Source organism: Plantibacter lichenum, assembly GCF_050587525.1.
Lineage (GTDB): Bacteria > Actinomycetota > Actinomycetes > Actinomycetales > Microbacteriaceae > Plantibacter.
Window position 1 is genome coordinate 1 of sequence record NZ_JBOBFT010000010.1, and the last position, 112,929, is coordinate 112,929.

The 112,929-nt window shown below is 67.0% G+C and carries 110 protein-coding genes and 2 pseudogenes (1 of these 112 only partly in view); 64 read left to right on the top strand and 48 right to left on the bottom strand.

Features of this window, described 5'->3' with window-relative positions; all coding sequences use genetic code 11:
* Positions 1-20: 20 nt before the first annotated feature.
* From ACQ3HB_RS13990 to ACQ3HB_RS14005, 4 genes are all read right to left on the bottom strand, one after another.
* Positions 21-287, bottom strand: coding sequence for a hypothetical protein (locus ACQ3HB_RS13990; RefSeq protein WP_430920683.1), 267 nt, complete (start codon positions 285-287; stop codon positions 21-23).
* Between the two features lie 84 nt (positions 288-371).
* Complete coding sequence (locus ACQ3HB_RS13995; protein WP_430920684.1) at positions 372-767, bottom strand: hypothetical protein; 396 nt, start codon at positions 765-767, stop codon at positions 372-374.
* 2 nt (positions 768-769) lie between these two features.
* A complete protein-coding gene (locus tag ACQ3HB_RS14000; protein WP_430920685.1) occupies positions 770-1,036 on the bottom strand; it encodes a hypothetical protein in 267 nt (88 codons plus the stop codon).
* A gap of 58 nt (positions 1,037-1,094) precedes the next feature.
* Positions 1,095-1,274, bottom strand: coding sequence for a hypothetical protein (locus ACQ3HB_RS14005; RefSeq protein ID WP_430920686.1), 180 nt, complete (start codon positions 1,272-1,274; stop codon positions 1,095-1,097).
* Between the two features lie 450 nt (positions 1,275-1,724).
* Here ACQ3HB_RS14005 and ACQ3HB_RS14010 point away from each other — a divergent pair, with 450 nt between their 5' ends.
* The 4 genes from ACQ3HB_RS14010 to ACQ3HB_RS14025 all read left to right on the top strand — a co-directional run bounded on the left by ACQ3HB_RS14010 (position 1,725) and on the right by ACQ3HB_RS14025 (position 5,505).
* A complete protein-coding gene (locus tag ACQ3HB_RS14010) occupies positions 1,725-2,669 on the top strand; it encodes an alpha/beta fold hydrolase (RefSeq protein WP_430920687.1) in 945 nt (314 codons plus the stop codon).
* A gap of 4 nt (positions 2,670-2,673) precedes the next feature.
* Positions 2,674-3,903, top strand: a complete 1,230-nt coding sequence (locus ACQ3HB_RS14015; RefSeq protein ID WP_430920688.1) for a sensor histidine kinase — start codon at positions 2,674-2,676, stop codon at positions 3,901-3,903.
* Positions 3,900-4,502, top strand: coding sequence for a response regulator transcription factor (locus tag ACQ3HB_RS14020; protein WP_430920689.1), 603 nt, complete (start codon positions 3,900-3,902; stop codon positions 4,500-4,502). Before ACQ3HB_RS14015 ends, ACQ3HB_RS14020 begins: the two co-directional genes overlap by 4 nt.
* 163 nt (positions 4,503-4,665) lie before the next feature.
* Positions 4,666-5,505, top strand: coding sequence for an endo alpha-1,4 polygalactosaminidase (locus ACQ3HB_RS14025; protein ID WP_430920690.1), 840 nt, complete (start codon positions 4,666-4,668; stop codon positions 5,503-5,505).
* A gap of 88 nt (positions 5,506-5,593) precedes the next feature.
* Here ACQ3HB_RS14025 and ACQ3HB_RS14030 read toward each other — a convergent pair whose 3' ends face one another.
* Complete coding sequence (locus tag ACQ3HB_RS14030) at positions 5,594-5,965, bottom strand: DUF2200 domain-containing protein (protein ID WP_430920691.1); 372 nt, start codon at positions 5,963-5,965, stop codon at positions 5,594-5,596.
* Between the two features lie 141 nt (positions 5,966-6,106).
* Between ACQ3HB_RS14030 and ACQ3HB_RS14035 the strand changes: the two genes are divergently transcribed.
* Genes ACQ3HB_RS14035 through ACQ3HB_RS14055 form a run of 5 tightly spaced genes read left to right on the top strand, consistent with a single transcriptional unit; the run spans position 6,107 to position 9,465 of the window.
* The gene (locus ACQ3HB_RS14035; protein WP_430920692.1) at positions 6,107-6,685 is read left to right on the top strand and encodes a helix-turn-helix domain-containing protein; all 579 of its coding nucleotides are present in this window, start codon (positions 6,107-6,109) and stop codon (positions 6,683-6,685) included.
* Complete coding sequence (locus ACQ3HB_RS14040) at positions 6,682-7,251, top strand: DUF6036 family nucleotidyltransferase (protein WP_430920693.1); 570 nt, start codon at positions 6,682-6,684, stop codon at positions 7,249-7,251. The genes ACQ3HB_RS14035 and ACQ3HB_RS14040 overlap by 4 nt, the downstream gene beginning before the upstream one ends.
* 52 nt (positions 7,252-7,303) lie before the next feature.
* Positions 7,304-8,134, top strand: coding sequence for a MerR family transcriptional regulator (locus ACQ3HB_RS14045; protein ID WP_430920694.1), 831 nt, complete (start codon positions 7,304-7,306; stop codon positions 8,132-8,134).
* 59 nt (positions 8,135-8,193) lie between these two features.
* Entirely contained in the window at positions 8,194-9,039 is an 846-nt protein-coding gene (locus ACQ3HB_RS14050) for an SDR family oxidoreductase (protein WP_430920695.1), read from the top strand.
* A 48-nt stretch (positions 9,040-9,087) separates the two neighbouring features.
* Positions 9,088-9,465 carry a nuclear transport factor 2 family protein gene (locus tag ACQ3HB_RS14055; RefSeq protein ID WP_430920696.1) on the top strand — a complete coding sequence of 126 codons (378 nt, stop codon included), beginning with the start codon at positions 9,088-9,090 and terminating at the stop codon, positions 9,463-9,465.
* A gap of 6 nt (positions 9,466-9,471) precedes the next feature.
* On the opposite strand, the gene ACQ3HB_RS14060 is transcribed toward ACQ3HB_RS14055, so the two are convergent.
* Together ACQ3HB_RS14060 and ACQ3HB_RS14065 are read right to left on the bottom strand one after the other, a co-directional pair.
* A complete protein-coding gene (locus ACQ3HB_RS14060) occupies positions 9,472-10,626 on the bottom strand; it encodes a Cmx/CmrA family chloramphenicol efflux MFS transporter (RefSeq protein ID WP_430920697.1) in 1,155 nt (384 codons plus the stop codon).
* Between the two features lie 311 nt (positions 10,627-10,937).
* Positions 10,938-11,747, bottom strand: a complete 810-nt coding sequence (locus ACQ3HB_RS14065) for an SDR family NAD(P)-dependent oxidoreductase (RefSeq protein ID WP_430920698.1) — start codon at positions 11,745-11,747, stop codon at positions 10,938-10,940.
* 100 nt (positions 11,748-11,847) lie between these two features.
* Between ACQ3HB_RS14065 and ACQ3HB_RS14070 the strand changes: the two genes are divergently transcribed.
* Positions 11,848-12,447, top strand: coding sequence for a TetR/AcrR family transcriptional regulator (locus ACQ3HB_RS14070; protein ID WP_430920699.1), 600 nt, complete (start codon positions 11,848-11,850; stop codon positions 12,445-12,447).
* A 71-nt stretch (positions 12,448-12,518) separates the two neighbouring features.
* Here ACQ3HB_RS14070 and ACQ3HB_RS14075 read toward each other — a convergent pair whose 3' ends face one another.
* The 3 genes from ACQ3HB_RS14075 to ACQ3HB_RS14085 all read right to left on the bottom strand — a co-directional run bounded on the left by ACQ3HB_RS14075 (position 12,519) and on the right by ACQ3HB_RS14085 (position 15,561).
* A complete protein-coding gene (locus tag ACQ3HB_RS14075) occupies positions 12,519-13,622 on the bottom strand; it encodes a hypothetical protein (protein WP_430920700.1) in 1,104 nt (367 codons plus the stop codon).
* A gap of 122 nt (positions 13,623-13,744) precedes the next feature.
* Entirely contained in the window at positions 13,745-14,149 is a 405-nt protein-coding gene (locus tag ACQ3HB_RS14080) for a hypothetical protein (protein ID WP_430920701.1), read from the bottom strand.
* A gap of 80 nt (positions 14,150-14,229) precedes the next feature.
* Positions 14,230-15,561: an MFS transporter gene (locus ACQ3HB_RS14085; protein ID WP_430920702.1), complete on the bottom strand. Its 1,332-nt coding sequence runs from the start codon at positions 15,559-15,561 to the stop codon at positions 14,230-14,232.
* 223 nt (positions 15,562-15,784) lie between these two features.
* On the opposite strand from ACQ3HB_RS14085, the gene ACQ3HB_RS14090 reads away from it, so the two are divergent.
* On the top strand, positions 15,785-16,456 hold the full coding sequence (locus tag ACQ3HB_RS14090; protein ID WP_430920703.1) for an HAD-IA family hydrolase: 672 nt from the start codon (positions 15,785-15,787) through the stop codon (positions 16,454-16,456).
* 117 nt (positions 16,457-16,573) lie between these two features.
* Here ACQ3HB_RS14090 and ACQ3HB_RS14095 read toward each other — a convergent pair whose 3' ends face one another.
* Positions 16,574-18,253, bottom strand: coding sequence for a thiamine pyrophosphate-binding protein (locus tag ACQ3HB_RS14095; protein ID WP_430920704.1), 1,680 nt, complete (start codon positions 18,251-18,253; stop codon positions 16,574-16,576).
* 167 nt (positions 18,254-18,420) lie between these two features.
* Here ACQ3HB_RS14095 and ACQ3HB_RS14100 point away from each other — a divergent pair, with 167 nt between their 5' ends.
* On the top strand, positions 18,421-18,924 hold the full coding sequence (locus ACQ3HB_RS14100) for an Lrp/AsnC family transcriptional regulator (RefSeq protein ID WP_430920705.1): 504 nt from the start codon (positions 18,421-18,423) through the stop codon (positions 18,922-18,924).
* Between the two features lie 200 nt (positions 18,925-19,124).
* On the opposite strand, the gene ACQ3HB_RS14105 is transcribed toward ACQ3HB_RS14100, so the two are convergent.
* A complete protein-coding gene (locus ACQ3HB_RS14105; protein ID WP_430920706.1) occupies positions 19,125-20,069 on the bottom strand; it encodes a DUF1254 domain-containing protein in 945 nt (314 codons plus the stop codon).
* Between the two features lie 127 nt (positions 20,070-20,196).
* Here ACQ3HB_RS14105 and ACQ3HB_RS14110 point away from each other — a divergent pair, with 127 nt between their 5' ends.
* From ACQ3HB_RS14110 to ACQ3HB_RS14120, 3 genes are all read left to right on the top strand, one after another.
* Positions 20,197-20,715, top strand: coding sequence for a cytochrome C5 (locus ACQ3HB_RS14110; protein WP_430920707.1), 519 nt, complete (start codon positions 20,197-20,199; stop codon positions 20,713-20,715).
* Between the two features lie 164 nt (positions 20,716-20,879).
* Positions 20,880-21,740, top strand: coding sequence for a patatin-like phospholipase family protein (locus ACQ3HB_RS14115; RefSeq protein WP_430920708.1), 861 nt, complete (start codon positions 20,880-20,882; stop codon positions 21,738-21,740).
* Positions 21,741-21,818: 78 nt separating this feature from the next.
* Positions 21,819-22,406, top strand: coding sequence for a GNAT family N-acetyltransferase (locus tag ACQ3HB_RS14120; protein ID WP_430920709.1), 588 nt, complete (start codon positions 21,819-21,821; stop codon positions 22,404-22,406).
* 90 nt (positions 22,407-22,496) lie between these two features.
* On the opposite strand, the gene ACQ3HB_RS14125 is transcribed toward ACQ3HB_RS14120, so the two are convergent.
* Entirely contained in the window at positions 22,497-23,738 is a 1,242-nt protein-coding gene (locus ACQ3HB_RS14125; RefSeq protein ID WP_430920710.1) for an ROK family protein, read from the bottom strand.
* A gap of 315 nt (positions 23,739-24,053) precedes the next feature.
* Between ACQ3HB_RS14125 and ACQ3HB_RS14130 the strand changes: the two genes are divergently transcribed.
* Complete coding sequence (locus ACQ3HB_RS14130; RefSeq protein ID WP_430920711.1) at positions 24,054-24,737, top strand: chitosanase; 684 nt, start codon at positions 24,054-24,056, stop codon at positions 24,735-24,737.
* A gap of 93 nt (positions 24,738-24,830) precedes the next feature.
* Here ACQ3HB_RS14130 and ACQ3HB_RS14135 read toward each other — a convergent pair whose 3' ends face one another.
* The 3 genes from ACQ3HB_RS14135 to ACQ3HB_RS14145 form a co-directional block, all read right to left on the bottom strand.
* Positions 24,831-26,258, bottom strand: coding sequence for a gamma-aminobutyraldehyde dehydrogenase (locus tag ACQ3HB_RS14135; protein ID WP_430920712.1), 1,428 nt, complete (start codon positions 26,256-26,258; stop codon positions 24,831-24,833).
* Positions 26,259-26,746: 488 nt separating this feature from the next.
* A complete protein-coding gene (locus ACQ3HB_RS14140; protein WP_430920713.1) occupies positions 26,747-27,175 on the bottom strand; it encodes an arsenate reductase ArsC in 429 nt (142 codons plus the stop codon).
* A gap of 79 nt (positions 27,176-27,254) precedes the next feature.
* A complete protein-coding gene (locus tag ACQ3HB_RS14145; RefSeq protein WP_430920714.1) occupies positions 27,255-27,809 on the bottom strand; it encodes a hypothetical protein in 555 nt (184 codons plus the stop codon).
* 211 nt (positions 27,810-28,020) lie between these two features.
* On the opposite strand from ACQ3HB_RS14145, the gene ACQ3HB_RS14150 reads away from it, so the two are divergent.
* Complete coding sequence (locus ACQ3HB_RS14150; RefSeq protein ID WP_430920715.1) at positions 28,021-28,809, top strand: methyltransferase domain-containing protein; 789 nt, start codon at positions 28,021-28,023, stop codon at positions 28,807-28,809.
* Between the two features lie 156 nt (positions 28,810-28,965).
* On the top strand, positions 28,966-29,514 hold the full coding sequence (locus ACQ3HB_RS14155; protein WP_430920716.1) for a CGNR zinc finger domain-containing protein: 549 nt from the start codon (positions 28,966-28,968) through the stop codon (positions 29,512-29,514).
* Between the two features lie 142 nt (positions 29,515-29,656).
* Here the strand turns inward: ACQ3HB_RS14155 and ACQ3HB_RS14160 are convergent, their stop codons facing one another.
* Entirely contained in the window at positions 29,657-30,097 is a 441-nt protein-coding gene (locus tag ACQ3HB_RS14160) for an OsmC family protein (RefSeq protein ID WP_430920717.1), read from the bottom strand.
* A 236-nt stretch (positions 30,098-30,333) separates the two neighbouring features.
* Positions 30,334-30,801: a nuclear transport factor 2 family protein gene (locus tag ACQ3HB_RS14165; RefSeq protein WP_430920718.1), complete on the bottom strand. Its 468-nt coding sequence runs from the start codon at positions 30,799-30,801 to the stop codon at positions 30,334-30,336.
* 150 nt (positions 30,802-30,951) lie between these two features.
* Here ACQ3HB_RS14165 and ACQ3HB_RS14170 point away from each other — a divergent pair, with 150 nt between their 5' ends.
* The 9 genes and pseudogenes from ACQ3HB_RS14170 to ACQ3HB_RS14210 all read left to right on the top strand — a co-directional run.
* Positions 30,952-31,515, top strand: a complete 564-nt coding sequence (locus ACQ3HB_RS14170; RefSeq protein WP_430920719.1) for a TetR/AcrR family transcriptional regulator — start codon at positions 30,952-30,954, stop codon at positions 31,513-31,515.
* A gap of 97 nt (positions 31,516-31,612) precedes the next feature.
* The gene (locus ACQ3HB_RS14175) at positions 31,613-32,290 is read left to right on the top strand and encodes a recombinase family protein (RefSeq protein ID WP_430920720.1); all 678 of its coding nucleotides are present in this window, start codon (positions 31,613-31,615) and stop codon (positions 32,288-32,290) included.
* 153 nt (positions 32,291-32,443) lie between these two features.
* Positions 32,444-33,202: a DeoR/GlpR family DNA-binding transcription regulator gene (locus ACQ3HB_RS14180; RefSeq protein WP_430920721.1), complete on the top strand. Its 759-nt coding sequence runs from the start codon at positions 32,444-32,446 to the stop codon at positions 33,200-33,202.
* 148 nt (positions 33,203-33,350) lie between these two features.
* Positions 33,351-34,427 carry an ABC transporter substrate-binding protein gene (locus tag ACQ3HB_RS14185; RefSeq protein WP_430920723.1) on the top strand — a complete coding sequence of 359 codons (1,077 nt, stop codon included), beginning with the start codon at positions 33,351-33,353 and terminating at the stop codon, positions 34,425-34,427.
* 157 nt (positions 34,428-34,584) lie between these two features.
* Positions 34,585-36,222, top strand: coding sequence for a sugar ABC transporter ATP-binding protein (locus ACQ3HB_RS14190; RefSeq protein ID WP_430920725.1), 1,638 nt, complete (start codon positions 34,585-34,587; stop codon positions 36,220-36,222).
* Positions 36,219-37,187 carry an ABC transporter permease gene (locus ACQ3HB_RS14195; RefSeq protein ID WP_430920726.1) on the top strand — a complete coding sequence of 323 codons (969 nt, stop codon included), beginning with the start codon at positions 36,219-36,221 and terminating at the stop codon, positions 37,185-37,187. Before ACQ3HB_RS14190 ends, ACQ3HB_RS14195 begins: the two co-directional genes overlap by 4 nt.
* On the top strand, positions 37,184-38,182 hold the full coding sequence (locus ACQ3HB_RS14200) for an ABC transporter permease (RefSeq protein WP_430920727.1): 999 nt from the start codon (positions 37,184-37,186) through the stop codon (positions 38,180-38,182). Before ACQ3HB_RS14195 ends, ACQ3HB_RS14200 begins: the two co-directional genes overlap by 4 nt.
* A gap of 191 nt (positions 38,183-38,373) precedes the next feature.
* Positions 38,374-42,408: a LamG-like jellyroll fold domain-containing protein gene (locus tag ACQ3HB_RS14205; RefSeq protein ID WP_430920729.1), complete on the top strand. Its 4,035-nt coding sequence runs from the start codon at positions 38,374-38,376 to the stop codon at positions 42,406-42,408.
* A 680-nt stretch (positions 42,409-43,088) separates the two neighbouring features.
* A pseudogene (locus ACQ3HB_RS14210) lies at positions 43,089-43,658 on the top strand (recombinase family protein); the annotation flags it as partial.
* A gap of 213 nt (positions 43,659-43,871) precedes the next feature.
* Here the strand turns inward: ACQ3HB_RS14210 and ACQ3HB_RS14215 are convergent.
* Positions 43,872-46,355, bottom strand: a complete 2,484-nt coding sequence (locus ACQ3HB_RS14215; protein WP_430920731.1) for a DEAD/DEAH box helicase family protein — start codon at positions 46,353-46,355, stop codon at positions 43,872-43,874.
* A gap of 652 nt (positions 46,356-47,007) precedes the next feature.
* On the opposite strand from ACQ3HB_RS14215, the gene ACQ3HB_RS14220 reads away from it, so the two are divergent.
* From ACQ3HB_RS14220 to ACQ3HB_RS14235, 4 genes are all read left to right on the top strand, one after another.
* Entirely contained in the window at positions 47,008-47,796 is a 789-nt protein-coding gene (locus tag ACQ3HB_RS14220) for an ABC-three component system protein (protein ID WP_430920733.1), read from the top strand.
* Positions 47,789-48,019 (top strand): ABC-three component system middle component 6, encoded by a 231-nt coding sequence (locus ACQ3HB_RS14225; protein ID WP_430920734.1) that lies wholly within the window; start codon positions 47,789-47,791, stop codon positions 48,017-48,019. The genes ACQ3HB_RS14220 and ACQ3HB_RS14225 overlap by 8 nt, the downstream gene beginning before the upstream one ends.
* Complete coding sequence (locus ACQ3HB_RS14230) at positions 48,019-49,743, top strand: DUF2326 domain-containing protein (RefSeq protein WP_430920735.1); 1,725 nt, start codon at positions 48,019-48,021, stop codon at positions 49,741-49,743. The genes ACQ3HB_RS14225 and ACQ3HB_RS14230 overlap by 1 nt, the downstream gene beginning before the upstream one ends.
* Positions 49,744-50,072: 329 nt before the next feature.
* Positions 50,073-51,242 (top strand): hypothetical protein, encoded by a 1,170-nt coding sequence (locus tag ACQ3HB_RS14235; protein WP_430920736.1) that lies wholly within the window; start codon positions 50,073-50,075, stop codon positions 51,240-51,242.
* 216 nt (positions 51,243-51,458) lie between these two features.
* On the opposite strand, the gene ACQ3HB_RS14240 is transcribed toward ACQ3HB_RS14235, so the two are convergent.
* Positions 51,459-52,025, bottom strand: a complete 567-nt coding sequence (locus tag ACQ3HB_RS14240) for a hypothetical protein (protein WP_430920737.1) — start codon at positions 52,023-52,025, stop codon at positions 51,459-51,461.
* Positions 52,026-52,224: 199 nt separating this feature from the next.
* Here ACQ3HB_RS14240 and ACQ3HB_RS14245 point away from each other — a divergent pair.
* Positions 52,225-52,365 (top strand): annotated as a pseudogene (locus ACQ3HB_RS14245) (helix-turn-helix domain-containing protein); the annotation flags it as partial.
* 185 nt (positions 52,366-52,550) lie between these two features.
* On the opposite strand, the gene ACQ3HB_RS14250 reads toward ACQ3HB_RS14245, so the two are convergent.
* Complete coding sequence (locus ACQ3HB_RS14250) at positions 52,551-53,441, bottom strand: alpha/beta fold hydrolase (RefSeq protein ID WP_430920738.1); 891 nt, start codon at positions 53,439-53,441, stop codon at positions 52,551-52,553.
* On the opposite strand from ACQ3HB_RS14250, the gene ACQ3HB_RS14255 reads away from it, so the two are divergent.
* Positions 53,328-53,774: a hypothetical protein gene (locus tag ACQ3HB_RS14255; RefSeq protein ID WP_430920979.1), complete on the top strand. Its 447-nt coding sequence runs from the start codon at positions 53,328-53,330 to the stop codon at positions 53,772-53,774. The two genes, ACQ3HB_RS14250 and ACQ3HB_RS14255, sit on opposite strands and share 114 nt — an antisense overlap.
* 21 nt (positions 53,775-53,795) lie before the next feature.
* Here the strand turns inward: ACQ3HB_RS14255 and ACQ3HB_RS14260 are convergent, their stop codons facing one another.
* Positions 53,796-54,377 carry a DUF4232 domain-containing protein gene (locus ACQ3HB_RS14260; protein ID WP_430920739.1) on the bottom strand — a complete coding sequence of 194 codons (582 nt, stop codon included), beginning with the start codon at positions 54,375-54,377 and terminating at the stop codon, positions 53,796-53,798.
* 217 nt (positions 54,378-54,594) lie between these two features.
* Between ACQ3HB_RS14260 and ACQ3HB_RS14265 the strand changes: the two genes are divergently transcribed.
* Positions 54,595-55,044, top strand: coding sequence for a hypothetical protein (locus ACQ3HB_RS14265; protein ID WP_430920740.1), 450 nt, complete (start codon positions 54,595-54,597; stop codon positions 55,042-55,044).
* Positions 55,045-55,054: 10 nt separating this feature from the next.
* Positions 55,055-55,225, top strand: coding sequence for a PHD finger domain-containing protein (locus ACQ3HB_RS14270; RefSeq protein WP_430920741.1), 171 nt, complete (start codon positions 55,055-55,057; stop codon positions 55,223-55,225).
* Between the two features lie 145 nt (positions 55,226-55,370).
* On the opposite strand, the gene ACQ3HB_RS14275 is transcribed toward ACQ3HB_RS14270, so the two are convergent.
* Both ACQ3HB_RS14275 and ACQ3HB_RS14280 read right to left on the bottom strand, forming a co-directional pair.
* Positions 55,371-55,574 carry a hypothetical protein gene (locus tag ACQ3HB_RS14275; protein WP_430920742.1) on the bottom strand — a complete coding sequence of 68 codons (204 nt, stop codon included), beginning with the start codon at positions 55,572-55,574 and terminating at the stop codon, positions 55,371-55,373.
* Positions 55,575-55,822: 248 nt separating this feature from the next.
* The gene (locus tag ACQ3HB_RS14280; RefSeq protein ID WP_430920744.1) at positions 55,823-56,632 is read right to left on the bottom strand and encodes an NAD(P)H-binding protein; all 810 of its coding nucleotides are present in this window, start codon (positions 56,630-56,632) and stop codon (positions 55,823-55,825) included.
* Positions 56,633-56,711: 79 nt separating this feature from the next.
* On the opposite strand from ACQ3HB_RS14280, the gene ACQ3HB_RS14285 reads away from it, so the two are divergent.
* Positions 56,712-57,125: a winged helix-turn-helix transcriptional regulator gene (locus tag ACQ3HB_RS14285; RefSeq protein ID WP_430920746.1), complete on the top strand. Its 414-nt coding sequence runs from the start codon at positions 56,712-56,714 to the stop codon at positions 57,123-57,125.
* Between the two features lie 116 nt (positions 57,126-57,241).
* Here the strand turns inward: ACQ3HB_RS14285 and ACQ3HB_RS14290 are convergent, their stop codons facing one another.
* On the bottom strand, positions 57,242-58,129 hold the full coding sequence (locus tag ACQ3HB_RS14290; RefSeq protein ID WP_430920747.1) for a quinone oxidoreductase family protein: 888 nt from the start codon (positions 58,127-58,129) through the stop codon (positions 57,242-57,244).
* Positions 58,130-58,296: 167 nt separating this feature from the next.
* On the opposite strand from ACQ3HB_RS14290, the gene ACQ3HB_RS14295 reads away from it, so the two are divergent.
* Positions 58,297-58,623 carry an ArsR/SmtB family transcription factor gene (locus ACQ3HB_RS14295; RefSeq protein WP_430920749.1) on the top strand — a complete coding sequence of 109 codons (327 nt, stop codon included), beginning with the start codon at positions 58,297-58,299 and terminating at the stop codon, positions 58,621-58,623.
* A 65-nt stretch (positions 58,624-58,688) separates the two neighbouring features.
* Here ACQ3HB_RS14295 and ACQ3HB_RS14300 read toward each other — a convergent pair whose 3' ends face one another.
* The gene (locus ACQ3HB_RS14300; RefSeq protein ID WP_430920751.1) at positions 58,689-59,291 is read right to left on the bottom strand and encodes a TetR family transcriptional regulator; all 603 of its coding nucleotides are present in this window, start codon (positions 59,289-59,291) and stop codon (positions 58,689-58,691) included.
* An 89-nt stretch (positions 59,292-59,380) separates the two neighbouring features.
* On the opposite strand from ACQ3HB_RS14300, the gene ACQ3HB_RS14305 reads away from it, so the two are divergent.
* Positions 59,381-60,139 carry an SDR family NAD(P)-dependent oxidoreductase gene (locus ACQ3HB_RS14305; protein WP_430920752.1) on the top strand — a complete coding sequence of 253 codons (759 nt, stop codon included), beginning with the start codon at positions 59,381-59,383 and terminating at the stop codon, positions 60,137-60,139.
* 52 nt (positions 60,140-60,191) lie between these two features.
* Here ACQ3HB_RS14305 and ACQ3HB_RS14310 read toward each other — a convergent pair whose 3' ends face one another.
* A complete protein-coding gene (locus ACQ3HB_RS14310; protein WP_430920754.1) occupies positions 60,192-61,085 on the bottom strand; it encodes an alpha/beta fold hydrolase in 894 nt (297 codons plus the stop codon).
* 327 nt (positions 61,086-61,412) lie between these two features.
* Between ACQ3HB_RS14310 and ACQ3HB_RS14315 the strand changes: the two genes are divergently transcribed.
* Positions 61,413-63,077 (top strand): MFS transporter, encoded by a 1,665-nt coding sequence (locus ACQ3HB_RS14315; protein ID WP_430920755.1) that lies wholly within the window; start codon positions 61,413-61,415, stop codon positions 63,075-63,077.
* Here ACQ3HB_RS14315 and ACQ3HB_RS14320 read toward each other — a convergent pair.
* Positions 62,996-63,559: a TetR/AcrR family transcriptional regulator gene (locus tag ACQ3HB_RS14320; protein ID WP_430920757.1), complete on the bottom strand. Its 564-nt coding sequence runs from the start codon at positions 63,557-63,559 to the stop codon at positions 62,996-62,998. The genes ACQ3HB_RS14315 and ACQ3HB_RS14320 overlap by 82 nt on opposite strands.
* Positions 63,560-63,661: 102 nt before the next feature.
* Here ACQ3HB_RS14320 and ACQ3HB_RS14325 point away from each other — a divergent pair, with 102 nt between their 5' ends.
* Positions 63,662-64,882: an MFS transporter gene (locus tag ACQ3HB_RS14325; protein WP_430920759.1), complete on the top strand. Its 1,221-nt coding sequence runs from the start codon at positions 63,662-63,664 to the stop codon at positions 64,880-64,882.
* On the opposite strand, the gene ACQ3HB_RS14330 is transcribed toward ACQ3HB_RS14325, so the two are convergent.
* Positions 64,866-65,570 (bottom strand): GntR family transcriptional regulator, encoded by a 705-nt coding sequence (locus tag ACQ3HB_RS14330; RefSeq protein ID WP_430920760.1) that lies wholly within the window; start codon positions 65,568-65,570, stop codon positions 64,866-64,868. The two genes, ACQ3HB_RS14325 and ACQ3HB_RS14330, sit on opposite strands and share 17 nt — an antisense overlap.
* A gap of 145 nt (positions 65,571-65,715) precedes the next feature.
* Between ACQ3HB_RS14330 and ACQ3HB_RS14335 the strand changes: the two genes are divergently transcribed.
* From ACQ3HB_RS14335 to ACQ3HB_RS14370, 8 genes are all read left to right on the top strand, one after another.
* Positions 65,716-66,738: an autoinducer 2 ABC transporter substrate-binding protein gene (locus ACQ3HB_RS14335; protein ID WP_430920762.1), complete on the top strand. Its 1,023-nt coding sequence runs from the start codon at positions 65,716-65,718 to the stop codon at positions 66,736-66,738.
* A 12-nt stretch (positions 66,739-66,750) separates the two neighbouring features.
* Positions 66,751-68,292 (top strand): sugar ABC transporter ATP-binding protein, encoded by a 1,542-nt coding sequence (locus ACQ3HB_RS14340; protein ID WP_430920764.1) that lies wholly within the window; start codon positions 66,751-66,753, stop codon positions 68,290-68,292.
* Positions 68,285-69,247 carry an ABC transporter permease gene (locus tag ACQ3HB_RS14345; protein ID WP_430920765.1) on the top strand — a complete coding sequence of 321 codons (963 nt, stop codon included), beginning with the start codon at positions 68,285-68,287 and terminating at the stop codon, positions 69,245-69,247. Before ACQ3HB_RS14340 ends, ACQ3HB_RS14345 begins: the two co-directional genes overlap by 8 nt.
* Positions 69,244-70,200: an ABC transporter permease gene (locus ACQ3HB_RS14350; protein ID WP_430920767.1), complete on the top strand. Its 957-nt coding sequence runs from the start codon at positions 69,244-69,246 to the stop codon at positions 70,198-70,200. The genes ACQ3HB_RS14345 and ACQ3HB_RS14350 overlap by 4 nt, the downstream gene beginning before the upstream one ends.
* Complete coding sequence (locus tag ACQ3HB_RS14355; RefSeq protein ID WP_430920769.1) at positions 70,197-71,183, top strand: carbohydrate kinase family protein; 987 nt, start codon at positions 70,197-70,199, stop codon at positions 71,181-71,183. The genes ACQ3HB_RS14350 and ACQ3HB_RS14355 overlap by 4 nt, the downstream gene beginning before the upstream one ends.
* The gene (locus ACQ3HB_RS14360; protein WP_430920771.1) at positions 71,180-72,253 is read left to right on the top strand and encodes an ADP-ribosylglycohydrolase family protein; all 1,074 of its coding nucleotides are present in this window, start codon (positions 71,180-71,182) and stop codon (positions 72,251-72,253) included. Before ACQ3HB_RS14355 ends, ACQ3HB_RS14360 begins: the two co-directional genes overlap by 4 nt.
* Positions 72,254-72,300: 47 nt before the next feature.
* Entirely contained in the window at positions 72,301-73,152 is an 852-nt protein-coding gene (locus ACQ3HB_RS14365) for a BtpA family protein (protein ID WP_430920773.1), read from the top strand.
* A 142-nt stretch (positions 73,153-73,294) separates the two neighbouring features.
* Positions 73,295-74,437, top strand: coding sequence for an ROK family protein (locus ACQ3HB_RS14370; protein WP_430920775.1), 1,143 nt, complete (start codon positions 73,295-73,297; stop codon positions 74,435-74,437).
* Positions 74,438-74,525: 88 nt separating this feature from the next.
* Here ACQ3HB_RS14370 and ACQ3HB_RS14375 read toward each other — a convergent pair whose 3' ends face one another.
* From ACQ3HB_RS14375 to ACQ3HB_RS14390, 4 genes are all read right to left on the bottom strand, one after another.
* A complete protein-coding gene (locus ACQ3HB_RS14375; protein ID WP_430920777.1) occupies positions 74,526-75,893 on the bottom strand; it encodes an ABC transporter substrate-binding protein in 1,368 nt (455 codons plus the stop codon).
* An 8-nt stretch (positions 75,894-75,901) separates the two neighbouring features.
* Complete coding sequence (locus ACQ3HB_RS14380; protein ID WP_430920778.1) at positions 75,902-76,849, bottom strand: carbohydrate ABC transporter permease; 948 nt, start codon at positions 76,847-76,849, stop codon at positions 75,902-75,904.
* A gap of 9 nt (positions 76,850-76,858) precedes the next feature.
* Positions 76,859-77,764, bottom strand: a complete 906-nt coding sequence (locus ACQ3HB_RS14385) for a carbohydrate ABC transporter permease (protein ID WP_430920780.1) — start codon at positions 77,762-77,764, stop codon at positions 76,859-76,861.
* 92 nt (positions 77,765-77,856) lie between these two features.
* A complete protein-coding gene (locus tag ACQ3HB_RS14390; protein WP_430920782.1) occupies positions 77,857-80,022 on the bottom strand; it encodes an alpha-galactosidase in 2,166 nt (721 codons plus the stop codon).
* Between the two features lie 263 nt (positions 80,023-80,285).
* Between ACQ3HB_RS14390 and ACQ3HB_RS14395 the strand changes: the two genes are divergently transcribed.
* Entirely contained in the window at positions 80,286-81,398 is a 1,113-nt protein-coding gene (locus ACQ3HB_RS14395; RefSeq protein WP_430920784.1) for a S1C family serine protease, read from the top strand.
* A 33-nt stretch (positions 81,399-81,431) separates the two neighbouring features.
* Here the strand turns inward: ACQ3HB_RS14395 and ACQ3HB_RS14400 are convergent, their stop codons facing one another.
* Both ACQ3HB_RS14400 and ACQ3HB_RS14405 read right to left on the bottom strand, forming a co-directional pair.
* Positions 81,432-82,316 carry an SMP-30/gluconolactonase/LRE family protein gene (locus ACQ3HB_RS14400; protein ID WP_430920786.1) on the bottom strand — a complete coding sequence of 295 codons (885 nt, stop codon included), beginning with the start codon at positions 82,314-82,316 and terminating at the stop codon, positions 81,432-81,434.
* A gap of 62 nt (positions 82,317-82,378) precedes the next feature.
* The gene (locus tag ACQ3HB_RS14405) at positions 82,379-83,104 is read right to left on the bottom strand and encodes an alpha/beta fold hydrolase (RefSeq protein ID WP_430920788.1); all 726 of its coding nucleotides are present in this window, start codon (positions 83,102-83,104) and stop codon (positions 82,379-82,381) included.
* Positions 83,105-83,155: 51 nt separating this feature from the next.
* Here ACQ3HB_RS14405 and ACQ3HB_RS14410 point away from each other — a divergent pair, with 51 nt between their 5' ends.
* Positions 83,156-83,563, top strand: coding sequence for a MarR family winged helix-turn-helix transcriptional regulator (locus tag ACQ3HB_RS14410; RefSeq protein ID WP_430920789.1), 408 nt, complete (start codon positions 83,156-83,158; stop codon positions 83,561-83,563).
* A 99-nt stretch (positions 83,564-83,662) separates the two neighbouring features.
* Entirely contained in the window at positions 83,663-84,298 is a 636-nt protein-coding gene (locus ACQ3HB_RS14415) for a hypothetical protein (RefSeq protein ID WP_430920790.1), read from the top strand.
* Positions 84,299-84,460: 162 nt separating this feature from the next.
* On the opposite strand, the gene ACQ3HB_RS14420 is transcribed toward ACQ3HB_RS14415, so the two are convergent.
* The 6 genes from ACQ3HB_RS14420 to ACQ3HB_RS14445 all read right to left on the bottom strand — a co-directional run bounded on the left by ACQ3HB_RS14420 (position 84,461) and on the right by ACQ3HB_RS14445 (position 92,387).
* Entirely contained in the window at positions 84,461-86,776 is a 2,316-nt protein-coding gene (locus ACQ3HB_RS14420; RefSeq protein ID WP_430920792.1) for an exo-beta-d-1,3/1,6-glucosidase, read from the bottom strand.
* A gap of 109 nt (positions 86,777-86,885) precedes the next feature.
* Positions 86,886-87,947, bottom strand: a complete 1,062-nt coding sequence (locus ACQ3HB_RS14425; RefSeq protein ID WP_430920793.1) for an ABC transporter permease — start codon at positions 87,945-87,947, stop codon at positions 86,886-86,888.
* Between the two features lie 4 nt (positions 87,948-87,951).
* On the bottom strand, positions 87,952-88,935 hold the full coding sequence (locus ACQ3HB_RS14430; protein WP_430920795.1) for an ABC transporter permease: 984 nt from the start codon (positions 88,933-88,935) through the stop codon (positions 87,952-87,954).
* Positions 88,936-88,938: 3 nt separating this feature from the next.
* Positions 88,939-89,748, bottom strand: a complete 810-nt coding sequence (locus ACQ3HB_RS14435; protein WP_430920796.1) for an ABC transporter ATP-binding protein — start codon at positions 89,746-89,748, stop codon at positions 88,939-88,941.
* Positions 89,745-90,635 carry an ABC transporter ATP-binding protein gene (locus tag ACQ3HB_RS14440; RefSeq protein WP_430920797.1) on the bottom strand — a complete coding sequence of 297 codons (891 nt, stop codon included), beginning with the start codon at positions 90,633-90,635 and terminating at the stop codon, positions 89,745-89,747. Before ACQ3HB_RS14440 ends, ACQ3HB_RS14435 begins: the two co-directional genes overlap by 4 nt.
* Before the next feature lie 93 nt (positions 90,636-90,728).
* Complete coding sequence (locus ACQ3HB_RS14445) at positions 90,729-92,387, bottom strand: ABC transporter substrate-binding protein (protein WP_430920799.1); 1,659 nt, start codon at positions 92,385-92,387, stop codon at positions 90,729-90,731.
* A 430-nt stretch (positions 92,388-92,817) separates the two neighbouring features.
* Here ACQ3HB_RS14445 and ACQ3HB_RS14450 point away from each other — a divergent pair, with 430 nt between their 5' ends.
* Positions 92,818-93,459: a TetR/AcrR family transcriptional regulator gene (locus ACQ3HB_RS14450; RefSeq protein ID WP_430920800.1), complete on the top strand. Its 642-nt coding sequence runs from the start codon at positions 92,818-92,820 to the stop codon at positions 93,457-93,459.
* A gap of 94 nt (positions 93,460-93,553) precedes the next feature.
* Here ACQ3HB_RS14450 and ACQ3HB_RS14455 read toward each other — a convergent pair whose 3' ends face one another.
* Positions 93,554-94,858: a TetR/AcrR family transcriptional regulator gene (locus ACQ3HB_RS14455; RefSeq protein ID WP_430920802.1), complete on the bottom strand. Its 1,305-nt coding sequence runs from the start codon at positions 94,856-94,858 to the stop codon at positions 93,554-93,556.
* Between the two features lie 141 nt (positions 94,859-94,999).
* Between ACQ3HB_RS14455 and ACQ3HB_RS14460 the strand changes: the two genes are divergently transcribed.
* Both ACQ3HB_RS14460 and ACQ3HB_RS14465 read left to right on the top strand, forming a co-directional pair.
* On the top strand, positions 95,000-96,307 hold the full coding sequence (locus ACQ3HB_RS14460) for an MFS transporter (RefSeq protein ID WP_430920803.1): 1,308 nt from the start codon (positions 95,000-95,002) through the stop codon (positions 96,305-96,307).
* A 2-nt stretch (positions 96,308-96,309) separates the two neighbouring features.
* Entirely contained in the window at positions 96,310-98,136 is a 1,827-nt protein-coding gene (locus ACQ3HB_RS14465) for a glycoside hydrolase family 3 protein (RefSeq protein ID WP_430920805.1), read from the top strand.
* Positions 98,137-98,226: 90 nt separating this feature from the next.
* Here the strand turns inward: ACQ3HB_RS14465 and ACQ3HB_RS14470 are convergent, their stop codons facing one another.
* Entirely contained in the window at positions 98,227-100,332 is a 2,106-nt protein-coding gene (locus ACQ3HB_RS14470) for a bifunctional copper resistance protein CopD/cytochrome c oxidase assembly protein (protein WP_430920807.1), read from the bottom strand.
* A 153-nt stretch (positions 100,333-100,485) separates the two neighbouring features.
* Positions 100,486-101,142, bottom strand: coding sequence for a hypothetical protein (locus ACQ3HB_RS14475; RefSeq protein ID WP_430920809.1), 657 nt, complete (start codon positions 101,140-101,142; stop codon positions 100,486-100,488).
* A 116-nt stretch (positions 101,143-101,258) separates the two neighbouring features.
* Here ACQ3HB_RS14475 and ACQ3HB_RS14480 point away from each other — a divergent pair, with 116 nt between their 5' ends.
* Complete coding sequence (locus tag ACQ3HB_RS14480; RefSeq protein WP_430920811.1) at positions 101,259-101,642, top strand: DUF7882 family protein; 384 nt, start codon at positions 101,259-101,261, stop codon at positions 101,640-101,642.
* Between the two features lie 90 nt (positions 101,643-101,732).
* Positions 101,733-102,305 (top strand): MarR family winged helix-turn-helix transcriptional regulator, encoded by a 573-nt coding sequence (locus tag ACQ3HB_RS14485; protein WP_430920813.1) that lies wholly within the window; start codon positions 101,733-101,735, stop codon positions 102,303-102,305.
* A gap of 20 nt (positions 102,306-102,325) precedes the next feature.
* Here the strand turns inward: ACQ3HB_RS14485 and ACQ3HB_RS14490 are convergent, their stop codons facing one another.
* Positions 102,326-103,450 (bottom strand): hypothetical protein, encoded by a 1,125-nt coding sequence (locus ACQ3HB_RS14490; protein ID WP_430920815.1) that lies wholly within the window; start codon positions 103,448-103,450, stop codon positions 102,326-102,328.
* A 203-nt stretch (positions 103,451-103,653) separates the two neighbouring features.
* Between ACQ3HB_RS14490 and ACQ3HB_RS14495 the strand changes: the two genes are divergently transcribed.
* The 3 genes from ACQ3HB_RS14495 (at position 103,654) to ACQ3HB_RS14505 (ending at position 105,912) form a co-directional block, all read left to right on the top strand.
* A complete protein-coding gene (locus ACQ3HB_RS14495; protein WP_430920817.1) occupies positions 103,654-105,144 on the top strand; it encodes an amino acid permease in 1,491 nt (496 codons plus the stop codon).
* 104 nt (positions 105,145-105,248) lie between these two features.
* Entirely contained in the window at positions 105,249-105,434 is a 186-nt protein-coding gene (locus ACQ3HB_RS14500) for a hypothetical protein (RefSeq protein WP_430920819.1), read from the top strand.
* Positions 105,435-105,585: 151 nt separating this feature from the next.
* A complete protein-coding gene (locus ACQ3HB_RS14505) occupies positions 105,586-105,912 on the top strand; it encodes a hypothetical protein (RefSeq protein WP_430920821.1) in 327 nt (108 codons plus the stop codon).
* A gap of 26 nt (positions 105,913-105,938) precedes the next feature.
* Here the strand turns inward: ACQ3HB_RS14505 and ACQ3HB_RS14510 are convergent, their stop codons facing one another.
* Positions 105,939-107,090 (bottom strand): sensor histidine kinase, encoded by a 1,152-nt coding sequence (locus tag ACQ3HB_RS14510; RefSeq protein ID WP_430920823.1) that lies wholly within the window; start codon positions 107,088-107,090, stop codon positions 105,939-105,941.
* A gap of 13 nt (positions 107,091-107,103) precedes the next feature.
* The gene (locus ACQ3HB_RS14515; RefSeq protein ID WP_430920824.1) at positions 107,104-107,829 is read right to left on the bottom strand and encodes a response regulator transcription factor; all 726 of its coding nucleotides are present in this window, start codon (positions 107,827-107,829) and stop codon (positions 107,104-107,106) included.
* A 228-nt stretch (positions 107,830-108,057) separates the two neighbouring features.
* Here ACQ3HB_RS14515 and ACQ3HB_RS14520 point away from each other — a divergent pair, with 228 nt between their 5' ends.
* The 5 genes from ACQ3HB_RS14520 (at position 108,058) to ACQ3HB_RS14540 (ending at position 112,725) form a co-directional block, all read left to right on the top strand.
* A complete protein-coding gene (locus ACQ3HB_RS14520) occupies positions 108,058-108,504 on the top strand; it encodes a DM13 domain-containing protein (RefSeq protein ID WP_430920826.1) in 447 nt (148 codons plus the stop codon).
* Positions 108,501-109,007: a hypothetical protein gene (locus ACQ3HB_RS14525; protein ID WP_430920827.1), complete on the top strand. Its 507-nt coding sequence runs from the start codon at positions 108,501-108,503 to the stop codon at positions 109,005-109,007. The genes ACQ3HB_RS14520 and ACQ3HB_RS14525 overlap by 4 nt, the downstream gene beginning before the upstream one ends.
* A gap of 204 nt (positions 109,008-109,211) precedes the next feature.
* Positions 109,212-110,654 (top strand): MFS transporter, encoded by a 1,443-nt coding sequence (locus ACQ3HB_RS14530; protein WP_430920830.1) that lies wholly within the window; start codon positions 109,212-109,214, stop codon positions 110,652-110,654.
* A 139-nt stretch (positions 110,655-110,793) separates the two neighbouring features.
* The gene (locus ACQ3HB_RS14535; RefSeq protein WP_430920832.1) at positions 110,794-111,387 is read left to right on the top strand and encodes a PadR family transcriptional regulator; all 594 of its coding nucleotides are present in this window, start codon (positions 110,794-110,796) and stop codon (positions 111,385-111,387) included.
* A 159-nt stretch (positions 111,388-111,546) separates the two neighbouring features.
* Positions 111,547-112,725: an epoxide hydrolase family protein gene (locus tag ACQ3HB_RS14540; protein WP_430920834.1), complete on the top strand. Its 1,179-nt coding sequence runs from the start codon at positions 111,547-111,549 to the stop codon at positions 112,723-112,725.
* 10 nt (positions 112,726-112,735) lie between these two features.
* Here ACQ3HB_RS14540 and ACQ3HB_RS14545 read toward each other — a convergent pair whose 3' ends face one another.
* Positions 112,736-112,929, bottom strand: the 3' portion of a protein-coding gene (locus ACQ3HB_RS14545) for a polyprenol monophosphomannose synthase (protein WP_430920836.1). The gene runs 580 nt beyond the window's last position; only the last 194 of its 774 coding nucleotides appear in the window; the start codon falls outside the window, past its right edge — the gene reads right to left on this strand; it ends in the stop codon at positions 112,736-112,738.

Sequence of the window (112,929 nt, forward strand, 5' to 3'; positions counted from 1 at the left end):
GCTGTTTCGTGCGTTCCCGGTCACCGGTTCCGTGGCTGGTTCGGTGGGCCGTCAATAAACCCGCTCTGCGGCACGTCGTATAGCACCATCGAGTCCGCGTCCTCGAGTGATCCCTTCGACCCCATGAGGACTCGTTTCCCCGGGTCGAGGTCCCACGAGAGGACGAAGTACACGTCCTGCCCGCGTCGGTCCTTGCGTCGTTCGATGATCGCTTTCGGCAGCACCGGGTCACCACGCATCACCAACCACGTGTTGACGTCGAACCGGATCGGCTTGGGGCGAGACATGAGGGCGAGTGTAGAGGAAGGGGCCGACATGGAAACCTGAATCGGGCGGACCGGGTTCAAGTTTCAGGGGCGAGAGTTGAACGGCTACTCGTCGATGTCCGGGCTGAACCCGTCGTCCTTGCACTGCTTCAACAGCGCATCGTGCGACACCTGGAACTTCTGATAGGCGGCAGTCGTATCCGCTGTCGTACCCGTGCCACTGACGGCTGACGTGAACAGGTCGACGTTCATCGCCACGACCTTGCGCACGTCCTCAGGTGCCGACTCGTCCTTCGACAACGCTTCCCACCGGTCAAGCATCGACGCCCGCGCTGGTACGAACGTCGCGTCCGTCCGCGTGGGGCTGTCTCGAGCGGCCGTCATCTCGTTCCACGCCGCCGCGTACTCGTTGCAGAACGCCTCGTTTGTGTTCGGCGTCGCGCAACCAGCCAGCCCCAGGACGATGAGTCCAGCGGCCGCTGACAGCTTGAGTGCGCGCATGACTACCGTCGCGCCGACGACTCGATCGCCACGACGACAGCGCCGGCCACGCACCACAGGAGAAGGGCGCTGATGCCCACACTCAGGAACACGATGCAGAACGTGAGAGCTCCGGGCACGAGCGAGAGGACGAGCCCAAGCACGGTGCCGATGATGCCCACGAACGTCAGCGCAGTCAGGTAGGGGTTCTTCCGCACCTTCGTGGTCGGCCCGGAACCGTACTTGACTTCGATCTCCTCGCGGGTGATCGGTTTGCTGTCATCGCTCATGGTCGAATCCTATCGTTCGGGCGCCCCACTTGACTCGTCTGTTTTGCTCGCTAGATGATCACTTCTCACGCCGGAGAAGGAAGGAGTGCTTGCCGCCGGTCAGGTACTTGCGGCGGTCTTCGGTGACCACTTCCCACCCATCAGCGATGTAGGGGTCGAGCTTCTTCTCCAAGTCAGTGACACCCATCAGGCCCCATTGCGGGAACTTGACCGTCTTGGTCTCGTACTTCGGTTTCATGGTCGAAGCCTATCGGTCATCCGACTCACCTTCCACGGTCAATGTCTGACCTGCGGCCGTCCGCTACCTACCCTGCATTTTGCCTAATGACCACTGTTGACCAGTGGTTACCGTGAGTATCCGCACGGTCCCAAGGTAAACCCAAGTGGTTACTGTGAACGTCAAATTGAGAACTTCAGCTTCCCAAGCTGATAGCGCGGGTTCGATTCCCGTCATCCGCTCCACAGAACACGGCCTCGCAGGGCACGTCCTTCCAGCTGACGCTGACCGCCCCGCCCCGCGCCGGCCCGTCCCGTCCCGCCCTGCGCCAAGAGCCGCACGGCAGACCCATGACACGTGTCACGGGTCGGACGTGACACGGGGCCACTTCTGCGCCCGGAGGACCGCTGCGAGGCTTGATGACAAGCCGCCGACACCGCACCGGTGTCCGGCAGAACCGAATCGAGCCCCATGCGCAAACCACTGAAGATCACCCTCATCACCCTGGGAACCATCGTCGCGATCCCCGTGCTCCTGCTGGCGACGACCTCGCTCGGAAACGTCATCGCGACGAATGTGGAAGTGTCCTCGATGCAGTCGTACGGAGAGAAGGTCCCCGTCGACGGCAAGGAGATGAACGTCGTCGTGAGCGGCGAGGGCGACACGACGATCGTGCTCCTGCCCGGTCTCGGCACCGCCGCTCCCGGCCTCGACTTCCAACCGCTCATCAAGCAGCTCGACCCCGACTACCGGGTCGTCGCCGTCGAACCGTTCGGCACGGGCCTGAGCGACCAGACCGACACCCCGCGCACCGCCGAGAACATCACGCGCGAAGTGCACGAAGCGCTCCACCACCTCGGCATCGACCGGTACGTGCTCATGGGGCACTCGATCGCGGGCATCTACGCGCTCACCTACAGCGCCGCGTACGCCGACGAACTCATCGCATTCGTCGGCATCGACAGCAGCGTTCCCGGCCAGCCGGGATCCGACGAGGCGATCCCGACGGAGACGATGGTCGCCCTGAACGACCTGGGGATCACCCGGCTCCTCCGCACCCTGGTTCCCGACCCCTACGACGGCCTGCCCTACGACCAGCTGGACAAGGACCGGATGAACCAGCTGACGGCGAAGAACTCCGCGGCCCCGACGCTCGTGAACGAGATGGACAACACCCCGGCGAACTTCGCGTCCGTCAGCGGGGCGACCTTCCCGAAGGACCTCCCCGTGCTCCTCTTCGTGAACACGAAGGACGACGATGTCGCGGGCTGGCTCGAGCTCCACGACGAGCAGGCGGCGAGCGTCGACACGAGTCAGGTCATCCAGATCGAGGGCGAGCACTACCTGCACCACCGGTTCTCGAAGGAGCTCGCGCAGGACACCACGGCGTTCCTCGCCACGCTGTCGATACGCTGAGGCCATGACGGACAGCGAGCCCCGGGCGCCGCGCAGAATCACGGATCTCCGGGTCATGCGCGGCTCGACGGCTGCGACGCTCGGCGTCGCGGTCCTCGTCGGCGCGGCCATGCAGCTGTTGGTCGGCGTCAACCCACCGCTCAGCCCTCGGGTCATCGCGCTCGTGGCGCTGACGGTGGCGGCGTCGATCGTCGCCCTCGCCACGATCCCGCTCCTGCTGCGCGCGCCGGGCGACCCGGGCACACCGGGAACCGCAGTTCCGCATCATCCGCTCGTGGTCGCACTCGTCCTGCTCTCGCTCGGCGTGTGGGTGCTGGCCGTCGTTCCGCCGTTCGCGGGATGGGGCTGGGCGTTCACCCTCGCGATCGGCGGAGGGGTGCTCACCTGCGTCGTGCGCGGTTGGTGGAAGCTGGCGGTGGTCCTCGGCACGTATGCGGTGATGGCGCTCGGCGGGCTCCTCGGCTCGGCGCTCACCGCGGCCTCGTCCATCACGACACCGACGACCGACTCTGCGACCGATGCCGTCCTCATCGGCACCCTCGTCCTGTTCACGCTCATGCCGCTCAGCGCCGTGTGGGTGCTGCAGGTGGTGCTGCGGTTCGAGGAGGCCCGCCGGATGGCGTCGGAACTCGCGGTCGCCAAGGAACGGCTCCGGTTCGCGACCGATCTGCACGACATCCAGGGACACCATCTGCAGGTCATCGCGTTGAAGAGCGAACTCGCGGAACGCCTGATGGCGGAACGTCCGGACGCCGCGCGCGTCGAGATCGCCGACATCCGCGTGATCGCGCAGGAGGCACTCGACGACACCCGAGCGGTCGTCAACGACTACCGCTCGGTGACCGTCGCCGTCGAAGCACGGAACGCCGCCGCGGTGCTGCGATCGGCCGGCATCCGCTGCGAGGCCCGCCTGGAGGCGACCGAGTTGCCGACGTCCGTCGGCGCCCTGTTCGCGATCGCGATCCGGGAGGCGGCGACCAACGTGCTCCGGCACAGCAGGGCCACCGATGCGTCGATCGAGCTCGTCCGGGACAGCGCCGACGCCTACCGCCTGACCGTCACCAACAATGCCCCCGGTCCCCGACGTTTGGGCGGCACCGGGCTCACGGGCCTGGCCGAACGCGTCGCCACGCAGCACGGGACCGTCGAGACCACGCGGACGGATGACGCCTTCACCCTGATCGTTCGGGTCCCCGTCCCATCGACCGACCACCATGAGGAGCACAGCCGATGATCCGCATCGTGATCGCCGACGACGAGGAATTGATCCGCGGGGCGCTCGTCGCACTGCTCTCCCTCGAGCCCGACATCGAGGTCGTCGCGGACGTGGCGGACGGTCTGGCCGCCGTCGCCGCGGGGGTCGAGCACCGGCCCGACGTGATGCTGCTCGACCTCGAGATGCCGGAACTCGACGGGATCGATGCCGCGGAGCGACTGACGAGGCTGGTGCCGACGCAGGCCGTCATCGTGACCCGTCATGCGCGACCTGGCACCCTGAAGCGCGCCCTGGCGGCTCAGGTGCGCGGCTTCGTCCCGAAGTCGACGCCCGCATCGGAGCTCGCGAAGATCATCCGGTCGGTCGCGGCGGGGGAACGGTACATCGACGCCCGTCTCGCATCGGCCGCCCTCACCGAGAACGAGAACCCGCTCACGCCGCGGGAGACCGATGTCCTGCGGCTCACGCGGGACGGTCTGCCGACGAAGCAGATCGCGAAGGAGCTCTCGCTCGCCCACGGCACGGTCCGCAACCACGTCTCATCGGCGATGGCCAAACTGAACGCGGACTCGAAGACCGCTGCCGCCGCGATCGCGTGGGAGCAGGGCTGGATCTAGCGGGAGCGATCATCGCCGCCGCCTGGCCGATTCATGTATCCTGATCGCGCTGTGGACGGTTCTACCGGCGATCCGCATTGCGATGAGCATGTGCGATCGTCTGGGCGTTGACGCCAGAGAATTCTCTCGAGGCGGGACCTCCACGGAAATGGAGCATCTCACTATGCCTTCACTCTCCCGGAACATCCTCGCCGCACTGGCCTGCATCGGCTTGGCGGCGTCCGTCGTCGGCGGAGCCTCCGCCGCGCAGGCCGCCGGAACCGTCACGCTGCCGCCCGCGAACGCGCAGTTCGACTACCAGATCGGTGCGCCCTACACGCCATCGGCCTCCGTCGGCGTGGTGTCGCGAGACCACAGCGTCTCGCCCGCAGCCGGCAAATACAACATCTGCTACGTCAACGCGTACCAGACCCAACCTGACGACACCACGACGTGGGCCGGTGCGAACAGCGATCTCATCCTGCACAACGCGAAGGGCGAGAAGGTCGGCGATCCGGAGTGGAACGAGTACCTGCTCGACACGTCGACGCCGGCCAAGCGCACGCGCATCGCGGCGATCGTCAACGGATGGGTCACCGAGTGCGCGGCGAAGGGCTTCGACGCGGTCGAGCCTGACAACCTGGATTCGTGGACGCGTTCGACGAGCGGCGGCAAGCAGTTGCTGAGCAAGCAGAACAACGCCGACCTCGCCAAGCTGCTGACGACCTTCGCCCACCAGAAGGGCCTCGCTATCGCTCAGAAGAACACGACCGATCTCGGATCGTCGGGCAAGAACACGATCGGGTTCGACTTCGCGATCGCCGAGGAGTGCCAGGCCAACGCCGAGTGCGGCGACTACACGAGCGTCTACGGCAACAACGTCATCGAGATCGAGTACAACGACAACGATCCGAAGTACTACAGCCAGGCGTGTGCAGCGCAGGGCAAGCAGATCTCGGTGATCTACCGGGATCGCGATGTCGTCGCCAAGGGGCAGAGCGGGTACACCTACAAGTACTGCTGAGACCTGCTCCTGATCGGCAGGCCGTGATCACGCCCTGCCGATCGGATCGATGCCGGGTTCCGCGCTGCGCGGGCCCGGCATCGTTTCGTCAGCGGGCGGGTTCCGGACGCGGCTCGCGGAGGATCGACGTCATCTTCTTGCCGTTGGCGACCTCGTCGACGATCTTGTCGAGGTAGCGGACCTGCTGCATGAGCGGGTCCTCGATGTCCTCGACGCGGACGCCGCAGATGCGTCCGGTGATGAGCGCGGCGTTGGGGTTCATTGCCGGAGCGTTCGCGAAGAACGTCTCGAAGTCGATCCCGTCGGCGAGCACCTGTTCCAGAGCGGCGTCGTCGTAGCCGGTGAGCCAGGTGATGACCTGGTCGAGCTCCGCTTTGCTGTGACCCTTGCGCTCCACCTTGGCGAGGTAGAGGGGGTACACGCTCGCGAAGCTCGTGGTGAAGATCCGGTGTCCTGCCATGGTGTCCTCCGATCCGCCGCGCACGCTGCATTTCAGGCCGCGTGTCCGCCCCTCCAGCTTCGCACACGGCGCGTTCCGCGGCACTTGCCGAAGTCGATCAATGCGCCGTAGAGTTTTAGCCACACCTATAATCGGAGGCCAATGATGACCGCGATCATCCGAGACACCATGCGCAAGCACGGCATCACCGGCAACGAGCTTGCGAGTCGACTCGGCGTGACACCTGGAGCCGTTTCGCAGCTGCTCGCTTCGGAGCAGGACGAAACGATCAAGCTCCATTCCCTTCGGAGGGCTCTCCGTGCAATGTCGAGCGATGTGCACATCGAGTCGCGAGCGGAGCCGCTTCCTGTGTACGCGCCACGACCGCTCTCGGCGGCGATCGGGGAGGCGCTCACGTCCGGCGACGACATCCTCGCACTTCGCCTCCTCACCTTGGCCGGTGACGAGCTTGCGCAACGCCCCGACTGGGCTGATGACCCGGCGTTCGAACTCCCCCCTCACCACCTGTTGGATCCACGGTGGGACACGTTCATGCGCGCGTACCTCAACAACTCGCTCCCCGCGCGAACCACCTCCCGCTGGCCTCCGCCGTCGAGGCTTGCCGAGCCCTGGTTCGTCTCCCCGTATGAGAGCCTCCAACGAAAGGCGCGGCGTTCGACCCCGGAGTATCTCAGCGCGTACAACATCTTCATCGACGAGAACAGCTTGAGCCGCGCGTGAGCGTTGACGACTATCTCCTCGACCCAGAGCGAGTGCACGCGCTGCTCGGCGAACTCGCCACTGGCCTCATCAGTCGAGGAGTGACCGGACATCTCGTCGTCGTCGGCGGCGCAGCGATTGCACTGCGCTACCCAGACGACGACGCCGTGCGGGTCACAACGGACATCGACGCGGTGTACGTGCCGCGCGACGCAGTCAACGCTGAGGTGGCTCGAATTGCGGAACGCCACGGGCTTCCCATCAACTGGCTCAATGATCGCGCGAGTCCCTGGCTGCCGGATCGAGCGCTACCAATCGGATACGAGACGTCGTTCACGATTGAATCCGCCACGGATCGCGAACTGATCGCCATGAAGATGGCGGCGTTTCGGCCGCAGGATCTGCACGACCTCACGATCCTGGCGAGACGCGTCGGAGCGACCGCTCCGATGGACCTCGTGGACATCGCGATCGGCGTCTATGGCGAAGACTCAACGGCTCTCACCGGCAGCCGAGAGGACTACGAGTTCCAAGCCCGGGACGTCTTCCTCCGGATGCGGGAGCAGGATCGACACAGCGACGAGTGATCGTGCAAATGGCACTGGCCCTTCCCGCAGGGGGAAGGAGGAGGATGGGCGGGTGCCTCACACCATGACGATCGGCGACTTCGCCAGGGCCACACGGCTCACGGCGAAGACGCTCCGCTTCTACCACCAGGCCGGCATCCTCCGGCCGGCCGCGATCGACCCCGTCAACGGGTATCGCCTCTACGACGTCGGCCAGGTCGCCGATGCTCGCGTGGTACGACAGTTGCGGGCGCTCGCGGTCCCGGTCGGGACCATCGGTGAGATCCTCGCCACGTCGGACGTCGAGACCAGGAACGCGCTGATCGCCGAGCACCTGACACGTCTGGAAGCACAGCTCGATGAGACGCGCACGGCGGTCGCGACCCTGCGGAAACTCCTCGTCGAGCCATCGCCGCAACTCGCCATCGAGCACCGCAGCGTTCCAGCCACGCCCGCCCTCGTGATCAGGGAGATCATCGACCTCTCCGAGCTGGGGCCCTGGTACGACGCGGCTGCACACCGGTTGGAGACGACTGCCCGGCACGGCGGTCAGCACCCCGCCGGGCGTCTCGGCGGCATCTGGGACACGACGCTCTTCTTCGAGGAACGCGGCGAAGCGGTGATCTTCATCCCGGTGGATCCACGAAGGTTCCCGGCCGACGCGGGCGACCTCCCCGATCGGGTGCGGGCGGAGACGCTGCCGCCGGTCGACCTCGCTGTGGCCGTGCATCGCGGACCGGACGAGACCATCTCCGAGACCTACGCGGCGCTCGGCGCCTACGTCGCGGAGCACGAGATCGGCGTCGACGGCCCCTTGCGTGAAACCTATCTGCAAGCCCCGACTCCGGACTCACCCGGCGCCGTGACGGAGATCGGTTGGCCGATCTTCCGCACCGGACGCTGACGGAGGAATCTCCCCGCGGGTGTTGACCTTCCCCTCACGGGAACGTCGACGCTGAAGGCATGAACGATTCCGCACACCCCACCGACCCCTCGTCCACGCCTTCCGGTCAGCCCGGTCCGACACCCTCCTACCCGCGTACGCTCTCCCTCCTCGGCCGCCGTGCGCTCGTCGTCGGCGGGACGAGGGGCCTCGGCGCCGCCGTCGTGGACCGCCTCGTCGATGCCGGCGCGCGCGTCATCACAACAGGCCGATCGCAGCCCGACGAGACGCGGGCCAGCCGGGTCGTCCGAGTCGACGTCACCGTGCCGGGCGCAGCGGAGACCATCGCCCAGGCCGTCGCGGAAGACGGCGGCCTCGACATCCTCGTGCAGGTGACCGGTGGTTCGGCATCGCCCGCCGGGGGCCACGCGACGATGACGGACGCGCACTGGGACGCCGAGCTCACCCTCAATCTCCTGGCCGCCGTTCGCATCGACCGTGCGCTCACGCCGTTGCTCCTCGAACAGGGAACGGGCGTGATCGTGCACGTCGGATCCATCCAGGGCAGGATGCCGCTCTACGACGGGACGCTCGGCTACGCCGCTGCGAAAGCAGCACTCCGTGCGTACAGCAAAGGGCTCGCGAACGAGCTCGCGCCGCAGGAGATCCGCGTGAACACGGTCTCACCCGGTGGCATCCAGAGCGAGGGCGCCTTCGCACTGGCGGCGCGCATCGCCGAAGCGAGTGGTGTCAGTGAAGCGGAGGGGATGCAGCAGCTGATGGACTCGCTCGGCGGCATCCCGGACGGACGGTTCGCGCCCGCCGAGGAGATCGCGGACGTCATCGGGTTCCTCGTCTCCGACGCCGCCGCGTCGATCGTCGGCGACGAGATCACGGTCGACGGCGGAACCGTCAAGACCATCTGAGCGCGCGTGACCGCGACAGCCCTGCACATCGATGACGAAGGAACGACCATGACGACGCTCGACCTCTCCCCCACGATCACCGCGTACTTCGAACGGATGGACCATCCCGCCAAGGCCGGCATCGCGGAGCTGTTCACACCCGACGCGCTGGTCATCGATGATGGCAACGCCTACCGGGGCACCGATGCGATCCAGGGCTGGCTGCGCGGGGCCGCGAGCGAGTACACGGTCACGTCGACCGTGCTCGCTGTCGAACGATCCGGCGGCGGCGACCCTCGCACCGAGCCCGGATCCGCCGCCGTCACCGTCACCGTCGTCGACGTCCTCCTGGAGGGCGACTTCCCCGGCGGCCGCGTCGAACTCCGCCACCGGTTCCGCGAAGAACCGACCGGCCTCATCAGCACCCTCACGATCGGGGTCGAGTGACTTCGATCACCCGGCCTCGAGGAACGAGCGCCGGAACAGTGCAGCGACCACGGCTGCCGCGGAGACCAGAAGGACGCTGACGACGAGCGGCCCCGAGGCGACTGCCGTCGTCCCGTACGCCAGGCCGCCGAGGATCGGACCGGCGGCGGCACCGACATTGAGCGATGCGGTGGCGAACGAGCCCGACAAGGTCGGTGCATCCCCGGCGGCACGCATCGATGTCGCGATGAGCGTGCTCCCGACGGCGAACGACAGCGCGCCGTTCAGGAGCACGAGCACGAACAGCACAACCGGAATCGCAGAAAACAGCACGAGCGCACCCCATCCGACGAGCAATGCTGTTCCACCGATGGCCAGCAGGAGGGCGCCGTGGCGATCGCCGAACCGGCCGGCAGTCCAGACGCCGACGAAGGATCCGACACCGAACACGGCCAGCACGGCGGGGACGGACGCGACCGTGAGCCCAGCGTTGCCCGTGGCAACCGGAGCGAGGTAGGTGAATGCACAAAACGTCGCACCGTTGACGAGCGCACACAGGACGAGGGGGACGATCACCGCGGACCTGCGCAGCACCAGAAGCTCACTCGCGAGCGAAACGCACCGACGGGCACCGGCCGGCCGCATCGGCGTCGTGAACGCAACGGCGAGCAGGGCCGGAACGCAGATGACGCCGACGCCCCAGAGCGCCGCGCGCCAGTCGAGCAGCGCACCGATGACGGCGCCGCCCGGCACCCCGACGATCAGCGCGAGCGTGGTGCCGCCGAGGATCACCGCGAGTGCTCGCGCGGTGCGGTCCGCCGGCACGAGAGCCGACACGGTCGACAGCGTGACCGCGAGGAAGCCTGCATTCGTGATCGCGGCGACGATGCGGGTCACGAGGAGCACCTCGAAGCTGTCGGTCTCGGCTCCGACGACGTGCATCGCGATGAAGACCACAAGAAACCCGGTCAACGCGAACCGCGGGGACCACCGTCGGCTCGCGACGGCCATGAGCGGCGCGCCGACGATCATGCCGATGGCGAATCCGGACGTCAGGAGACCGGCTTGCGGGATGCTGATCGAGAGGTCGCCAGCGAGATCGGGGAGGAGTCCAGCGAGCATGAATTCCGATGTTCCCTGCGCGAACACGGCGACGGCGAGCAGGATGATGCGAAGTGGCATGGTGAGACTTTCGAAGTGAGGTGACGGCCGGGACAGACCGGCACGACAGTGCTCACGGGATCGACGTCGAATCCATCGTCGAGATCGGAATCTTCACCGACCACATCGATCCATTGCGGAACCCGGCGCCGCGCGATTCGTTCACGGGGACGCGGATCGACGCTCGGGGAGTGTGAGCTACCGGCGTACCGGCAGCTCGACCCTGGATGCTTCGGGAGAACTCACCCCTCGACTCTATGCGGTGGCCGCGGCGAAGCGCATCCCTGCTTCCCCCACGTCGATGCGATCGCTCCCCCACACAGTCCGTCCGGTCAGCGGGAGGCTGCAGCCAAGCGCACCTCACCGAGCAGCCGGCCGCTCGTCTTCGCGAGCGAACGACGGGACAGCAGGCGCGTCCCCAACGCGGTGAAGTGATTCATGCGACCGGACACGACGCTCGGTCCACCGTCGGGACGATCGAGTGCACGGAAGGCCGTGTCGATCACCTGAGGGCTCGTCTGCTTGCGCCCTACGGCGGCGTCCTCGGTGCCCACGACGTCGAAGAACTCGGTCTCCGTCGCGCCGGGGCTGACGGCCAGCACTCGCAGGCCCGTGCCGCGCGCCTCGGCCCAGAGCGCTTCCGTGAAGCTCAGGACGAACGCCTTCGTCGCACCGTAGACCGCCATGCCAGGCGTCGGCTGGTACGCCGCCGTGCTCGCGATGGTCACGAGCGCGCCGTTCCCCTCGAGGAGCTGGGGCATGAACCGGCGACTCAGCTCCACGAGTGTGCCGACGTTCAGCTGGATCTCGCCGACCATGCGCTCTGGGTCCGCTTCATCGAAGGCGCCATGGCTGCCGAAGCCGGCGTTGTTGACGAGCGAGGTGATGCGGAGGCCACGACGACCGACCTCGCCGTGGAGCTTGGCAGCGGCCCCTTCCACGCCGAGGTCCGCGGGGATCACGGTCACCTCGACACCGGTCGTCGTGCGCAGTTCGGTGGCGAGCGCTTCGAGCCTGTCGGCACGGCGGGCCACGAGGACGAGGTTCGAGCCGCGGCTCGCGAACCGCTTCGCGAACTCGACGCCGAGCCCCGAGCTGGCTCCGGTGATGAGGGTGGTCCCGCCGCGGAGGTCGAGCGTCATGAGTGTGTCCTTCGATTGATCGCCTGCAATGTTGTCAGTGACATCATTGTGCACGCCTTCACCAGTGTTGTCAATGCCAACATCACGGTATGATCGATGCGTGCCCGACACCCGCTACCACCACGGCAACCTCCGCAGCACCTTGCTGGCTGCCGCAGCGGCGAGCATCGAGCGCGCTGGCGTCGAAGCACTGTCCCTGAGGCAGCTCGCCCGCGACGCCGGTGTGAGCCACGCCGCACCGAGCAGGCACTTCCGCGACAAGCAGGCGCTCCTCGATGCCCTCGCCGAGGACGGGTTCAACCGCCTCGCCGCGGCGCTCGACGAGACCGCCGCAGGCGACGCCGCAACACCAGCCGACGTCCGTGCCCGCTTCGACGCACTGGCCCACGGCTACGTGTCGTTCGCTCTCGCGCAGCCCACGCTGCTCGGCCTCATGTTCGGACTGAAGCACGCTCCGGACGCACGCGCCGAACTCGTTGCAGCAGGACACGCCTCGATGGAGATCACGATGCGCGTGGTCACCGATGCGCAGGCGGTCGGCGCCGTCGCAGCCGACGATCCTCAGCAGATCGCGCTCGTCGCCTTCGCGACCTTCCACGGCATCGCGACGCTCGCCTCGGGTGAACTCCTCGACGACGTCCCGACCGACAGCCTCGTCGACACGGCGATCGAGCTCTTCTGGCGCGGCCTGCAGCCGTGACGAGCCGCGCCCGCTGCGCACGGGACGGTCTGACCGGGCCAGAGCGGGCCGGGCTAGCCAGGTCCGCCGAGCTAGCCGGGTCGGCCGGGCTCCGTGTAGCCGACGACTCCGGTGAAGTCCGGCGTTCCGTCCGGCCTCGCAGGCAACGGCGTTCCGTTGACGTACCGCGGCCACTCGAGTTGCAGACCGATGCTCGGGTCGAGGCGCGGGTACGCGCTCAGTGGAACGGCGAGAGGCAGGGCCGGTGACTGGGCCGAGCGCGGCTGAGCGACGGGAGCCGGCCGCGAGAACCCGGTGCCGGCGGCCTGAGGAATCGGCGGCGCCTGGAGAGGCGGCGACGCCTGGACGAACGGCGAGACCTGCGCGGGCGGCCAGGCCGCTCCAGGCTGCGGCTGTTGCTGCTGCGTCTGCCATCCGGCGTTCTGCGGGACCGGCTGCCCGGGCGCGTACCCGGGCGCTGCACCGTGTCCCGACGCGGCACCGTACCCCGACGCAGCTTCGTATCCCGGCGCAGCCCCGTACGCCGAAGGCGCCGCGACGCGCCTCGCCTTGGGCCCGAACAGCGAATACGTGAGCGGGATCAGGATCGTGCCGAGCACATCGAGGATCGCGATGACGCCGAGCAGCCTCCAGTAGACGTCGCCGACATCGGCGCGGACGAAGATCAGTGGGATGGCGAGGCCGAGCGTCAGCAAACCGACCAGTGCGAGCGTGCAGCCCGTGACCGTGTTCATGACTGGCCCGGTGAACCGGCGCTGCGTGTTGAGCACGAGATGGACGTGCAGCAGCCCGATGCGGACGACGCCGACGAGCAGGAACCAGGAGACCGGCGACCACCACGGGTCGAACCCGCTCGGGTGCCCGGGGACCCAGATCTTCACGAGTCCGATGATGAGCAGGAAGACGGAGGTCACGACGCTCACGGCGCCGAACCACGGGGCGCGCCGCGCGGAGACGTCGGCGTCGTACCAGGAGACCAAGGAGAAGAACACGAAGAGTGCGATCGTGCCGATGAGTCGCCAGCAGAGTTCGTTGAACTCGCCGATCAGCACGGCGTACACACCGACGACGGCCGCCGCGATCAGGGCGCCGATGACGATGCGGGGAAGCAGCCTCCGCACCCAGCCGTATCGATGGTCCGGGGTCGTGTTCATGTGCACGGGAACCTCGGTCATCTGCTTCCTCTCGTCGCCACCATCGTCGGCGAGTGCGTCTCAGCACGCGCGTCCGGCGAACCTACCACCCCGTCGATGCCGATTCGAGGTCCCCGCCGCCCTGTGGACAGAACCCGAGCGACTCACTGTTGCGACGAGCGTTGCGGTTCGTCGCCGTCCCGAGGGCCGGGCTCCCCGGGCAGCAGCGGTGGCGCCGCCTCATCCGATGCCACGCCGACAGCATGGAGTTCGAGCGCCCTGGTCATCCTGACGACCGTCCACATGGCACCGATCAGCGCCGCTGCGCCGACGATCCAGGGAGCCCAGGAGAACAGGACCGGAATCGAGAACGTGATGACGGCGACCGCGACCGCCCCGAGACAGGTCACGAGGATCGGCATCACTCCGGCACTTCTGGCCCTCTGGAACGCGACGGTGTCCATCCGCCCGGTCGGCCCGTACAGCGTGCGGAGATACCGCACCCAGAGAACGAGCACTCCAACCAGCAGCACAACGGTGAGGAGGGTCTTCGCCTGCTCTTCGGTCATTGAACCAGTCTGGAGCATGGACCGACGTCCCGCCGATTCCGCGAACGGTCAGCGCATGGAACCCGTGTCGCGCAGACGCGCTACTCCGGGAGCACGACGGGACGGCGGGTGCGCTCCCAGCGCGCCATGCAGGCGAGGCCGATGACGGCGATCGCGGCGAGAGCGGCCGGGACGACGAACACGAGCGGGAGACCGATCGCGGCGACGCCGAGCCCGCCCGCCAGGCCACCGATCGCGGAACTGATCGCGGTGGAGCTGAGGAAGATCGCAGAGGCCGTCGCGACAGCGGTCGGGAGCAGACGTTGCGCCACGATGATCCCGAGCGCAGCGAACACGCCCCACACGGCGCCCATCAGGATCTGCCCGGCGAAGAGCCCTGCCACGGTGCCGCTCGTGGCGAAGCAGATGTTCGCGGCGACACCGCAGGCGGCGGCGAACGTCATGAGACGCATCATGCCGATGCGGCGACCCACGACGACCGCGAGCGGGATGAGGGCGAGTTCGACGAGCGGTTGGATGCCGATGACGGCGCCGCTGACCGCCGGCGCGAGGTGCAGTTGTTCGTTCATGTAGAGCGGAAGATACGCGTACTTGACCGACTCCCCCGCGTAGACGCAGATGTACAGTGCCGTGAAGGCGAGGAGCGGCAGCATCGCACGGAACGTCGGCGGGGCGGTCACGTGAATGGAGCCGGCCGGGGGATCCGAAGTCCCCGGGTCGTCGACCGTCGTCCGCGGCGGCGTGGTGCGGAGTCGACCGAGCGGGATGATCTGCGCGAGCGTGGCGATCGCGACGACGACGAACATGGCACGGTAGCCCGAGAATGCGGCGAGGAAGGAACCCAGCACGGGACCGATGACCCAGCCCGCGGTGAGCGCCATGCGCACGATCGCCACGACGCCGTCGTCGGAACGGGTCGGATGCGCTGCGAGCTCATCGTGCAGTGCCGCGAACAGCTGCGAGGTCGCGGCGCCCGCGAACCCCAGGACGACGAAGCTGATCACGAACGGCATCCACAGTTCGGTGGAGAATGCGATACCGATCCAGCCGAGGAACCCGGCGGTCGCGCAGATCCGGAAGAGCCCGAGGCGCTTCCCGGTTCGGTCTGATCGAGCGCCGACGAGGTACCCGGCGATGGGCGCGGTGAGGTTGGTGAGGTAGTAGAGGCCCGCGACCGTGAGCGACGCGCCCAGCTCGGTGACGAGGAACGATGCGATGAGCGGCGCCGCGGCGGAGATCCCGAGGCCGGAGAGGAAGAGTGCCACGGTCGATGCACGATAGAGCGGGTGCGCGAGCACGATCCGGACGGCGGAGGGTCTCGCGCTCGCACTCGCGTGCTCGAGCCGCGGCGCGACGCTCGGATCGATGCCGGTCTGCGGGGTCTCGGTCATGGCGCCGTCGGGATCCGTCATCAGGACAGCTTGTCACGATCATCAACAATGATCAATCAGTCATGGCTGGCGATCGCACGCTGTATCCGTGATTGCAGGTATTTCGGGGCATTCGTCGACACGACAGCGAGAGTCGACGAGTAATTCATCACCTGGGGAAACCCTTACGATCACTATTGACTTTCGTTTGATCATGTAATGTGAGTGTTTCGTCGCTCAAGACGAGAGAGAGGGGAACGAACCGATGACGAAGCACCTGCTCGTGGACTTCGGCGAAGTGATCAGCCACGCACAGCCCGCGGTCGCCGTGAGCGCGATGTCCAGCCTGGTCGGCCTGCCGCCCCGCGAGTTCCAGGAACGGTACTGGGCGGCCCGGGCTCCGTACGATCGAGGCCTGCCTGCGCAGGACTACTGGGAAGACGTCGTCGGTCGCCCCGTGCGCGGAGGGGAGCTCGTGGAGTTGCGGCGCCTCGACCTCGCGAGCTGGACGCATCTGAACTTCGCGACGATCACGGCACTGCGTCGAGCCCACCGGAACGGCGCCCACCTGACGCTGCTCTCGAACGCACCGACCGACCTCGCCGACGAGGTCGGTCGCAGCGCAGCCCTTCGGGAGATCTTCTCGCTCTTCCTCTTCAGCGCCGAACTCCGCATGGCGAAGCCGTCGACGGAGATCTTCGATGTCGCCCTGACGCTCTCCGAACAGGCGCCGGAGGACACCCTGTTCATCGACGACCGCGCAGAGAACCTCCGGGCGGCGGAAGCGCGAGGCATCCGCACGCATCACTTCACCACCGCAGCGCGCCTCGACGACGCGCTCCGCGCCATCGACTCCCGCTCCACCCGCGACGAGCGCCGAGCCCGCCGACGCTTCATCGATCGGTTCAGCTTCAGCCGTCGCGCACTCGACTCCTGAACGGCCGCGGTACCTCCGCGCACCCGCTCGACAGCAGGAGAACAGGCCGAGAGACGGATGGGATCCTGCGATCGAGTCTGCTGTGGGGCTGTTCTCCTCCTGCCGGGCGGGGAGACGTCAGCGGGAAGCGACAGCGACCATCTCGGCCATGAACGGCGCGACGACCGTCGACGAAATGATGCAGTCGAGCAGGATCACCCCTTCGGCACCTCCGTCGATCCACTCAGTGAGTGCATCCAGATCGCTCAGCGTGTGGACGGTGACCGCCTGGCCGCCGAAGGAGCGGGCAATGCCGGCGAAGTCGATCTGGTCGATGAGCATCGGTTCGGTGTTGAGACCCTTCGACCCGTACTGGTGCACCTCCGCGCCGTAGGAGGCATCGTTGAACACGACCACGATGCCGCTCCGCGCCGTCCGGATGAACGACTCGAGGTCGGGGAGCGCCATGAGGCCGCCGCCGTCCCCAGTGCAGAGCACGATCGTCGACTCCGGAACGGCGACCGCGACGCCGACCGCACTCGGGAAGCCGAGGCCGATCGACTGAAACGCGGTCCCGACCATCACGAGGCGGTCGGGCGACGGGATCCGCCAGTACGACGGCGCCCACCCGATGAAGTGCCCGCCGTCCTGCACCACCGTTCGGTCCTCGGGGAGCAGGCCGTCGAGACGCAGGGCGACGGAACGCGGGTCGAGGCGGCCGTCCCAGACGAGGCCGTCTCCGACGGTCGCCTCGATCGCGCGGCCGAGGGGCACGGCGCCGATCCGACTCCGCCACGTCGACGCCGCAGGAGGCATGTCATCGAAATGGACGAGCAGACGTTCCGCGATCGCGGCCACGTCACCGTGCAGAAATCCGGTCACGGCGGGGTGGGTCGCGGCGGCCTCGGTGTCGATCTGCAGGACGGTCGCGGCGGGGTTCAGGAGGTCGCCGAACCGCATCGTGAACTGATTGAGGCTGGCACCCGCGACGAGGACGACATCGGATTCGTGCATCACTGCCGCGGCCGCTTCGCTGCCGAAGCCTCCCGCGATGCCGAGGTCGAATCCGCTCTCACCGAAGAGACCGACGCCGAGCGCGCTCGTGGCGGTCAGGGCGCCGAGCCGCTCGGCGAGGCCGGTCAGCTCGGGCCCGGCCGAGGCGAGCCAGGCGCCACGACCGGCGATGATGAGCGGACGTTCCGCGGTCGCGAGCGCATGCGCTGCCGTGCGGAGGGCCGCGCCGTCCGCGGTCACGGGTGCAACTGCGCCGAGCACGGCGCGATCGAGCGTCGGGGCCGACGGGGTCGAGGCGGCCGACGCCCGGGGCGTGTCCGGCGCGTCCGTCGCCGCCAGGTCGTACGGGATCGCGAGAACGACCGGGATCCGGTGGGCAAGCGCGTGCTCGACGGCGCGAGCGGTCGCCTCAGCCGCATCGGCGTGCCCCACCCGGAAGGTGGGCGCCCCGACGGCCGCGGCGAGCGCGACCTGGTCGACGTCCCAGCCCCGCTGCCCCGTCGTCGGTACGTCGCCGACCACGAGGACGAGTGGGATGCGCGCCCGCACGGACTCCGCGAGCGCCGTCACCGTGTTCGTGAAGCCGGCCCCGTAGGTCGTCGTGCCGATCGCGAGCTCGCCGCACGCACGGTAGTAGCCGTCGGCTGCAGCGACCGCGCCAGTCTCGTGCCGGACCGCCGTGAACGTCACGCGGGTGTCGAGGAGGGCGTCGAGGAAGTGCGCGTTGCCGTTGCCCATGACCCCGAACGCGCGGGAGACGTGGGGCGCGAGGGCCTGGGCGACGTGAGCGGAGAGGGAGGTCATGATGTCCTGTTCGTGGCGAGGAGGAGGGCGACGCTCGTGCGGAGCTGGGGCGCGCGTGGCCAATCCCGAGCTGGCAGGATGCAAATATGCATTCACTGGGGACACATGCACAAGCGATACAATTTCACTGAGCATTGTGCTCAATCTATTGATGATTCGAGGGCAGAATGCCACGTGAAGGAACCGTCGACACGACCGACGCGAAAATCCTGCTGGAACTCGACCGGAATCCGGACGCGACGATCCTCGCCCTGTCGAGGTCGCTCGGCATCGCCAGGAATACCGTCCACGCCCGCATCCGACGACTCACCGACAACGGTGTCATCGGCGACTTCAGCCGCCGCGTCGACCCGGCGGCGATCGGCTACGGCCTCGTGGCCTTCGTCCAGATCTCCCTCGCCCAGAACTCCGGCGAGGAGGCCATCGCTGGCCTCGGCGGCATCCCGGAGGTCATCGAGATGCACTCGATCACGGGCGACGCGGACCTGCTCGCGAAGGTCGTGGCGCGCAACACCCTCGACCTGCATCGGCTGACGGGCGATATCCTCGGCATCGACGGCGTCACACGCACGAGTACGGCGATCTCCCTCACGGAGGTCCTGCCCATGCGGCTCGACGCGCTCCTCGGCGTCCTCGTCGGCTCGTCGGCGGGATCTCCCGTCACCGACTGACGGCAACGCCCAGAGGCGCTCCCTCGTGCTCAATGGCCCTACTCCTGTTCACAACTCAGGACGGGTGCGGCGTGTCGGCCGCGCGCGGCGGCGTGTCGGCCGCGACACGCCGAAACGCTCCTGAGTTGTGAACACACACCCGCCGGCGCAGCCCTTCGACAGGCTCAGCGATCAGGCTCAGCGGGCCGACGCGGCAGCCGTCAGCCCGCAGCGACGGGCGTCGCGACAGGGAAGGTCCACGATCCGTCGAGGATCTCGGCGCGCGGGCGGTAGAGCCTCACGACGTAACTCCAGCCATCAGGGATCGGGATCGTGTTCGGGGCGTCACCGGCGCCGAAGCGCACAACGACCGAGCCGTCGGGTTCGGTCGCGGCGGTGATGCTGTTGACCGTGTAGGCGTCGCGATCGTTCAGCTCGAAGAAGCCTTGCGCGTTGTAGACCGACACGGACCAGAAGCCGTCGACCGGCACGTCACGGACGACGAGTTCGTAGGAATCGGCGTCGCCGGCCGTCGAGCCGCCGAGATACGTCGCCTCCTCCCTCGGCAGTCCGCCCCACCCGGCCGCGGTGCCGAGCAGGTGACGGATCGGATCGACCTCGTCAGCGCGTCCGAATGCGCGGTCGTAGTTCGAGAGACCGCCCGCCAGCGCGAGGACGCCCTCACGCGTCGCCGTGAAACTCGCCTCGTCGTAGTCCGGCATCTCGAAGGTTCGCGCCGACGCGGCCTCGAGGAGGTAGCCGTCCTGGATCGCGGCGACCGCTGCGAGGTCGGCCGGATCGGTCGGATCGACGAGCGTGCGCACCGCGACGGCGACGTACGGGGTCCCGTGCTCCTGCATCGTGAGCGGGTACTCGCCGGGTTCGTGGAGGATCGCGTTCACGTAGTGGTCCTCGTTGACGATCATCGCGGACACGTAGCGGTCGCCGTGGTCCGGGATCGTGAGGCTGGCACCCTGCGAGACGTCGACGATCGCGATGCTGTAGAGCGTGTCCCGGTTCATCCGGATGACGGTCTGCTTGTCGATGGCAGCCGGCTCACGGCTGTGGAGGAATCGGTTCACCCCGCCGGCGTCGCGTTGCAGATCGGCGAACATCCGATCGGTCTCGGCACGGACGAAATTGTCGGTGTTCACGTGAATGGCCACATGTGCAGTCTGGCATGCGGAGTCGGCCGGGGCCAGAGTTCGGCGCGGTCCGGCTCGGACCTGACGGTCACCCGTTGCCTTTGATCCCGCCCGGCATCCGCGGACGTACGCGGCTACCCTGGACACCATGACGACATCCCTCAGCACCCTGGCCGACGAACTCGCGACCCGCCGACTCATCGCATCCCCCGAGGTCGAGGACACCTTCGTGTACGGCCTCGCGCGCTTCGCCGCGGTCGACGCGGACGTCATGCTCAACGTCGATCCCGAGCTCGAGGAGAACCCGGACCTCGACCCGGTCGAACTCATCGGCACGGTCGAGCGGGTCCTCGCGCTTCCGCCGACCGACTGGAGCGCCCTCATCGAGCGCATCGCGACCGAGGTCGAAGAGGCCGTCGGGTCCGAGCCCGTCGACGAGACCACCGACCTCCGTGAGGACCTGACCCTGATGTCGGTCGTCGTCTTCGTCGATGCCGTCCTGCTCTCCTTCGATGCACCGAAGCAGTTCCCGGACAGTGTGATCCGCGTGCAGCTCGACGACGACCTCGCCTTCGACGACCTGGAGATCGACGAACGCGACGACGACGACACCGAGACGATCACCTTCGAGAGCGTCGAGGAGCTCATGAAGCACCTGTCGTCCTAGTCCGTGCGTCGTGAGGCAATCGCCTCGTCGTGCCTCCGAGCAGCCCTGAGAACCGGTTCACAGCACCCAGACGGCACCTATCAGACACTTGTCGTGCACCAGAGGCGATGTCTGCGGTCGGCGGTAGAGTCGGCAGAAGAACGGTTCGACGATGAGGAGGCACGATGATCTCGACGAAGAATGCTCTCGTACTGGCAGGCGGCGGCGTGGCGGGAATCGCCTGGGAAACGGGTTTCCTGCTGGGTCTGCAGGACGAAGCGCCTGACATCGCAGCCCAGCTCCTCGCACCCTCGACAACGCTGATCGGCACCTCGGCCGGGTCCACCGTGGCCGCGCAGATCGCCACGGGGAACGATCTGCAGGCCTTGTTCGACACGCAGGTCGGCCCGACGACGGCCGAGGTGAGCGCCACGATCGACCTGGCCCAGTTCGGCGCCGTCATGGCCGAAGCGATGCAGGGCGCCAGCTCGCCCGAGCAGGTGCGTCAGCGGATCGGCGCCGTGGCGCTTCAGGCGGAGACTCCCCCGGTGTCGGTGCGACGCGCGGTCATCGAAGCACGATTGACGCAGGACGAATGGCCCGAGTGGCCGCTCCTCATCACCGCGGTCGACACGGGCACCGGCGAGGCGCGCGTGTTCGACAGAACCTCCAGAACGAACCTCGTGGACGTCGTCTCCGCGAGTTGCGCCGTTCCGGGCGTCTGGCCGCCCGTCGAGATCGACGGTCGCGTCTACATGGACGGCGGCATCAGGTCTCTCGCCAACGCCGATCTCGCCGAAGGAGCCGAGCGTGTTCTCGTCCTCGTACCGTCTGCACCGGAGTCGCCGCTCGGCCAGGCCGTTCCCGAAGCGCAGCTGGACGCTCTGCACGACGCCCGGGTGCACATCGTCTTTGCGGACGCCGCTTCGTTGGAGGCGATGGGCGCCAACGCACTCGACCCCGAGTCGCGTGTTCCGTCCGCGAAGGCCGGTCGAGAGCAGGGTCGCCGTCAGGCGGCGGGGTTCGCCACCTTCTGGACGGAGTGACGTTCGGACCGCTCATTCAGTCGGGCCGGCTCGGCTCCGTCCTCGGTCACCGCGACCGTGATCCGACAGACTGATCGGATGGAAAGCCTTCACCCCATCGAGACGACGACGGAAACGATGCCGAAATCACGCTCCGACATCCTGCCGACACTCCCGCTCCGCCGTGCTACTCCGCAGGACGCATCGGCGGTCCTTCACCTGTTCGACGAGGCCATCGCGTGGTTCGTTCGGATCGGGAACACGGAGCAGTGGGGCACGGCGCCGGCATCGGGCCAGGAGAAGTGGACGACGCGCGTGGCCGACTGGTGCGCGGCACAGGACACCTGGGTGGTCGAGCACCCCGAGGCCGGCGTCTGTGGCGCGCTCGTACTGGGCGATCCCGTCGCGTACGTTCCCGCCGCCACCGAGCCCGAGCTGTACGTGAACGTGCTGATCGGCTCCCGGGATCCTCGCGCGAAGGGGGTCGGTCGTCGCCTCCTCGCGTTCACCGACGAGCGGGCCAACGCTCTCGGCGTCGAGCTGATCCGGGTGGACTGCTACGCCGGGGGCTCGGGCGACCTCGTGCGCTTCTACGAGTCCTGCGGGTACACGCGAACGGAGGCGTTCACGGTCGGCGACGCCCCCAACGAGTGGCCCGGCCAGGTCCTCGAACGCAGGTTGGGATAGCCGCGGTCCTCGGCCGTTCGGTGCGCAGTTGTTGCGAGTCATCGGTGCCCGCACCCACACGAACTGCGCACTGAACTCGTCACCAACCGACTACTCCGCGGGGATCTCCGCCTCGAGTTTCTCCTGTAGGAGCGCCCGCAGGACGTGCTGGCCACCGACCAGCACCCCGTTCTCGGCGATGCGACTCGACACGACGAGCGGAGCGAGAGGAGCGAGAGGAGCGAGAGGAATAGTCTGCGCGCTCGGTCGATTCTGATCGCTCGAACCGGGCGGATCATTCGCGCGAGGCGGATCACTCGCGCCGGCCGCACGGATCCGCTCGGCGACGAGCTCGGCGAGCGCATCACCACCGGCACGACCGGTCGGTCCGCCGAGCACGACCATCGCCGGGTCCAGCACCGCCTGCACCGGTTCGAGAGCCAACACGATGCGGTCGGCCAACACGTTCAGCACGTCTGGTCGCTGCGAGATCGTGACGACACCGGCCTCGTAGTCGCCGTCGTCATCGAGGCCGAGCAGATCGACGACCGCCACCCCGCCGAGGAGGTCCGTCAGGTCGACCTCGTCCGGGCGCCCGATGTCAGCAGAGACGGGCAGGTAGCCGATCTCGCCCGCACTCCCGTTGGAGCCCCGGTGGATCTCCCCGCGAAGATCGATCCCGACACCGATGCCGAAGCCCAGCCAGAGCAGCACGAAGCTGCTCGGCTCCACCCCAGCACCGGCGACGCGTTCCGCGACCGTCGCCAGGTTCACATCGTTCTCGAGCACGACGTCGATGCCGAGCGCCCCGCTGATCCGGTTCCGCGCGCCGCGCTCCGGCCACCCGGGGAGCCCGCTCGTCAGGGAGAGCGCATCGGTGTCATCGGCCACCGCGGCTTGCACCCCGACGACGACCGAGCGAACCGCGGCGGCCTCAGCGTCCGCCGCAGCACACGCGGCCTCGATCGCATCGCGCACGATCTCCTCCGGAGCGCGGTCGTCGCGCCCCCGATCATGCGTCGCGACCGGGTGCCGTCCGCCCGCGACATCGACGAGGACGGCATCGACCCGCTCCGCCGTCACGCTGATGGCGACGCCTGTCAGCCAGTCCGCCCGCACCCTGTAGCTCTCGGCGCTCGGCCCGCGAGTGTTCTGCACCATGCCGTCGAGCGTGATCAACCCGGCCCGCTGCAGCCGTTCGAGCATCTGGGTCGCCGTCGGCTTGGTGACCCCGGTGAGACGGCCGAGCTGCGACCGGGTGAGCGGTCCCTGCTCGATGAGCATCCGCAAGGCCGTCCGATCGTTGCGGGCACGGAGCCAGGCGGTCGTGCCACCCTCGTACGACGTCACCACGTGTGGACTCCAAACTCGCTGCCTCTCATCGTAGACAACGGTGGACGGTTCCGAGGTCGTCGGTGTTCGATGGGACAAATAACTAGAAAGATCTTTTCTATAAAGGTCGTTTCGAGTTACGATACGCGGGCCGGCACAGGGCCGTGTGATCTACTCGTCATCGGGAGCAATGGACCCGGGTTAGGACCATTCATGAGAGTTCGAATCGGATTGACAGCGGTGTTCGCCGCAGCGATCTTGGCAGTGGGAGTCGTTCAGCCGGCCAGCGCGGCATCGTCCGCCAGCCTCGACACCCCGTCGAAAAAGGAGATCGCGATGGAGCTCGTCTCCAGCGCAGAGAACTCCTCGCTGAATTGGAAGGCGCAGTACGCCTACATCGAGGATATCGGCGACGACCGCGGATACACGGGCGGCATCATCGGATTCACGAGCGGAACGGGCGACATGCTCGAACTCGTCCAGGCGTACACGAACACCAAGCCGGGCAACGTCCTGGCGAAGTACATCCCCGCCCTGAAGAAGGTCAACGGGAGCGCATCGCACACCGGCCTCGGCAACGCGTTCGTCGCCGACTGGAAGACCGCGGCGAAGGACTCGGTCTTCAAGGCGACCCAGGACAGCGAACGCGACCGGGTCTACTTCAACCCGGCCGTCGCCCAGGCGAAGGCCGACGGGCTGCGCACGCTCGGCCAGTTCATCTACTACGACGCCATCGTCATGCACGGCCCGGGCACGGATCGGTCGAGCTTCGGCGGCATCCGGGCAGCGGCTCTTGCGAAGGCCAAGTCCCCGGCGCAGGGCGGCAACGAGACCGCCTACCTCAACGCGTTCCTCGATGTGCGCACCATCATCATGAAGGAAGAGGACGCGCACGATGACACGAGCCGCATCGACACGGAGCAGCGCACCTTCCTGAAAGCGGGCAACCTCGATCTGAACGTGCCGCTGCGGTGGAAGACCTACGGCGACTCGTACGAGATCCTGACCGAGCCGAAGTAGCCTCCGCCTCAGCGAGCACGTGTTCGCTGCGCAGTTCGTGTGGGTCGTTCGCGTGAGGACCCACACGAACCGCGCAGTGAGCCGGCCGGGGAGCTACCCGAGGTACGACATGACGTGCTTGATGCGCGTGTAGTCCTCGAACCCGTAGGCGGACAGGTCCTTGCCGTAGCCGGAGTGCTTGAACCCGCCGTGCGGCATCTCCGCCGTGATCGGCAGGTGCGTGTTGATCCAGACGACACCGAAGTCCAGGCGTGACGCGAGTCGCATCGCTCGACCGTGGTCCGCCGTCCACACCGATGACGCGAGCCCGTACTGCACGTCGTTCGACCAGCGGAGCGCTTCGGCCTCGTCGCCGAACCGCTGCACGGTCACCACCGGCCCGAACACCTCGTTCTGCACGATCTCGTCGTCCTGGCGAAGGCCTGTGACGATCGTCGCCTCGTGGAAGTAGCCGACGGTCCCCTGGCGCTTGCCGCCGAGGACGATCTCCGCGTGATCGGGGAGTCGATCGAGGAAGCCTTCGACCTGCGCGAGCTGGTTCGCGTTGTTGACGGGGCCGAAGAGGATGCCGGACTCGTCCGGCGCCCCTGCTGTCGCGTGCACCTTCGCGTACTCGACGAGCGCGGCGACGAACTCGTCGTGGACGCCGTCCTGGACCAGGATGCGCGTTGCCGCAGTGCAGTCCTGACCGGCGTTGAAGAACGCCGCGAACGTGATCTGCTCCACGGCGTGCGCGATGTCGACGTCGTCGAACACGACGACCGGCGCCTTGCCGCCGAGCTCCAGGTGCACGCGCTTGAGGTCCTTCGCGGCATCGCCCGCCACCTGCATGCCCGCGCGCACGGACCCCGTGATCGAGATCATCTGCGGTGTGGGGTGATCGACCATCGCGCGTCCCGTGGTGCGGTCGCCCGCGATGACGTTGACGACGCCGGGCGGAAGGAACTCGGCGCAGATCTCCGCGAGGAGGAGCGTCGAGAGCGGCGTCGTGTCGCTCGGCTTCAGGACGGTCGTGTTGCCCGCCGCGACCGCGGGCGCGAACTTCCACACCGCCATGTTGAGGGGATAGTTCCACGGCGTGACCTGGCCGACGACGCCGATCGGCTCTCGGCGCACGAAGGAGGTGTGCCCGGCGAGGTATTCACCGCCGGACTTGCCCTCGAGATTGCGGGCGGCGCCGGCGAAGAAGCGGATCTGATCGACCGAGGCGTCGATCTCATCGGCGACGAGCGTGCGGCGCGGTTTCCCGGTGTCCTGCGCTTCGAGATCGGCGAACTCGTCCGCGCGGCGCTCCATCTCATCGGCGATGCGGAACAGCGCGAGCTGTCGCTCGGACGGAGTGCTCCGCCCCCACTGTTCGAACGCCCGCTCCGCCGCGCCGAATGCGAGGTCGACGTCGTGCGCGGTGGAGACGGGCGAGGTGCCGTAGACCTCCTCCGTCGCCGGGTCGATGAGATCGAACCGTTCGTTGGCGTCGCTCGCCACGAGCCGGCCGCCGATGAAGTTTTTGAGATGACGCATGGCTGGGTTCCCTTCGGACATCGAGTGGGGCACCTTCACCCTCCCAGCCCGCCGGGCCGCCGGGCCGCCTGGCCGCCTGGCCGCCTGGCCGCCTGGCCGTCGGGAAGGAGCAGAACGTCCGGTCATCCTCGCACGTCGGGGGGGGAGTGTTCTCGATGGCCGCAATCGCGTCGCGCATCCGCCGAGGTGAGGCTTCCGGTTGTCCCCGAGGCTTCAGAACAACCGGAAGCCTCACCTCGGCAGCTCGGCAGCTCGGCACCTCGGCAGCTCGGCACCTCGGCACCTCGGCAGCTCGGCACCTCGGTGGGGACGGGATGCTGCGGCACGTCAGGAGGCGAAGCTGACGGTACTGTCGTCGTCGACGCCCCAGCCCGGGTTGTGCGCGATCTCGGGGGTGGCGAGGGTGAGGACATGCACTCGTTGCTCCATGGCGCCAGTGTGCCACGGGCCGCCGCCGACGCGCGATGGCAAGGAAAGGCGGGATCTGACTACTCGCCGCGCGACGCAGACGCATCGGTCGGCAGGATTTCGACGAGGAGCGCTTCGACGCGCGCCTTGATCTCATCTCGGATCGGCCGCACGGATTCGAGGTCCTGCCCGGCAGGATCCTCCAACGCCCAGTCCTCATATCGCTTGCCCGGGAAGATCGGACACGCATCACCACACCCCATCGTGATCACGACATCGGAATCCCGCACCGCCTCCGTCGTCAACACCTTCGGGATGTTGTTCGCGATGTCGATGCCCACCTCCGCCATCGCAGCGACCGCGACCGGATTGATCTCGTGCTTCGGCTCACTCCCCGCTGACAGGACCTCGACACGATCCCCGGCGAGCGCGGCAAGAAACCCCGCAGCCATCTGGGAACGACCGGCATTGTGGACGCAGACGAAGAGCACGGACGGTTTCTCGGACATACGACGATTGTCCTCCGGCTATGGTTCCCCGGCCACCGTTCCGGGCTCACGGTTCCTCATCCCGAGTCTCGCGATCATGTCAGCCGTGGGCGAGGACCTGCAGGCCGATGACGATCGCTCCGAGGACGACGAGCATCGCGAGGGCGACGAGCTGCTTCCACGCCGCCATCTTGGCGCGGCGCACGGCGAACCAGCCCACGAGGCCGAGGGTCACCAGATAGACGATCGATGAAGCGCGGAGCGCCGCGTGCAGGCTCATCACGTCGGCCCAGGCGAGGGCCAGGAGGATCGCCGGTGTGCCGACCGTCGCGAGCGCTCCGCCCGCGACACGGAACATCATGCGCCAGGAGGATGCATCGGGGAACGCACCATGGGCGGCGAGGTGGGCGATGATGTCCGACACGAGACCGGCGATCGTGATCCCGACCACACCGATCACGAGGGTGAAGAGCGCGTCCGACGCCGAATGGTAGTCGGCGGCGTTCGCGAGCACGAGGACGATCGCGAGGCCGGTGAAGCTCGCGTACACCCGTTCCTTCAAGTACTGCGCGACGCCTTGCACATCGCCCGGTTCGAAGCCCTCGCGTTCGAATCCGTCACGTCTGGATCGTCGTCTGCTCGCGTCTCGTGCCACGAAAGCACCCTAGCTCGTCCTGCCCATTCCTCCGCTCGCCCCCCACCCGCCGAGGTGAGGCTTCCGGTCGTCCTCGAGCCCCGCGAACGACCGGAAGCCTCACCTCGGCGTCAGGGGCAGGCAGGAGGCGTCGGAGGAGGGCAGGAGCGGAACCAATACGATCGAAGGGAGCACCGACGCAGGGCGACCGAGCACACGGACCGGGGAGACCATGACGGATCACACATCGCAACGCACGACCGACGGCAGCGCGGGAGACGCCGACTACGGAACGATCGGAAGCGGCTACGTCTCGTACCGCCAGCCGGATCCACGGATCTTCGCGGCGATCATCGATGCGTTCGGGGGCGCTCGAACGATCGTGAACGTGGGCGCCGGAGCCGGGTCCTACGAACCGACCGATCGCGAGGTCACGCCCGTCGAACCCAGTGCGTCGATGCGCGCACAGCGCCCGGAGTCACTCGCGACCGCGATCGACGCGACCGCTGAGGCGCTGCCGTTCGCGGATGACGCGTTCGACGCCGCGCTGGCCTCGTTCACGGTTCACCAGTGGACCGATCTGCGCGCCGGATTGCGGGAGATCCGACGGGTGACGACCGGCCCCGTCGTCGTCCTGACGTGCGACCCGTCCGCGCTCGACCGATTCTGGCTCGCCGACTACGCGCCCGAGGTCATCGCGACGGAAGCGAGCAGATACCCCGCACTCGATGCGATCGCCGAAGCCCTCGGCGGAACCGTCGAGATCGCCTCGGTCCCCATCCCGCCGGACTGCACCGACGGGTTCAGCGAGGCTTACTACGGCCGACCCGAACGGCTGCTGGAGCCCGGCGCCCGACTGGCGAACTCGGCCTGGAGCTTCGTCGACCGCTCCGTCGAGGACCGGTTCGTGGCGCGACTCGGGGAGGACCTGGCGTCAGGCGCCTGGGACGAACGGCACGGCACGCTTCGGCAACTCCCCGCGTTCGAGGGCTCGCTGCGCCTCATCGTCTCGCGCCCCTGAGCACAACACCCGCCGGTCCGGACCGCCTGAAACGAGGAGAACCGCTCCAGAGAAGGACCGAATCGCTGCAAGCGTCCTCCTCCGGAGCAGTTGTCCTGCGCCCGCGCGACCGGCGCCCCTGAGCACAACACCCGACCTCGTGCTGTACTGGGTGCCATGCACCTGAACCCGTACGGCGAGTACGCGGTCCTCCTCGCCGCATCCCTCGCGAACGACTGGCCGGCCGATCGCGCCGGCATCGTGGAGCGAACACGGACCTTCGGCATGACGATGACGTTCCCGGAGCTCGCCGATGAGGAGCACGAACGCGTGCGCGAGGTCGTCGACGAATGGCTCACGGTCGTCGACGAGCCGGATCCGCAGCGGCGCGCGACGATCTTGAACGCGCAGATGGCGACCGCGAGCGCGTATCCGCGACTCACCGATCATGATGGCGAGGGCTGGCATCTCCACTACCGGGACGCCGATCAGTCACTCCCCCACGTGCTGCGGGCCGTCATCAGCGTTGGCACGGCCCTCCACATCAGCACGCGCGGTATGAGTCGGTTGCGGCGATGCGCGGCGGGCGAGAGCCCCGGGGATCCGTGCCGGAGGGTCATCGTGGACGTCACGCGCGGCGGTCGACAGCGCTACTGCTCCGTGCGCTGCGCCAACCGAGACGCCGTCCGCCGGCACCGCGCCCGCGCGCGGGGAACCATGGCCTGATCGGATGTCGCACGGGCGGGTGACGATGGATGGCGACGGCTGACACCCGACCACGACGGCGGCCCCACGAAGACGGAGAGCCGGCGACCACGGACATGACCGCGGTCGCCGGCTCACCAGGTGTGCTCGTGCTGCTGACTGCTTACTGCTCGAAGGTCGCGTCGAGCGTGATGTCGACGCCCGTGAGCGCCTTGCTGACGGGGCAGGTCGCCTTCGCGTCCTCGGCCGCGCGGAGGAAGGTGGCCTCGTCGATGCCGGTGACCTCGCCGCTGACGGTGAGGGCGATGCCGGTGAGCTTGAAGCCGCCCGCCGAGTCCGGTCCGAGCGTGACGTCGGCCTTCACGTCGAGGGATTCGATCGTGCCGCCGGCTTCACCGAGGATCGCGGAGAACTGCATGGCGTAGCAAGCGGAGTGGGCGGCGGCGAGGAGCTCTTCCGGGCTGGTCGCGCCATCGGCGGATTCTGCGGCGCGCTTGGGGAAGGAGACGTCGTAGGTCCCGATCTTCGAGCTGCTCAGCTCGACCTGGCCGGAACCGTCGTTGAGGCTGCCGTTCCAGGCGGTGCGTGCGGTGCGAGTAGGCATGTGTGACTCCTTCGTTTCGAGAATTTCTCGATGCCGAGTCAAACAGAGAACGACCGTTCTCGCAAGCGCCTCCAGACGATTCCCTGCTTGAGAGGAGGGGGATCCTGCTCGAGGAGGACTGATTCGCCTGTTTGAGGGCAGGAAGATCACACGAGAGGCGGATGGGCTCGCAGGAATGGTCCCCATCTCGCGCGGTAGTCATCTACTCATACCGCTCTCACCGGTGCCGCCGAAGCCTACTCAGCCACGGAGGCGCGCGTCTCGGTCCAGTCGACGATGAGCTTGCGCTCGGCGAAGTACCAGGCGCCGTCGAGCTTCGCGAAGGCATCAAGATAGCGGAGCGACGCGATCATGATCCGGCGCTCCCCGTCGACCCGGAACAGATGGTGGGCGAGCGTGTAGCTCTCGCCCGTCGCCGAGTCGCCGTCGAGGACGATCGTGCTCTGGCCGTTGAAGTGCGTCGTGGCGTCGTACTGGTTCAGGTCTGCGAAAACGGGCGTGAGGGCTTCGCGTCCGTCGAGCGCGTAGCTCGCCTCGGAATGCTCGCCGCCCATGTAGACGACGAAGCGCGAGTCCTCCGTGAAGAGTGATTTCTGCCCCTCGGCGTCGCGGCGGTCCGCGCAGTGGGCGTAGGCATCGAAGAGTTCGCGAATGGCGAGCCGATCTGCGGTTTCTTCAGGGCTGATGGATGTATGGATGGACATGGTTCTCCTGATGTCGAGACGATTCGAGCGCGACGGATCGACCGATCGGACTCGGCGATCTGCGACGCGTTCAGCTAGAGTGGGGATGTTTCCACTTCATGCATCCGAGCGTAAGTGGAAAGTTCCCCACTTGCAAGTCTGGAGTCCGACATGCCCGGAAGATCCCCAGCTCTGCGCGCCGACGCACAGCAGAATCGCGATGCCATCCTCGAGGCGGCGACATCGGCCCTCCTCGACTCCGCAGCCGTCTCGATGAACGCGATCGCACAGCGCGCCGGCGTCGGGAACGCGACCCTGCACCGCAACTTCCCCACGAAGGACGCCTTGATCCTCGCCGTCTACCAGCACGAGGTGGACCAGGTCGCGGCGAGCGCCGCCGAACTCCTGGACGACCACCCGGCCGAGGACGCGCTGCGTCTCTGGATCGATCGGCTCGCCCAGTACGCCATGACAAAACAAGGGCTCGCAGGCGCCCTGCAGGCCGCTTCGTACTCGACCGACGAGCACTTCACCGAGGTCTACGACCAGATCTCGGGTGCGCTCGCCCTCCTCGTCGGCGCCGCCGTCGAGCAGGGCGTGGTCGCCGAGGAAACCGATCCGCACGACGTCCTCCTGGCCCTCGCCGGCCTGTGGCAGATGAACCCGGCGGGCGATTGGCGTGCGCAAGCGCAACGACTGTTCGACATCGTCCTCCGCGGCATTCGAGCCGGATAGTCGCCCACCTCCGCTCCAGTCCACGGTGATACGCTTCCGTCATTCGGCCGATGTCGAACCCTGATGGATGCGAGCAGCGGGCTGAGGTGATCACGTCGTGACGGACTTCGGGTACGTGTGGGTGGGGCCACTCGAGCACAATTCGGAGTATCAGCGCGACCTGCTCCGGCAGCAGGGCGTCACGCGGATCTACGAGGACATCAGCGGAAATTCCACCGCGGCGGTACGAGCCCAGCTGACGATCGCCCTCGATGAGATCGGCCCGAACGACACCCTCGTGATCTGGCGTCTCGACCGCCTCGCGAGCACCCTGCCGCAGATCCTGTCGCTCCTCGAACTCCTCGGCAACCGGGGCGTCGGCGTCAATTCGCTCTCCGAGGGGCTCACGACGACGGGGCCGGACGGGGCCGCACTGCTCACGGTGATCGGCGCCTTCACGGAGCTCGAACGGACCCTCACCCGGGAGCGCACGATGGTGAGCGTCTACGCCGCCCGCGCACGCGGCCGGGTCGGCGGACGACCCCGCGCGCTGTCCGCGACGAACGTGGAACGCGTTGCGATGCTGCGCGACCAGGGAGCATCGGTCCGGGAGATCGCCCAGCAGCTCGGCACCTCCCGCGCCACCGTGTATCGCGCCCTCGAACAGCAGGATGAGCCGGCCGACGATCCGGAGTCGGACGCGGCCGAGTCGCGCGACTCCATCACGATCAGCTTCAGCGCCCCGCAGTTCGGCGATCGGGAGTCCCGCCCGTCGCACCCGCTCAGCGGCGCCTGAGCAGCAGCCGACGAGACGCCCGCGCAGGACGTCGGGCAGGCTGCCGAACAGGACCTCGCGAAACCGATCGCCGTATGGCGCTCGTCGTGACGTGAATCGGCTGATTTCGATCAGAACTGTTCATTTGCGTCTCCGCGTCCATATGATGGCCGGGTGATTGCAGCGCAGCGACGCAACCTGATCCTCGACGCCGTCCGCCAGAACGGCGCGGTGTCGATCACCGAGCTCGCGGCGCGCCTGAACACGTCCCCGGTGACCATCCGTCGGGACCTCAGCTACCTCGACACGGCCGGCCTCCTGACCAGGACGCACGGCGGCGCGGTCGCCGATCAGTCGACTCACGAGCGCAGCTACTCGGAGAAGGTCGAGCAGTCGATCCCGCAGAAGTTGGCGATCGGCCATCTCGCGGCGACCCTCGTCGATGACGGCGACGTCGTGGTCATCGGCCCGGGAACGACGACTGAGGCGTTCGCCCTCGCGCTGTGCGAGCGGACGGGGCTGACGATCGTCACGAACTCGCTCCCCGTGGCGGAGGCGTTCGTGAGCAGCCCGGAGAACCAGGTCATCATGACGGGCGGCACGCTCCGCCCGTCGATCCGCGCGTTCGTGGGCGAAGCGACCAGTCGCACGCTCCGCGGCATCCACGCCGACAAGACGTTCCTGTCCGGAAACGGGCTCGTCGCGGACTTCGGGCTATCGACGCCGAGCATGCTCGTCGCGGACTCCGACCGGGCGATGGCCGCCGCCGCTCGCGAGGTCGTCGTCCTCGTCGACTTCACCAAATTCGGCCTCCGATCAGCCATCCAGACTGTGGACACGGCTGCGATCGGTCGCGTGGTGACGGATGCGACGACCCCGCCTTCCGAGCTGGAGGCCTTCCGCGACGTGGGTGTCCGAGTGGATGTCGCATAATCGGTTCTGGACTTTTGGACAGGTTTTAGCAACAATGCTCGCAGGGCAGTTTCGTTTCTGATCCGAAATGCCATGTTTTGAGCGTCTCGACCCGCCGAAGCGTCCTGCACCCGTTCTGCACCCCACAACAAGGAAGTTGGCCCACACCATGAACGCACCCAGATCCCGCCGCCTGTGGCTCGGCGTCGCAGCCGCAGCGGCAGTCCTGACCCTCGGCCTCACCGGCTGCACCAACACCGGACAGAGCACGGGCGGCTCCACGACCGCCGCCGACACGCAGCAGACCGCCAAGGCCTCCGACGGCCCCACCTGCACCCTCGCCGATTACAAGGGCGAGAAGATCGACCTCAAGGACGCGGTCGTCGGCTTCTCGCAGTCGGAGAAGGAGGACAACCCGTTCCGCATCGCCGAGACGCAGTCCATCAAGGACGAGGCCGAGAAGGTGGGCGTGAAGAAGCTCATCGTCACGAACGCCCAGTCGACCCTGTCGAAGCAGATCTCCGACATCCAGGACATGATCGCCCAGGGCGCGAACGTCCTCATCGTTGCGCCGCTCAACTCCGACGGTCTCGAGCCGGCCCTCAAAGCGGCCCGCGACAAGAACATCCCCGTCATCACGGTCGACCGCAAGCTCAGCTCCGGCGCCTGCGAGAACTACGTGTCCTTCCTCGGCTCCGACTTCGTCGACCAGGGCAAGCGCGCAGCGCAGCAGCTCATCGCGGGCACGGGCGGCAAGGCCGACGTCGCGATCCTCCTCGGCGCGTCCGGCAACGGCGTGACCACGGACCGCACGGCCGGCTTCGTCGACGAGATCAAGGCCAACGGCAAGGACATCACGATCGTCGCCCAGCAGACCGGCGAGTTCGCCCGTGACAAGGGCCAGGCCGTGACCGAGCAGCTGCTCCAGTCGAACCCGGAGATCACCGCCATCTACGCGGAGAACGATGAGATGGGCCTCGGCGCGCAGGCCGCCATCATCGCCGCGGGCAAGGTTCCGGGCAAGGACATCCAGATCTACTCGATCGACGGCACGAAGAACGCTGTCGAGCAGATCGTCGCCGGCGCGTACAACGGCGTCGTCGAGTCCAACCCGCGCTTCGGCCCCCTCGCCTTCGAGACGCTGAAGACCTTCCTCTCGGGTGAGCCCGTCGGCCAGAGCATCGTCATCGAAGACGGCGACTACACACCGGAGACCGCAGCTGACAAGGTGAATGCAGCGTACTGATCCGGTTCTGATCCACGGCGCCGATCCCCAGCGCTGAACCGGATCGCCGAACCATCCGCGGACGCGCTCGGGCGCCGACGGCGAGGTGACACCTCCCGCCGGCGCCCGGGCGCCGCACCGCAGCAGCACCCACTCGACGAAGAGAAGGAACAACGACGTGACGACGGAGTCCACCGCAGCCCCCAGCGTGCCCGTGCTCGAAGCTCGTTCGGTGACGAAGCGATTCGCGGGGGTCACAGCCCTCGACTCGATCGACTTCGTCGTCCGGCCCGGCGAGAGCATCGCGCTCATGGGCGAGAACGGCGCCGGGAAGTCGACGCTCATCAAGGTCCTCACGGGCGTGTACCAACCCGACGAGGGCGAACTGCGCCTCGCAGGTGAGCCGATCACCTTCGCCAGGCCGCTCGACGCGCAGAAGTCCGGCGTCTCGACGATCTACCAGGAGGTGAACCTGATCCCGCTCATGAGCGTGGCCCAGAACATCTTCCTCGGCCGTGAACCGCGGAACCGGCTCGGCCTCATCGACTTCCGCCGCATGTACGCCGACGCCCGCACACTCCTCGACGAGTACGGGATCCAGGTGGACGTGCGCCGCCCGTTGCGGAGCCTGGCCCTCGGCGTCCAGCAGATGGTGGCCCTCGCACGTGCCGTCAGCATCAACGCCGCCGTCGTCATCATGGACGAGCCGACCTCCTCGCTCGAAGCGCGCGAGGTGGAGACGCTGTTCCGCGTGATCGGACTGCTGCGGGAGCGCGGCATCGCCATCATCTACGTGTCCCACCGGATGGATGAGATCTACCGCGTGTGCGATCGCGTCACCGTCCTCCGCGACGGACGGGTCGTCCACGTCGGCGGCCTCCACGACCTCCCCAGGATGGAGCTCGTCTCCCTCATGCTCGGCCGTTCGGTCGAGAAGGTCGAGCGCGGCGGGCTCACGGCCTTCCACGCGTCGAACGCGAGCGATGCGCCTCCCGTGCTCGAAGCGTCGGACCTCAGCCGGAAGCACCAGATCGATGCGATCACGATGTCGATCCGTCCCGGGGAGGTCGTCGGCCTCGGCGGGCTCCTCGGCTCCGGCCGTTCGGAGACGCTCAAGGGGTTGTCGGGCGTGATGCAGCTCGATCGCGGTTCCGTGCGTGTGGACGGCAAGCCCGTCCGCAGCGGCTCCGTCCCTGCGGCGATCCGCGCCGGCATCGTGATGCTGCCGGAGGACCGCAAGAGCGAGGGCATCGTCCCGAACCTCTCCGTCCGCGACAACATCGTGCTCGCCGCCCTCCCCAAGCTCTCGCGCGGCGGGTTCTCCTCCAGGCGCAAGCAGGACGCCGTGGTCGACGTCTTCATCAAGCGCCTCCACATCAAGGTCTCGAGCCCCGACCAGATCGTCTCGGAGCTCTCGGGCGGCAACCAGCAGAAGGTCATGATCGCCCGCTGGCTCGCCATGACCCCCAAGGTCCTCCTGCTCGACGAGCCGACGCGCGGCATCGATGTCGGCGCGAAGGCAGAGGTGCAGGCGCTCATCGACGAACTCGCCCACGAGGGCCTCGCGATCGTGCTCGTCTCGAGCGAGGTCGAGGAGGTCGTCGAGGGGTCCGGCCGGGTCATCGTCCTCCGCGACGGATCGATCGAGACCGAGCTCACGGGCGAACGCGTCAACGAGCACGCGCTCCTCGCCGCCCTCGCGGGTGACGGCGATGCTGCCGATGCTGCCGACGACACGGACCCCGACGACTCCCCCACCACCGACGGCACGACGCCGCACGCGACGACGCCAGACACGACGGAAGCGAACGCATGACCCAGACCTCCGTGACCGTCCCCATGCCCTCGAAGAGCATGGTCCTCGGCATCCTGCAGCAGTACGGCGTCTACATCGCCATCGTCGTGCTCCTCCTCTACAACCTCTTCTTCACCCCCAACTTCTTCGCGATCGACAACTTCCGCACCCAGTTCGTGCAGGTCGTGCCGGTGCTCATCGTGGCCCTCGGCATGGCGCTCGTGATCGGGACGGAGGGCATCGACCTCTCGGTGGGCGCCGTCATGGCCCTCGCCGCCGCGATGATCCCCCTCTACATCGGGTACGGGCTCGTGCCCGCCGTGATCATCGCGATCGCCGCGGGTTGTGTGATCGGTCTCGTGAACGGGGTGATGGTCGCGTTGATCGGGGTGCAACCGATCGTCGCGACGCTCGCCCTCATGGTCGCGGGCCGCGGCATCGCGCTCCTCATCGCCAACGAACAGTTGAAGTCGGTGACCGACCCCGGCGTCCTCGCCCTCGGCCGCGACTCCATCCTCGGCGTCCCGTACAGCGTCGTCATCGCGATCCTCCTCGTCGCGGGCGTGGCCCTCCTCGTGAATCGGACAACGTTCGGCAAGCAGCTCATCGCGACCGGTGGCAGCCGTCGGGCCGCGGAGCTCTCGGGACTCCCCGTGAAGCGAATCCTGCTCCTCACCTACGTGCTGTGCGCGGGACTCGCGGCGGTCGCGGGCGTCATCGGCACGGCCCGCCTCGGCGCTTCGGTGCCGTCGACGCTCGGCAACCTCATCGAGCTCTCCGCCATCACCGCGGTCGTCGTCGGCGGCACACCGTTGACGGGTGGCCAGGTGAAGGTCATCGGCACGGTCGCGGGCGCCCTCCTCCTCCAGTTCATCAGCGCGACCCTCATCAAGCACGACGTCCCAGACGCGTACTCGCAAGTCGCCCAGGCGATCATCATCCTGTTCGCCGTGTACATCCAGCGCGGAAAGGTCTTCACGAAATGACCACGACTCTCGAACCGGCCGCCGGGCCGACGAGCGACTCGCAGGCCTCCCGCGAGCGCGTCGCAGGGCTGCTGCAGAGCTACGGGGCCGCGATCGTCCTCGTCATCCTCATCATCGTGGGCAGCGTCGCCTTCCCGACGTTCGCGACAACGGGCAACTTCGCCAACATCCTCACGCAGTCGTCCTTCCTCCTCATCGTGGGCGCCGGCATGACGTTCGTGATCTTGACGGGCGGCATCGACCTGTCCGTCGGTTCCGTCTTCGCGCTCGGCGGGGTGCTCGGGGCGTACGGCTCCACCTTCGGCCTGCTCGGGGCGCTCCTCTTCCCGCTCGTCGTGTGCGGGCTCATCGGGGCGGTGCAGGGTGCGTTGATCGCCTACGCGAGGATGGCTCCGTTCATCGTGACGCTCGCCGGGCTCCTCGGGGTGCGCGGGCTCGTGCTCGCCTCCACCGACGGCGGTTCGACGACGCCGCTCATCACCGATCCCGGGGTCAAGGCACTCGGCCAGAGCTCGTTCGGCGGCCTGCACTGGTCCGTCGTCATCGCGGTCGTCGTCGTGGTCGTCGGCTCGATCCTGCTCTCCCGTTCCCGCGGCGGCCAGTCCGTCCTCGCGGTGGGCGGGTCGGAGAGCGCCGCGACCCTCATGGGCCTGCCGGTCGCCCGGGTGAAGTTCAGCGTCTATGTGATCAGCGGCCTGTGCGCAGGCCTCGCGGGCGCCCTCAACGCCGCCTACTCCTCCTCCGGCGTCCCCACGGTGGGTGTGGGCCTCGAGCTCAACGCGATCTCGGCGGTCGTCATCGGCGGCACCCTCCTCGCCGGCGGGCGCGGGAACATCGTCGGCACGGTCGCCGGCGTCCTCCTGCTGAGCGTCATCCAGAACCTCATCAACCAGGTCGGCTCCCTCAGCTCCTCTGTCCAGGCCGTCGTCTCCGGCGGATTCCTCGCCGTCGTCGTCATCATCCAGACCGTCCTCTCCCGCACCCAGCGGTTGTAGGTCCCGAGACCCTCACCCCATCCGCCGATCCGCTCCACGCCTAGGCGAGGAGCCCGACCCGTAGCCCGCGGAATCCCGAGGGCCGCACCGCCCAACCGGTGCGCGCCCGCTCCTCGTGCTGCCCTGCCCCTGCTGTTCCGTCTCGCCCTGCTGTTCACCGAAGACCCCTTCAACGAAGAAAGGCACCTCGAATGACGTCACAACACACACCGAGATCCAGGGGGAGGACGGTTCTGGCCGCGCTCCTCTCCGGCGCTCTCGCGGTCGGAGCCGCCATCGCGATCGGCGGCACGAGCGCCGCGGCCGCGCCCGCCGCATCGAACACCCACGGTCTGAAAGGCGAGTACTTCCTCTCCTCCGGGCCGGGAGCCGACGACCTCGCGACCCTCAAAGCGACACGCCTCGACTCCGCGGTCAATTTCGCCGACCTGAACCCGAGCTACCTCGCGCTCACAGGTCGGAACACCGACACTGCCGCCCGTTGGACGGGTCAGCTGCAGCCGGAGTTCACCGAGGACTACACCTTCGCCGCCATCGGCGACAACGGCTTCCGGGTCTGGATCGACGGCGCCCTCGTCATCGACCACTGGCAGAAGGACTGGGACAACGAACAGACGAGCGCGCCCGTCGCCCTGACGGCCGGGCAGCGCTACGACATCAAGGTCGAGCAGTTCCAGGAGGCCGGCGGCTCGAACATGTTCCTCCGCTGGTCGAGCGCGAGCGTGCCGAAGCAGATCATCCCGGCCACCGCGTACTTCGCACCGGCCGGCTTCCCCGACTTCGTCCTCAGCTCCGAGGTGTCGACCGACGGGCTCTCGATCGGCGTCTCCTCGGAACAGGAGCTGGGCGGCATCGATGACGCGTTCCTCTCCCACCTGCAGGTGAAGGTCGACGACCAGCCGTATCCCGTCGACGGTCTCACGGTCGTGGACCCGACGCACTTCACGATCGACCTCGGCACGGCCATCAGCCGTGACGGCGTCCCCCGGCTCGTCTACGACGGCGGCGCCGCCGCGACGTTCGGCGGCAACCCGATCGAGGCGTTCGACCTGCCGATGATCAACTCATCGACGTACACGATGTCGACACCGTGGTCGGAGCTCGTCGACAAGGAGCACCCGCTCCCCGAGTACCCGCGTCCGCAGCTCGTCCGCGACCAGTGGACGAACCTCAACGGGCCGTGGGAGTTCCAGGGCGCAGCAGCGGACGCCGCTGTTCCGACCGGTCAGACGCTCGGTGAGACCATCACCGTCCCGTACCCGATCGAGTCGGTCCTCTCCGGCATCGAACGCCACGAGGACCACATGTTCTACAAGCGGACGATCGACGTCCCGTCCGACTGGGCGATCGGTTCCGGCAACCGTCTGCGCCTCAACTTCGGTGCGGTCGACTACCAGTCGACGATCTACCTCAACGGCACGAAGGTCGGCGAGCACACGGGCGGCTACCTGCCGTTCTCGGTCGACCTGACCGATGCGCTCGTCGCGGGTTCCGCACAGGAGCTCATTGTCGCCGTGACCGACACGACCGGCAAGGACCAGCCCGTCGGCAAGCAGCGCGCCAACCCGAGCGGCATCTTCTACACGCCGAGCTCCGGCATCTGGCAGACCGTGTGGATGGAGCCGGTCCCGACCGTCGCGATCGACGACGTCGTCACGACGCCCGACGTGCCGAACGGCGTCGTCAACGTCAACGTGGCCTCCGCATCGGCGGGCGCCTCAGACGTCGTGACCGTGACCGTCAAGGCGAAGGAGGACGGCGCCGTCATCGGCACCGCCACCGGAGCCGCCGGCACCCAGATCCCGGTCGCCGTTCCGAACGCGCACCTGTGGAGCCCAGACGACCCGTACCTCTACGACCTCGATGTGTCCATCTCGGGCGGCGACGTGGCAACGAGCTACTTCGGCATGCGTTCCATCGCCATCGCCGATGTGGGCGGGGTGCAGAAGATCGTCCTGAACGGCAAGCCGGAGTTCCTCCTGTCCACGCTCGACCAGGGCTACTGGCCGGAGAGCCAGTACACGCAACCGACGGATGACGCGCTCAAGTTCGACATCCAGAAGACGAAGGACCTCGCGTTCAACACGATCCGCAAGCACATCAAGGTCGAATCGGCCAGGTTCTACTACTACGCGGACACGATCGGGCTCATGGTGTGGCAGGACGCGATCCCCGGTGACGGCAAGATGACGTCGCCCGCCGCCGAGGATTCGCTCGTCGCGAGCATGCACGACATGGTCGACTCGCTGAAGGGCTGGACGTCGATCATCGGCTGGACCGTCTTCAACGAGGGCTGGAGCGAGTGGAACACGACGCGCACCGGTGAGATCACCGAGGCGATCAAGGCGCAGGACCCGTCCCGTCTGGCGAACGCCCGCAGCGGTCTCAACTGCTGCGAGCTGCCGGGCGACTCCGGCAAGGGCGATGTGATCGACTGGCACGTCTACCAGGGTCCTGGCTTCCCGGCTCCTGATGCGACGCGTGCAGCGGTCGACGGTGAGCACGGCGGTCTCTCGCTCGTGGTCCCCGGCCACACCTGGAAGGGCGCGTTCAGCCCCTACGGCGGGTTCTCGAACTCGGCGGACCTCACGGCCGCCTACGTCGCGAACACGGCGAAGATGATCGAGCCGGCCAGGACGTTCATGTCTGGTGCCGTCTATACGCAGATCAGCGATGTCGAGGGCGAGGTCAACGGGTTCTTCACCTATGACCGGCGCGTCGAGAAGATGGATCTGGCGCAAGTGACCGCGGTGAACAAGCAGGTGGTCGCTGCCGGCAAGCTCGCCGGCACCACGCCTCCGGCCGCCGGCGTCGTCGGTGACGCCGCCTACCCGCTCGACGAGGGCGAGGGCACGACGTCGGTCGACGCCTCCGGTCACGGGCACGACCTCACCCTGAACGGTGGGGCGTCCTGGACCGAGGGTGCGAAGGGCAGCGCGCTCCAGCTCTCCGGCGCAGGGCAGTACGCCTCGTCGGCCGGCACCGTCGTCGACACGTCGAAGGACTACACGGTCGCTGCGACCGTGAAGCTCGACAAGATCCCCGACGCATGGGCTTCCGCGGTCGCGCAGGAGGGTGGCAGCGAGCGCAGCTCGTTCTTCCTCCAGTACGGTGGCGGCGGGTTCGCGTTCAGTACGGTCGACGCGCGTGCGCTGACGCCCGTCAAGCCGACGCTCGGCCAGTGGTACCAGCTGACCGGTGTCTACGATGCGTCCTCGCAGGAGCTCCGGCTCTACGTCGACGGCGTGCTGAAGAGCACGGCGAAGTCGAAGGCCATCACCTCGGTGGGCCGTCTCCTCATCGGCGGCGCCCAGTGGGACAACAAGGTCGTCGACTTCTGGCCGGGAGCCATCGATGACGTGCACCTCTACGGTCGGGCGCTGTCCGCCGCCGAGATCGCACGGGTGGCAGGTGGCGACACTGCCGCCGCCTCACTGACGACCGACGCACCGACGGTGAAGCAGGGTGGGACGCTCGGCCTGCACGCTTCCGGGCTGACTCCCGATGCGGAGCTGACGGCAGCTGTCGACGGCACCGCCATCGGAACGGCGAAGGCCAATGCTGAGGGGAAGGCCGACTGGTCGTGGAACGTCGATGCGGCGTTCGCGCTCGGGGCGCACACGCTCACGGTGTCCGACGCCAACGGGGTTCTGGCCACGGCTCAGGCCGAGGTCACTCCGGGCGACGTCGTCGTTCCGACGGACCCGACCATCGTGGTCAGCGGACCGTCCGGTTCCACGATCAAGCGAGGCGAGAAGCTGACCGTCGCCGGCACCGGGTTCGAGACGGGGGCGGTCCTGACTGCCGTCGTCGACGCCCAGACCGTGAGCCGGGTTCAGGCGCTCGCCGCTCCTGCCGGCGCCACCGTGATCGGTGAGGCGACCGTCGGTGCCGACGGTCGTGTCGACTGGACGTGGACGGTTCCGGCCGATCTCGCGCTCGGTGCGCACACGATGACGGTGTTCGGCACCGACGGTGCTCCGTTGGCCGTGGCCGACTTCGCGGTCGCTGCAGCCGATCCGTCGACGCCGACCGACCCCGGAACGCCCGGCACTCCGGGTACCGGGACGCCCGGTGCAGGCTCCGGTGGTTCGAACGGCTCCGGCCTCGCGAACACGGGCTTCGCGTTCGGTGGCGCTGCGCTCGCAGCGCTCGTCCTCCTGATCGCCGGTGGTGGCGCGCTCGTCGCCGTCCGTCGTCGTCGGGCGGGGAGCGCAACGGAGTAGCGTTCGGACTCCGCCGATTCCAAGGCCCCGCTCGTTACCTCACGGTTGCGGGCGGGGCCTTCTGCGTGCGCCAGATGATCGTCTCGCCCGTCCTCGTCAGGAACGTCTCGAATGCGCTGAGCTTCAGCCCGCAGCGCGAACGAACAAGCTAATTGCGAGGGGGATGGCGGCGATCCCGGCCAGCATGACCGCCCCCGGTCGGGCGGTCTTCACGAAGTCCGAGTCTTTCGGGAGACTCCAGCCACCGACTCGCCTCAAAACCCTATCGACCGGGTGTCGAAAGACGATTGTCAATACTCCTACGACCGCAAGCACGGTAGCTCCTATGACCATAGACACGATCCTCTCAGTACCGACGCTCGATGCAGCATCAGCCAGTCATCCGTGCGGTCGATCTCGTTGGTGGCAGCACTGAGAACCAAAGCGTCCACCAGCTCGAGTCCCATTGTCGAATGCCCATGCCTGTTGCGTATCACCTGGCCCCAAGGGGGCAGGTCAGTGTCGTCTTGTAAACAAACAGATTTACGAGACACGAGGCCGGCCGACGACCCAGGTGGCTTCGGGCCCGGGGGTCCGCAGATCTTGCAGTCGTCGTTCTGTCTCAAGAACTCGTCTGACGGCACTGCGTGTCTCACCGAGGCTGGCGCGGGTTTCTGAGACATGCTGGTGCGACGAGGCAGATCGGATACACCAGAGTGAGCACCGCCGGCCAGGACGCGCAGCTGCAGCTCGACGCTCTTGTCGACGCTGGCGTGCAGAAGCGCGACGTGTTCGCGGACGTGACCTCCGGCAGTAAGACTGCAATCGAGCGGCCCGGTATGACGAAGCTGCTCGAGTACGCCGAGACCGGCGACACCGTGATCGTGTGGCGCATCGACCGTCTCGGCCGATCGCTGATTGACGTCCTCGACACGGTCGAGCTCCTGCGCGCCCGCGGGGTCCACGTGCGATCACTCTCGGACGGCATCGACCCGGCTACATCGACAGGCCGGCTCATGCTCCACTTGCTCGCTACCCTGGCCGAGTACGAACGCGAACTCATCGTCGGACGCGTGAACGCCGGCATCGCCGCGGCACGCGAATCAGGCACACGTTTCGGGCGCCCGCCCGTGAACCCAGACACCATCGCGGAGAAGCTCGCCATCGTCGCCGATGCCCGCAGCCGCGGCCGCACGGCCGCGGAGGCCGCTGCGCTCGTCGGCTGGAGCCGCGCTACCCTCTACCGACACCAGACCGGCGCCTCGAGCAGAACTACATCTGGCTTAGATTTTGAGCAGTTCGGTTTACCCAGATGCTGCACTCTGAGCCGCGCCTTCTCCAGCCGGCAGGCACTCCTCACGCTTCTGCAATGGAGGCTGCGCGAGCCACCCCAGGTAGGGCCGCGCTACAACACGGCCGGCTTCTTGACGGTATTCAAATCCGTTTGGGTATCGGCTGCCGGAACTGCCAACGTGGCGATGCAATCAGTTCTTGATACCGCGCTGCGCGGTAGTGAAAGTGCTCAGCTTGCTGGAAGAGAGTCCGTGTCCTTCCAGCAAGGTGGCCACAGCCTCCGGGTCCGTCCACACGCCCTCGGCGAGGGCCGTGGAGAAGTTGCGTAGCGCCGCTGCGAGCTCGCCGAGCCCTCTCTCCGTGATGATTTGCATACCCGTCACAGGAGTTGCATCCGAGAACGTAGTGATTGCGCGGTGCACCATGATCGGCACTGCGTGGGCGGCAGGGTCGTACCGCTGACCGAACCACAACATCGATGTCGCGAGCTGACCCATGTCGCGTTTACCGATGGCAGAACTCTTGGCCCCGGTTTTCGCTTCGATGACCCAGAATTTGTTGTCGCCGAGTGCCCAGAGGTTGTCCGGACCGGTATTCGTATCGTGCTCGGGCCGCTGCGATCCGAGCCCGATAAGCTCGCCGGCGCGACGCAGGGCCTCCTCGGTCTGCTCGACTCGGTACTCATTGAAGGCGAGGTCCTCGATGATGGATTCCACGTCCAGGCGTAGCGCGGCGGCGGTGGAGTACTTCTGTCCCAGGCGGGTGGCACATGTCACCGCCTGGGGTGAATGCGTTTCGAGGGCGACGAAGGTCAGTCCGGCGAGGGGCTTTGTGACGTTGGTGTTTTTCGCGCGGGCCTGGGTGAGGATCTGCTGACCGAGTTCTGGGCTGGTCATATCCGCGTACGTAGCTTGGAGCTCCAGCAGCCTCCCTGCGGATGTCTCATCCGTCTCAGCTGCGGCGACAGCAGCGATGCGATCACGGGCAGCAGTCATGTTGCCGTTCTGCGCCAAGACGTATGCCTCGCGCTCTGCAACCGCCGCATCTGAGACATGTCCCGGCGCCGGGGCGATGTTGCGCAGTGCCTTGAGGGCCAGCTCTACCCAGTTCTTATCCCGCGTGAGCGCCTGCTTGATGGTGTTGATTATCCCGCTGAGCGGCAGGTTGTCCATACTCGCCGCAACCTGACGCGAGAGTTTGAGCTGCTGCTGGGTTGCGGGACTAAAGCGGGTGACGGTACGAGGGTCCACGGTGAGCTGAGCGAGCCGGGGGCCGAGCAGAAATACAACACAGTGATCCTCGTTGCTGCGCACACCGCGGCCCATACCCTGCTCGATGCGCTGTACCTGGCGGTCGTCGATTCCAGAGCTGGCGCGGGCGAGACTGGAGCTCAGGCGTTCTTCTGCGCTGAATGCCTCAGGCAAACCGTCGAGAACAAGAACCCGACAGGCGTCGTCGGGAAGGTCAATGCCGTCGTAGCGGTTGACTAGCACAACGAGTCCGATGTGTTTCTTGCCACGGAGCTTCTTCACTGCCTCATCGATGTCGTCTTTCGTCGCAACGATTGCCGCGTGCGGTCTCCACGCCTCCGCCCACGGTGTGCTGGGGACAAGTACCACTGTGTTGAACGTTTTGCTGAGATTGACAATCTCCGTGCGAATTGCCTCGACTGTAAGCGCGGGACTGATCTCCTGCGGTGCGACGATCATCCGCTCGCCGATGTCACCGGCAGAGAGTGGAGTGATGGGCGACTGCACGCTGGCCGGAGAGGCGCCGAAGTCGGTGACGAGCACGCTGTCATCAGCAAGCGTCGCTGTGAGGAAAACCCGGTGTTTCGCTTCCATGAACGACGTCACGTGGTCAATGGGAGGACAGTGCGGCGTGATTGTGAGCTCGTGATTGGAGAAGACGGCGCGACATAGCGGCAGGACCTCCGCGACAGCCGGCCAGTCATAGAACAGGTCCTTCTTCTCACCAGTCTCTTTGCGAAGGAGCTCCCGGGCTTGTTCGACCTTCGAACGCCATGCCCAGAAGGGGACCCGCACAGGGGCGCCACGGCGGTCATCGCGTACGTCTAGGTACGAGTCGGAGGACTGCGTTCTCAGATCGTCCTCGAATAGATCCAGCAGGGGCATGAACGCGTCATTCTTGCGTGGTAGCGTCAACGACAGCTTCTCGCGGGTCGTGGCGATGGCAGCGTGCACGTCATCCACGACGACGACTCCGATAGGAGCGCGAGCACGTGTGGGCCGCCGACTCGAGAAGACAGTTCGTCCGTTTACCAGCTTATGGGCGTTGACGACGCCAATGGCCTCGCTGTTGAGATAGGCCGCACCATCGACATTGGTCGTAACTTCCACGCCGAGCTTTTGGGCCTCTGCAAGGACCTGCCCCACTAGATAGTCACTGGGGGCGACGAACAGGGCCGGTCCCTCGCCATCATTCAGGTAACTCTGCAGGATGATGAGACCGTCAATGGTCTTGCCGCCGCCGGTATTGACCTTAATTACGATGTCGCGCTCGTCGCGGCGTTCGTGCCACTTTGAGAGCACCTGCCCCTGCACGTCCCTTAGGTACCCATATCCAGGGGCTTTTGTCAGCTGGCTGTGCAGCTCGCGCGGTTCGATAGGAGCATCATCCGCGCCACTTGCCAGCATTGCCCCGAAGTCCACCATTGACCCAGCCCCGTCGCTCCTGCGGTGCAGCGGAACTCACGCGCTGCCAATTCGCCGCGCTGAGCCTGCCCCCGAGAACACCATAGACGCAACCAGCTGAACCTGTCTGCCTCAGACTCCTTAATTCCTCTCGATAGACGATCCCCAAATGAAACGCATGCCCGCCATTCGTGAGCTGATCCAGCCCGGGCCGAGACGCTGCTCACAAACGTCTCAGCCAGGTGTCGCAGATTCGGTTTCGGCCATGAGTTCCGAGCCGCCCTCGGACGCCAGATTCAGCGGGCGCCTGGCAGAGCGACCGACGGGCTCAGAACCGATCAATGCCGATTGCAGTCCGCTCATTGGAGGATTCCGACAGCTTTATACCAACCGTGAACCGGACGATGAGCGTCATGCAGTTAGGGCACCCCTGCGGGCAAATATGACCGGGCGGGATGAACCAGCATCTCCGCAATGACGCGGTGGCGACTCATCGCGGGCGACGACAGCGCCCGGTGGACGCCCCTCTTACGGGCAAAGGAGTCGCCGAACAGATTCCCGGCGCACGCACTTGTCTCACGCCACGTTTGAGCCTCGCCCTCGCGGATCATCAATGGTCATTCGAGGAAGTGTCGCGCAAACAACTGCATCTCATCACCAATACGCTGAGGTGGTGTCAAAACTCACTCCGCGCGAGTCCGCGCCTCCGGCCCAGGAGAAGGTCGTGGTGTCGCGCAGCGGGAACACCTGCGCATACCCCGGATGCGAGTTAGTCCTCACCATGGAGTCGCTTACAGTCGGCGATCGGCCGAAGGCGACGGGGAAGGTGGCGCACATCTGCGCGGCGAGTCCTGGCGGCCCGCGGTATGACGAGACGATGACCAAACAACAGCGGGGGTCGGCGGATAACCTCATCTACCTGTGCGGCCCGCATCATGACGCCGTAGATGCCCAGCTCGAATTGCACACTGTCGCGTTCCTACGCGAGGCCAAGCGCGTGCACGAGGCCAAGGTGGCGCGCGGCGTTCGTGCGGGCCTTGGGGATGTGACGTACGCGGAGCTGTCGATGATCTGCACGGTTCTGGTGGGAGCGAAGGAACCGCCGACGCCGGTCCAGGTGGACATCGCGCTCCCTGTTCAGCAGAAGATCCAGCTCAACAAGCTCGGTCCGGGAGCCGTCGAGCTCATCACCGCGGGCCTTTCCCAGGCAGACCGCGTAGAGCGCTTCATCGCGTTCCAGTCCGACTGGAACCCGGGCTTTGGCAAGACGCTCGCCGCGCGGTGCAAGAGCGATTACTACTCGGCGGTCGCTGACGGGCTTGAGCCCGACGAGGTGTTCGACTACCTCGTCCAGCGCGCGTGGGATAACGCGGGCCCTCAGGACACGCCTCAACTGCGCGCAGCTGCCCTAGCGGTGGTCGCCTATCTCTTCGAGATCTGCGAGGTGTTCGAGCGTGAGTGAGCTGTTCCCTGACAAATTCACCCCGATAGCCAAGACCCTCGTGGGGGAGGCTGCGACAATTCTCGGGCTCATGGGTGTACGCAGTCTCAGTGTCGGTCAGCTGTTCGTCGAGTTTCGAGAAGCGGTGCCGAGCTCGCCCTTTGACTCGTTCGCCGCGGCGCTGACGTTGCTGTACGGCGCCGGCGCCATCAATCATTACGACGGAATCTTGAGGGCCAATTAGTGCTGGTTCGTCTGAGTGCCAACAAGGCCGAGTTCAAGCCCATCATGTTCAAACCTGGGTTCAACGCGGTCGTCGCCGAGCGCGCGCCCGACTCGACCGATCAGGACAGCCGCAACGCCCGTGGTAAGTCGACACTCCTCGCAGTTCTCAACTACGTCCTCGGCGGCACATTCGATAAGAAGATGCAGTTGCTCGCCGATGACGGGTGGGAGTTCACTCTCGAGCTTCAGCTGTTCGGCGGCACCGTGAGCGCCACCCGAGCACTCGCCGCCGGCAAGCGGCTGCAGATCGCGGCCACCGGCGACGCGAAGGCGTTCATCGCGCCCTATCTTGTCGAAGGTCAGATTTCGGGCGAAGAGTGGAAGGAGCTGCTGGGGCTGGGGCTGTTCCGTCTGGAACCTTCCGAAGAGAAGATCACCGGCGGCATTTCGGTCCGGACGCTGCTCTCCTATGTCATCCGCACTGAGGCGCCGAAGGACCCGCTGAAAATCGTCTCTGTGCAGAGCGCCACTAGCAGCCGCGAGCACATCGCGTTCCTTCTCGACCTCGACTGGAAGGTCGTGCTCGACCTCGCCAACGTGGACAAGGGGCTCCAGCAGCTCAAGACGATTACGGCCGCGGCCCGCGATGGACTCGTGACAACCCTCCGACCCGAAAGCGATCTTGCCCTCGAGCGAGCAGCGCTCCTCAACGAAGTCGAGGAGTGGGCGGGACGAATCGAAGGCTTCCGTATCCTGGAAGACCCCAATTCGCTGGTGCAACGGGCAGACGAATTAACCGCGCAGATTTCCGTCCTGCGCGACGAAGCGGTCGTCGATGGCCGCATGCGCACCCTCTACGTCTCATCACTCACCGACGATAGCGACGCGCCTGCTGAGCCCGTCGACGTCGAAGCGCTTTTTGCGGCGGCAGGCGCCGTACTCGCGGATGGATTCATTCGACAGATGCGAGATGTTGCCGCCTTCCACGCCAGCCTTCTCACGAACCGACGAGCGTTCTTGCGCAGCGAGATTGAGAGCCTCGACGACCGCATCGCGGTCCGCAAAGCCGAACTCTCCCGACTCGACGAACAGCGCGACGGCACGCTCCGCACGCTCGATGCGGGAGGTGCGTTGGACGAATTGAACGCGCTGCGAAACGAGCTCGCGAGCGTCCAGGCGCGCCTTGCCGCGATCGACCTTCAAATCGAGCAGGCCCGCGAACTCGTCACCGCCCGCGAAGACCTGAAACTCCAGCAGTCGACTCTGCGCAAAGGGGCGAGTGAGCAGCTCGCGGGCTCCCGGCAGAAACTCGACCACGTCGGCGCTCAGTTCAGCCAGAAGATGCACCGGCTGTACGGCAAGGGCGCCGCCCTCACAGTCGAGGTAGACAACGCGGGTTACAAGTTCACCGTGACCGTCCCTGGCTCGGGAAGCAGCGGAGTGGATCGCATGAAGCTCTTCTGCTTCGACCTCACGCTGCTTGAAGAGGGCGCTGCTTCGGCTCGGCATCCCGACTTCCTCGTGCATGATTCGGTGGTCTTCGACGGCGTCGATCCTCGCCAACTTGCGAACGCCCTGCGCTTCGCGCAGGAGATGGTGCAGACCACGGGTGGGCAGTACATCTGCACCATCAACAGCAACGACATCCCGCCCGATGTGTTGGAGGAGCCGTGGTTCAAGGGCGGCATCGTGCGATCCATCCTTGACACGGAGGTAGGCGGCCTGTTGGGACGTGAATTCTAGGACCCCGGAGTATTGAGCTGCCTGTTCTCGGCGACAGTATCGGACCTCGAAAACGACGGTTCGTGGTCGGTCGCATCCTGCTCCGCAAACTCCGCGAGGCTCTGATCTGGGGCATCGCCTGTCTACATCAAAAGCAACTCCGCTTCGAGACCGCCCGAAACAAGGTGATCTCGATCAGAGCATGAGGAAGGTCTTCTCAATGATGAGTGAGGCGCAGGCGAGTCCCTCTTCGTTGCCGACCGGTGGGCGCCTTCTCACGATCCGAAGCGCCACAATTTGTACCGAACGCCGGCTTGCTCGGTAGGCTCGGCAAGGTTGAGAGGAAAGCAATGACACTTTGGTCAGATCGCTACGTCGTTCATCCGCTGTGGCCAGAGGTCGACGCCGTGAGGGCTCAACTCAATGCGCTAGACATCAGCGGGGATGATCGCAACGGACAAGCTGTCCTGTCCTATGTCGGAATCGTCGTCGAGCTCCTTGAACGCCGCCGCTCGGAAAGCGATCCGTTGGAGGTTACGCCAGCGATGCTCACAAGCACTCAGAATGCAACCTCGAATCTCACAAGCACGCTAACCAATATCGGAGCAGGGGTCTGGCCGATTGACATGGCGACCGCGGCCACCGATTCAGTGATGGATACCTTGGCTTCATGGCCCGTGGTCAAGCCATCACGGTATCTGTCGGGCATACAGGCCGCAATCGAAGCCTTCGCCAACAGGGTTGCAGAAGCTGTATCGCGAGTGGAGGTTCAAAGTCAGGCACTTGAATCGCGGATCGGAGAGTTGGACACTCGGGAGACCGAACTCTCGACGAGCGTCGACACGGAGAGACAGCGAATAAGGGAGGCTGTCGCCGACTTCAAAGTGGAGGCAAATCAGGCAATCCAACACGTCACTGATTCCCAAGAATCGGTCATCGATGAGTTGAGAGCAGGCTGGACCGCGACGGACGCCGCCTACAGGAACGAGGCGGAAGCAGTCCTCAAACAGCTTCACAAGCATGAGGACTCGGCTCGCAAGACCGTTCACGCCACGACCGCGCTCGTCGTAGCAACAGACTACGGCAGATACGCGAGAAACAAGACGTTTGCCGCATGGGTATGTGACATCGCCGCTGCGTTCGTGGGCGCAGCTGGTGTGACAGCAATTATTTGGCATTTGTTCACAATCGATCCTGATTCGGACTCCAACGTGGGGCTGTCTCTCACCCGCCTCGCGGCTTCACTTGGGACGCTCGGAATCGCTGCACTACTTGGGCGTCGGGGGCAACAGCACCATGCGGAAGCTCGTGCTGCAAAACGTACCGATCTCGCTCTGCGACGGGTCATGCCTTTCATCGCCAATCTTCCTGAAGACGAGCAACAAGCCATCGTGCTGGAATTCACGGAGCGAGTTTTCATCCGCGGCGATCTCGAGGCATCCACAACAGCAGAGGCCTCACTGCGCGAACGTCTAGCAGCCATTCGGACGGGCCGCGGCAAACCGACACAGGAAGCTTGACGACACCAGGATCGGTCGAGCCTTCGGCCGCCATCCGTCAATACAACCCATCACCTCGGCGCAGCCTGGGAAATCAACCACTTTGCGACGCGCTCTAGGCATAAATACATATGCGCCTAAAGCACTGCTAATATATATTACGGCAACCTACTCGCCGGATACGCTCAACCGTCCTCCAATCCAGGGCAGGGTCCCCCACCCATAACTTTTGATGAGTCAGCCCACCGGCCCGGTGCGCTTGCCGTCCGGAACAAGCGCCCACAGCAAAAAGGTCAATGGGAGCCAAATCGCGGCCACGGCCAGGTTTATGAACACACCCAACAGCCAGGCCCAACCGCCCATCGTGCCCGAGTTGTACCGGTGATTCAAAGCAGCGATCAGGAAGCACACCGCAACGACGACAATCCAGAACGCGATTTGGTCCACACTCCACCCATACGCGTAAAACGGTGCCAGAATCCACGCCGTCGGTGCCGCCCGAGCCTCCACGACGATGTCGGAGGTAAGGAAACTCACCGCCACGCACAAAGCGAGAACGATGCTCAGCGCATCACGTACGGGTACGTCCTGGAGGCTGGAGACTGCCCACTCGTCCACCGCGGAAAACCATGAGCTGATCGACTGCGCGTGAAACCAGTCCGCGCCAGCAGCAAGAGCCGCGAATGGCGCCTCCCCAGCCGTCGCTCCTGCAATCGTCGCAAACGCCAGCACCGAGGCAAGAAGTCGATACGGCGCATCCCACTTCAGATTCGTCAGCTCTGCCAACGATTTGCTGGCCGTCATGCCATCAATCACGCCCCACCACTCCCCCACCTACTACAGCGACTCGGTTCCCGTTGTCCTACATGTCAGGTGATTCCACCACATCTCACAGTGCAGCCTAAAAGCGCTCGGGCGAGAGGCCCGCCGTCGACGACCATCCGCTGGTTCTCAACCGCAGTTTGGGTACACCGAAGTACACTCAGTACACAGGAGTTCACTGGAGGTGGGCGGCCGCCGACAAGCGTTCACCGACAGCCAGATCCGCAACGCGATCAGACTCATTGACGCCGGCGAACCAGCCACCCACGTCGCACGCGAACTCGGCATGTCACGCGCCACCAACGAGGCCGCACAGAGATGACGGACATGGTTCCAGCGGCTAGCGCCATCATCATTGACGACCAACACCGTGTCGTACTCGTGCTGCGCGGCACCGAGCCCGAAAAGGGGCACTGGTCCATACCCGGACGTGCGAACCAGGACAGGTTCGCGCTGCTGCGCAGATCCAGCACGCACAGGCTGATCCGTGTCGTTCCGGGCAGGGCATCAGTCAGATAGCGAAGAATCGATGAAACGAATAATCGCCATTGCCAACTCGCCAGGCGCTTCTTCCGCTACATGGTGGCGTGAGTCAATTCCATAACCGCGAACATCGGTGGCCCAGTCTCGCCAGATCGCCAGCGGATCGCCGTAGAGATCTTCGAGATCGTCTTGCAGTGACCACAGCGCGAGCACGGGCATGGAGAGCTGACGGCCTGCCGCCTTATCCACTCCCTCGTCCACTCGATCAACACTCAGTCCCGCTCTGTAGTCCTCGAGCATTGCCCGGACGACACGCGGGTTGTGGACTGCTTCTCGCCACTCCGCATAATTCAAAGCCCCCATCAGCTCCGGATCCGCTCCGTACCAGGCCTCTGGGTCAGCGTTGATTACTCGTTCCGGAATATCCGGTTGGGCGAAGAAGAACCAATGCCACCAACGGAGCGCGAATCGCGCGTCGACGCGTGCAAGATGTTCACTGATCGGTACACAGTCAACGAGCGTCAGCCGATCCACGCGCTGTTCGTGATCGAGCGCGAGACGAAAGGCGACGTAGCTGCCGCGGTCGTGCCCGACGAGGTGAAATCGGTCGTGTCCAAGCGCCGTCATCAACTTCGCCATGTCATTGGCGACGGCCCGTTTGGAGTGGGCGCTATGGTCGCTTGTCGGTTCTGGCCCGATCGACGCACCATACCCACGAAGGTCTGGGCAGACAACGCTGAATCCCGCGGACACCAGGAGTGGCGCGACTTTGTGCCAGGTTGCACCGGTTCGAGGGTGACCGTGCAAGAGCAGGATCGCTGGCCCACGACCACCGTGACGCACATGGATAACGGCGTCCTTCACATCGATGTCTTCCGTTACGAATCCATTGAACACACAACCATCTTGGAGCATGTCTCCTTCGCCCGGGTGACGAGTTGGGCGACTGGCGGACAGAGGTCAGGCGCGACTCACGCCGCAGATGTCTTGGTACCGAACTGTCAGACCTCGCAACATCGAGACAACTACGGGGTCATCGCACGCGCGCGCGATGACGTCTCCTCGTCGGCAGCGCTCTCTGGGCAGCACCTGATCAACGCGGCAAAACAGAAGATCCGCGTAGAAGCCGTCGCCGTGAATGTCGAAGTGCGCTTGCCGGCCGACGAGTGCGAACGCTGGGCCGAGACCGCGGTTAGCCGTCCTGATCACCGGTGGGCACACGCACTTCCATCCAGGGTGCTGTGCTGACCGGTGGAGACGATCAACGGTTCAGCCGATCGTCGTGTCCTCGCGGTGCGCAGAGATCGGGCGAACGATGAGCGAGTTGTCCGAGTCGGGTGAAACCCAAATGCCGGCTGCATATGGAATTGAAACCACGACTTCACTCTGAGGCAGGGTGACCGAGAACGACGTCACCTCCACGAGCGTTGCGTTTGGAATTCGTTTCTCGTAACCGAACGCGAACACAGCCCACGCGCTCCCACCAGGCTCCGCAATGACATCGGTTGTGCCGACCTTCCAAGCGTCATCTTGCTTCGCCTCAGGGAGGGCAGGTGCACCATCGCCGCCAATGGCCTCTACCGTGGGGAACCCGCCGCGGATGATGCAGGCATTGTCACCAACGTTCCGGAGTTCAATGTTCACGATCGGGTTCATTTCGAATGAGCCAACGAGCTGCTCCGCTGTGCAGTCGACCGGATCGGCGGCCGCCGTCGGCGATCCGGTGGCTTCCGCGGTGACAATCGCCGGTTCCTTCGGAGCGTCTGGAGCGCAGGCCGCAAGGAGCGCGATCACCCCGACGCCGCATGAAAGTGCTGCCCAGTTTCGGCTGATCGTTCGTGTTTTCCCCATGAGCCCGACCGTAACACCCTGCTTGAGAACGGGCGGACGGCCCACATACCCCTGGCTAGCACTCGATGCCTCAACTCCTCAACTCCTCAACTCCTCGACACCTCTCGCCGAAACGAGACCTGCTGCGAACTCGGCACAGTCCCCCCGAGGAGCTGACGCCACGCGACGGGCGGTCGAGAGAGTTGCTTGAGGTGTTCAGATCGACCAGGCTCACCCCATGCGCCACAGAGTTCTCTTTACGGTTTCGCTCCTCGCCATGTCGCTGACGGCCTGCGCAGCACCAACCGAGAGACCCGGCGAGCTACACACCACTCCTCCTGCAGCATCGACGACTCCGACAAGCGGCGTGGCCGAAGTCAACGAGGCGAACATCTACGAGATCCGCGTCGAGAAGATCATCAACGCGGGGCAACTCGCCGAGGGCGACCGGGCAAACGTGAGCTTCGCACCACAATCTGAAGCCACAACACTGATACGGGACGACGGATACTTTGGCGTGTACTTCGAAGCAGAGGACGGCAACAACACGTTCCAGTCAGCAGCGGGCATCGTCTGCATCGCGAAAGGCAACTCGACGAACCCTGACTGGGATCGATTCGGTGTGGGGCCAGTACTCCTCACAATTGCGGAGATCGAGCACACCCTGCAACTCGAAGTCATGCCATAACTGAGGCTGAATGCCAGGCGCGAGCCGGCACCGGACGACGGTCGCCGTGACGCGCTTCGCACGCGAACACGGAGGCAGCAGCGTGACGGCCGATGTCGTCCCCCAAGCAACACACCTCGGAATTCTCGACGACAGCGCACCGATGGGGCGCTGGATCCTCGAGCACGCGAAGCAGCGCTGAGACGAACGGTGGGACAACCAAAGGGCGGCTAGCGGTCTGCACTCGCTTGGGCGGGCGAACGCGGACCGAAGGGCTCGGTGAACCATGTCTCATTCTGGCTGAAACCGCTCCCACTGCGTATTGACATCCCGCCAGCCCAGAGGTCTTAGCTACGCAGGCCCTTCACCCCTCGATATCCGAGCCACAAGCCGAATGGGATCAGCAGCACTCCGAGAATCCAGACAGGGATGCCCCGGCGGGTTATTTCGGCTCCCCAGACGGCGAGGGCAAGGACGGCCATGATCTCAACAAAGATCGCCAGCCCGAGGAGGGCCCAGGCGTTACCGCGGGAAAGTGTGCGTTCTGCCATCAGATGACCCCCAAGCGTTTCTCCTCGATGTTCTACAAGATCAGGTAAATCCTAGGACCGCGTCACCCAGCACCCCGCAACCCACAGCGGCTGCGACCCGACCCGCATCGACGCATCCTCCTCGACGACGCTGATGTCCGCGGTCCTCTGCCTGGACGACGACGCACCGTTCGCCTGCCGTATGCACCAAGCCCGACGTCGCTGCGCCCGCACTACGAGTACGCGGCCGGATTCACCACCCGGGTCGGTTACTTCCCTGGGGCGGAGGCACGAGTCGCGGCTGCAGCGACGGGGAGAGCATCGCTCGGCTCGCGATGCAGCAAGCGAGCGAGATCATCACTGGTCTCTCCGAGGAAGCCGTGCCTGACGGCGGTGTGGATCGACATCAGCATGGCTGGCTGAAACGGCTTCAGTCCCACGTGCTCCAGTTGCTCGCGCCGTTCCTGCAGCGAGATGTCCACCGGTGTCACGCCGATCCGCGCGGCGACCTGATGAGCGGTGATCGGGGTGCCGACGAGATCGTACGTCTGACCGGAATGTGCGCCGGGAGCAGCCGCCACAACGGCCGCGGCCTCCGCGAGGTCGTCCCGCGTCACAGCGGCGAGCGCTCCATCGCCGAACGCCGACGTCAGCCGCGTGCCCGACCACTGCAGGAGGGAGCCGAACAAGTCGGCGTACAGCCCGTTCCGCAGAATCGTCCACGACAACGTGCTCCGCTGCAACCGCCGCTCCGTCCACCGATGAGCCAGCGCGAACGCGAGATGGTCGCCCTCACCGACGACGCTCGTATAGACGACATGGGACACCCCGTCGCGCTCGGCCGCGGAAACGACCGCCCCATGGCGGGCGATCACCACGTCGTCCTCCGCTTCACCCGCGGAGACGAGGACCAGGGTGTCGACACCCTCCAGGGAGATGGTCTCAGGCTGGTCGAAGTCGAACACTCGGGATGCCACCGCACTGCTGCGGCTGCTTCCGATCGCGGGGACGCCACGGTCGACGAGATGGGACAGGATCGCGTGGCCGAGCTTGCCGGTGACGCCCGTGACGAGGATCAACTGATCGCCTTTCGTGGTTCTCGTGAGTAACTACACTGATTGTGTTCCGGCCGGCAGGACGTCACAAGAAGGCACTCTCATGTCACTCACGCACACGGAAGTAACCGCAGATCTCGAACCCTGCGGAAAGCACGACCACCCTGACTGCGGCATCCGCGACGTCCTCGACCGGGTCGGCGACACCTGGTCGGTCCTCGTCGTGGTCGAGCTCGCGTCCGGGACCCGGAGGTTCCGCGAACTGCAGCGCGCCATCGACGGAATCTCCCAGCGGATGCTGACGCTCACCCTTCGCCGACTCGAACGAGACGGCCTCGTCGAACGCACCGTCTACCCGACCGTCCCACCACAGGTGACGTATGCACTCACCGAATCAGGTCGGAGCCTGACCCACCTCGTCAAGGCGCTGGCCGACTGGTCACTCCAGCAACGTCCCGCCATCGCTGCTGCCCGCCACCGGTACGACGAGTCCCATCCGGGGCACCCGATCCGCTGACGGCGTCCTCCAGATGATCGTCTCCGACGCCCCACCGGGCGAAGTGTGACGTGGTCGCCGGTCTCGCGCGCCTCTCGTTCCGTTCTGATCGCACGAAGCACTGCTGCGGCACCGTCTCAGTTCACCTGCACGACCGCCTTCCCCTTCGCGCGTCCCTCGCTCTGCTCGAGGTGGGCCACGATGGCATCGTCCCAATTCATGATCGCTGGGGCGGGAATGGTCAGATCCTGCTGCGTGAGTGCGAGCACACCGGCGATGAGATCGCGAGTCCGTTCGGGCACGGTGCGGCTGAGATTGATGATGCTGAAGCCGGCGAGCGTGAGATTCCGTGTTCGGAAGTCTCCGGGCGTCGGGCTAGCGGCATCGCTCTGACCGGCGGCCGCCCCGTAGGTGACGACGGTGCCACCGGGTGCTACTGCAGTCAGGGAATCGGTGAGGATCTCGCCGCCGACCGACTCGAGGACGACGTCGAAAGGCCGATCGCCTGCCACGTGTTGAGCTCGAGCGATGAAGCCGGGGCCGCGTTCGATCCCGGTCACGCTCGTTGCGAGACCGCGCAGTTTGGATGCGGAACCGACGCCGCCGACGATGTGGCCGACCTGGTGCCGCGGAAGAAGTGCAGCGAGTGCGTGGGCGACCCCGCCCGCTGCGCTCGTGATCAGCACGTTGTCGCCTGGACCGACGGCGGACCGGCGAATGAGGCCGATGGCGGTCGCCCAGGTCAGTGGGATGCTGGAGGCCACCGCCGCATCGAGGTCATCCGGGATCGCCACGGTGAGGGTGCTCTCTGCAACGACGAACTGTGCCAGCCCGCCGCCGTCGACGGTGAAGGCGACCACTCGCTCCCCTCCCTGGAACCCGGTGGTTCCTTGGCCGAGTCTCGCGATGCGGCCGGACACTTCCATGCCTGGCACGAACGGCCATCCCGAGGCGTAGCCGGGGATGCCGCGACGGGCGAGCGAGTCGGTGAAGTTCAGGCCCGCGTACGCAACTTCGATCAACACCTGACCTGGCCCCGGATCGGGTATCGGAACATCGGTGAATCGAAGCACCTCGGGCCCGCCTGGCTGCGTCATCTGCACACTCTTCATATGCGAACGGTAGCACTTGTACGATGATCGTCGTACTTTCGTATTTACGTATTGTCGTACACTGGCGTCGAGGAGAACACATGCGACCGCTTCCACCACCCCCAGCCAGGCTCGACCTCTTCGCCGTGCTCAATTGCCTTGCCGATCCCATCCGGCTTGCGATCGTTTCCCAGTTGGCCGCCACCGAGGACATCCAGTGCGGGGCGTTCGACGTACCGGTGACCAAGAGTACGTTGACGCATCATTTCCGGGTTCTGCGCGAATCCGGTGTGATCGAGACGGACCGGTCTGGAACGAGATCACTCAACCGGCTGCGGCGATCCGAGCTCGACGACGCATTCCCAGGGCTGCTCGACTCCGTCCTCAGTAGAAGTGAGTCGGCGCTCGCCAACAGCCTCACCCGATGAACGGACGCGCCTGAGGCCGCAACGCCGCGACAGCCGGCCGGCCTCCAGCTGCCGACGGCGCGGGTTCAGGGCCAGCTGGGCGCTGGTCGAGGGAGAGGGGTTGCCCCCTCCGGACGCATGCCGTCGAAGATGATGCCGAGATAGCGTCGCCACACATCCGGTGGAGGATCCGTCAGGTACTCCATCGTGTGCACCGGGGCGCAGATGAGCAGGAACACATCCGTGCCGGTGATGTCGGGGCGGATCGCGCCAGCATCGCGCGCGCGTTGGACGAGGAAACCGACGTGGGCGAAGAGCTCGTCACGGAGGTTCGTCACCGCAGCGTTACTGGCGCTCGCGGACATCAGGAACGTCACGTCGCGTTGTTGTCGCCGGTCGGCGGCGAGGGTCAGGAACTCGAGAAGGGCGGCCCCGGCGTCCGGCGCCTCACGCAGCCGATGAGCACTGGTGGTCAGGATCGCCATGTGGACGTTCACGATGGCCGCGATCAAGTCATCCTTTGTCGCGAAGTGCCGGAAGACCGTCCCCTTCGCAACACCCGCGCGCTTGGCGATGTCCGCGATGGAGGCATCGATGCCGTGCTCGAAGAACTCCTCCTCCGCCGCCGACAGCAACAGATCGCGGTTGCGCACTGCGTCGGCTCGCAGCGCTTTCGGTGAAGTCGTCACCAGCCGAGCATATCAACTTGACCGCTCGGTCATTATCCGAATAAGGTGACCCGGGACAACGTAACCGACTGGTCACCTTAGGAGACTGTATGCACATCAACGGCGCAACCGCACTCGTCACCGGAACCAACCGAGGCCTCGGTCTGCACTTGGCCAAAGAGCTCCTGCTCCGCGGGGCCAAGGTCTATGCGACCGCCCGTCGCCCCGAACTGATCGACATCCCCGGCGCCGTCGTCCTCCCCCTGGACATCACCGATCAAACGTCGGTCGATGCCGTCGCAGCACAGGCCGGAGACGTCGACATCGTCATCAACAATGCCGCCTTCACGGACGGCGGGAATCTCGTCACGGGCGAGATCGGCGCGATCCGAGAGGTCATGGAGTCAAACTACTTCGGCACCCTGGCCGTGATCCGGGCGTTCGCCCCGATTTTGGCTCGCAACGGCGGCGGTGCAATTCTGAACGTCCTCTCGGCCGCCGCCTGGAGCACCGTCGACGGCAACACGTCCTACGCAGCCGCCAAATCGGCCGAATGGGGACTGACGAACGGAGTCCGCGTCGAGCTCGCCCCGCAAGGCACCCTCGTGAGTGCGCTCGTTCCCGGCATGATCGCCACCCAGACCATGCGCGACTACGCCGAAGCCGCGGGTATCACCCTGGCCGACGGAGTCATGCAGGAGCCCGCCGACCTCGCCAAGCTCGCGCTCGACGGGCTCGAGGCGGGACATCTCGAGATCCTGGATGCCATCGGCGCCGATGCCAAATCCGCGCTCAGTGGCCCACCCCGCGCGTTCGATCTGGCCGCATACGCCGTGGCAGAGGACATCGGAGCAACTCGGCAGGACTGACTGCAATTCCCGCCTACGGAGGAGCTGCTGGATCGGGCGCACGACATCGGAATCAGCGCACGAGCGTCAGGACCGCATCGCTGAATCCCTCTGGGTCTTCCTGCGGCGGATTATGCCCGGCCCCGGGCAGCACGACGCGCTCGAAGGGGCCGGAGAAGTGACTCGCATCCTCAGAGGAGTCGAACCAGCCGAACCCGTCCGTCCCGCTGTCGACGGAGACGGTGGGCACGGAGATTGTCGGCCGCTCGGCGAGACGACGTTCGAGGTCGTCGTAGCGCGGATCTCCATCGACGAGCCCGAAGCGATGGCGGTAGGAATGGATGGCGACGTCGACGAAGTCCGGGTCGTGCAGACTGGGCGCCGACGCCGCGAACGCGGTCTCCGCCTCGGCCCACTGTGGAGACCAGTCGCGCCACAGCGAACGACACAGGTCCTCGCGGTACCGTTCGAGACCGCGGCGCCCACGCTCGGAGTGGAAGTAGTACTGATACCAGTCCAGCCGCTCATCGAGAGGAGCGGCGGGTTCGACGGCCCCGGCGATGTCCTGGACGGGATAGCCGGAGACCGTGACCAACCCGTCGATCCGCTCGGGGAAGAGCGCCGCGGCGACACACGCGGCGCGCCCGCCCCAGTCGTACCCCGCAACGATCGCTCGCTCGATGTCGAGCGCGTCCATGAGGTCGATCACGTCCTGACCGAGCGCCGCTTGTTGGCCGGAGCGCAACGTCTGGTCGGAGAGGAATCGCGTCGGGCCGTAGCCGCGCAGATACGGCGCGACGACCCGGAGACCGGCCGCCGCGAGCCGAGGGGCGACGTCGTCATAGGAACGCACGTCGTACGGGAACCCATGGAGGAGGACGACCGTCTGACCATCCGGCTCACCGAGCGCCTCATACCCGACGCGGAGCAGCGGCGTCTCGACGAACTCGACGTCACTGATCGGCATTCCGGCACCCTTCACTCGACAGACCGGGTCGTTCTCATCGACCGCCCCATGTAGGTTATGCCCCGCGCGCACAGGAGCGCTCATCTGCGTCTGTTCGGCGTCAGAGGTGTGTGAGAGCGGTGTAAGCGGCGAGTCCGAGACTTCACTCAGACGTTCGCCCTGAGCCGCGGTGAGCACCGGCTCGGCGCCGAGACCGACTGGCGCCGCCAGCTGATCGAGCAGTTGCCCGACATCATGACCGACGAGAAGTACCGCCTCGCCGGAACGTGAGTCTCCCCTCCTCAGCCAACACCCGCCGTCTCGCGCGGCACGAAAGGCTTCACCGCCATGTCCGAAGCATCCGCTTGGGCGAAGGCCCCGGCCCCCGCCACTCCCCAGACAGCCTGGAGGGCACTCATCGTGCTCCTCATGGGCATGTCCATCGCCATCCTCGACACGACGATCGTCAACGTCGCACTGCCCACCATCCGCACCTCGCTGCACGCCTCCGAGTCGACCCTCTCGTGGATCATCTCCGGATACGCGCTGGCGTTCGGCCTCGCCCTCATCCCCGCGGGGCGGATCGGTGACCGCATCGGCCACAAGTGGGTGTTCTTCTCGGGCATCGTGCTGTTCACCGCCGCCTCGTTCGCCTGTGGGATCGCGTCGTCCGGCACGCAGTTGATCGTGTTCCGCGTGGCCCAGGGTCTCGCCGGCGGCATCTTCGTGCCGGCAGTCACCGCGTTCATCCAGTTGCTCTTCCCGCCACAGGCCCGCGGCAAGGCGTTTGCGATCATGGGCGCCGTCCTCGGCGTCTCGACCGCGCTCGGGCCGATCATCGGCGGCCTGCTCATTCAGTCGTTCGGGAACGCCGATGGTTGGCGCCTGGTGTTCTCCGTAAACCTCCCGATCGGCGTCGCCACCATCATCGCCGCCGCGATCGTGCTGCCGAAGCGGGACCGCTCAGCGCCCCGCCCGACAGCCGGACTGGACTGGATCGGCGTGCTCCTGGTCTCGGGTGCACTCGTGGCGCTGCTCGTCCCGCTGATCCAGGGACAGCAGGAGGGCTGGCCACTCTGGACGTACCTCACGATCGCCGGTGGAGTCATCCTGCTCGTGCTGTTCGCCCTCTGGGAGGTGTCGTACACGCGGCGCGGCAAGAGCCCTCTCGTGCCACCGAGCCTGTTCACGCACCCGCAGTTCACCGGCGGCGTCATCCTCGCCCTCGTCTACTTCGCAGCGTTCACCAGCATCTTCTTCACGATTTCGCTGCTCTGGCAGAGCGGGCTTCAGCACAGCGCCCTCGCCTCGGGTGCCGTCACCATCCCGTTCGCGGTCGGCACCATCCTCGGCTCGTCACAGAGCGACCGCGTCGCGAAGCGCCTTGGGCGCACCGTGCTGACCATCGGCACGGCACTCGTCGCCATCGGCCTGATCTGGCTGTGGATCCTGTTCTCGAATGTCCCAGCCAGCGACCTCACCAGCTGGATGCTGCTCGCACCGCTCGCCCTCGCCGGCATCGGCAACGGCTTCTTCATCGCCCCCAACGCGCAGTTCATCGTGGCCACGGTCGACCGGCGCGACGCTGGATCAGGCTCCGCCGTCATCTCGGCGATCCAGCGGATCGGAAGCGCGATCGGCATCGCGATCATCGGGTCGGTGCTCTTCGGGTCGCTCGTGATCTCACGGCCCGCTCCGCCGACGGACAAGACTCCTGAGGCCGTCGGAGCATTCACGAAGGCCCTGGCGGAAAACATCGCTACCGGCTTCACGGATGCGGCTGCGAAGGCCATGCTCGTCAGCGCGATCTTCGCCCTGGTCGCGTTCGCTCTCGTGTTCGCACTGCCGAAGCGCGTCAACGCGAGGGGTGGGGGCACTGGCGGCGGCGCTTCTGACAGCGGCGCTCCTGGCGGCGGCGCACCGGCGAACCCTCAGCGCGCCATCGACAGCACGTCGAGGACCAGCCCCCGAGCGTCCTCCGGCTCGACGGGGAGGGCGAAGACGACGCGGTAGTACAGCGGGGCGACGATGTGATCGAGGATCTGCTGAACCGTCGGCGCGGTCTCACCCCGCTCGCCGGCGTGACGCACCATCGCCGCCGCCTGATCACGCCGAGTGTCCGTGACGACGCACTGCGAGACGGTCTCGACCCGCGCCGCGACCATCGACCGCAGATACCGGGCCCGCTCGGGGCGGGTGATGTCCTCCACGATGACGCTCGCCCACTCCGTCAGATCACCCTCGAGCGATCCGGTGTCCGGTGCCGAATCGCCCTCTCGGGTCAGCGCGGCGACGGCGACCTCTTCGAGGAGGTCGTTGACGTCGTCCCATCGCCGATACAGCGTCGTCGGGTTCACACCGGCCCGTTCCGCGATGACGGGGAAGGTGATCCGCTCCGCGCCCTCGCCCATGAGCTCGCCGACGGCCGCATAGATGGCGTTCTGAACGCGGCTGCTGCGCCCTCCCGGGCGACGGGCGATGTCTGACGTACTCACTCCCCCATTCTCGCAAAACTCTTTGCTTTAAGGAAGCGAGAGGAGTAGTTTCGTAAAGCCAAGATCATTGCTTTACGAGGAGATCCCGTGTTCAAGCGTTCCGTGTCTTTCGTCGTCGCTGGTGCCGCCGGCACAGCGAACCTGACTGCCGCGTCCGCGCCCTCACCGCTGTATCCCGTCTACCAGGGGCTGTGGGGGTTCTCCTCGTTCACACTCACGGTGATCTTCGCCGTCTACGTCATCGCCCTGCTCATCGCGCTGCTGACCATCGGCTCGCTGTCCGACCGAGTAGGACGCAGGCCCGTCGCTCTCGGTGCGCTCGTGCTGCTCGCGATCGGCATGCTGCTCTTCGCGATCGCCGACGGCGCCGGTGGCCTGATGGCCGCCCGAATCGTGCAGGGGTTCGCCGTGGGCGCCGCGACGGGCACGATCACGGCCATGATCATGGACGCCGCTCCGAACCCGAGAGCCGGGTCGATCGTGAGCAGCGCCGTCCCAGCACTCGGTATCGCGATCGGCGCGGTGCTCGCCGGGGCGCTCGTGGAGTTCGCACCCTTCCCCCGCCAACTGGTCTTCTGGATCCTGGCCGCCCTCTACCTCGTCCTCGCCGTGCTCGTGTGGTTCGTCCCGGAGCGTTCCGCCGCCGAGTCGACCCCGCGTGGATCGGTGTGGCGGTCACTTCTGCCGAGCGCCAGGCTACCGAGGGCGATCCGGCCGATGTTCTTCGCCCTCATCCCATCGATCGCCGCGACCTGGGCGCTCGCCGGGCTGTACCTCTCGCTCGGATCCTCCATGATCGGCACCGTCCTCGACGTCCACAGCCACTTCGTCGTCGGCATCGTCCTCGGCGTGTTCTTCACCGCGGGCACCATCGGCACCGCCTCATCGGCCGCTCTGCCGCCCCGACTGCGTGAGTGGGTCGGCTACGGGACCCTCGGTGCGGGCGTCCTGGCTACGGTCACGGCGACCCTGACCGCGTCACTGCCGCTCTACGTCATCGGATCGGCCATCGCCGGCTTCGGCTTCGGCGCCGCCTTCCGATACGCGGTCAATGCACTCGGCGATGCGTCCCCAGCGGATCAGCGCGGGCAGGTGTTCGCGACGATGTATATCGTCAGCTATCTCGCCTTCAGCATCCCGGCCCTGGTCGCGGGCCTCGCCGTCGGCTGGATCGGCCTCCAACCCACGGCCGTCGCCTATGGCGCCCTGGAGACCCTGCTGATCGCGACCGCGATGATCACCGGCGGCCTCCAGGCTCGACGACAGCCCGCCCAAGCCGCGCAGGAGTCGGCTCCCACCCCATCGACTACTGCGTCAGCTTGACGAAGTACTCGTAACGGTCGCCGGGCGAGTAGCTTCGGACGTACTCGACGGCGCGACCGAAGCGATCGGTCGTCCACCGGTGGATCGTGAGCAGCGGCGACCCGAGCGGCACTTCGAGCAGACGTGCGAGCTCTTCACCGGCCCCTTCGGCACGAATCTTCTCCTCCGCCTCCTTCAGCTGGATCCCGAGCTCCGCCATCACCTCGTACAGCGACTGCTGCTCCTGCAACCGCTCCACCGTGATCGAACTGCCGATGTCATCGGGCAGCCAGGACTGCATGACGCTGAACGGACGCCCCTCGCTCATCCGCACCCGACTGACGCGCCACAGGTGCGAACCGGGGAGGAAGGCGAGGGCGGCCTTCGGCGGGTCCGGATCCGGTGCGATATCGATGTCGCGGATGCCGGGAGCCATGCCGAGATCGGTCATGACCTTGGTGAAGCTCCGGAGATCGCCGAGCGTGTGCGTCAGCCCCTGGTTGCTCACGAAGGTGCCGACGCCCTGCTGCTTGCGGACGAGATTGACGCTCGCGAGCACGTTGAGCGCTTGGCGGATCGTGTTCCGACTCACCCCGTAGGTGTCCACGAGTTCGAGCTCTCCGGGCAATTGCTGGCCCGCGACCCACTGCCCGGACCCGATCTGCTCGCGCAGAGAATCGGCTACGCGCTGGTATGCGGGCGTTCCCATTCGACCTCCTCGGACAATTGTACCTACAACCTCTTGCACTTGTACCAACAAGTGGCTACGTTAATGTCTCAACCCAACCTACTGCGGTTGTGTCGGGAGCTGCGTCCCCCCAGCGCCCACCTGAATTCAAAGAGGAATCAACCACATGAATCGTCGCTTGCTCGTGTCCATCGTGGCACTGTCTGCGCTCACGCTCACCATGGCGGGGTGCACCGCTCCCGGATCCGGTTCGGGAAGCTCCGGTGGCGCATCCACCGGATCCGACAAAGTCGCCTTCGTGTCCCAGGTCGAAGGCATCCCCTACTTCACCGGCTTCAAGGCCGGCGCGGAGAAGGCCGCGAAGGAATTCGGCGTCAGCTACACCCAGGCCGGCCCCGCCACCGCCGACGCCGCCGAACAGAAACGCATCGTCGACGGCCTGGTCTCCCAGGGCTACAGCGCCATCGCGATCTCCCCGCTCGACCCCACCTCGATGAACGGCTCGATCTCCAACGCTGTGAAGTCCGGCGTCGCCGTCATCACCTCCGACGCCGATGCACCGAAGAGCGACCGCCAGGTCTTCGTCTCCCAGGCGAGCGACGAACAGCTCGGCGCGACCGTCCTCGACGAGATCGCCGAGCAGATGGGCGGCTCCGGCCAGTACGCGATCGTGTCGGGCGCCCCCGACGCCTCCACCTTCAACGCCTGGACCGAAGCGGCACAGGCCGAGGCCGCGAAGAAGTACCCCGGGCTGGAACTCGTCGGCGGCATCCGTCACACGACGGACAGCGCGGGCGCCCTCACGGAAGCGCAGAACCTCATCACGGCGTTCCCCGACCTCAAGGGCATCATCGCCGTCCCCTCGACCGCAGTCCCCGGCGTCGCGCAGGCCGTGCAGAACGCGGACCGCGTGGGCAAGATCGCCGTCTCCGGCTTCGGCTCCCCCAAGACCGTCGCCCAGTACATCACGTCCGGCGTCATGAAGTCGAGTGTGCTCTGGAACGTCCAGGACCTCGGCTACCTGACCGTGTGGGCGCAGAAGCAGATCATCGACGGCAAGGACTTCCAGGCGAGCAACGACGTTCCCGGGCTCAAGGAACCCGTCCTGTACGACGCGTCCACGAAGACCCTCCTCCTCGGGAAACCGACGGTCTTCACGAAAGAGAACGTCGACAAGTTCGACTTCTGAAGTCCAGACATCATGACAACCGCACCCCTGCTGCAGGTCACGGGCATCTCGAAGCGATTCGGGGTGACCCGTGCCCTCGACGGCGTCGACCTCACCATCCGCGCCGGCGAACGCGTCGCCGTGATGGGCGAGAACGGCGCCGGCAAATCCACCCTCATGAAGGTGCTCGCCGGCGTCTACAGTCCCGACTCCGGGACGATCGCACTCGACGGCGCCCCCTACAGCCCCGCCTCCCCCTTCCACGCTCTCGCGGCCGGCGTCTCCACCGTGTACCAGGAGCCCGCCGTGTTCGCCCACCTGAGCGTCCTCGAGAACCTGTACGCGGGAGACCTCCCCCGCACGAGACTCGGGAACGTCGACGACAAGCGCATGAAGCGCGAAGCGGCGGCGCTCCTCGACCGGCTGCGCCTCCCCGCGCGACTCGCCGGGGCCGACATGGGCGAGCTGTCCCTCGCGGAACAGCAGCTCGTGCTCATCGCGCGTGCCGTGAAGAACGACGCCAAGCTCCTCATCCTCGACGAGCCGACCTCGATCCTCACCCATGCGGAGTCAGAGACGCTGTTCTCGCTCGTCGACCAGCTGAGCGCTGCGGGAACCGCCGTGCTCTACATCACGCACCGGTTCGACGAGCTCGACAAGGTCGCCGACCGATTCGTGGTCCTCCGCGACGGTGCCCTCGTCGGCGAGATCGACGTGCCGGACCAGAGTCGCATCCTCGCGATGATGGGCGGCCGATCCAGCTCGAGCGTCGAAGCCAGCGCCGAACTGAACGACACGATCTCCATCCCCACCGTCGTGGAGGACGGTGAACGGGTCCTCTCCATCCGCGGCCTGAGCGTCGACGGACGATTCGAGGACATCTCCCTCGACGTGCACGCCGGCGAGATCGTCGGCCTGTACGGACTCGTCGGGGCGGGACGCACCGAGGTCGCCCTCACCGTCTTCGGCGTCCTCGAACCCGACCGCGGCACGATGGAGCTCTCCGGATCGCCCTACACGCCCACCGGCCCGGCCGACGCGCTCCGCAACGGCGTCGCCTACCTGCCGGAGGACCGCAAGACGCAGGGCATCCTCCCGTTCATGAACATCCGCGAGAACCTCGTGGCCGCGACGCTCTACAAGCTCACGTCCTCCGGATTCATCTCCCGGAAACGCGAACGCGAAGTGACGGACCGATGGATGCAGACCCTCGCCGTGAAAGCGGCCGGGACGAACGCGCCCATCACCTCGCTCTCCGGCGGCAACCAGCAGAAGGTCCTCCTGGCCCGCGCCGTCGCCACCGAACCGACGCTGCTCATCCTCGATGAGCCCACACGCGGCATCGACGTGGCGACGAAGACCGACATCCACACCGACATCGGCGCACTCGCCCGCGGCGGAACGGCGATCCTGCTCATCAGCAGCGAACTGCCGGAACTCCTCGGGCTCGCCGACCGGGTGCACGTGCTCCGAGAAGGAAGAATGATCCGCACACTCAGCACCTCCGAGGCGACGGAGGACGCCGTCCTCCGGGCAGCCGTCGGCCTGAGCGATGAGGCGGCACCCGATGCCTAAGCTCACGCTCTCCCGCGCACGACTCCTGCTCCTCCCCGTCCTGCTCATCGCGGAGATCATCGTCTTCGCGAGCCTCTCACCGCGGTTCCTCACGGCCGACAACTTCGCGAACATCGTCATCAACGCGTCGGACCTCGCCCTCATCGCCGCGGGACTCACGCTCGTGATCATCCTCGGCGGGATCGACGTCTCCACCGGATACGCCGTCGGCGTGGTCGCGTGGATCGCGGCGAAGCTCATGAGCGCCGGACAGCCCGCGATCGTCGTCGTGCTCGTCTCCCTCGTGGCCGGCGCCGTCCTCGGCTCCATCAACGGACTGTTGACGACCGTCGCGAAAGTCCCGCCGATCATCGCGACCCTCGGGACGGCGGCCGTGTTCCAGACCGCGCTCTTCGCCCTCTGGAACAGCAACGACCTCTTCACCGCTCCCATCGCGCCGATCCTCTCCGGCCAGCGAGTCCTCGGCGTCCCGATGGTGCTCGCCGTCGTGATCGTCGTCTACGCGCTCCTCTGGTGGCTGTCACGGAAACGCCGCTTCGGCCGGAACGTGTACGCGATCGGCTCGAACCCGGAAGCCGCATCACTGTCCGGCATCCGCTCGCGGCTCGTCGTGTTCGCCTGCTACGGGATCCTCGGGCTCCTCGTCGGCCTCGCGGCCACGATCTACGTCGGCAGGGTCGGCGTCGTCCAGGCCTCGACCGGCAACGAGCTCACCCTCCTCGCGATCGCCGCGGTGGTCGTCGGCGGAACGTCGATCCTCGGCGGCGAAGGCAGCGTCCTCCGCACCCTCGGCGGACTCGCGTTCATCGTCGTCCTCCAGAACGGCATCGTGCTCGCCGGAGTGCCGCCGCTCTGGAACGGGCTCATCATCGGCCTCACGATCCTCCTCGCCGTCAGCGTCGACGTCCTCGCCAAGCGGGGCGACAGTCGCAAACTCTTCCGGAGACTCGCATGAACCGCATCCAACTCACCGACCGGCGACTGTTCCTCGTGGTACTCATCGTCCTCCTGGGCGTCGTCATGTCGTTCCTCTCGCCGTACTTCCTCCGGGCGGACAACCTCCTCTCGATGACCCAGTACGGAGCGGTGCTCGGCCTGCTCGCCCTCGGCCAGACCTTCGTCATCCTCGGCGGCGGAGGCGGCATCGACCTCTCCATCGGTTCCACGATGAGCCTCGCTACGGTCGTCTTCGGGCTCACCGCGGTGCAGCTCGGCCTGGACCCGTGGCTGGCCGCCATCGTGGCGATCGCCGCGGGCGCAGCGCTCGGAGCGATCAACGCCGTGCTCATCAACGTGCTGCGGCTGCCACCGCTCATCGCGACCCTGGGAACGCTCTACCTCTACTCCTCTCTCGCGCTCGTGCTCTCCGGCGGCGTCGACATCAACGGCTTCGACCGGTCCGGCTTCGCGTACCTCGGGCAGAGCAAGATCGCCGGCATCCCATTCCAGGTGCTCTTCGTGCTCGTGCCGGTCTTCATCCTCGCCGCCGTCTACATGGTGCGGACGAGGCAGGGACGGCAGATCTACGAGGTCGGGAACGGCTCCATCACCGCGGCGCTCGCGGGGGTCAACGTCCGCAAGGTGCGCACGTCCCTCTACGTGTACTCGGGGATGCTCGCCGGGCTCGCCGCCGTGGTGAACGCATCGTGGCTGCTCAACGCGAAGCCGACCGCGGGCGCCGGCATGGAGCTGCAGGCCATCACGATCGCTGTGCTCGGCGGCGTGGTCATCACGGGCGGCATCGGCACGATCCTCGGAACCCTCCTCGGACTCACCGTGGTCGTCGTCCTGAACTCGGGCCTCCAGCTCGCCGGCGTCAGCAACACCTGGCAGATCGGACTCCTCGGCGCCGTGCTCATCGCGAGCGTCATCCTCAACAACATCGTCGGACGGAGGCGAACACGATGACCGTTCTGACGGACGTCTTCCCGGATCTCGCACACGCAGGGGAACGACCGATCGACCTCCTCGTCGTCGGCGACACCGGCGTCGACCTGCTCGTGCAGGTCGACGAGCTCCCGAAGCGGGACAGCAAGTCCATCGGGACGAGCCTCGGCATCTTCGCGGGCGGGATGGGCGCGAGCTTCGCGTCCTCCGCACGGCGCGCCGCCGAGGATCTCGACATCGCCCTCGTCTCGCGGGTGGGCAGTGATGCCTTCGGGCGGGCCTGTCTGCTCGATCTCGAGGACCAGCGCATCGGTACCGCGCTCGTTGAGACGATGGCGGACGAGATGACCTGGTGGTGCGCCGTCGCGATCGCCGACGACGGGGAGAAGTCGCTCCTCGGCGGGCGTTCCCCGGCGAGCCTGCCCGGCCCGGAACAGGTCGATGCGGCTGCTCTCGTGGGAGCCCGCTGGCTCCACGTCCTGGGCGACGTCCCCGGCTCAGAGGACATCGTCCGCCGGGCCGCGGACGCGGGCACCCTGGCCAGCGTCGACATCGAGGGCAGCTTCGTCCGCACTGACCGCGGACGGGCGGAGGAACTCCTGCGGACCGCCCGACTGAGCGTGCTCAACGAGGAATCCCTCCACGCACTCGCAGAGCTGGACGACGTGCACGAAGCGCTCGTCGAACTGCTCGGCCGCAGTGAACGGTCGTCGGCGATCCTGCTGACGCTCGGCACTGCGGGCAGTCTCTTCGCCTGGCGCTCGGACGAGGGCGCACTCCAGACCATCCGCCAAGCGGCCGAACCCGTCACCAGGGTCGTCGACACGACGGGCGCCGGCGACTCGTTCGCCGGAGCCTGGGTCGGACGAGCCCTCGCCGGCGACGACCTGACCGAGGCGCTCGCCGCAGCGGCCCGCAGCGCAGCGCTCACCATCACGCACTTCGGTGCACGGCAGGGCGGCCTGCCGAACTGGACCACGACGAACACGAAGGACGCACTGTGACCACGCTCACCACCGACCAGCCCCGCACCACGGGTGCGACGTACGACCGACTGCACGACAAGATCCTCGGATCGATCGCGACTGCGGTCATCGGCGACGCCCTCGGCGCCCCGACGGAGACCCGCAGCATCGGGCAGATCCGCCAGCTCTTCGGCGGTCGGGTCGAGGAGTTCTTCGCCCCGCTCCCCGACTCCCCGTACTCGCGGGGCCGCAGAGCCGCGCAGATCACCGATGACAGCAGCCAACTGCTCATGCTGGCTCGCGTCATCGTGGACTCGCAGAACCACCTCACTGCCCGCGGCGTCGCCGACATGCTCCTCGAGTGGTCCCTGAACGGCGACTACTTCCCGCACTTCGCCGGCCCGTCCACCCGCCGCGCCATCGCACTCCTGAAGGAGGGCGGCGACCCGGAGCAGATCGGCGCGGGCGGCAACGAGGCGACGACGGGCGCGAGCAACGGCAGCGCCATGCGCGTCGGCGTCGTCGGCCTGGCCCACCCGGGCGACGTCCGCGCCGCCGTCGACGACGCACTCATCACCTGCCGGCCGAGCCACTTCACCTCCCAGGGCGTCGCCGGTGCGGCGGCCATCGCGGGAGCCGTCGCTGCGGCCCTCCCCGACTCGGCGACGATCAACGATGTCGTCCAAGCGTTCCTGTGGAGCGCGGAGGAGGGCGACCGGCTCGGCGCAGAACTCGGCAGAGAGGTCCCCGGGGCATCGATCAGCGCACGCGGACGCCGGGCCGTCGAGATCGGCATCGGGGCGCGGAGCCTCGACGAGGCGACCCTGCTGATCTCCCGCGAGATCGGCACGGGCCTCCCCGCCTCCGAAGCGGTCCCCGCCGCCATCGGTTTCTTCGTCGCAGCAGCCGGCGACCCCTGGCTGACCGTTGTCGGCGCGGCGAACGCGGGCGACGACACCGACACCGTCGCGTGCATGGCCGGGTCCATCGCGGGCGCCTACGCGGGCTTCGCGCACGTGCCCCAGGACAAGTACCAGCAGGTGCTCGCCGCCAACCCGATCGACATCCAGGGCGTCGCGGACGAGCTCTACGCACTCGTCAGCCGCTGAACCCCACGCCCTCCTGAACCACCATCTCCAACAGAAAGCGAGCAGCCATGAGCGCTCCAGTCGTTATGCCACCGCGCGCGAGCGCCCTGCAGGACGAATTCGACGTCAGCCACCCCATCGTCGGCGTCGTGCACCTCCGCCCTCTGCCCGGCGCGCCCTCCTACGACGGCGAGTCCGTGCGGGACATCGCTGCAGCCGGTGTCCGTGACGCCCTCACCCTCGTGAACGGGGGCATCGACGCGGTCATGATCGAGAACGCATCCGACCAGCCGTTCCTCCGCCCGGACGACATCGGACACGAGACCGTCGCAGCACTCACCGCCGCCGGCCTCGAGATCCGCAACGCCGTCGACGTCCCGCTCGGCGTCACGTGCGTGGCGAATGGCGCCATCCCGGGCATCGCGGTCGCGAAGGCGATCGGCGCGCGATGGGTCCGCGTCAACCAGTGGGCGAACGCCTACGTCGCGAACGAGGGCTTCCTCAACGGCGAAGCAGCCAAGGCCCTCCGCTACCGCAACGCGATCGGCGCCCGCGAGGTCCGCATCATGGCCGACGTCCACGTGAAGTTCGGCGCGCACGCGATCACGGCCGACCGGTCGATCGCGGAGCAGGCGACGGACGCCGAGTGGCACCTCGCGGACGTCCTCATCGCAACCGGTACCCGCACGGGCTCCCCCACCCAGCCGGCCGAAGTGCAGGAGGTGCGCGCGGGGACCAACCTGCCCGTCATCGTCGGCTCCGGCCTCGACCCGGAGCAGCTCCCGGCGCTCTTCGAGGTCGCCGACGGCGCGATCGTCGGTCAGTGGCTGAAGGAGGACGGCCGCTGGTGGAAGCCCGTCGACCCGCGTCGTGTGGAGCGACTGATGACCGCCGCTCGCACCTTCCGCGACCGCGCCTGAGCGCCTCGCACCCTCGTCCGGGCGCCGACTCCCCCGATCGGCGCCCGGGCTCCACTCCACTGCGCAGTTCGTGTGGGTCCGTGCCGCCGAACCCACCACGACTGAGCATCGAACCGGAGCCGATCGTCCCTACGATTGACTCATGACGACGCCGGAATCGCCCGAGACCGCCTGGTCCCCGCTGGAAGGCAGTTCGCACGCCGTCGCCCTCGAGATCCTGCGGCACGGGCCGGCGGCTCGAAGCGATCTCGCTCGTCGCCTCGGGCTCTCGAGCGCATCGCTCACCCGCCTCACGAGACCCCTCCTCGAATCCGGGATGCTCCGCGAGCTCGACGCCGTGCAGGGCAAGCCGATGGGCCGCCCCAGCCTCCCGCTCGACCTCGAAGTCGACGCTGCCCACTTCATCGGCGTGAAGCTCGTCGCCGGTCGCTTCTACGCCGTCGTCACCGACCTCCGCGGGCGTGTCCACGAGCGCCTCGAGGGAGGCCTCGACACCTCGACACCCGAGAACACCGTCCGACAACTCGCCGATCACGTCGCCCGCATGCGCAGGAACGACCCGCGGATCGCCGCGCTCGGCGTCTCGGTCGGCGGCGCGGTCAGCGGTCGACGCATCGTGGAGCTGAGCGACCTCCTCGGCTGGGGCCGCGTCGACCTCGCCGACGAGCTCACCCGCGCGACCGGCCTCCCGAGCCACATCGAGAACGACGTCACCGCGCTCACGCAGGCCGAGCACTGGTTCGGCGAGCAGAGCGAGCTCGACGACTTCATGCTGCTCACGGTCGGTGTCGGCATCGGCGGCGGGCTCGTCTTCGGCGGCCGCCAGGTGACGGGCGCCGGTGGCACGGCCGGGACCATCAGTCACATCGAACTCGATCCGCAGGGGCCCGTCTGCTCATCCGGTCACACGGGATGCGGCGTCACGACGATCACCTCGGCCGCCGTCGCCCGACGCGTCGGTGAGGTCCTCGGGCGGGAGGTCACCTTCGATGAGGCGATCGCCAGCACCGACCCGCGCGCACAGGCCGTCGTCGCTCACGCCGCGTTCCTCGTCGGCAAGCTCGCCGGCATCATCGCCTCGATCCTCGCTCCGCAGAGCGTGCTCATCGCGGGTGACGGCATCGGCATCCTGGAACACCACCGCGACGACCTGCAGCAGGGCTTCGAGTACGCGCTCCCCCGGCGCGGGTCGGCCACGCAGATCGAGATCAAGCGCTTCGACTTCTGGAACTGGGCGCGCGGCGCCGCGGTCGTCGCCATCCAGATGCACGTCAGCGGCTACTAGTCCTCCACAAACAGCCGAGGTGAGGCTTCCGGTTGTTCAAGGGAGCTCAGAACAACCGGAAGCCTCACCTCGGCGGGAGGGCGCAGGGTCAGTAGCCTCGGGACAGGATGCTGTTCACCTTCGTGTTCATCTCCGGAAGCGCCTGAGCCGGACTCACCTTGCCGATCATGATCGCCTCCATGACCGGGGAGACCGCGAGGCCGATCCGGTTCGGACGGCTCGTCACGGGGGCGAGGTGCGTCGTCTTGTCATCCACCTGCACCGTGAACCCGCTCACGTCGACTCCCTTGTCCAGACGAGACTGCACCGACAGCCGGGTCGACTCCTTCTGAGCCGGGAACACGATGCCCGCCTGCGCGATGAGGTCCTGGCATGTGCGGCTCGCCATGAACGCGACCCACTTCGCAGCCTTCTCCTTGCGGGGCGACTGCGCGTTGATGGAGTCGGCGAGCCCGTTGAACATCGATGCGCGTTCCCCGGTCGGGCCGATGGGCGTCGGCGCGATGGCAACGTCGATGTCTTTGAAGCCGGTGTACGTCGAGATCATCCACGACCCGTCCTGCGACAGCGCGGCCTGCTTCGCCGCGAACTGCTGGTTCGCACCGAAGTTCCCGTTCGCGGTCGTCGCCTGGTCCGGTGTGAAGCCCTTGGCGATGAGGCCCTGGTACCACTCGACCGTCGCGATGAACCGCGGGTCGTCGAAGTGCGTCTTCGTGCCCCACGGGTTCGTGTTCGCGTACTCCCAGCCAGCCGAGAAGGCGAACGAGGACCACTGCGTCTGGCCCAGGTTGCCGCCGCCACCGCTCTGGGACATCCCGTACACGGCGACGTGCTTCGGGTCGAACCCGGGCTCGTCACCACGGACACCGTTCTTATCGATGGACAGGTGCGCGATGATCCGCTCGAAGGAACCGCCGTCCTCGGGATTCCAGGTCGCGGTCGCCAGTTCCTGTTCGCTGATGCCGGCATCGGCGAGCATCTGCTGGTTGGCGAAGAACGCCACCGTGTCCCAGTCCTTCGGGGCCCCGTACTGCTTGCCGTCCTGACCGACCCACAGCTCGGTGAGCCCGTCCTGGTACTGAGCGGGGTCGATCTTCGCCGTCGCCGCGAGGTCGTCGAGCGGTTCGAGGACGTCGAGGTCGACGAAGTCCGCGAACTTCGACAGGTGGTCGGTGAACACGTCCGGTCCGGTGCCCGCGATGAAGCCGGCCGTGAGCTTCGACCAGTAGTCGTTCCAGCCGTACTGGGTGATCCGCACCTTCAGCTCGGGATTCTCCTGCTGGAACGCGTCCGCGCACTGCTGGTACCCGGGCTGTTGGGCGGAGTCCCACAACCAGTAGGTGATGGTGTCGTTCCCGCTCGTGGACGGGTCACCGCTACTGCAGGATGCGAGGCCGACGGCCAGGCCGAGCGCGGCGATGGAACTGATGACCCTGGTGCGAGTGCGTGTCTTCATAGGAGTCCTCACTTCAGTCCGTTGAAGCCGATGGAGTTCACGATGCGCTTGGCGAACGCCAGGAACAGGATCATCATCGGGAGGGCGGCGACCAGGGCTGCGGCCATGAGGCCAGACCAGTCCGGGCCGGTTTGCGGCGTCTGGGCGTTGAAGATGCCGAGTCCGACGGTCAGCACCCGCGACTGGTCCGTGTAGGAGATCATGAGCGGCCAGAAGTAGTCGTTCCACGCACCGATGTACGTCAGGACCGACAGGGTCAGGATCGGCGCCCACGACATCGGCAGGATGAGGCCGAAGAAGACGCGGATCTTGCTCGCGCCGTCGAGGGTGGCCGCTTCTTCCAGTTCGCGCGGGATGTTGTTGAAGAACTGCCGCAGGAAGAAGATCGCGAACGGCGCCATGAGCATGCCGGGGAGGGCGATGCCGAGGAGCGTGTCGATGAGGCCGAGCTGCTTGATGAGCACGAAGTTCGGCAGCAGCGTGAAGATGCCGGGAACCATGAGCGCCCCGAGGAAGATCCCGAAGACGGCGTCGCGGCCCCGCCAGCGCAGACGGCTGAACGCGTACGCGGCGAGTGCCGAGAAGAAGATCTGGCCGACCGTCACGAGCGTCGCGACGACGACGGAGTTGAGCAGGTACCGCCAGAAGTCGATCGACTGTCCGGACCCGCCGGCGGCGATCGCCTCCTCGCCTGTCTGCAGGCCGAAGACGCGTTTGAAGCTGTCGGTGGAGAACTCCGGCGGCAGGATCGCTTCCGGATTGGCGAGGAGCGCCGCGTTCGTGGAGAGGGAGGACCGGATCACCCAGATGAAGGGGAACAGGGTCACGAGGATGATGCCGATCATGATGATCCAGGCGAACAGTCGCCCGATCGAGAATCGGCGTCCGCCGCGAGGGTCAGGCGTCTTGTCGCCCGCGGTGGTGATGGAGCGGGTTTCGGTGATCGTTGCAGTCATGGCGTCGCCTCAGTCCAGGTCGGTCTGGCCGGCACGGGTCATCCGGTACTGGATGACCGTGACGATCATCAGCAGGATGAGCAGTGCGACCGAGAGTGCGGACGCGTACCCGAAGTCGAAGTCTCCGAACGCGGTGTTGAAGATGTACAGCTGCAGCACGTTCGTCGAGTTCGCCGGGCCGCCTCTGGTGGCGACCGAGACGGTGTCGAACACCTGGAACGAGCCGATGACGGACATGATGAGCACGAGCGCGAGGATGGGGCGGAGCAGCGGCAGGGTGATGCCGAAGAAGGTGCGCACCTCCCCGGCGCCGTCGACCTTGGCCGCTTCGTACATCGTGCCGGGAATCGACTGCAGGCCCGCGAACAGCAGGAGCGCCGTGTAGCCGACGTGCCGCCACACGTTCACGAGGGCGACGGTGATGATCGCCCACCGTTCGTCGCTCCAGAAGGACATGTTCTCGATGCCGATGAGGCCGAGCATCTTGTTGAAGATGCCGTAGTTGGTGTCGAGGATCCAGAGGAACACGAGAGCGACGACGACGTTCGAGACGAGGTACGGCGTGAGGACGAGTCCGCGCAGCAGCGTCGATTTCGTGAGTCGCTGCATGAGGACGGCGATGAGCAGGGCGACGAAGATCTGCACCGTGATGTTCACAACCACGTACTGGATCGTCACCCACAGCGAGTTCCAGAACTGCGGGTCCTGCACGAGACGGACGTAGTTGTCGAAGCCCGTGAACTCGGCCGGCGTGAGCAGGTTGAAGTTCGTGAAGCTCAGGTAGATGCCGCGCAGGGTCGGCCAGATCATGAACACGAGCAGGCCGATGGTGGCCGGCAGGATGAACCAGATCGCGATCCTGGTATCGTCCCGTCGGTGCCGTCGGCCGGCCGTGACCGGGGCTGTTGTTGCCATTTCGACGTCCTTGTCTGTCGGTTGGGATGGAGTGGAGTCGCCGTGTCCGGGCGCGTTGGAGCGCCCGTCCGCGGATGGTCGTTCCGGGTGGGTCAGTCCGCGTCGAAGCGCACGATCCACGCGCTCGCGGGTCGGAGCGCCGGGAGCTCGAGTCCTGCGCGCATGAGGCTGGCGCCCGTGAGCACGGTGGGTTCTGAGGCCCACGGGGTGAGGTGCTCAGGCGCTCCGGACGGGAAGACGGGGGTGACCAGGTAGCGACGTGCCGGGTCGAGGCCTGCGAAGCGGATCGCACCGCCGTTCGAGTGGGTCTGCGATGCGAGGAGCGCGAGCGAGAAGACGGCGTGCGCGCGGTCCTCGGAGACGACGCCGTGCGCGTACCAGGCGGGGTCGGCGACGTCGAGGCGGACGAGGTCGCCGCTGTGCAGCAGATCGCGCAGTTCCTTGTGCGTCGCGATCCACGCCGTCAGTTCCGCGGTCTCCTGCTCGGTCGCCGCCGCGAGGTCCCATTCCACGCCGAAGTGCCCGAAGAGCGCGGACGCCGCCCGGAACTCGAGCGTGTTGGCGCGGTGCGTCGTGTGCGAGATGCCGGATGCGACGTGCGTGCCCATGATCTCCGGCGCGATGAGCTGCGTCGTCCACCGGTTCATGAGCTGGCGGTCGAGCGGGTCGATGTTGTCGGACACCCACACGCGATCGGTGCGTTCGAGGACGCCGAGGTCGACGCGGCCTCCGCCGGATGCGCAGGACTCGATCTCGAGACCGGGGTGCGCTGCCTTGAGCTCGTCCATCAATCGGTACGCCGCGAGCGTCTGCTCGTGGGTGACGGGTCGTCCGGTGAGCAGGTTGCCCGCCTCGATGAGATCACGGTTGTGGTCCCACTTGATGTACGCGATGTCGTATTCGTCGAGGACCGCGAGCATCTGGTCGCGAACGTGGGCGTACGCCTCCGGGATCGCGAGGTCGAGGACCTGCTGGTGACGGGCCTCGATGGGCCAGCGACCCGCGGAGGCGCCGATGATCCACTCGGGGTGGGCACGCGCCACATCGGAGTCCGCGTTGACCATCTCCGGCTCGAACCAGAGGCCGAACTGCATGCCGAGACCCGTGACGAGGTCGACGAGCGGTGACAGGCCATCGGGCCAGGCGTCGGCCGAGACGACCCAGTCGCCGAGGCCGGACCTGTCGCCGCGACGCGAACCGAACCAGCCGTCGTCGAGGACGTACCGTTCGATGCCGAGAGCGGCGGCGCGGCGTGCGAGATCGGCGAGGCGTTCGAAGTCGTGGTCGAAGTAGACGGCCTCCCACGTGTTGATCGTCACCGGGCGGGGTGTGCTCGGGTGTTGCGGGCGGGACCGCATGAAGCGGTGGAAGCGACGAGCGACGGCGTCGAGGCCGTCGGCGTGGGAGAAGTACACCCAGGGCGAGGAGTACTGCTCGCCCGTGCCGAGGACGATCTCCCCTGAGTCGAGGAGTTCGCCGCCGCCGAGGACGCCCGCGCCCGTCCAGAGGCGTTCCGCGTAGTGGGTGTGGTTGCCGGAGAAGCCCGTGTGCACGGCCCAGAGTTCGCCGTCGCCGAAGTCGAAGCCGGGCCCTCCCGCGTGGAGGAGGTAGGCGGAGTCGGCGCCGGTGCGGCCCTTCCGATTCTCGCGCAGGTGCGTTCCGACATCGAGTTTCGTCCGCTGAGGGACCCGCTCGAGGCCCCAATGACCGGCGAAGTCGAGGATCTCTGTCGCGACGGTCGGCAGTGGGAGGGTGAGGACGAGGTCGTCGAGTTGATACGTCTCGCCGTGGTTCGTGACCGTCGCACGCTGGCGGACGATGCCCTGCGCCGTGAGTTCCACGGTCAGTTCGAGGGCGAGCTTCGTGTCTGCGCAGACGGCTTCGACCGTGAGCGATGCACCCGTGCCGTCGAGTTCGAGGTAGCCGGTCGCCTGCTCGTCGTTCACCCGAAGGGCGTCGACGACGAAGACCGGGGAGAAGTCCCGTCCGCCCCGTGATCCGCGGAGTCCTGGGCGGCCGAGCCATCCCGTCCACTGTTCCGGGAGGACGCTCGGCAGGAGCGTGACGTCGAGGTTGTTGTTGGCGGGGACGGGTGCCGTCGCTCGGATCTGCGCACGGGCATCGGCCTGGGTCAGTGTTCCGAGGTCACCGCCCCAGTGGTGGATCACGGGCAGTCGTCCGTCGCTGACGTCGAGGAGCAGGGACACTCCGGCGGCTCGTGCGTGGAGCAGGATGCTCGGGCTGGATTCTGAGGACATCGATGTCACTTTCCTTACTTAACTCTGTAGCGAAACTAATGCACAGACTTTGTTAGGTCAATAGCCCATCACGCGCGGGCGAGTCGCGCGCACCCACCCTCCTCCGCCCCGACGACCGCCGAGGTGAGGCTTCCCGTCGTTCACGCGCCCCGAAAACGACCGGAAGCCTCACCTCAAACGAATGAAGCGGGGCCGGAGAGGCCGGGACACACTGGGGAACGGGTCGGCTCGCGACCCGGGCTGGGGGAATCATGTCGGAATCGGTGGAACACACTCGTCAGAAGCCGAGCGCGGGCTGGATCTGGCTCATCGTGGCGATCGCCGCCGTCCTCGGTCTCGTCGCCGGGTTCCTCGGCGGAATGCTCGGCAGGAACACCGCGAGCCCCGCACCGGTCTCGACGACCTCCGTCGTCGCAGCGGAAGGGGCGGCATGCGATGCGACGCGCGTGTCCACCGACGTCCTCCCGGCCGTCGTCACGATCTCCGCGAGCAACGGCTCCGAGGGCGGCATCGGCACGGGTGAGATCATCCGCAAGGACGGGTACATCGTCACCAACAACCACGTGATCTCCGTCGCCGCTTCCGGCGGGACGATCGAAGTCCTCTACAGCAGCGGCGAGAGCACGTCGGCGACGCTCGTCGGCCGCGACCCGCGCGCCGACCTCGCCGTCCTCAAGGTGGAGCACTCCGGAGACCTGCCGACTATCGCGCTCGGGAAGTCCTCCGCTGTCGAGGTCGGCCAACCCGTCGTCGCGCTCGGAGCCCCGCTCGGCCTCTCCGGTTCCGTCACCTCCGGCATCGTGAGCGCACTCGGTCGCGATGTCACGGTGCCGGGCGACGACGGCCAGACGGCCATCCTCGCGGGCGCGATCCAGACGGACGCGGCGATCAACCCGGGCAACTCGGGCGGACCGCTCGTCGACTGCTCCGGCAAGCTCATCGGCATCAACTCGGCGATCGCGACCGTCCCCAACGCCTCGGGAGAAGCCGGCGGGGGTTCCGTCGGCATCGGGTTCGCGGTCCCCGTGGATCGTGCGATGTCGATCGTCGAGCAGATCATCACGACGGGGAAGGCGAACTACCCCTACTTCGGCGTCTCCGTCGTGGCGATCCCGCAGAACGTCGCCGCGGACTACGGGGTCGACGCGGGCCTGTATGTGGCATCGGTCGTCGCCGGCGGTCCAGCCGATGCGGCCGGCCTGCAGCAGGGGGACATCATCCTGACGGTCGACGGCGAACCGGCCACCGGCCCGGAGGCGCTCACGACCGTCACGTTGAAGAAGCAGGCCGGCGACACCGTCGACCTCGGCTATCTGCGCGACGGCAAGCAGGCGACGACGACGGTCACCCTCGAGGAGGCTCCGTCCGCGAGCTGATCACGGTTGCTCGCGGTCGTACGGGGCTGGGTCTCACACCCGCCCGAACCGATGCGGCGCCCGGCCGGAGACGCCGACGTCGAGCGAGAACACCCCTCCGCTCAGCGGCGAGCGGACGAGCTGCTCTTCCGTGAGCTGTTCGCGGGCCGAGCCGATGAAGAGGGTCCCGAATCCCGGGCCGCCGAACGCGACGGACGTGATGTTCGGCGCATCGACCGCGATCTCCTCCGCGACCTCGCCGCCCGGCGTCCAGCGGAGGACGACGCCCTCGCCGTAGACGCCGTTCCAGAAGCACCCGTCGACGTCGAGCGCGAGACCGTCCGAGGCATGACCGACGAGGAACGGTTCGAGGGCGCCGAGGTCTCCGTCCGGTCCGTATTCGGCGCGGTAGACGGTCGATGCGGCCGTGTCGGTAACGTACATCGTGCTGCCGTCCGGGGACCACTCGAAGCCGTTGGCGACACCGAATCCGCCGAGGAGCGTCCGGGAGCTCCCATCGGGTTCGACCGAGTACAGCGCGGCGTCCGGCTCGCCCGTCGTGAGGTTCATCGAGCCGACGATGAATCGCCCGAACGCGTCGACTTTGCCCTCGTTCAGGCGGAGCCCGGCGTGCGCATGCTCGATCTCGACGAGGGTGCGCTCGATCGCACCGTCCGCATCGAGGAGGACCACGCGGTCGCCGAGCGATGCCACGAATCCACCGCCAGCGCGCGGCTGCACGGCGGTCAGCGGTGGTGGGAGTTCGACGACGAGATCGTCACCGCCGTCACGCGCTCCGCCCAGAGGAGAGCGGTGCAGCGTTCCCGCGCTGATGTCCACCCACACGAGCCGTTCAGCCGCATCGTCCCACCAGATGCTCTCGACGAGGATCGAACGGGTGTCGCGGAAGACGGATGGGGTACGGGAGCGGTCGTCCATGCAGCCAGGCTACGGCGGTCGACTCGTGGATGGTCAGGGCTTGCGCACGGAGGGCCGCATCGTCAGACGCCGGTGAGGAACGCATCGATCACGGCCGCCGTGGCACCCGGCTGTTCCAGGTGCGGGAGGTGGCCTGCGGCCGCGATGACGACGAATTCCGCACCGGGGATCGCCGTGGCGACCGCGCGACCGTAGGCGGGGGTGACGATCCGGTCCGCGTCGCCCCAGAGCACGAGCGTCGGGATCGCCAGCGTGCCGACCCGCTCCAGCAGGCCGGGGTCGTGCATGTACGGATCGCCGGCGTAGCCGCGGAGCGAGGCGAGGTTCCCGCGCATGGTCACGAGCTCCTCCGGCGTCCTCGTCGCGGGGTCGATGTACCCGCGCGCGGGGTCGGCCCACGAGTACTCGGCCACGCCGCGGGCGTCGAGGGCGAAGAAGTCGCGGATCGGCTCGCCGGGGACGTCGAACCCGACCGTGTCGATGAGCACGATGCGCCCGATCACCCGATCGGCGGCATCGCGGTGCGCGTCCAGGACCGCCATCTCGGCAGCGATCCAGCCGCCGACGGATGAGCCGACGAGCGCGACGTCGCGATGCCCGGCGGAGACGAGCTCCTCCAGATACCGTGCGGCGAGCGTGGTGATCGTGTCGTCGACGACGGTCGCCGTCCCGTTCCAGCCGGGGTGGACGGGCGCCTCGACGGCGAACGCCCCGGAGAGGTGTGCGACGAGCGGGGCGACCGTGGCGGGACCGCCGCCACCGTGCAGGACGAGCGCGGATCGAACCATCGTGACTCCTAAATAAACATGTTTATATAACGGTATTGATATAGTAACACCATGCCCGTCGATCTCGAACACCTCGGCCGATCCGTCAAGCGCGTGCAGGATCGCGACCATCGGGCGCTCGACACAGCCCTGCGGACCATCGGGATCTCACTCGTCCAGTGGGACGCGCTGAAGGCGATCGACCGCAACCCCGGAGCCTCAGCACACGATCTCGCGGTCGCGACCTTCCAGAGCGACCAGGCGTTCGGCACCCTCGCGACCCGTCTGATCACCGCCGGATGGATCGATCGGAGCCCTGGCGACGGACGCCGCCTGCACCACCGCCTCACCGAGGACGGGCAGTCGATCCTCGCCGAGGGCCGCGCGCTCGCCCGGGGCGTCTGGGAGGAGCTCTTCGCGCCACTGGACGATGATGAGCAGCGCGCGCTGGCGGCCCTCCTGGAGAAGCTGGTCGGCTGATCACCCGCGCGAATCCTAGATATCCAACAGATGTTTGACAGTCGCGCGCCGAGCCATACGATGTTAACCGCACAACTAACCGACGGAGGAGCGCAGTTCGTGGACGATGACACCGGTTTCCTGATCTTCATGGCGATCGGGGTGCTGATCCTCGTCCTCATCGTGGTGTTCGGCGTCGCGTCGTCTCGGCGGAAGGCCAAGACGAACGCCCCCAGTTGGACGACTCGTGTCGCCTCGCTCGGTGCGCAGCCCTACCTGGAATCGTCCGACGTCGATCAGCCGGATGCCCGCCAGTGGGAGCTGTTCCAGACGATCAACGCCCCCGGGACCACGCTCGACGTCCCCGTGCTCGATGACGCCGGCGAGGACCGCGTCGCCACGCTCACGGTCGCGCGGGTGCAGCGTTCGCTCCGCGCAGGATGGCCGCAGGCGAAGATCGGCTTCACGGCGTACTTCCGCGAGTTCGAACAGTCCGAGTTCCCGCTCACGCTCGTCGTCTCCGGTGAGCAGCGCATCACGGCCGTCCAGCTGGATGCGGCGGGCGTGACCGCACTCACCGCCGACCAGACCGTCGTCTGGCGATCCGCCTGGGCCGACCTCAGCTACTCCAACGGCACGGACCTCATCCTGCACAACGGACGGCAGCCCATCCACATCGCGACGTCGGATGCTGATCAGGACCCGCTCGAGGAACTCGTCATCAAGTACGGGCGCCTCAAGCAGATGCACTTCTAGGCGCTTCGGGCCGTCCGGTCCATCGGCCCGGCGCTGCCGACACGCGGAGAACCGCACGGGGTGAGGTCCGTTCCACGGAATCGTCCTCCCCTCGTGCGGTTCTCCTGCGCTCGGGCGGCCCGCACGAGTGCAGGCCGCCCGCAGTGCGTCGGGTTCGGGTCCCTACGCGCCGATCCGGAACGGGATGCGCTCGAGCGCCTCCTCGCGCGACGACGGCCCCACGAGCATCTCGAACTCGCCGGCTTCCACGATGCGGTTCCCGGCACCGTCGACGATGCTGCAGTCCGCAGCGGGAACGCGCAGGCGCACGACCTTCGACTCCCCGGCTTCGAGCGACACCTGCTGGAAGGCCTTGAGCTCCTTCTCCGCCCAGCTCACCGAGGTGATGCTGTCGCTGATGTACACCTGCACGGTCTCGACCGTGGGACGCGTGCCCGTGTTGGTCACGGTGACCTCGGCTTCGACGACGTCCGCGACGGTCACGGCCGGCGTGAGCGCTCGCGCATCGGAGTACTCGACCGTCGTGTACGACAGGCCCTCGCCGAACGCGAACGCGGTGCGCTGCGTCAGGTCGGCGTACCGGTTGCCGTGCTGGCCGCGGATCTGGTTGTAGTAGGTCGGCTGCTGGCCGACGTGCACCGCGAAGGAGATCGGCAGTCGGCCGGAGGGCTCGACGAGGCCGAGCGCGACCTCGGCGATCGCGCGGCCGCCCTGCATGCCGGGATTCGCGACCCACAGGATCGCAGCGGCGTCGTGGGTCGACGGCGGCAGGACGAGCGGCTTCGATGCGAGGAGGACGACGACGAGCGGCTTGCCCGTCGCAGCGAGGGCGTCGAGGAGCGCGATCTGGCCGCCGATGAGCTCGAGCGTCGCCGTGGAGCGGGCTTCGCCGACGAGCTCGATGCGGTCGCCCACGACGGCGACGACGACATCGGCCGATTCCGCGTTGGCCACGGCTTCCGCGATGAGTCGTTCGTTCGCCTCCGCGGCGACGACGAGCGGGGACCTCGGCTGGCCGTCCGGGAAGAACTCGCCCTCGGGGTCCGGCACGACCGTGAGGATGTCGGCGCCCTGCGTGTACTCGACGGTCCAGTCGGCCGGTGCGTGCGCGGTGAGACCGTCGAGCACGGTGACGATCATGTCGCGGGGCTGACCGTCGAGCCATCCGGCCTGGCCGGAGGAACCGGCCCAGTCGCCGAGCTGGGTCTGCGCGTCGTCCGCGAGCGGGCCGACGACGGCGATCTTCCGCGGTGCGTCGCTCGGCGTCGCACGGCCCGTCTCATCGGCGACGAGGCCGCCGGCGAGCGGGAGCACGCCGTCGTTCTGCAGGAGCACGACCGACTTGCGGGCGATCTCCAGGTTGACGGCGGTGTGCTCCTCCGTGCCGACGGAGAGGCCGATTCTGTCGATCTCGGGGTGACGAGGGTTCTCGAAGAGGCCCAGTTCGAACTTGACCGTGAGGATGCGGGAGACCGCTGCGTCGAGGTCGCCCTCGACGAGCAGGCCGGTGTCGATCGCCTCGAGCGCGCCCTCGTAGAACTTCGGCGTCGTCATGACCATGTCGTTGCCCGCCTTGACGGCGGCTGCGGCCGCGTGGGCGTAGTCGGGCTGCACCTTCTGCTCCCAGACCATGCGGCCGACGTTGTCCCAGTCGGTGATGAGGGTGCCCGTGTAGCCCCACTCGCCGCGGAGGACGTCATTCAGCAGCCAGTCGTTGACCGTGATCGGGATGCCGTCGGTCGACTGGTAGCCGAGCATGAACGTCCGGCAGCCCTCGCGGGCCACCCGCTCGAACGGCGGCAGGAACCAGGAGCGCAGCTTGCGGCGCGAGATGTCCGCCTCGCTCGCGTCGCGTCCGCCCTGCGTCTCGGAGTACCCGGCGAAGTGCTTCGCGGTCGCGAGGATGGCGGTGGGATCGTCGAGTCCGTCGCCCTGGTAGCCGCGGACCATCGCGGAGGCGAGCTCGCCGATGAGGAACGGGTCCTCGCCGAACGTCTCGTCGACACGGCCCCAGCGCAGGTCCCGGGCGATGCAGAGCACGGGCGAGAACGTCCAGTGGATGCCGGTCGCGGCCACCTCGACGGCCGTCACACGGGCGACCTTCTCCACGAGTTCCGCATCCCAGGACGCGGCCATGCCGAGCTGGGTCGGGAAGATCGTCGCGCCCTCCCAGAAGGAGTGCCCGTGGATGCAGTCCTCGCCGACGAGCAGCGGGATGCCGAGGCGGGTCTCTGTCGTGAGTTCGTGCGCCTTGACGACACGCTCCGGCGAGGCGTGGAGGATGGAGCCGACGTGCTTGCCGAGGACGTGGTCGTCCAGGTCGTCGCGGGCGTCGAGCTGCAGCATCTGCCCGACTTTCTCCTCCGGCATCATCCGTCCGAGGAGGTCGGCGACGCGCTCGGCGACGGACAGAGCCGGGTCGAGGTAGGGCAGCTCGCGGGTCGCAGTGCGGTCGGGGCGGGGCAGGTCACTGCTCACGGTGGTGTTCTCCTTGTTGGTGCTGCTGTTCGGAACGCGCGGCCGGACGGGGATTTCCGGACGCGGACACGGCCTTCGCGCGATGGTGCATCGCGCGAAGGCCGTGGATTTACTTGGTCTGGTCGGTGGCGGTCGGGCCGCCTGGGACGCCGGTCGAGCCGGCGGGCGGGCCGCCTGCAGCGCCGCTCGGGGTCCGCACGGCGGTCACGCTGCTCGACATCGCGATGCCCTTCTTGCGCATCGCGCGGGCACGATCGCCCGCGGAGCGCAGACGCGGGTTGACGTACTCGTCGATGCCGAAGTTGATGAGCGAGAGGGCGACGCCGAGGAGTGCGATGCAGAGGCCGGCCGGGACGTACCACCACCAGAAGTCGGGGAATGCGCCGTTCTGCTGCGCCCAGAACAGGATCGTGCCCCAGTTCAGGTTGGTGATGGGGATCACGCCGATGAACGCGAGCGTCGTGAGGCCGAGGACGGCGGCGGTGACGGTGCCGACGAAGCTCGACGCGATGATCGCGAGCAGGTTCGGCAGCATCTCCACCGTGATCACGCGGTGGATCGGCTCGCCGTTCGCCCGCGCCGCCTGGATGAAGTCGCGGTTGCGGAGCGACATCGTCTGCGCACGGAGGACCCGCGCGCCCCACGCCCAGCCGGTGATCGCGAGCACCGCCGAGATGAGGAACAGGCTCGGGTTCTCGTACTGCGAGGCCACGATGATCATGAGCGGGAGGCCGGGGATCACGAGGAACACGTTGGTGATCGCGGACAGCGACTCGCTCTTCCAGCCGGTCACATAGCCGGCGGTCACGCCGACGATGACGGCGATGACGGTCGCGATGACGCCCGAGAGCATGCCGACGAGGAGCACGCCGCGCGTGCCGTAGATGAGCTGGCTGAGCACGTCCTCGCCCATGTGGGTCGTGCCGAGGAGGTGCGCCCACGACGGCGGCTGACGCAGGGCCGTGAAGTCCTTGTCGAGCGGGCCGTACGGGGCGATCAGGTCGCCGAAGACGGCGACGAGGACGAAGAAGCCGAGGATCGCGAGACCCGTGATCGACTTGCCGCTGCGGAACATCGCGAACGACTGCCCGACCTTCGCGAGGACCGTGGTCCCGCGGGGCCTGGCCGGTGCGATCGTCGAATTGAGTGCGGTGGTGTTTGGCACAGACATGGAATCAGGACTCCATCTGCCGGGCGCGGGGGTCGAGCACGGCGTATGCGACATCGGCGAGGATGTTCGCGATGAGAACGGTCAGGGTGATGACCAGGAAGATGCCCTGCATGAGCGGGTAATCCTTGGCGTTGGTGGCGTCCAGGAGCAGCTTGCCGACGCCCGGGTAGGAGAAGACGAGTTCCATGACGAGCGTTCCACCGACGATGAAGCCGAGGGACAGCGCGAAACTCGACAGCTGCGGCAGCATCGCGTTGCGGGCCGCATAGTTCCAGAGCACCCGGCGCGGTTTCAGCCCCTTCGCCTGCGCGACGGTCACGTAGTCCTCGTCGAGGACGGTGATCATCATGTTGCGCATGCCGAGGATCCACCCGCCGAGCGATGCGATCACGATCGTGAGCGCAGGGAGGGTTCCATGCGCGATCACCTGGCCGATGAAGTCCAGGCTGAACGTGGGTTGCGACCCCTTGCCGTAGGCGTGGGACGCGGGGAACCAGCCGAGCGTCGTGGAGAAGACCGCGATCGCGATGAGCCCCATCCAGAAGTACGGGACCGTGGAGAAGAACGTCGTGATCGGGACGATGAAGTCGGCCTTGCTGCCCCGGCGCCAGCCGATGTACGCGCCGAGGCCGGTGCCGAGGACGAACGACATGACCGTGGCGATGCCGACGAGGCCGATCGTCCAGGGCAGGGCGGAGGCGATGACGTCGGTGACGGGGGCGAGACCGCGGGAGAAGGAGCGGCCGAGGTCGCCGGAGAACAGCAGGCCCCAGTAGTCGATGTACTGCTGGAGGAGCGTCTTGTTCGAGTCGAGACCGAACAGGGTGCGCAGCGAATCGATGGCTTCCGGGCTGATCTTCCCCTGGTTCTTCAGGAGGTATGCGCTGACCGGGTCGCCCTTCATCACGCGCGGCAGGAAGAAGTTGATGGTGATGGCCGCCCACGCGGTGAACGCGTAGAAGATGGCGCGGCGTGCGAAGAATCTCACGGGTCAGCTCCGTCCGGTGGTCGTGGATCCGGGCTTCGCGAAGTGCTTGTCCGGGTCGGGCGAGGCGTCCCGCAGGGTACGCGTGTACTCGTGCTGCGGGTTGAGGATGACGTCGTCCGCCGGGCCGCGTTCGACGACGCGGCCGTGGTTCAGCACCATGATCTCGTCGCTGAAGTGGCGGGCGGTCGCGAGGTCGTGGGTGATGTACAGGACGCCGAGGTTGGACTCGCGCTGCAGATCGGCGAGCAGGTTGAGCACCCCGAGTCGGATCGATACGTCGAGCATCGAGACGGGTTCGTCGGCGATGAGGAGCGACGGGCGCGATGCGAGGGCGCGGGCGATGGCGACGCGCTGACGCTGTCCGCCGGAGAGCTCGTGGGGGCGGCGGTCGAGCGATTCGTCCGGATCGAGGCGGACGCGCTCCAGGAGGCGACGCACCTCGTCCTCGACCTCGGCGGACGGCACGACGTTGTCGAGTCGCAGTGGCCGCTCGATGTGGTACCGGATGGTGTGGGCCGGGTTGAGCGAGGCGAAGGGGTCCTGGAAGACCATGCGCACCTGCTGACGGTAGCGGCGGAGGGCGCGGCCTCGGCGCGGGATCGGCTTGCCGGCGAGCAGGATCTGCCCGGACGTCGCGCGTTCCAACTGCGTGAGGATCTTCGCGATCGTGGACTTGCCACTCCCGCTCTGCCCGACGAGGGCGATGGTCTGTCCGGACGTCACGGTGAAGCTCACGTCGTCGAGGGCGAGCAGTTCGCCGGCCCCGCGCACGCGGTACTTCTTGGTGACGTTCTTGAACTCGAGCGATGTCACGAGTGATCGGCTCCTGCCTTGGTGGGGGCTGCATCGCCCTGTGAGCCGCGCACGAACTCGCCGCGTTCGCCCGTGAGGCTGGGGAACGACGACAACAGGCGCTTCGTGTAGTCGTGCTGGGCGTTCGTGTAGATGTTCTCCGCCGTGTCGAGCTCGACGATCCGACCCTCGCGCATGACGGCGATGCGGTCGGAGATCTCGAGGAGCAGCGGGAGGTCGTGGGTGATGAAGACGACGGAGAAGCCGAAGGTCTTCCGCAGCTCGGAGATCTGCTGGAGGATGTCGCGCTGCACGAGGACGTCGAGCGCGGTGGTCGGCTCGTCCATGATCATGAGCTGCGGTTTGAGCGCGAGCGCCATCGCGATCATGACGCGCTGGCGCATGCCGCCGGAGAGTTCGTGGGGGTAGGAGCGCAGTCGGTCGCGACCCACGCCGACGATCTCGAGGAGGTCGCCTGACTCCTTCGTGCGCTCGGCGCGGGAGAGCTCGGGGCGGTGCGTGGAGAACACGTCGCCGAGCTGCTTGCCGATGTTGATCACCGGGTTGAGCGCGTTCATCGCGCCCTGGAACACCATGGAGACCTTGTCCCAGCGGAAGGCGCGCATCGCGTGCTCGTCGAGGGCGTTGATGTCGATGTCGGTGCCGTCGGCGTCGTGGAAGATCGCCGAACCGCTCGTGATGATGGCCGGCGGTTTGAGGAGACGCTGCAGGCCGTAGGCGAGCGTGGTCTTCCCGCAGCCGGATTCGCCGGCGAGGCCGAGGATCTCGCCTCGTTGGAGGGTGAGCGAGACGTTCCGGACGGCTTCGACCGGCCGGTCGACGTCGTACACGACGCTGAAGTCGGAGACTGTCAGCAGGGCGTCGTTGGTCACTGCGTGTACCTGCATTCTGTGAGGCAGAGGGGATCTGGACACTGGGATGGGTCGAAGGCGGCCTGCGCGGCCCTCGACCCATCCGGTGATGGTGCTAGCGAACCGTGACTACTTGACGGCCTTCAGCTTCGTGAGGATCTCGACAGCGGTCGGCTGAGTCGGGTCGGCGGGGACGTACGGGTCCTTCTCGCCGGGCCAACCGGTGTAGTTGCGGGTGTTGTACGAACCGATGAACGGACGCGTGCCGACACCGATGGCGGGCACCTCGTCGACGAAGATCTTCTGGACCTCGTCGAGTGCCGTCTTGCGGGTGTCGTCATCGGTCGCGTTGGCGTACTGCTGCAGTGCCGCGGTCGCCTCCGGGCTGTCGAAGCGACCGAAGTTGAAGTCGGCCGCCTCGCCGATCGGCTTCAGCCAACGGCCGTCCATGATGTCGCTGTACAGGTCGTAGGGCGTCGCGCCGGTGTCGGTCCAGTGCAGGATCGCCTGGAAGTCGCCGTTGCCCTTGTTCGCCCACCAGGTGTCCGAGTCGGGGGTGTCGACCGCCGCGTCGACGCCGAGCGCCTTGACGGAGTCAGAGATCAGGCTGATGCCCGTGACGTAGTCGTTCCAGCCCTGCGGCACGGCGAGCTTGAAGGTGACCTTCTCACCGGAGGGGTCGACGAGGGCGTCGCCGCTCCAGGTGTAGCCGGCTTCGGTGAGGATCTTCTTGGCGCCTGCCACGTCGACCTTGTAGTCCTTGCCCGAGAACTCGGACGCGATGTACGGGTCGCCGACCGGGGTGGGGAGGCCGGTCACCGAGGTGAGCTCGGGGACGCCGCCCTCACGGGCGATCGACTGGTGCTTGCTGCGGTCGACGACGAGGTTGACGGCCTTGCGGAACGCGGGGTCGTTGAAGGGCTTCTCGGTCGTGTTGACGAACAGGGCGTCGATGCCGAGGCCGGCAGCGGCCCAGTAGACGTTGTGCTCGGGGTCCTTGTCCAGGAACGCGGACTTCACGTTCGGGATGAAGGCCTGCGCCCAGTCGGCGTCGCCGTTGGCGAGGGCCGTGGTGAGGGCCGTGTTGTCGTTGTACGACACGTAGTAGAGCGTCGGGACGGCGAGCTTGCCGCCCCAGTAGTCGTCGCGTGCGGTGAGCTCGACGCTCTGCGTGCTGAACGAGGTGAGCGTGTACGGGCCGGTGCCGACGGGCTTCAGGTTGGGGTCCGTCGCAGGGTCCTTGACGTCCTTCCAGATGTGCTCGGGAACGATCTGCTTGTGCAGCACCTTGTCCTGCTTGACGTACATCGAGTTCTCGAACGCGAGCGTGACGACGTTGTCCTCACGGGTGACGCTCGTGAGGCCGAGTGCCGCGGTGTCGAGTTCCGGGTTCGACTTGAAGAGGTTGAACGTGTACTCGATGTCGCCTGCGGTGAAGTCTTCGCCGTCGTTCCACTTCACGCCGTCGCGGGCTTCGAGCTGCACGGACTTGTAGTCGTCGGCCCAGGTGATCTTCGAGGCGAGCCACGGCTTCGGATCACCCGACGGGTCGATCAGGTTCACGATCGCGAGGGGCTCGAGGATCGAGTTGATGTAGCCGAGCTTCAGGCCCGAGGAGTCACCGACCCAGGGGTTGTTGGACTCGGTGGCGATCGCGCCGTCCGGCTTCGCGATCGTGAGCGCGGCGCCGTCCTTCGACGCACCGCCTGAGTTGCCGCCGGCCGAGCAGCCGGTGAGCACGAGAGCGGCCGCGAGACCGACAGCTACCAACGAGGATTTGAGCCTCATCACATCTCCTTTGATGGGTGACGACACGACCGGGTCGTGGCGCGGTTATCTGGTGACGCCACGGCGTTGCCGTGACGCAGAACACACTGCGGTGCGGGATTCCGGGAGGAGACCCGCGGTGATCCGAGCGTTCACCCACGTAGGCGACGACGCGCAGAGGGCCGGTTGTTTCGAGTGGGCGGCTGCTGCAGCCGCACACTCAAGGACCTCGTTGTCACCGCAACACCTGTGGGCTGGGCCGAACGAAAAAAAGATTACCTGCTTGTAAGTAACTATGCAACAGGAGGATGATGGAGCCAGACGGACAGGCCGCCAGAGCGGGTTCAGACCTATAATCAACACCGCTAGCGGGTCGGCCGCGCCCCCACGAAGGGACTGCCCGCAGCACGCCCTGGAGGGCACACCAGCACGAGAGAGATGCGACGACGCAATGACCTTCACGAAGCGCCAACCCCGGTCGCGCCCGGAGACGTTGCTCAAGAGGACCGAGATCCTCAAGGCGGCGGCGGACACGTTCGGCAGCAAGGGCTACGCCAACGGCACGCTCGCCGAGATCGCCGAACAGGTGAACATGACCCACGCCGGGGTCCTGCACCACTTCCACTCCAAGGATCAACTGCTCCTCGAAGTGCTCAGGTACCGTGACGCGAGCGATGTCGAGAACCTCGACAACAAGCACATCCCCGACGGCATCGACCTCTTCCGCCACCTCGTCCGCACCGCGTTCGCGAACGCTCAGCGTGCCGGCATCGTGCAGGCGTACGTCGTCCTCTCGAGCGAGTCGGTCACCGATGACCACCCCGCCCGCGAGTTCTTCGAGTCACGCTATCGAACGCTGCGCGCCGAGGTCGTCCACGCGTTCGAGGTCATGTGCGCCGAGCGCGGCATCACTGCTCCCGACACGATCCGGCACGCTTCCGTCAGCATCCTGGCGGTCATGGACGGTCTGCAGGTGCAGTGGTTGCTGACCCCGGACGACGTCGATCTGGCGCACGCGAGCGAGTTCGCGATCGAGGCGATCGTGCGTGCCGTCGTCGAGCCGCGTCCCACGAGCATCCTCGCCGCCGACTAGCCCGTCTCCCTTCGCCCTCCCGCCCCACCGCCCCAGCTCGCCTGCCGAGGTGAGGCTTCCGGTTGTCCAGGGGCCCCGAAAACGACCGGAAGCCTCACCTCGGCGGATTCGCGACAGCACGCTCGAGGTCGTCGAAGTGGTCGCGGAGGAGCGCCGCGACATCGATCAGTTCGGGCTCGTACAGCCACTGGTACTGCAGGCCGTCCCACAGGGCGACGAGCCAGTCCGCCTCCTCGCGCGGATCACGATCAGCCGGCACCCTGCCCTCCGCGATGAGCCGAGTGAAGACCTCGGTGAACGCCGCCCGGACATGCGCGAATCGCGCCCTGAAGAACTCGTGGGCGGGATGCTCGGGCGCGATGGCCTCGCACGACAGCACGGAGTAGATCGCGATGAGCCCGGGGTCGTCCGCGGAACTGCTCCCCGCCTGCGCCACGAGCATGTCGACATCGCCTCCCGCAGCCGATGCGAGCTCCTGCGGACTCCGCGCAGACACCCGATCGTCGCGTCGCTGGAGCACCGCGATCAGCAGCTCCTCCTTGCTCGAGACGTGATGCAGGAGCGTCGATTTCGCGATGCCGACAGCGCTCGCGATGTCCTGCAGGCTCGTGTCGTGGAATCCGTGTCGGGAGAAGAGCGTCGTCGCGTCGGCGATGATCCGTTCGCGACGTTCACGGCCGGGCGCATAGCCGCGTGGTTCGGCTTCGGCTTCGGCTTCGGCGTCGGCGTCGGTTCCGGGTCCGCCGGCCGGGAGCACTGACGTTCCCGATGCGGTCGAGGGCGCCCCCTCGACAGTCGACGCAGCAGCCGACACAACCGTCAGCGCCGGTGCGTCATCGTCATATATGAAGGCGATGCGCCTCGCGAGACGATTCGGCAGATCGATGTCGTCCGCGTAGAGCGACATCAGTTGCAGTCCGTCCCAGCCGGCGACGAGCCGGACGGCGTCGCTCCACGGATCGGGCTGGTCGCGGAAGTCCACGAGCGGCATCCGTCTGGCGAAGCGGTAGTGCTCCCGCATCGCGTCGTGGGCGGGATGGTGCGTGCTCGTCGCTTCCCCGACGAGGGCCGCGTATAGCTCCACATATCCAGGGATCTCAGCGTTCCGTCGGGCGAGCTCCACCGGCCCGGACGGAAGGCCCTGCCTGGCGCGTTCGTCCATCCACTCGAGGTTCGCGTGTTCGAAGCGTTCGACGAGCGAGCCGAGGATGTCCTCCGTGCCGGCGAAGTAGCGTCGCATGCCCTGGTGGGTGAGGCCCGCGGCGGCGGCGATGTCGCGGAGCGAGGTCGCCCGGTAGCCGACGGTGCGGAAGAGCTCGAGCGAGACGTCGAGGATCTGTTCCCGGCGCCTCGCGCCTTTCGCGTGCTTCTTCGGCGTTGGTGCGAGCGTGTTCTGCATGCCGCCTCCCACGGGACAGCTTAACGACCGACGACCCCCGAGGAAAAAGTTACCATTCGGTCGAGATTGAGTTATGCTCGCCTCGACGACGACGTCCGGACCCTCCGCCGCTCGCTCGTCGCTTCCTCGAAAGGACGAGACATGACAGAGCTGTCACCGGCCGCCTCGGCTGCCATCGTCGGCACGACCGGGATCAGAGTCCCGGGAACGGCCCCCACCGGCAGGGAGCCTCGGGGCTTCACGGCCGCCCTCGCAGGCGCCAACTTCGGCGTCTACATCGCGCTGCTCACACCCGTGATGGTGTCGATGGCGTTCAAACTGCAGCACATCACCTCGACGCCGGAAGCCGCGACGGGCGGGCTGGGACTCGTGCTCGGCGTCGGAGCCCTCTTCGCGCTCATCGCGAACCCCCTCGTCGGGCGGCTCTCCGATCGCACGACCTCACGCTTCGGCATGCGCCGCCCGTGGATCCTCGGCGGCGCGATCGTCGGCGTCCTCGCCCTCGCGCTCATCGGCGTCGCCACGAGCGTGTGGATCGTGCTCGTCGGCTGGTGCCTCGCCCAGGCCGCCCTCAACGGCGTGCTCGCCGCCGCGAATGCGACCCTCCCCGACCAGGTCATCCCGGAGCGTCGCGGCAAGGTGTCCGGCCTCGTCGGCATCACGACACCGCTCGGCATCCTCGGCGGGAGCTTCCTCGTCAACTTCATCGGCGACGACTTCGCCCGCTTCGTGGTCCCAGGGGTGCTCGCCCTGCTCTTCGCCGTCGTCTTCGTGCTCCTCCTCCGCGACCGCCGTCTCGAGACGAAGCCCGCGAAGCGGTTCACGATCGGTCAGTTCTTCGGCTCCTTCGTCTTCAACCCCGTCAAGCACCCCGATTTCGGCTGGACCTGGCTCACCAAGTTCTTCGTCATGTTCGGGTACGCGGGCATCGCCACGTTCCTGCCGTTCTACCTGACCGAACGATTCCAGCTCGGCGAGCAGGACGCGATCGGAACCATCCTCATCGCGAACGTCGCGTCGATGGCGATGATGATGGTGTCGAGTCCGCTCGGCGGTTGGCTGTCCGACCGCATCGGCAAGCGCCGCCCCTTCGTCGCCGCCGCCGGACTCATCATGGTCGTCGGTCTCGTGCTCCTCGCGTTCGCACCGTCGATCGCGATCCTCATCGTCGCGCAGGGCATCATCGGTTTCGGCGCGGGCGCCTTCTTCTCCGTCGACCTCGCACTCGCGACCCAGGTCCTCCCGAACCCGGACGACGTCGCCAAGGACCTCGGCGTGCTCAACATCGCGAACGCCCTGCCGCAGTCGATCGCACCCGCCATCGCCCCGGCCATCATCGCGTTCGGTGCGTCTACGGCCCTCGGCGGCTACACCACCTGGTACCTGTTCGGAGCGCTCATCTCGCTCCTCGGCGCCCTGCTCGTCTACTGCATCAAGGGAGTGAAGTGACCATGACCGACACCGACATCACCACTGGCACCGACGTCACCACTGGCACCGAGAACACCGCCGCCGTCGAACGCACCTGGCTCGATGCCACGAAACCCGTCACGGAACGCGTCGAGCTCCTCCTCTCGGAGATGACGCTCGAGGAGAAGGCCGGGCTGTTCTTCCAGAGCATGATCACGATCGGTGAGGACGGCGGGCTCGCAGAGGCGAACGACGCGTTCGGCCTCCCCTCGACGCAGGACGTCGTCATCGACCGGTTGATGTCGCACTTCAACGTCTTCGGCGGTGCGCCGACGGGGCGGGCGTTCGCCGAGTGGCACAACCGCCTGCAGGAACTCGCCGCGTCCACCCGGCTCGGCATCCCTGTCACACTGTCGACCGATCCGCGTCACTCCTACAGTGACAATCCGCTCGCCGCGATCAACTCCGGTGCGTTCTCGAGCTGGCCGGAGCCGCTCGGCCTGGCCGCGATCGGTGATGCCGCTCTCGTCGAGGAGTTCGGCGACATCGCCCGTCAGGAGTACACGGCCGTCGGCATCCGGGTGGCCCTCCACCCGCAGATCGACCTCGCGACCGAGTCGCGATGGGCTCGTCAGCTCGCGACGTTCGGGGAGGACGTCGAGCTCACGAGCGCGCTCGGGGCCGCCTACATCCGTGGCTTCCAAGGCCGTGAGCTCGGCCCGGATTCGGTTGCGACGATGACGAAGCACTTCCCCGGGGGCGGCCCGCAGCTGGACGGTGAAGACCCGCACTTCGCCTACGGTCGCGAGCAGGTCTACCCGGGCGGCGAGTTCGAGCTGCACCTCAAGCCGTTCGAGGCCGCGTTCGAGGCCGGTACCAGCCAGATCATGCCGTACTACGGGATGCCGGTCGGCACCGAGTTCGAGGAGGTCGGCTTCGGCTTCAACAAGTCCGTCATCACGGGGCTCCTCCGCACCAGGTTCGGCTTCGACGGCATCGTCTGCACCGACTGGGGCCTCATCACCGACGGCGAGATCATGGGCCAGCCGTTCCCTGCTCGCGCGTGGGGCGTCGAGCACCTGAGCCCGGCGGAGCGAATGACGAAGGTCATCGATGCCGGGGCGGACCAGTTCGGTGGCGAGAACCGACCGGACATGCTCATCGACCTCGTCCGGTCGGGTGCGATCGAGGAGTCCCGCCTCGACGAATCCGCTCGTCGCCTCCTACGGGAGAAGTTCGTGCTCGGTCTCTTCGACCGGCCGTTCGTCGATGCCGATCGGGCCGCGGAGATCGTCGGGAACGAGCGGTTCGTCGCAGCGGGCGAGGCGGCGCAACGCGCATCGATCGCCGTCATCACGAACCGCGACGTCGCCGGCGCACCCGCTGTGCCGTTCCAGCGGGGACTGCGGATCTGGGCAGAGGGCGTCGACGCCGCGATCGTGGCCGAGTACGGCACCGTCGCGACCTCCCCGGACGATGCCGACATCGCCGTGCTCCGTCTGCAGGCGCCGTACGAGGAACGTGGGACGACGTTCGAGAACTTCTTCCACGCGGGTTCCCTCGACTTCTCGCCGGACACGGTCGCCCACGTTGGCGATGTCGCTGCACGGGTCCCGACGATCGTCGACGTCTTCCTCGACCGTCCGGCCATCCTCACCCCGATCGTCGACTCGGTCGCGGCGATCGTCGGCAACTGGGGGTCCAACCCTCGTGCGCTCTTCGACGTCCTGACGGGTGCAGCCGAGCCGAAGGGCGCGCTCCCGTTCGACCTCCCGCGCGGCATAGACGAGGTGCGGGCGTCCCGTCCCGATGTGCCGTTCGACACGGCGGACCCGCTCTTCCGTTTCGGTCACGGCCTCCGTCTCTAACCCCGCCTGCCCGCCCCACACCACCCGCCGAGGTGAGGCTTCCGGTTGTTCAGCGGCCCTGAAAACAACCGGAAGCCTCACCTCGGCGGCTCAGCGCGGGTCGCCCTCGTCGAGACGCGCCAGGCGGGCGTTGTAGGCCGTGAGCTCGGCCTCACCATCTCGATCCGCCCGACGGTCGTAGCGTTTCGCCGCACGCTCATCGCTCCGCACCCACTGCGCAACGACGATGAGCGCGACGAGGACGGTCGGGATCTCCCCCGCACTCCACGCGATCCCGCCGCCGACACCCTGATCGGCGAGCAGTTCGGCCGCACTCGCGCCGCCGAGAGCCGTCCACCAGGTCTCGGCGAGGACGGTCGCGCTCGACATGATCGCAAGCCCGAAGAAGGCGTGGAACGCGAGCGTGGAGAGGAGCAGCAGCAACCGGAGCACATGGCCGGGCCGTTCAGGACCCGGGTCGATGCCGATGAGCACCCAGAAGAAGAGGTATCCGGTCGCCAGGAAGTGGACGGTCATCAGGATGTGTCCCTGGTGCGCGAACATCGCCCACTCGAACCAGCCCGTGTAGTAGAAGACGATGAGGCTTCCGGCGAAGAGCACTCCGGCGACCGCCGGCATCGACAGCACGCGCAGGTACCGGGAGTGCACCACGGCGAGGATCCACTCGCGGAGGCCTCGTCCGCCATCGGTCCGAACGGGGAGCGTGCGGAGGGCGAGGAGCACCGGGCCGCCGAGCACGAGGAGCGGCGGGACGACCATCATGAGCATCATGTGCTGCAGCATGTGCGTGCTGAAGTGCACCTGGCCGTAGACCGCGGGTCCACCGCTCGTCGCGAAGAGGAGGGCCGCGCAGCCCGCGACCCACGCGACGACGCGACCGATCGGCCACGCGTCACCCCGTCTCCGGAGTCGGACGACGGCCCACACGTACCAGGCCGCTCCGACGACCGCGAGACCGGCCCACATCCAGTCGACGTGCCATTGCGTGAACATCCGCAGCGGCGTCACGTCCGGCGGGTACGCGAACCCGAGGAGTCTGCGTCGCACATCGTCGGCCACCGGTTCCTGTGAGACGGGCGGTTGGCTGCGTGACAGGGCGACCGAGACGCCGATCGTGATCGCCATGACGACGACCTCGCCGACCGCCAGTCGCACGAAGGCGCCGCGGTCCCCCGGCGCCGCCTGCAGACGAGGGATCAGCCTCCGCCGATGCCAGACGCCCGCGAGGCCGAGGGCGACGAGCGCAGCCGTCTTCACGAGCAGGAGGGCGCCGTACGGCGTGAGGAGGTCGGCCGGTCCGGCGAGACGCAAGGACGCGTTGACCACACCCGAGAACGCGACGGCGCCGAACGCCCATCCGGCGAGCACGGAGTACCGCGCGACCACTGCACCGATCTCGGTCCCGACCTTGCGGCGCAGGAGGATCACGGCGACGAGTCCGCCCACCCACGCCGTCACGCCGATGAGGTGGATCGCGAGGCTGTTGACCGCGTTGCCGTGCTCGTCGGACCCGGCCGCGTGACCGGAGAGCGACAGCGGGAGGAGGGCGAACACGGCGATGGCCGTCGCCGTGGCGATCCACGCGAGTCGCCTGGCGAGGAGCAGGATGCAGAGCACGAGCAGGGCGCACCCGGTCGAGAGCACGAGCGTCTGGCCGAGCTCGAGCTGCGTCGCGTAGAAGAGGAACGTCTTCCCGAACGTGGGCGATGAGATCGGGAGGCCGATGGAGTTCGCTGCGGTGAAGACGAGCACCGCGACTCCGGCCGCGACCCACACGGAGGCCCCCCATGCCGCCCAACGGACCGCGCGGGCCTGCGAGAACGACACCATGCCTGGAACGATCTTCTGGCCGGGCAGGAGGAATGTCGCGGCGATGAGCAGGCCGATCGTGATCGATGCGGCCGTGTCGTGGACGATGCGGGCGATGGGCAGGCCGCGCGTCACGAGGTCGCCGGGGTCGGACAGGGCGGTGCCGGTCCGGAGCGCTCCCGTGGCGTCGAGGGCGAAGAGGGCCACGATGATCGCGACGGGGATCGAGGCGAGCATCACGAGTTCCGGCGCGCGCATCGGCACCACGAACGGCGATGGCGGGACGGTGAGGTCGTCGAGCTCTGACGATGACTGCGCGGGGGTTCCAGCGCGAGTTCCAGCGGGGGTTCTGGGCGAGGCTTCAGGCGGTACGGGTGTTTCGGCCACGGCGGTGGCTCCTTTCCAGCGGCGCGCTCCATGAGGAGGGCGCCGCAGCACACGGATGGGACGCGCTGCAGGGCCGTCAGTGGGCACGCGTGCAGCATCGACCGGACGGATCCGTCACGGAGTGTGCTGGGATCGTCCCGGTCGTGTCGGGAATCAGATGCCGGAGTGCGCCGGTGGTCCGCGAAGGACGGAGGTGCTCGGATACACGCCGAGCGGATGGAGGACGACTGCGTCGAAACCGTCCACGCGCGCTCGGCGGCCGGGCGGGGCGACGAGGTCTGCGAGCACGGCGAGCGCCGCGGGGACGAGCCGCTGCAGTACGAGTTCCTTGACCTCGGCGAGGCGGCCGAGGATCGTCTCGCCACGGTGCAGCGCGGCGATCGTGATGAGGCCGGCGACGACGTGAGCGATCCACATCCAGGGCGCGACGTGGCCGGAGTGGGCGAGGGGCGCGGCCGCCGCGTCGAGCATGACCGGCCCGCCGTGCATCGCGTGTCCGGCCATCGAGGCGCTGCCGCCTGCGCTTCCGCCAGCAGCACCAGTTCCCCCGGCCCCGGCCACTGCCCCGAGCACGAACAGCGTGTGGAACAGCACCTGGCTGATCGCCACGGCGATGCTCAATCGGATGAGCGACAGGCGACGACCGGCCAGCATGACGCACACGAGGGTGGAGAAGACGAGTGGCACGACGATGCCGAGCGAGCCGGGCATCACTCCGCCGCCGGCGATGTGCGACAGCAACGCGACGAAGGTGGAGAGCGTCGCTGCGACCAGTCCCCGCAGGGCGCGGGTCGATCGGGCTGACGACATGTCCTCATTCTCGCAGAGTCTCGAATTCACGCTGTGTTCATGGTGTGGAAGGTGATACGTTCATCTCTCTAGATAAACTAGAAATTAGACAAGCTAAATATCCGAGGGAGATCACCATGGGTCAGATCGTGTACGGTTCCGGCGTCCGAACGATCCCCGTGGACGACGTCACCCTCGCCTATGTGAAGACCATCGCCGTCATGAAGCTCCGTCGGAACGAGGCCTTCACGATCACCCTGCAGACGAGCGCGTCGGCGGGTCCTCTGTCCGTCTGGGTCCACCCCTCGATCGGCCTGCAGTTCCTCTTCGACGAGGACGCCCGTGTCGAGCTCGACCGCACCAAGCTCGAAGCGCTCATGCAGGCGGCGAACCGCACGGGCGATCTCCGCGCAGACCCCATCGAGGAGACGCAGCGCATCACCGAGACGCGCACGACGCGGGCTCCGGCGAAGCGGACGCTCACCGGGTCGAGCCGGACCAGGGCCGTCGCCGCCGCATAGCCCGCATCACGTCCGCGACCGGCCGACGAGCGGACCAGGTCTCGCCGAGTACGCTTGCCCGGCAGACAGACGAATCGAAGGAGGCGCGGAATGTCGATCGATCACACCGACCGCGCGAGCCACGACGCCGCCCGGAACGATGGCGCAACGCAGCGCAACGACCGCTCCGGGTACTGGTACGAGCCGGAGGCAACGGTGTCCGGCGTCGACCTGCTCAACATGCTGCGGCAGTACCACGACGCCGAGGCCGAGATGCGTCGGCAGACGCGCGAGTCGATGGCGATGAACGAGACGGACATGCTCGCGCTCCGCCATCTCCTCAAGGCCCAGCGCACGGGCGGGGTGATCACGCCGAGCATGCTCGCCGGGATGCTGCAGATCTCGACGGCGTCGGTCACCGCGCTCATCGATCGCTTGGAGAAGAGCGGACACGCGCGTCGTGACCCGCATCCCACCGATCGGCGCTCCACCGTCATCACTCCCACGCCCGGCACGGATTCCGAAGTGCGCCGGACCCTCGGTCGGATGCACACGAACATGCTCGCCGTGGTGGAGGGCCTCGATGACCGCGAGATCGCCGCCGTCGGCCGGTTCCTCTCTGGCATGGTCCATGCGGTCGAGGATGCTTCGATCGCCGAGGAGCACGCCGCCGGCACGTCCTGATCAGCGCGCGCCGCCCGTGCTCATCCCCAGATGTTCTTCACGACGTCGCTGATGAACGAGTAGACGCCGAAGAGGAACAGCGGCACGCCGATCACGATCCACACCCACTCTGTCTTCGGCCGGAGACGGCGGCCCTGCTTCGCAACGCCGCGTGGTGGTCGGATGATCCTTCCGGCGGCGACATGCGAGTTCGCGCCGGCGCCGTCGAACACCACCCGGGTGTCCCCGAGCCGCGTGTCTCGCCATCGCCGCCACTGCTCCGTCTTCTGCGCGAGGGCGTCGATGACGGACAGGAGCCACGTCCACGTCTCGGGGTCCAGCGTGGAGAGATCGCGCCGTGAGTAGAGGAAGAGGTGGTCGTCGACGATCTCGACGTCGAGTTCCGCGGCCCGGTCGATGAAGCGCGCCATGACGTCGGGAGTGAAGAGGTAGAGGGCGTCCGCCTCGTAGCCCTCCGGGCAGTAGAGCGTGAAGTGACGGTCGAAGTCGCCTTCGAGCCCGAGCTGCTGGCGTCCGGCGAACTGCACGGGCAGGTTCGAACGACCGAGGGTGTTGTTGCCGCGGGCGTCGAGCACGATGTGCGGGAGATCCATGGGAAGGCGCATCGCCACATAGCCCCAGCGGTGCTGCTCACGATTCTTCCCGCTGCCGGTCGAGTACGCGTAGTTGGCGACCGAGAACGGGACCGTTCCGCGTCGCATCAGCACATCGGTCGCGAGGGCGGGCTCCCCGTATCCGAAGATCATCCCCGTGAGAGGAGGTCGGGTGATCGTCGGCACGTACTCCATCCGGTTCGCGCGGGCGAAGCGGTCGAGGAGGTATTGGCGGCGTCCGCTGCGTCGGCGCAGGTCCCCCACGACGTGCACGGCGAGCAGGATGGTGAGCGCGAGGTACGTGGCGAGCACCATCCCCATGACCACGAGGTCCCCCGCGTCCGGTTCGGTGAACAGTTCCGCGAAGAGGAAGATCCAGGCCCCGCTCGACACGAGGACCACCAGGACGAGGCCTCCCGAGAGGAGCACGCTCCGCAGGGGCGGTACGACGCTCGTCGGGAGTTGGTCGCGGAAGCGTCGCAGTGCGTCCCGATCGATCGGTGCGGTCAACGCGGTCGTGTCGATGCCGTCGATGTCGTCCCGTGAGCGCACTCGACCACCCTAGCCACCCTCCACGCAACACGTGTGGGACATCCGTCACGGCTCTCGACTCGGCGTGCCCGCTCTGGCAGTCTCGGAGATCCCGAAACCCGACCACCCTGAAGCACCACCTGAAGCACCACCCGAAGCAGAAGACGAGTAGACGCACCGCACCACCGATACGGTCAGCGACGACATCCCACGAGGAGCACGGCATGAGCATCTGGCGGACGAAGAGCATCGAGGATTCGATGGCGGACTCGACGGTGGAGGGCCGGAACCTCAAACGCACGCTCGGCACCTGGGACCTCATGATCATGGGCGTCGCGGTCGCGGTCGGCGCCGGCATCTTCTCCGTCGGCGCCAAAGCGGCGGGCAACTACGCGGGCCCGTCGGTCTCGCTCGCATTCGTCCTCGCCGCCGTCACGTGCGCGCTCGCGATCATGTGTTACGCCGAGTTCGCGTCCACGGTTCCCGTCGCGGGATCCGCGTACACCTTCACGTACGCGACGCTCGGGGAACTCCTCGCGTGGATCATCGGCTGGGACCTCATCCTCGAGATGCTCACTGCAGCCGCCGTCATCGCGAAGTACTGGGGCATCTACCTGAGCAGCGTGTTCGAGTTGTGGGGCTGGAACGTCCCGAGCGAACTCGACGTCCTCGGCCTGAAGGTCAGCTGGGGCGCGTTCGTCATCGTCGCGATCTTCACCGTCCTGCTCGTCCTCGGGACGAAGCTGTCGTCGCGCGTGGCGAGCGTGTTCACGATCATCAAGGTCGCCATCGTGATCTTCGTGATCGTCGTCGGAGCGTTCTTCGTGAAGGCCGCGAACTACTCGCCGTTCATCCCGGCGGAGGTGCCGACGAAGGGCGGTGCCTCCGACACCTGGTCGCAGTCCCTCTTCTCCTTCATGACCGGTGCCGCGCCCGCCCAGTACGGCGTCTTCGGGCTCCTCGCCGGCGCATCGCTCGTGTTCTTCGCGTTCATCGGATTCGATGTCGTCGCGACGAGTGCTGAAGAGGTCAAGAACCCGCAGCGGAACCTGCCCCGCGGCATCTTCGGCGGTCTCGCGATCGTCACCGTCCTCTACGTCGGCGTCAGCCTCGTCCTCACGGGCATGGTCCCGTACACGACGCTCGCGAAGGCGGAGGACCCCTCGCTCGCGACCGCGTTCATCGCCGTCGGTGCCGACTGGGCAGCTCAGATCATCTCGATCGGCATCCTCGCCGGGCTGACCACGGTCATCATGGTCCTCCTGCTCGGTCTCGCCCGCGTCCTGTTCGCGATGAGTCGCGACGGCCTCCTGCCGCGTTCGCTCAGCAAGACGAGCGAGAAGCGCAAGACGCCCGTGCGCATCCAGATCATCGTCGGGGCGCTCGTCGCCCTCATCGCCGGCCTCACCGACGTCGGCATCCTCGAGGAGATGATCAACATCGGGACGCTGTCGGCGTTCGTGCTGGTCAGCATCGCCGTGATCGTGCTCCGCAGGAAGTACCCGGATCTGCCGCGTGCGTTCCGTGTCCCGTGGTCGCCGGTGATCCCGATCCTCTCGGCCGTGCTGTGCGTGTGGCTCATGCTCAACCTCACGACGCTCACCTGGGTCCGGTTCCTCGTCTGGCTCGCCCTCGGCTTCATCATCTACTTCAGCTACAGCCGTCGGCATTCGATCGTCGGCAAGAAGGAGCGCGGGGAGCTCATCGAGAGCTGAGTCGACCGGCGGAGCGATGATCCATCGGCTCACCGAAGGTGTTCAGGACCGGTCGCCCTGCGCGCGGTAGTCTGAAGTTCCGGTCCTCATGCGGGGAGGTCGAGATGTTCTTCTGGCGTCGCTCAGCGAAGCGTGCGGCTCTCGCCGAGCCCAGCGCCGTCGAGGACGATCCCTACGCCGCCTATCAGCGCTGGGTCGAGGCCGGTCGGCCGTCCCGCGACCACGGCGAGTGGCCGTGGGATCTCGGCAAGGCGACCGCGCGACCGTTCGACGACGGCACCGACGAGTAACCCGCGCGCCCCATCACTGATGGCCGAGGTGAGGCTTCCGGTCGTTCACGGGCGCTCGGAACCACCGGAAGCCTCACCTCGACGGCACGCGCCCTAGGATGGTCGGACGCGCGGAACGACGAACGTTCTCGACGGCGATGGGGGTCGACCGATGGCAGACGTGTTCGCAGAACTCGAGCGGATCGAGACCGATGACACGGCATCGCAACCGTCCTCCGGTGTGAGTCGCGGCTGGAAGATCGCCATCGTCGCGGCGGTTCTGGCAGCGGGCGCCGCGGCCGTGCTCGCGATCGTCGCGACGGTCGGTCCAGCGCTCACCGAAGCGGAGAACGCCGTCGAGGAGCGGGCGATGCAGCGGTGCATCACCGAGCTCACGGAAGGGAACCGCCTGTCGAGCCCGTCATCGGCCGAGGAGACCGAGGCCCGCTGCACGATGCTCGCGGAGGACGGAAGTCTCGTCGCGCGATTCGGAGACTGACCGGCCCGGATCGCGCCGCCGTCGGGCTATGCGGGCACTCCCGCGGCGCGCACGGGCAGACTCACGCTGAGGCGGAACCCGTCGGGCACTCGTTCGGCGCGGACGTCACCGCCGTGGGCTTCGACGATGCCGCGGACGATCGCGAGCCCGAGACCGGCGCCCGTCGACCCGCCCGCCTCAGCGTCGGGCGTGCGAGCGAGGCTGGCCCGCCACCCCACCTCGAACATGCGCCCGAGGTCTTCCGTGTCCACACCGCTCCCCTGGTCGAGCACGCTCAACACGAGCCGGTCGGCATCGCTGCGCTGGGCGGACACGAGGATCACCGAGCCGCTCGGCGCGTGCCGGATGCCGTTCGTCAGGAGGTTGTGGACGACCCGGGTCAGCTCGTGGGGATCGGCGAACAGCATGTGCCCGTCGACACCGGCCTGCGCGATGCGGATGCCGCGGGCTGCGGCGAGCGGCTGGACGTCGGCGACGGCGTCGGACACGACGTCGAGCAGATCGATCGATTCGAGCCGGAGCCGCAGGGTTCCGCTGTGCAGCTTCGAGAGTTCGAAGAGGTCGTCGACCAGCCGATTCATGGTGTCCGCCTGCACCCGGATTTGCTTCGTGTACGCGGTCGGATCCGGTGCGGTCCCGGCGTCGAGGGCTTCGGCGAGCGCCCGCATCCCCGTCAGCGGCGTGCGGAGATCGTGGGAGATCCAGGCGAAGAACTGGCTGCGCGCAGCATCGAGCCGTTCGACCTCGGCCCGTGCCGCCGCAAGCCGTTCGGACGCCTCCGCGAGTTGCGTGGACACCTCCGTGAGTTCCTTCCAGCCGCGGGTGTCCGCATCGACGACATCGCCCTGACCCACGCGGCGAGCCGAATCGCGGAGCGCCACGATCGACGAGCGCGCGGCACGTGCGGTGAACAGTGCGGCGACGAGGCTCATGGTCGCGGACACCCCGACGACCCAGAACAGCACGTGCAGGTCGTGCTGCGACAAGTACATCTGGGCGGCGATGGCGATGGTGGAGCACACGATGGAGACGATCGCCGCGACCGTCACGACGGCGAACTGCGATGCGACCGAGCCGCGACGGTTCAGGTACAGCACCAGGAATGCGAGCCCCGCGACGACGCCGGTGCACCCGGCCGTCGTCACGACGATGAGCCACAGGTCGGATCCGCTCAGCATGGGGCCACCCCGCTCACGACGCCCCCTGCGTTCCTGCCCCGACGGTGAAGCGGTACCCCGCGCCCCACTCGGTGAGCAGGAAGCACGGCAGGTGCGGATCACGTTCGATCTTCTCGCGCAGGCGGCGCACGTGCACCGTGACCGTCGACGCCTCGCCGAACGTCCATCCCCACACCTCGCGCAGGATCTCGTCGCGCGTCAGCACGCGGTCGGGGTGCCGGAGGAGGAAGTGGAACAGTTCGTACTCTCGGGCGGTGAGGGTGATCTCTCGTCCGTCGGCCCAGATGCGGCGATGCGCGGGGTCGATGCGGAACGGGCCGACCGCGAACGGGGCGGCCGAACCGTGGGCGGTGCCGTTGCGTCGCACGATCGCCCCGATCCGCAGGTGCAGCTCCCGGAGGGCGAACGGCTTGGCGATGTAGTCGTCCGCGCCGAATTCGAGACCGTTGATGCGCTCCTCGACCGCGTCGAGCGCGGTGAGCATGATGATCGGCACGTGCGGGGACCGGGTCCGGATCTCCCGGCAGAGTTCATCGCCGCTCATGCCAGGCAGCATCCGGTCGAGGACGATGACGTCGGGGAGTGCCTCTCGCAGGGCTTCGCGGGCGCTCATTCCGTCACCGTATTGCGACACCGTGTACCCGTCGGCGCGAAGGTAGTCGCCGACCACCGCGAGCACGGTCGGGTCGTCCTCGACCAGCATCACCTGTGGTCCAGGTGGGATCGTGCTCTCGTTCATGGTCTTCGTTCCATCGCTCGTGCAAGCGCTTGTGCAGGCGCTCATGCAGGGGCTCGTTTCGGCCCCGCGGTCAGGCTAGTCTCGCTGCCTGCGCGAGCCTGGGAGCGAGTTCTTACGGTGCTGAAAGAACTCGATTCCGCCCGAACCGCCGTGCGTAACTTCGATCCCGTCGCCAGCCGATCTCCGGTCGGGCGGCACCATCGATCCCTCACGAGAAAGTACGTCAGCATGCGCAGAACAGCATTCGTCGGCGGGGCCCTCATCGCCCTCGCACTCACCCTCACCGCCTGTGGAGCTCCCAGCGGCACCGCTGCTGATTCGTCATCGGCACCGAAGTCTTCCTCGTCGGCGCAGGCCATGTCCGAGTCGACGGCACAGCGCACCGGCGCGTTCGAGGGGCTCAACGACAAGAAGGTCCAAGGCTCCGTGACCGTCGACGGCAGCGAGATCGTCCTCTCGGGGTTCTCCTCCGATGAGGGCCCCGACCTGCACGTGTACCTGACGAACGGCACGGACGAGGCCGCGGTCTCCGCCGGCAAGCAGATCGATGCCGTCTCCTACGACACGGCGTCGCAGACGTTCACGCTCGACGGCGTCGACGCGGCTTCGTTCAACACCGTCGTCATCCACTGCGACAAGGCCAAGGCGGTCTTCGGCGCCGCAGCACTGAAATGAGCAGGCCCACCACGCTGACGCTCGTCGCACCGGTGCTCGCCGGTGCGACGAGGGTCGCCCTCGGGGTCCTGTGGATGAACGAGGGCCTGCTGAAGTTCCGTGCCGGATTCGGCGGCGCGGACATCCTCCTCGTGGCGAACAGCGCGGAGTCCAACAGTCGTGTCCCGGAGTACTTCACAGCCTTCGCCGGCTTCGCGCTCCAGGGAGCTCCGGGCCTCTTCGGGTTCGTGATGCCGCTCCTCGAGCTGGGGCTGGGCATCGCTCTCGTCCTCGGGGCCCTCACCCTCCCGTCCGCGCTCATGTCCGTCCTCACACTCACGCTGTACTGGTCTGCGGATCAACTCATCGGCGAGTACCCGGTCATGGTCGTGTTGTCCGCGATCGTCATCGCCGTCCCGATCGCCGCCTCACGCTTCTCCGTCACGACACTCGTCGAACGGCTCGTGCGTCGAAACCGTCCGGACGCGGTCGGGGCCCCTGTGGCCCTCCGTCGATGGCTGTAGCGTGTCGGACCCCTCCTGATACACTCGACGCCTGCCCAGCTCCGTAGCTGCGGGCGGTCCAGTTCATCCGGTGCTCACTGCACGTCACGCATCCACTGCACGTCAAGCATCCAATGCCTGTCAAGCATCCAGCGCCCGGTGCACGGAGATCCGAGGCTCGAAACCTCCAGCGACTTCAGTACGCAGAAGCCTGGAGGTTTCTTCATGTCCAGATTGTCCGATTCTCCCGCTGCCCGATGGTGGGCGCTCGGGGTCCTCGCCATGACCCAGTTGGTCGTCGTCCTCGACACGACCATCGTCACGATCGCCCTCCCGCAGGCGCAGACCGAACTCGGGATGTCCGACGGCGAACGCCAATGGGTGGTGACGGCCTACGCACTCGCGTTCGGCGCCCTCCTCCTGCTCGGCGGTCGCGTCGCCGACTACTGGGGCCGCAAGCGCACCTTCATGGTCGGTATGCTCGGCTTCGGCGCGGCATCGCTCTGGGGCGGTCTCGCGCAGAGCGGACTCGAGCTCATCATCGCCCGTGGCGTCCAGGGCGCGTTCGCGGCCCTGCTCGCTCCGGCCGCGCTCGCGATGGTCACGGTGACGTTCACGCACGGCCGCGAGCGCAACATCGCGTTCGCCATCTTCGGGACCGTCGCCGGGACGGGTGCTGCGATCGGGCTGCTCCTCGGCGGTGTGCTGACCGAGTTCGCCGATTGGCGTTGGTGCCTCCTCGTCAACCTCGTGTTCGTCGCCATCGGCATGGTCGGCGGCGCGCTGCTCCTCCACGAGAGCAAGGCGGAGGGCGAGAACCGGTACGACGTGTGGGGGTCGGTCACGGTCATCCTCGGCCTCGGTTCGCTCGTCTACGGTTTCACGCTCGCCGAGCACGGCTGGGGGTCGCTCGACACGGTCGGCTTCCTCGCCCTCGGTGTGCTCCTGCTCGTCGCGTTCGTGGTGATCGAGCGGCGGGTCGCCCAGCCGCTCCTGCCGCTTCGCGTGGTCGTGAACCGGGTCCGCGGCGGTGCGATCCTCATCCAGTTGGCGATCGGTTCGATCATGATCGGCGCGCTCCTGTACCTGACGTTCTACTTCCAGATCGTGCTCGGCATGGGTCCGCTCGTCTCGGGTCTCGCGAACCTCGCGATGACGGTCGTCATCATGGGGTGCACGCCGCTCACGACGATGCTCCTGAACCGGTTCGGGCCTCGCCCGTTGATGATCATCGGTCCGCTGTTCGCAGCCGCCGGCATGTTCACGCTGCTCGGGATCACCGCAGACGGCAACTACTTCGTCCAGGTGCTCCCCGCCCTCGTGCTCCTCGGGATCGGTCTGTCGATGCTGTTCGTGCCCTTGCAGAACCTGGCGCTGTCGGGTGTCGAGCGGGAGGACGCCGGTGTCGCGTCGGCCGTGGTGAACTCGGCGTTCCACATCGGCGGTTCGATCGGTCTGGCCGTCTTCACGGTATTCGGGACGTCGGCGACGGCGACCGCTCTCGCTGCGGGTTCCGATCAGCTGGTCGCGTTCACAGACGGCTACCGTGCCGTGTTCCTGGCCGCCGGCGTCACGATGGTCGTCGCTGCCGCCGTCGGTTTCGGACTCATCCGTGGTCGAAAAGACGAGCTGATGCCGGCGCACGCCGAGCCCGCCCTGACTCACTAGCTCCGTCCCCTCGCCCCGCCCTCACCCTTCCGTTCGTCGGTGCCGTGTTGCTGTTCGCAGTCCCCGCGGACCGCATCGCGGCACCGACGAGCAGGGCGGCCAGGTTGACATGCGAGATTACTCGTGCGAGAGTAATCACATGTCCTCGATACGGTTGTTCATCCTCGCGTCCTTCGCCGAGCACGGAGAGATGCACGGCCACCAGATGCGCCGCGAAGCAGAGCGCAACTATGTGGACCTGTGGACCGACATTACGGTCGGCGCCGTCTACGGAGCACTCAAACGCCTCGTGACGGAGGGGCTCCTCGAGGAGGTCGAGCGCGAGCACATCGGCAACCGTCCGGCCCGCCAGACCTACCGCCTGAGCGATGCCGGCCGCGAGGCACTCGCCGAAGCGCGGACCCACGCGATGAGCGACATCTGGTTCAAGTTCGACCCCTTCGACCTGGGCCTCACGCGAGTCGCCCCGGACGACATCGAGCGGCTCCCTGAGCTGCTGCAAGCCCGACTCGCAGCGCTGAGGGAGCTCCTCGAGGAGACCCGGACGGTCAACGAGAACGCGCGTAGCCACATCACCCTCACCGAGCGATGGGCGCTCGACCACACCGAACACCGTCTGCAGTCCGAGGTGGAGTGGCTCGGACGCCTGCTCGACGCGGCGCCGGAGATCGTCGCGGAAGAGCTCGCGATCCGCTCCGGCGAGCAGCCCCGCCCGGTTCGCGGTCGCGAGTAGTTCGCGGCGTCCCGCACCCCGGATCACACCCCACCACACCCCACACCCACACCCACACCCACACCCACACCCCACACCCCGCTCACTCTTCCGTGGCCCTCACGGAGGAGCCTTCAGCGTGCCCGAATGCACGCTCACCAGCCCAGAAAGGGCTTCGTCATGTCTGCAACCGCCTCCCCATCCGAGTCCAGATCCCCGTCCACCGACATCCGCCCGTTCGAACTCCGCATCCCGAACCGCCAGCTGTCCGATCTGCGGAACCGTCTGGACCACGTCCGTTGGCCGGATCGTGAGACCGATGCGAGCCACGGTCCGTCGCTCGCCACGATGCAGTCACTCGTCGCCCGTTGGAAGGATGGCTACGACTGGCGCGTCGTCGAACGTGAGCTCAACGACCTCGGGCAGTTCGTCACCACGATCGACGGGCTCGACATCCACTTCCTCCACGTCCGCTCCCCCGAGCCGGACGCGCTCCCCCTGATCCTCACGCACGGCTGGCCCGGCTCGGTGCTCGAGTTCCGCAAGGTCATCGGCCCACTGACGGACCCGGCGGCCCACGGCGGCGACCCGCGCCAGGCGTTCCACGTCGTCGTCCCGTCCCTGCCCGGTTTCGCATTTTCGGACAAGCCGACGTCGACCGGCTGGGGATTCCCGCGCATCGCCGATGCGTGGATCACGCTCATGGACCGACTCGGCTACGACCGGTGGGCGGCTCAGGGCGGCGACCTCGGCGCGGCGGTGACCGAGGAGATCGCGCAGAAGGCCCCCGAGGCGCTCGTCGGCATCAACCTCAACTTCGCGATGCTGTTCCCCACCCCGCACGAGATCGCGGACGCGACACCCGAGGAGCAGGCGCTCCTCGCGGCTGCCGGCAGCACGCTGCAGGGCTACTTCGGGATGCAGTCGGAGAGCCCGCAGACGATCGGCTACTCCCTCGCCGACTCGCCCGTGGGTCTCGCCGCATGGATCACGGCCGTCGTCCAGGACAACGTTGGAACGAGGGGCGATGCGCTGGGCTCCCTCACCGTGGACGAGCTGCTCGATGACATCACCCTCTACTGGCTCACCAACACGGGCACGTCGTCGGCCCGTTCGTACTGGGAGATGATGCGCAATGGTTGGTGGCCGCCGGTCTCCGCCGAGCACCCCGTCACGGTTCCCGCCGGCTTCAGCTGGTTCCCGGGCGAGCACCAGCGGAAGTCGCGTCGATGGGTGGACAGCCGCTACACGAACGTCGTCCACTTCAACGAGGCACCGGCCGGCGGGCACTTCGCCGCGCTCGAACAGCCCGGCCACTTCGTCGAAGAACTGCGCGCGAGCTTCTCGACGCTCCGCTGAGCGCGAGGGCTCACCGGGTCGAGAGCACCCGCAGCGACGGGAGCGGCCGGCCGCGGAGAAACGCCCGCACCTGACGCACCCTGCGCTGCAGCCCCCACGCGGTGACCTTGCAGAGGGACTCGGTGACGATCCCACCGCTCATCTTGGACTCGCCGGTCACCCGTTCCGTGAAGGTGATCGGCGTCTCCACGACGCTGAGGCCGT

Coding starts and splice junctions, on each gene's coding strand:
- ACQ3HB_RS13990 (WP_430920683.1), bottom strand. CDS start 287: ATGTCTCGCCCCAAGCCGATCCGGTTCGACGTCAACACGTGGTTGGTG.
- ACQ3HB_RS13995 (WP_430920684.1), bottom strand. CDS start 767: ATGCGCGCACTCAAGCTGTCAGCGGCCGCTGGACTCATCGTCCTGGGG.
- ACQ3HB_RS14000 (WP_430920685.1), bottom strand. CDS start 1,036: ATGAGCGATGACAGCAAACCGATCACCCGCGAGGAGATCGAAGTCAAG.
- ACQ3HB_RS14005 (WP_430920686.1), bottom strand. CDS start 1,274: ATGAAACCGAAGTACGAGACCAAGACGGTCAAGTTCCCGCAATGGGGC.
- ACQ3HB_RS14010 (WP_430920687.1), top strand. CDS start 1,725: ATGCGCAAACCACTGAAGATCACCCTCATCACCCTGGGAACCATCGTC.
- ACQ3HB_RS14015 (WP_430920688.1), top strand. CDS start 2,674: ATGACGGACAGCGAGCCCCGGGCGCCGCGCAGAATCACGGATCTCCGG.
- ACQ3HB_RS14020 (WP_430920689.1), top strand. CDS start 3,900: ATGATCCGCATCGTGATCGCCGACGACGAGGAATTGATCCGCGGGGCG.
- ACQ3HB_RS14025 (WP_430920690.1), top strand. CDS start 4,666: ATGCCTTCACTCTCCCGGAACATCCTCGCCGCACTGGCCTGCATCGGC.
- ACQ3HB_RS14030 (WP_430920691.1), bottom strand. CDS start 5,965: ATGGCAGGACACCGGATCTTCACCACGAGCTTCGCGAGCGTGTACCCC.
- ACQ3HB_RS14035 (WP_430920692.1), top strand. CDS start 6,107: ATGATGACCGCGATCATCCGAGACACCATGCGCAAGCACGGCATCACC.
- ACQ3HB_RS14050 (WP_430920695.1), top strand. CDS start 8,194: ATGAACGATTCCGCACACCCCACCGACCCCTCGTCCACGCCTTCCGGT.
- ACQ3HB_RS14055 (WP_430920696.1), top strand. CDS start 9,088: ATGACGACGCTCGACCTCTCCCCCACGATCACCGCGTACTTCGAACGG.
- ACQ3HB_RS14060 (WP_430920697.1), bottom strand. CDS start 10,626: ATGCCACTTCGCATCATCCTGCTCGCCGTCGCCGTGTTCGCGCAGGGA.
- ACQ3HB_RS14065 (WP_430920698.1), bottom strand. CDS start 11,747: ATGACGCTCGACCTCCGCGGCGGGACCACCCTCATCACCGGAGCCAGC.
- ACQ3HB_RS14075 (WP_430920700.1), bottom strand. CDS start 13,622: ATGACCGAGGTTCCCGTGCACATGAACACGACCCCGGACCATCGATAC.
- ACQ3HB_RS14080 (WP_430920701.1), bottom strand. CDS start 14,149: ATGACCGAAGAGCAGGCGAAGACCCTCCTCACCGTTGTGCTGCTGGTT.
- ACQ3HB_RS14085 (WP_430920702.1), bottom strand. CDS start 15,561: ATGACGGATCCCGACGGCGCCATGACCGAGACCCCGCAGACCGGCATC.
- ACQ3HB_RS14090 (WP_430920703.1), top strand. CDS start 15,785: ATGACGAAGCACCTGCTCGTGGACTTCGGCGAAGTGATCAGCCACGCA.
- ACQ3HB_RS14095 (WP_430920704.1), bottom strand. CDS start 18,253: ATGACCTCCCTCTCCGCTCACGTCGCCCAGGCCCTCGCGCCCCACGTC.
- ACQ3HB_RS14100 (WP_430920705.1), top strand. CDS start 18,421: ATGCCACGTGAAGGAACCGTCGACACGACCGACGCGAAAATCCTGCTG.
- ACQ3HB_RS14110 (WP_430920707.1), top strand. CDS start 20,197: ATGACGACATCCCTCAGCACCCTGGCCGACGAACTCGCGACCCGCCGA.
- ACQ3HB_RS14115 (WP_430920708.1), top strand. CDS start 20,880: ATGATCTCGACGAAGAATGCTCTCGTACTGGCAGGCGGCGGCGTGGCG.
- ACQ3HB_RS14120 (WP_430920709.1), top strand. CDS start 21,819: ATGGAAAGCCTTCACCCCATCGAGACGACGACGGAAACGATGCCGAAA.
- ACQ3HB_RS14130 (WP_430920711.1), top strand. CDS start 24,054: ATGGAGCTCGTCTCCAGCGCAGAGAACTCCTCGCTGAATTGGAAGGCG.
- ACQ3HB_RS14135 (WP_430920712.1), bottom strand. CDS start 26,258: ATGCGTCATCTCAAAAACTTCATCGGCGGCCGGCTCGTGGCGAGCGAC.
- ACQ3HB_RS14140 (WP_430920713.1), bottom strand. CDS start 27,175: ATGTCCGAGAAACCGTCCGTGCTCTTCGTCTGCGTCCACAATGCCGGT.
- ACQ3HB_RS14150 (WP_430920715.1), top strand. CDS start 28,021: ATGACGGATCACACATCGCAACGCACGACCGACGGCAGCGCGGGAGAC.
- ACQ3HB_RS14155 (WP_430920716.1), top strand. CDS start 28,966: ATGCACCTGAACCCGTACGGCGAGTACGCGGTCCTCCTCGCCGCATCC.
- ACQ3HB_RS14160 (WP_430920717.1), bottom strand. CDS start 30,097: ATGCCTACTCGCACCGCACGCACCGCCTGGAACGGCAGCCTCAACGAC.
- ACQ3HB_RS14165 (WP_430920718.1), bottom strand. CDS start 30,801: ATGTCCATCCATACATCCATCAGCCCTGAAGAAACCGCAGATCGGCTC.
- ACQ3HB_RS14170 (WP_430920719.1), top strand. CDS start 30,952: ATGCCCGGAAGATCCCCAGCTCTGCGCGCCGACGCACAGCAGAATCGC.
- ACQ3HB_RS14185 (WP_430920723.1), top strand. CDS start 33,351: ATGAACGCACCCAGATCCCGCCGCCTGTGGCTCGGCGTCGCAGCCGCA.
- ACQ3HB_RS14195 (WP_430920726.1), top strand. CDS start 36,219: ATGACCCAGACCTCCGTGACCGTCCCCATGCCCTCGAAGAGCATGGTC.
- ACQ3HB_RS14200 (WP_430920727.1), top strand. CDS start 37,184: ATGACCACGACTCTCGAACCGGCCGCCGGGCCGACGAGCGACTCGCAG.
- ACQ3HB_RS14205 (WP_430920729.1), top strand. CDS start 38,374: ATGACGTCACAACACACACCGAGATCCAGGGGGAGGACGGTTCTGGCC.
- ACQ3HB_RS14215 (WP_430920731.1), bottom strand. CDS start 46,355: ATGGTGGACTTCGGGGCAATGCTGGCAAGTGGCGCGGATGATGCTCCT.
- ACQ3HB_RS14235 (WP_430920736.1), top strand. CDS start 50,073: ATGACACTTTGGTCAGATCGCTACGTCGTTCATCCGCTGTGGCCAGAG.
- ACQ3HB_RS14240 (WP_430920737.1), bottom strand. CDS start 52,025: ATGACGGCCAGCAAATCGTTGGCAGAGCTGACGAATCTGAAGTGGGAT.
- ACQ3HB_RS14250 (WP_430920738.1), bottom strand. CDS start 53,441: ATGCTCCAAGATGGTTGTGTGTTCAATGGATTCGTAACGGAAGACATC.
- ACQ3HB_RS14260 (WP_430920739.1), bottom strand. CDS start 54,377: ATGGGGAAAACACGAACGATCAGCCGAAACTGGGCAGCACTTTCATGC.
- ACQ3HB_RS14265 (WP_430920740.1), top strand. CDS start 54,595: ATGCGCCACAGAGTTCTCTTTACGGTTTCGCTCCTCGCCATGTCGCTG.
- ACQ3HB_RS14270 (WP_430920741.1), top strand. CDS start 55,055: ATGCCAGGCGCGAGCCGGCACCGGACGACGGTCGCCGTGACGCGCTTC.
- ACQ3HB_RS14275 (WP_430920742.1), bottom strand. CDS start 55,574: ATGGCAGAACGCACACTTTCCCGCGGTAACGCCTGGGCCCTCCTCGGG.
- ACQ3HB_RS14285 (WP_430920746.1), top strand. CDS start 56,712: ATGTCACTCACGCACACGGAAGTAACCGCAGATCTCGAACCCTGCGGA.
- ACQ3HB_RS14295 (WP_430920749.1), top strand. CDS start 58,297: ATGCGACCGCTTCCACCACCCCCAGCCAGGCTCGACCTCTTCGCCGTG.
- ACQ3HB_RS14305 (WP_430920752.1), top strand. CDS start 59,381: ATGCACATCAACGGCGCAACCGCACTCGTCACCGGAACCAACCGAGGC.
- ACQ3HB_RS14310 (WP_430920754.1), bottom strand. CDS start 61,085: ATGCCGATCAGTGACGTCGAGTTCGTCGAGACGCCGCTGCTCCGCGTC.
- ACQ3HB_RS14315 (WP_430920755.1), top strand. CDS start 61,413: ATGTCCGAAGCATCCGCTTGGGCGAAGGCCCCGGCCCCCGCCACTCCC.
- ACQ3HB_RS14330 (WP_430920760.1), bottom strand. CDS start 65,570: ATGGGAACGCCCGCATACCAGCGCGTAGCCGATTCTCTGCGCGAGCAG.
- ACQ3HB_RS14335 (WP_430920762.1), top strand. CDS start 65,716: ATGAATCGTCGCTTGCTCGTGTCCATCGTGGCACTGTCTGCGCTCACG.
- ACQ3HB_RS14340 (WP_430920764.1), top strand. CDS start 66,751: ATGACAACCGCACCCCTGCTGCAGGTCACGGGCATCTCGAAGCGATTC.
- ACQ3HB_RS14345 (WP_430920765.1), top strand. CDS start 68,285: ATGCCTAAGCTCACGCTCTCCCGCGCACGACTCCTGCTCCTCCCCGTC.
- ACQ3HB_RS14350 (WP_430920767.1), top strand. CDS start 69,244: ATGAACCGCATCCAACTCACCGACCGGCGACTGTTCCTCGTGGTACTC.
- ACQ3HB_RS14355 (WP_430920769.1), top strand. CDS start 70,197: ATGACCGTTCTGACGGACGTCTTCCCGGATCTCGCACACGCAGGGGAA.
- ACQ3HB_RS14365 (WP_430920773.1), top strand. CDS start 72,301: ATGAGCGCTCCAGTCGTTATGCCACCGCGCGCGAGCGCCCTGCAGGAC.
- ACQ3HB_RS14370 (WP_430920775.1), top strand. CDS start 73,295: ATGACGACGCCGGAATCGCCCGAGACCGCCTGGTCCCCGCTGGAAGGC.
- ACQ3HB_RS14375 (WP_430920777.1), bottom strand. CDS start 75,893: ATGAAGACACGCACTCGCACCAGGGTCATCAGTTCCATCGCCGCGCTC.
- ACQ3HB_RS14380 (WP_430920778.1), bottom strand. CDS start 76,849: ATGACTGCAACGATCACCGAAACCCGCTCCATCACCACCGCGGGCGAC.
- ACQ3HB_RS14385 (WP_430920780.1), bottom strand. CDS start 77,764: ATGGCAACAACAGCCCCGGTCACGGCCGGCCGACGGCACCGACGGGAC.
- ACQ3HB_RS14390 (WP_430920782.1), bottom strand. CDS start 80,022: ATGTCCTCAGAATCCAGCCCGAGCATCCTGCTCCACGCACGAGCCGCC.
- ACQ3HB_RS14400 (WP_430920786.1), bottom strand. CDS start 82,316: ATGGACGACCGCTCCCGTACCCCATCCGTCTTCCGCGACACCCGTTCG.
- ACQ3HB_RS14405 (WP_430920788.1), bottom strand. CDS start 83,104: ATGGTTCGATCCGCGCTCGTCCTGCACGGTGGCGGCGGTCCCGCCACG.
- ACQ3HB_RS14410 (WP_430920789.1), top strand. CDS start 83,156: ATGCCCGTCGATCTCGAACACCTCGGCCGATCCGTCAAGCGCGTGCAG.
- ACQ3HB_RS14425 (WP_430920793.1), bottom strand. CDS start 87,947: ATGTCTGTGCCAAACACCACCGCACTCAATTCGACGATCGCACCGGCC.
- ACQ3HB_RS14440 (WP_430920797.1), bottom strand. CDS start 90,635: ATGCAGGTACACGCAGTGACCAACGACGCCCTGCTGACAGTCTCCGAC.
- ACQ3HB_RS14445 (WP_430920799.1), bottom strand. CDS start 92,387: ATGAGGCTCAAATCCTCGTTGGTAGCTGTCGGTCTCGCGGCCGCTCTC.
- ACQ3HB_RS14450 (WP_430920800.1), top strand. CDS start 92,818: ATGACCTTCACGAAGCGCCAACCCCGGTCGCGCCCGGAGACGTTGCTC.
- ACQ3HB_RS14455 (WP_430920802.1), bottom strand. CDS start 94,858: ATGCAGAACACGCTCGCACCAACGCCGAAGAAGCACGCGAAAGGCGCG.
- ACQ3HB_RS14460 (WP_430920803.1), top strand. CDS start 95,000: ATGACAGAGCTGTCACCGGCCGCCTCGGCTGCCATCGTCGGCACGACC.
- ACQ3HB_RS14465 (WP_430920805.1), top strand. CDS start 96,310: ATGACCGACACCGACATCACCACTGGCACCGACGTCACCACTGGCACC.
- ACQ3HB_RS14475 (WP_430920809.1), bottom strand. CDS start 101,142: ATGTCGTCAGCCCGATCGACCCGCGCCCTGCGGGGACTGGTCGCAGCG.
- ACQ3HB_RS14480 (WP_430920811.1), top strand. CDS start 101,259: ATGGGTCAGATCGTGTACGGTTCCGGCGTCCGAACGATCCCCGTGGAC.
- ACQ3HB_RS14485 (WP_430920813.1), top strand. CDS start 101,733: ATGTCGATCGATCACACCGACCGCGCGAGCCACGACGCCGCCCGGAAC.
- ACQ3HB_RS14495 (WP_430920817.1), top strand. CDS start 103,654: ATGAGCATCTGGCGGACGAAGAGCATCGAGGATTCGATGGCGGACTCG.
- ACQ3HB_RS14500 (WP_430920819.1), top strand. CDS start 105,249: ATGTTCTTCTGGCGTCGCTCAGCGAAGCGTGCGGCTCTCGCCGAGCCC.
- ACQ3HB_RS14505 (WP_430920821.1), top strand. CDS start 105,586: ATGGCAGACGTGTTCGCAGAACTCGAGCGGATCGAGACCGATGACACG.
- ACQ3HB_RS14510 (WP_430920823.1), bottom strand. CDS start 107,090: ATGCTGAGCGGATCCGACCTGTGGCTCATCGTCGTGACGACGGCCGGG.
- ACQ3HB_RS14515 (WP_430920824.1), bottom strand. CDS start 107,829: ATGAACGAGAGCACGATCCCACCTGGACCACAGGTGATGCTGGTCGAG.
- ACQ3HB_RS14520 (WP_430920826.1), top strand. CDS start 108,058: ATGCGCAGAACAGCATTCGTCGGCGGGGCCCTCATCGCCCTCGCACTC.
- ACQ3HB_RS14525 (WP_430920827.1), top strand. CDS start 108,501: ATGAGCAGGCCCACCACGCTGACGCTCGTCGCACCGGTGCTCGCCGGT.
- ACQ3HB_RS14530 (WP_430920830.1), top strand. CDS start 109,212: ATGTCCAGATTGTCCGATTCTCCCGCTGCCCGATGGTGGGCGCTCGGG.
- ACQ3HB_RS14535 (WP_430920832.1), top strand. CDS start 110,794: ATGTCCTCGATACGGTTGTTCATCCTCGCGTCCTTCGCCGAGCACGGA.
- ACQ3HB_RS14540 (WP_430920834.1), top strand. CDS start 111,547: ATGTCTGCAACCGCCTCCCCATCCGAGTCCAGATCCCCGTCCACCGAC.